The sequence below is a fragment of the Morococcus cerebrosus genome (genome assembly GCF_022749515.1).
Classification (GTDB): Bacteria; Pseudomonadota; Gammaproteobacteria; order Burkholderiales; family Neisseriaceae; genus Neisseria; species Neisseria cerebrosa.
Genome location: NZ_CP094242.1, coordinates 1,670,418 through 1,785,760 on the forward strand (window position 1 = coordinate 1,670,418; position 115,343 = coordinate 1,785,760).

A 115,343-nucleotide genomic window follows, 5' to 3' on the forward strand; every position below is an offset into this window, starting at 1 on the left:
CATGTGCGGCACTTTCAGACGACCTCCGTGTTCATCGGTTTGATTGGCGGAGAAGCGTTTGACCCTGCCTTTAAACCAACCCAGTCCGGCGGTATCACCTTCTTCGCTGTGTTCGAACAATAATTGCGCGCCTACGCAGATGCCGAAAAACGGTTTGTTTTTCAATCCATCTTCCACTGCCTCGCCCAAACCGCTTTGCCTCAATGCAGCCATACAGTCGGGCATCGCACCCTGACCGGGGAAAATGATTTTGTCGGCAGCGAGGATGTCTTCGGGGCGGTCGGTCAGATAAACTTCACCGGCTTTGCCCGACAAGGCTTGCGCGGCCTGTACGGATTTGAGGACGGAATGCAGGTTGCCCATGCCGTAATCGACAATAGCGGTTTTCATGTTTTCTCCTTGGATTGCAGCTTGTGCTTATCGGTATGGTTATGAATATTGTAACAAAACATCGTACCGGAAGGACAAAAGAAAAAGGTCGTCTGAACATTTTTCAGACGACCTTTTGCGTTACAAGGTGCTTACCTTAGAGGAAAGAAAATAATTGCTATGGCGACAGCAATCACACCGTAAATCGCCATGGGGATGACGGTTTTCTTGATAATCGCACCTTCGGCGTTTTTCACGTCCAGTACGGTACATACGGCGATGATGTTGTTGATGCAGACCATGTTGCCCATTGCGCCGCCGACGGATTGCAGGGCGAGGATGAGGGTCACGGACAGGCCGGTATCAAGGGCGATTTGTTGCTGAATTGGACCAAATGTCAGGTTGGATACGGTGTTCGAACCGGAGAAGAATGCACCGATAGCGCCAAGGTAAGGAGAGAAGTAAACCCAGTGTTCGCCTGCCATCGCGGCAAACTCTTTACCGATGATTTTCACCATGGAGTCGTCGCCGCCAACCATCATCAGTTGAACCATAATCAGCGCGCCCATCAAGGCAAGCAGCGGTTTTTTGGTTTGGTTGAACGTTGCAGCGTAGAAAGCCCAGGCGTCTTTGAATTTGGTTTTATAAAGCAGGATACAAATCCAAACGGTAAAGACAAACGGAATCCATGCAGGAACGTAGAGGGTTTGGTAAGACGCGCTGACGCCTTGTCCGAAAATGTTGCCGAAGGTAATGGTCAAAGAGTCGCTGACGGTGATTTTGCTCAAATCAAACGGCAGTTGGAAGCTGAACCATTCTTCTTTGCTGGTCAGCAGGCCTTTGATGCCGAGCTGTTTGATACGGGTAACGACCAGCATGCCGATAAGCATACCCAGGGGGGCAAGTGCTTTGGCGACTTGGGCAAAAGGTACTTTTTCGGCATTCGGGTCTTTCGGATGGTCTTTGCTCAAGCCCCAGCCGTGGTTGGCGGCGAATACAGACACCATCAGGCCGATTGCGCCGGCAACGAGTGATGGGAATTCTTCGTTGACCATCGCCAATGCAACATAAGGAATGGTACAAGAGAAAACGGCGATGCCGATGAAGCCTAAGTTTTTACGGATTTCAGACCAAGGCACGATGAAGCTCAAGCCGATGACGGGGATGATGAAACCTGCGAAGAAGTGCATCACGCCGGTTTGTCTGCCGATGGCAAGGATGTTTTCGGCACTCAGGTTTAATGGTGCGAAACCGAACCAAGTCGGCGTACCCACTGCGCCGAAAGATACCGGCACGGAGTTCATAACCAGCGTAAAAATTGCCACTTTCAACGGGTTGAAACCCAGGCTCATCAGAATCGGGGCGGCAATCGCAGCAGGCGTACCGAAGCCGGATGCACCCTCAATCATAAAGGCGAACGACCAGCCGATAATCATCAGCTGCGCCACAGGATTCGGGCTGATGGTCGCCAGCCATTTGCGGATAATATCGATACAGCCGGTGGTTTCCATCATACGGTTGAACATGATCGCACCGAAAATCACGGTAATCGGCGTCAATGTGGAAACCAGGCCGGACGCTGCAGTTGCGTTGAGCAGCATAGCGTCGTCGTTGAAATAAAACAGCTTGATGGCGTAAATCAGCGCGGCGGTAATCGGCAGTGCGATGTAGGAAGGCATGCTGTTTTTCTTAACCATCAGCCAAATCAGCAGGATGATGGGAAAAATGCTGAGGAATAGTGCCATGGTGAATCCTTAAATCGGCGTTGTTTATCAATTTTTTCTAATGATGTCGGATGCGAGAGAGATATCGAACCTTAATCTGAGAGTAATTATCAAATAAATTGGTAATACCAATTTAAAAGAACGCCGCATACTTTACGTAATCCGATGTAATCGGTCAAGTGGTTTATGTACATTAGGCATCTACCAGACAAGGTTTTTCAGGGTTTGCAAATTGGTTTCGGCATATAGCCGATCTAAGGCAGAGTGTTGATTACACGGAAAAAGAAACTGTCGTTTAAAAACCAAAAGGTCGTCTGAAACCATTTCAGACGACCTTTTTATGCGTTTATCTCTCTACTTTTATTCCCACTCAATCGTAGCAGGCGGTTTGCCGCTTACGTCGTAAACTACGCGGTTGATGCCTTTGACTTCGTTGATGATGCGGTTGGACACGCGGCCGAGCAGCGAGTACGGCAGTTCTGCCCAGTGTGCGGTCATGAAGTCGCTGGTGATGACTGCGCGCAGCGCGACGACGTAATCGTAAGTGCGTCCGTCGCCCATTACGCCGACGGATTTTACGGGCAGGAACACGGCGAAGGCTTGGCTGGTCAAATCGTACCAAGATGTGCCGTTTTCGTCGGTGGTATTGCGCAATTCTTGGATGAAAATGTCGTCCGCCTGACGCAGCAAATCGGCGTATTCTTTTTTCACTTCGCCCAAGATACGCACGCCCAAACCGGGACCGGGGAACGGATGGCGGTACACCATTTCGCGCGGCAAGCCCAAAGCAACGCCCAGTTCGCGCACTTCGTCTTTGAACAAGTCGCGCAACGGCTCAAGCAGCTTGAGCTTCATGTTTTCAGGCAGACCGCCGACGTTATGATGCGATTTGATGGCGTGGGCTTTTTTGGTTTTCGCACCTGCGGATTCGATGACGTCGGGGTAAATCGTGCCTTGCGCCAGCCATTTGGCGTTAGTGAGTTTTTTCTCTTCGGCATCAAATACTTCGATAAATTCCGCACCGATAATTTTGCGTTTTTTCTCGGGATCGGTAACGCCTGCGAGTTTCTCCATGAATTGCTCTTCGGCATCGACGTGAATCACTTTCACACCCAAGTTGCGGGCGAACATATCCATCACCATTTTGCCTTCGTTCAGGCGCAAAAGACCGTGATCGACGAACACGCAAGTCAGTTGGTCGCCGATGGCGCGGTGAATCAGCGCGGCGGCTACGGAAGAGTCCACGCCACCAGAAAGACCTAAAATCACTTCGTCGCTGCCGACTTGTTCACGGATTTTGGCAACGGCTTCTTCGATGTAGTTCGGCATCGTCCAGCTGGGTTGCGCACCGCAGATGTCCAAGACAAAGCGGTTCAACAGGGCGCGGCCTTGTTTGGTGTGGGTCACTTCCGGGTGGAATTGGATGCCGTAGAATTGTTTTTCAACGTTTTCCATCATGGCAATCGGGCATGACGGAGTATCGCCGATAACGGCAAAGCCGTTGGGCAGTTTGGACACTTTGTCGCCGTGGCTCATCCATACGTCCAGCGTATTCGGCGCGTCGTCGTAAATATCGCGTGTCAGTTCGCTATCGATGGTTTTGACTTGCGCGTAACCGAATTCGCGCTGGTTGCCGGGCTGTACTTCGCCTCCCAAGTGGTGCGCCATAAACTGCATTCCGTAGCAGATGCCCAAAACCGGAATGCCCAAATCGAAGATGCCGGTATCGGCTTGATAATCGGATTCGTAAACGGAATTAGGGCCGCCGGAGAGGATGATGCCTTTCGGATTGAAGGCTTTGATTTCGTCCAAAGGCATATCGAAAGAATGCAGCTCGCAGTAGACATGAGCTTCGCGCACGCGGCGGGCGATAAGCTGGGTAACTTGCGAACCGAAGTCGAGGATGAGGATTTTGTCTTGGGTCATGGCGGAAACTTTGCAGAGTGATAGGGAACGGTCTGACTGTTTCAAAACGGGATTCCGATAACAAAACAGGTCGTCTGAAAACGGCGGATTATACCATTTTCAGACGACCTTTGCAGAGAGAGGGGCTTAGTTATCCTGCTGTTTATGCTGCTTATAAGGCACCATATCGCTGCGCGAAAGCAGCAGCAGGCAGCCCAGTACCATCATTCCCAAAGCAACCAGCGGCGAATAACCGAGCCAGTATTGATTGTGCAGATATACCGCCGCGCCGATATACACCAGCAGCGGGCCTGAAACAATAGACTGCTTGTTGACACCGTCCATCACCAAAACCGCAATCCCCGCCAGCACCATACCGGCGGACACGATGGTCGAAGTTGCGGGCAGGATGTCCGTCGTTTTCAAAAACCAAACGGCACCGAAGATAATCAAAAACAGCGGCAGGAAAAGCGAAGAGCGGGACATGGCGTTACTCCGTAAAATTTCAGACGACCCTGATTATTGGGTCGCAGGGGTCGTCTGAAAAGCCTGAAGAAAGCAATCTTGGGTATGTTTTTGCAAACATAGGGCTTGATGTGTAAACGGCGGGTATAGTGGATTAACTTTAAACCAGTACGGCGTTGCCTTGCCTTAGCTCAAAGAGAACGATTCTCTAAGGTGCTGAAGCACCAAGTGAATCGGCTCCGTACTATCTGTACTGTCTGCGGCTTCGTCGCCTTGTCCTGATTTTTGTTAATCCACTATACATGTTTGCGGCAACATCGGCGCCCTGCGTTCCATTCAAGCTGCTATCAGCCTCAGCGCACATTTTTCATCAAACGTTGTTTTTCGCGTTTCCAGTCCGCTTCTTTCAGGCTTTGGCGTTTGTCGTGTTGTTTTTTACCCTTCGCCAAACCGATTTCCATTTTGATTTTGCCTCGTGTGAAGTGCAGGTTCAACGGGACGATGGTGTAACCCGCACGCTCGGTTTTACCGATGAGCTTGTTGATTTCGGATTGCTTGAGCAAAAGCTTGCGCGGACGGACGGGGTCGGGTTTGACATGCGTCGAGGCAGTCGGCAGCGCGGTAATATGGCAGCCGACCAGATAAAAAGCGTCTTTTTTCCAGTAGATATAGCTTTCTTTCAACTGCACCCGCCCGGCGCGGATGGCTTTGACTTCCCAACCTTCCAATACCAGGCCGGCTTCAAGCTGATCTTCGATAAAGAAGTCGTGAAAGGCTTTTTTATTATTGGCAATACTCATAATTCTATTCTTGTCTTCTGTCTTTTCAGACCGGGTATTTTAACAGGATGCGGGGGTAGTGCGAACTGCTTCTCAAACCGACTGTATTTTCCACCCTCTTCCGCTTTTCAATCTTTAAACGTATGCCGCTCTATACGGCAAATTATAGTGGATTAACTTTAAACCAGTACGGCGTTGCCTCGCCTTGCCGTACTATCTGTACTGTCTGCGACTTCGTCGCCTTGTCCTGATTTAAAGTTAATCCACTATAAAATCAGAAACACCAGACTACCCTAGCCTCACATTCGTATAGTATGGCAAAGTGAAATAGAAAATCCCCAACCTATCGCCCTTCCCCTCTCTTCCTAAAAAGCAAAAGAATAGGCTGGAATTTTGCTTCATACTGATTTGAGTAAGAGGCATATCAAATGCACCACACGCTCCTCGATGAAGGTCGTCTGAAACTGGGAATAGGTTTTCAGACGACCTTTCCGATTGCTGTCTGTCAATTTTCCGCATCGCGGCAGATTTCGATGGCTTCCTGAAGGCTGGAAACGCCGAAGATTTTTAGATTCGGAAACTCTTTTTCGTTGCGCGGCATATTGGCTTTGGGAACGATGGCGCGTTTGAAGCCGAGTTTTTCCGCTTCTTTGAGCCGCTCTTGTCCGCGTGCGACGGGGCGGACTTCGCCGCTTAGTCCGATTTCGCCGAAGGCGACCATTTTTTCAGGCAGCGGGCGGTTGCGGAAGCTGGAGAGCATGGCGAGGATGACGGCGAGGTCGGCGGCGGGCTCGCCGATTTTGACGCCGCCAACGGCGTTGAGGAACACGTCTTGGTCAAAACAGGCGATGCCGCCGTGGCGGTTGAGAACGGCGAGCAGCATGGCGAGGCGGTTTTGTTCGAGGCCGACGGTGAGGCGTTTGGGGGTGAAGCCGTGCGCGTCATCGACCAATGCCTGGATTTCGACCAGAAGCGGGCGGCTGCCTTCCTGCGTGACCAAAACACACGAACCTGGGGTGTCGTCGCGGTAGCTGGCGAGGAAGATGGCGGACGGGTTGGACACGCCTTTCAAACCGTTTTCTGTCATGGCAAATACGCCCAATTCGTTTGCCGCGCCGAAGCGGTTTTTGATGGCGCGGATCATGCGGTAGTTGGAATGTTGGTCGCCCTCGAAATACAGCACGGTATCGACCATGTGTTCCAGCACGCGCGGGCCAGCAATCGCGCCGTCTTTGGTAACGTGTCCGACCAGTATCATGGCGATGCCCATCTGTTTCGCCATGCGCGTCAGTTGGGCGGCGCATTCGCGTACCTGCGATACGGAGCCGGGGGCGGAGGTGATTTGGTCGGAATACATGGTTTGGATGGAGTCGATGACGACGACTTCGGGCTGATGCTGTTTCAAGGCCGCTTGAATCGCTTCCATGCGGATTTCGGCAAGCAGGTTTACGCCTTCGGTGGGCAGTTCCAAACGTTGCGCGCGCAGGGCGACTTGTTGGGCGGATTCTTCGCCGGAAACGTACAGCACTTTGCGGCTTTGCGCCATTTTGGCGATGGTTTGCAACAGCAGCGTGGATTTGCCGATGCCGGGGTCGCCGCCGAGCAGGATGACCGCGCCATCGACCAAACCGCCGCCCAATACGCGGTCGAGTTCGCCCATGCCGGTCGGATTGCGCGGCACTTCGGTGGCGGTCACGGCGGATAGGGATTGGACGGTCGAGGTATCCGCCGCCCAAGATTGGAAGCGGGCGTTTTTCGGCTCGGGTGCGGCAAGGCTTTCCTGAAGCGTGTTCCACTCGCCGCAATGCGGGCATTTGCCTTGCCATTTCGGGGAAGTGCCGCCGCATTCGGTGCATTGGTAGATGGTTTTGGGGGCTTTTGCCATGATGTTTTCCCTATGGGATTTTTGAAGTGTGAAAAGGTCGTCTGAAAACTGATATCGTTTTCAGACGACCTTTTTTCAAGGATTCGGACTGGGCTTATTTGCTTTCGTCTTTACCGTCTTTCTTATCTTTTTTCGGAGCCGGTTTTTTCGCCGCCAAACCTAAAGACTTCTGCCATTCGGCTGGATTTTTCACCAAATCCAAGGCTTTGCGGAGCTGGTCGTCTTTGGCTGGATTAGGAATACGACGGCTGGAGAGGTCTTCGTCTTTCTCTTTGTCCTTGCCTTTTTTGGACTTGGCGTTTTCGTCGGCTTTGGCAGCTTCGTTTGAATCAGGCGTGCTGATTTCGTTGCTGCTGTTGACGTCTTCGCCGCCGAGCGGGTTGCCGATGTGTCCGGCGAGGTCGGCTTCGCGGCTTTCAAAAGCGCGGTCTTTGTCTTTGACTTCGACGTCGGGAACGATGCCTTGCGCTTGAATCGAGCGGTCGTTCGGCGTGTAGTACAGTGCGGTGGTCAGTTTGACTGCGCTGCCGTTGGACAGCGGAATCAGGGTTTGAACCGAGCCTTTACCGAAACTTTGCGTACCGACGACGACGGCGCGTTTATGGTCTTGCAGCGCGCCTGCAACGATTTCAGAAGCGGAGGCAGAGCCTGAGTTGATCAACACGGTCATCGGAATGGTCTTCAACTCGGCAGGCAGATCTGCCAGCGGGTCTTTGCCGCTCACGCGGATATAGTCTTCGGGACGGGCTTTCAATACCGAGCTTTCTTTGCCGTCGCGTCCTTTGGTGCTGACGACTTTTGCATCTGCAGGCAGGAAGGCAGCAGACACACCGACCGCGCCGTCAAGCAGACCGCCCGGGTCATCGCGCAGATCGAGGACGAGGCCTTTGAGCGGCGCGCCTTTATTTTCTTTAATCAATGCCTTGGCGGATTCATTGATGGCTGCCACGGTGCGCTCTTGGAATTGGGACACGCGGATGTAGCCATAGCCCGGTTCGAGCAGGTGATGGCGGACGCTTTTGACTTTAATGATGGCGCGGGTCAGGTTGACGACGATGGGTTTGTCCGCATTTTTGCGCGAAAGGGTCAGGGTGATTTTGGTACCCGGTTTGCCGCGCATTTTTTTCACGGCTTCACTGGTGGTCAGACCACGTGTGGAAACGTTGTCGATTTTGACGATGAAGTCGCCGCTTTTCACGCCTGCGCGCTCGGCGGGCGTATCCTCAATCGGGGCAACGACTTTGATAAATCCGTCTTCCTGCCCGATTTCCATACCCAAGCCGCCGAATTCGCCGCTGGTAGATTCTTTCATATCGGCAAAGCCTTTTTTATCCAAATACTCGGAATGCGGGTCGAGGTCGGATACCATGCCTTTCATCGCGCCTTCAAAGAGGTCGGCGTCGGATTTATCTTGGTAATAATTGGCTTTGATTTGCCCGTAGACTTCCGCCATGTTGCGGATGGATTGTACGGGCAGGGTTTCGTTGTCTTTTTTGTCTTTTTCGGCGGCAAAGCTTTGAACGCTCAAGCTGAGGGCGACACCGCTGAATGCGCCGAGTGTGTAGAGTGCGACTTTTTTCAAAGTGGATGTTGACATTATGAATGGCTTTCTTTTTGTCTTATTTCATTTCAGACCGTAATGACTGTGAAACGGGGTGGGAAATATTGCTTCAGACGACCTGAATATACGTCCGCAAGACTGTATGCGATTTACGCTTGGCAAACAACAGGGTTAGCGTAAAAAATATCTGCGCGGGTGTAAAAGCTTTTGAATATAGGGCCGTCGGGTTCAGTTGTTAAATTTCAGACGACCCCGTGATACGGCAAAAGGTCGTCTGAAAATGTCAAACCGGTTTGCAGGTCAGCTTATCCAGGAGAGTGGGTTCATTGCCTGCCCGTTGTAGCGGACTTCCAAATACAGGCCTTCCATGCCCGAAGGCAGGGTTCCGCTGATGCCCAGGCGGTTGCCTGCGGCTACGGCGTAGCCTTTGGCGACTTCGATTTCGCTCAAACCTGAATAGATGCTGATATAGCCGTCGCCGTGATCGATGACGATGACTTTGCCGAAACCTTCCAGTTCATCGGCGTAGGTAACCGTACCGCCGGCGATGCTGCTGACGATTGCCGGAGTCGTTTGGTAGAACACGCCTTTCCAAACTTCACCGTCGCCTCGGTCTTGTCCGAAGAGTCCGGCAAGCGTGCCGCTGACCGGTTTTTTCAGACGACCCTGCATACGGCTGAAGCTGTTGGCATTGCTGATTCTGACATAGGAAGGTGCGCGGATGTTCATGTCTTCTGCGGTCAGGTTGGACATGGCGGCGCGTTCGTCGGCGGCTTTTTGCGCGGCGACGGCGCGGTCTTTGCGCGCTTTTTCAGCGGCGGCAAGACGGGCTTCGGCGGCTTTTTTACGCGCTTCGGCTTCCTGGCGGCGTTGCTCGGCTTTGTGTTTGTCCAAGTCTTTCAACAAGTTGTTCAGGCGTTGTTCGTTTTCTTTGTGGTTGATTTTTTTCTGCGCATCTTTTGCCATTTGCGCATTTTGGCGGCGGCTTTCCGCCTGTTCGGCGGTGTTGGTTACACCTTGGCGGCGCAGCGAGGACTGGACGTTGACCTGAAGTTTTTTCAGGTATGCCAGTTCGTTGTTGATTTTCTGCTCTTGTGCTGCCAGCTCTTTTTGCTGCTTCTCAAGGTCTTTGATGACTTGCTCGTTGGCGGTGTTGATATAGCGGGTGTAACGCAGGAAGCGGGTTTTCTGACCCGGCTCGGCATTTTTCAGGAACAGGGCAACGGCGTTGGGTTGGCTGTTTTTATAGTTGCCTGAAACGAAACGGGAAATTTGCGCGCGCGTATTGGAAACCTGAGTTTTCAGGTAGTTCAAATCAGCATTGAGCTTTTGAAACTTGTCCCATGCGTCGCGCTGTTGGCGGTTGATGGCGGATAAGTTGATACGGCTTTGCTGCAACTGTTTCAACGTGGTATTGACGTGAATGATGAAACCTTCGTTGCGGCTGCGCAGCGATTTTTTGCTTTCCAAATCATTGGCGGCGGCAGTTACTGCGGCTTTGAAGTCGTCTGAATCGGCGGCAGCGGTTTTCTTATCGGCTTTGTCCGCTTTTTTCTCGACGGATTTTTTATCTTGTTTTGCCACTGCTTCGTCTTTTTTAGGCAACTCGGCGGCTTCTTTTTTTGCCTTTACATTATTTTTGGCTGCGGGTTTGTCTGCTGCTTTGTCCTTGCCTTTTGCAGACTCGTTTTTTGCGTGAGCAGCTTTGCCTGCCTTCTCTTCCGCCTTGGCTTCGCCTTTTTTGGTTTTGTCGGCTTTATCTTGTTTTTTGGTTTCTTTGTCGTTTCTGCGTTCTTTAGTACGCTCGTTTTTCGCCGCTTCGGTAGTTTCCTTTTTCGCGGCAGGTTTCGCTTTGTCTTTGGCAGCTTCTTTTTTAGCAGGTTCGGCGTCTTTTTTGTCTTTGACGCTTTTTTTGACAGGCGCAGCCTTTTCCTTGGGCGCGTCTTTGGCGGCGAAAGAAGGCGAAGCGAAACCGATGAGCAGGGCGAGTAAAAGAGGTTTGTAACGCATGATTGGGTTCTGGATCGTTAAAGTAAAGGCAATAGGCGGAATTATATAGTCAGCGGGGTCGTCTGAAAATAACATCTGCCCATATTTGTCTAGACAATGCTTTTCTCTGCGCTTGCAATCTGAACAAGCGGTCTTATATAGTAGGAGCTGCGGTGTCAGCTTCTTTATTTCCAACCCTCAAAGGTTTCTTAATTTACATGAATAAAATTATTCTGCCTGCGCTTTGCGCCCTGCTTCTTGCTTCCTGCGGTAACGATACCGACAAAATCGGACGTGCCAGCACAGTTTTTCATATGCTGGGGAAAAATGACCGTATTGAAGTCGAGGGGTTTGATGATCCTGATGTGCAAGGGGTTGCCTGTTATATTTCTTATGCGAAAAAAGGCGGTTTGAAAGAGACGGTGAATTTGGAGGAAGATGCGAGCGATGCTTCCGTGTCGTGTGTGCAGACGGCGGAGGTCATCCGTTACAACGAGCAAGCCGTTGTTAAGCCACGGGAGGTGTTTAAACGCAGCGCGAGCTTGGCGTTCAAGAGCCAGCAGATTATCCGTTATTACGATCCTAAACGTAAGGCGTTTGCGTATTTGGTTTACAGCGACAAAATCGTTCAGGGTTCGCCGAAGAACTCTTTGAGCGCGGTGTCGTGCTTTGGCGGTGCTAAAGCGGATGCGCAGCAAGTTGCCGGCGGTATGGAAGGCAAACAGATTTACGGTGCGTGCGTCGTGGATGCGCCTGTGCCGAACAAGTAAAAGATGAGCGATATGAACCTAACCGACCATTTCCTGATTGCTATGCCCGATATGGACGACCCGTTTTTCGAAAATTCGGTGATTTATGTGTGCGAACACAACGAAGAGGGCGCGTTGGGCATCATCATCAACAAACCGTCGCCGATTACGATGGACATGATTTTTGCGGCAACCGACCGCAATATCCCTTTGCGGATGCAGCACGAACACGTCATGATGGGCGGGCCGGTACAGATTGACCGCGGCTATGTCGTGCATACGCCCGTGGGCAACTGGCAAAACAGTATGATTGTTTCAGACGACATTGCGCTGACGTCTTCGCGCGATGTGATTGAAAACTTATCACGTCAGGGCGCGGTGGACAAGATTTTAATCAGCATAGGCTATTCGAGCTGGAGCAAAGGGCAGCTTGAACGCGAGCTGGCGGACAATGTCTGGCTGACGGTGAAGGCGGACGAGCATATTTTGTTCGATATGCCTTACGAACACCGCTACGCCGCTGCATTTGCCAAGCTGGGTATTCAACCCGATGCGCTTGTTTGTGGAGCCGGTCATGCATAAAGCGCCGGCGGGGACGGTTTTGGCGTTTGATTTCGGCGAGGCGCGTATCGGCGTGGCTCAGGGCGATGCGGAACTTGGCTTGTCGCATCCTTTGGCGACTGTGACCGGCAACAGCAACGACGAGAAATTCAACGCCATCGCCAAGCTGATACGGGAATGGCAGCCCAAGCATCTGGTCGTCGGACTGCCGACCCACGCCGACGGCACGGAACACGAGTTGACCCGCCTCAGCCGCAAATTCGGCCGCCGCCTGCACGGGCGTTTTAACCTGCCCATATATTGGGTAGACGAACGGATGTCTTCACTATACGCCGAAAGCCTGCTTGCCGAGGCGCAGGTATTCGGGCGCAAACAGAAGGCGGTGCTCGACCAAGTGGCGGCGCAAGCGATTTTGCAGGGCTTTTTCGACGGCGGCGCGTCGGAATATTTCAACGGCAGGGAAGAAGGTTCGGAAGAATAATCCGTTTGGGAAAGTTTGAAAAAAGGTCGTCTGAAAGTGGAGTTGGCGGGATTGGAATCCGGCAACAGGCTTTCAGACGACCTTTTTGCATCAGAACAAGGCTTCAATCCTTAACAGCGCGCCGACGCGGTGTTTTTGGTTTTCCTTGCGGTTGTTGTAGTAGTTGACTTCGGTTTGGGTAAACAGCCAGTTGCGCCAAATCGGTTGGCGGTAGGTGGTAAACGGACCGTAGGTATTGAGGGCGGCTTTGCGTTTTTCGATATTGCCGCCGGTGTACACGCCGTAGTTGACGTGTCGGTGTTTGCCGAGGTTGTGTTGGCGGAAGAGGCTGTTGCCCCATGTCCAGTCTTCGGTTTTATCGTGTTCGTATTGCAGGTGTGCCTGATTGGCGATAAAGCTTTTTTCGCTGGGGATGTAGCGCGTTTCCCAGTTGGTACGGACATGGTGTTTGCTCTTGATGCCGTAACGGTAGATTTGCTCCAAACTGGTGTCGATGTTGTCGGTCAGTTGCCAATTGCTCGAGCTTTTGGCGCGGGCGTACAGGTCGCTGCCGGAGCGGATACCGATATCGAAGTCGGTATCGGTGTGCTGTTTTGCGAATGCTTCAGACCAGCGTACGGCAATGGAAGCATTGTTGTCGCGGCTTTGGGATGCATCGAATATCCTGCCGTTGGTATTGGTACGGTTGCGGTAGGCGTTGGCTTCGTGTTTCAACTCGTCGTCCAAAGAGTCGTCACCGAAAACCACATGGACTTTTTTCTCCAAGGTCGGCAGTTTCAGACGACCCCGTACGCGGGGCGTCACGGTAAACTTGTCTTCAGGGTTCCATTCGGTATCGAGCATGACGCGAAGGTTGGCATCGGCAGGATGGTCGGGATTTGGTTCGCCAAACCAGTCGTCTATGCGGTTGGACCATTTGTCCAAGCGTTTGGAAACTCCTTTGTGGCGGTGGTCCAACCAAGTGTCGCCGTCGGCGGGCGGTTCGTCGTTCGCTGCAGCCATCGTCGGGAAAAGGATAAGCAGGGTGAGTAGGGATAACGTAGAGGTTCGGAGAGTCATTGTTTTTCCTAGCTTAAAGCATAAAGCTATTATGGACGGTATCTTAGGGGTAATGCAAGTCGTCTGAAAAAGGCTGTGATAAAATCCTGCACGCTCGGTTTGCCGCCGTTCTGTTGTGCAGAAAAGCATTCAAGCGGGCGCATACCAATACATTAAGGAAAACCGAATGAGTATTTTGTCGAAAATTTTTGGGAACAAGCCGTCCGGCGAAACGGTACAAGAGCCGCGCAGACTTTCCGCGCAGGAAAAAAGCGAGGGCGCGGCGCGGGCGATTTATGCGAAAGATAAAGTGTATGTGCCGCTGTCTGCCATGCAGGCGGATGTGTCGGAAGGGACGGGCATCCCTTATATAGGTCGTCTGAAAGACGGGCGGACGGTTTTATATCTGTTTGAAACCTATGAAGCGGCGCGGGCTTTTTCAGACGGGCAGGACGGCGCTTTAGACGGCATCGGCTTGGTCGGTGCGTTGGATAAGGCGGACCAGTTCAATAATCTGAACAATGTCCTGCGTGTTGCGCACTCGTTGGGCATTCAACTGATGGAATACCGAGGGCAGGGCGGCGAGCATTTCGAATGCGCGCTTTCGTGGCTGATGCGTGTCAACGGCGCGGATGGCATGGCGGCTTCCCGAGAAAAAATGGAGGCGTTGTCCATCGGCACCGATGCCAAGCTGCCGCTGCAATTTCACCCGATAGCCATTGTCGGTTTTTCCAATCCCTATAAGGTTACACCTGCGCGGGCGGAGGAATTGTTCAAGCAGTTTACGAATGTCGAAAATGAGGAATTGCTGAATTTTTTTGCCGGCAACACGCCGCAGGAGAATGTGTTGCTGATCGGGCTGGTGGAAAAATATTCGGCGGATTTGGCGAAATCCGTGAAGTATATCGTTTGGAACCAACTGGCGGAGCAGCCGCTTTTTGTCGGGATAAGCCTCAAAGACGGCGGACTTTACGCGCGGGACGGTTATTTATACCTCTTTTACACCGACCGTTTCCAACACATGGGACCTGCCGGCTGCCATCCCGTTTCCGGCAAGGAAGCCGTGTTGGACTTGGTTCGTCGCCACGAACTGAAAGGCATCGCCCTGACCGACGGACTGCACAATATGGCGCGGTTTGAAAACGACGTGATTTTCCAAGACGGGGAATAGCGGAAACCTCCCTGCCTCGGCTTGAAATAAAGGGGCCTTGGATTCGGATTTCAAGTGCAACACAGGCTTTCAGACGACCTTTTTTGTTTTCGCGTCAATTCTCCCTAAGCCGGGTTTAATTGAGTTAAACCGCGAATTAAATGACGGAATTTTGTTACACTCGGCATTTTACACTTCACACAAAGGAAACATCATGGCATTAATGGACAGTCTGCTGAACGCGGCAGCACAAGCACTGGGCGGTAAAGACGGTAGCGGCGCACAAAACTCTCTGACCGATATGGCGATGGATTTGGTACGTCAGCAAGGCGGAGTGGGCAGTCTGATCAACCAGTTGCAACAAGGCGGATTGGGCGACGTATTGAACAGCTGGGTTTCCAACCAACAAGACAACGCGCCCATATCCGGCAGCGATTTGCAAAACGCGCTGGGCAGCGACACCATCAGCCAAGTGGCGAAAAAGTTCGGCATTGATGCCAACCAGGCGGGCGACCTGCTGGCTCAAGTCCTGCCCAACCTCGTTGATAAAGCCACCCCCAACGGCTCGGCGCAGGAAGCCGACGGTTTCGGCTTGGACGACATCGCCTCCGCCATACTGAAAAACTTCACCAAATAAGTGGTACTTTAAACAAAAAGGTCGTCTGAAAACATTCTTTCAGACGACCTTTTTACATCCTTTTCACATCAATCCTGCATCAGCCAATATTGCAGGCCGATTAGGGTTTTGCCGTCTTTGATTTCGTTGTGTGCCAAAGCGGTGCGGGCTTCTTCCTTGCTCATCAGGACGGTTTCGGTGATTTCGTCTTCGTCGTTGCTCAAGGTGCTGCCGAGGCGCACGCCTTCTGCTTGGTAGAAGTACATTTTTTCGTCGCAGAAGCCGATGGCGGTGTAGAAGCTGCTGATGAGTTTGACGCGGTCGGCGGTGTACGGGGTTTCTTCCGCCAGCTCGCGCAGGGCGCATTCGGCGGGGTCTTCGCCTGCATCGAGTTTGCCGGCGGGTAGCTCAAGCGTGGCAGCGTCTGCGGCGTAACGCCATTGGCGTACGAGCACGGCTTTGCCCTCTTCGGTAACCGCTAAAACGCAGGCCGCGCCGGGATGGCGGATGACGATGCGCTGGCTTTCGTTGCCGTTGGGCAGGCGGACTTTGTCGCGGTTGATGGTAACAAATGAGCCTTGGTAAATCGGCTCGCTGCTGAGTTTGGTTTCTTTCAAATCCATTTGCGTGTTCTCTTTGTAAAGTTTGATACGGAGTCGTCTGAAAATCGGGAATGAGTTTTAACTTCGTTGAAGCCGAGCTTTCAGACGACCTCTTGAGTCAAGAAGCAGCTCGTCTGAAAAGAGCGAATCAGGTTTCGCTAAACCGTTTGTACTGCTTTAAATCCTGCTGCGTTCGATTTCAATGCCGACTTCTTTGACATCGGGCAGGATGCCGGGCTTGATGATTTTGACGCGCACACTCAACGCGCCGAAATTGTCGAGGATGAGTTTGGCGATGTGTTCCGCCAATGATTCGAGCAAGAGGAAGCTTTGTTCGGCAAGGCTTGCCCTGACGGCTTCGCAGACTTCGCCGTAGTGGACGGTATTGCCGATGTGGTCATCCTGACCGCTTTGTTCGGGGATGCCGATGTCCAAGTCCAAAATCAGGGTTTGGGGGCGTTCGCGTTCCCAGTCGTACACGCCGATTAAGGTGTCCGCCTTCATGCCGCGTAAAAAGATTTTGTCCATTTGCCTGCCTGTTTTTTTGATAAAATGAGCGTCCCATTTTAAGTAAAGCATCTGAAATGTTCAATGTATCCGCCGTTATCGCGGCTTATTTAATCGGTTCGCTGTCGTTTGCCGTCATTGTTTCCAAATATTACGGCATGGACGATCCGCGCACTTACGGCTCGGGCAACCCCGGCGCGACCAATGTTTTGCGCAGCGGCAAGAAAAAAGCGGCGGCACTGACTTTGCTGGGCGACGCGCTCAAAGGTTTGGTGGCGGTGGTTTTGGCACGCTGTCTGCAAGATGCTTTGAATCTGTCGGACATCACCATAGCAGCGGTTGCCGTCGCCGCGTTGGTCGGACATATGTGGCCGCTGTTTTTCAGCTTTAAAGGCGGCAAGGGCGTGGCAACTGCTTTGGGCGTATTGCTGGCGCTTTCTCCTGCAACGGCTTTGGTTTGCGCGGCAATTTGGCTGGTGATGGCGTTCGGCTTTAAAGTGTCCTCGCTTGCCGCGCTCGCCGCCACCGTAGCCGCGCCGCTCGTCGCCTTCTGGCTGATGCCCTACCCTTCTTGGGCTTGGGCGACCGTCGTCATCGCCGTGCTGGTGTTGTACCGCCATAAAAGCAATATCCAAAACCTGATTCAAGGCAAAGAAGGCAAAATCGGAGACAAGGCGGACAAGCCTTAAACCTGATTTTATTTTTCAGACGACCTGTCTGATTGCGTAATGAACCAAGGTCGTCTGAAAACCTTTCAATCTACGCTGCGGCATCGCCTTAACCCGCCGGCAGGTATCGAAAACCGATTTAATCCATTATAATCAAGCTCTTTTGTTTCACAGCCAAACTTCCATGCCGAAACGCCCGTTCAAAACCGTCCTGACCGCCTTTACCTTGGCCGCGCTGTCTGCCTGCTCGCTGGTCAAGTATCAGCCTGTCGCCACCATCAATAAAATTGATATGAACCAAGGCTATCGTTTTGAAACCAGCCAGTTTCGGCGCGAAGAAGACGACACCTTCATCATCCTGATGCTTTCCGGCGGCGGAACGCGCGCGGCGGCGTTGGGCTACGGCGTGTTGGAACAGCTTCAGCAGCAAAAAGTCACCATCGGCGGCAAAAGCAAGTCGCTGATGTCCAATGTCGATTTGGTGGTCGGCGTATCCGGCGGCTCCGTCCTCGCCGCCTACTTCGCGCTCAAAGGCGAAGAAACCATCCCCATATTTTACAAGCGTTTCCTTCACCAAAATTTCCAACGCCAAGTCGTCAAACAAGCCTTTTCCATGTCCAACCTGCCCCGCCTCGCTTCGCCCGAATACGGACGCGGCGACCTCTTGCAGGAGCAGTTTGAAAACCACCTTTTCGGCAAAGCCACCTTCCGCGATTTGGAAATGCACGGCAAAGGCCCGTTCGCCATCATTTCCGCCACCGACATGGGCGCGGGCGAACGCCTGAACTTCACGCAAGAATACTTCGACCCCATGTGTATCGACTTGGGCAGATTGCGCCTGGCCCGCGCCGTTGCCGCCTCCAGCGCAGTGCCCATGATATTCGCCCCGATTACCCTCAACAACAACGGCGGCAACTGCGGCTACACCCTGCCGCCGCAACTGCAAATGACCGGCCTCGAATCGCAAAAGCAGCAAAACGCCACTTATCAAGAGTTTAAAAACAGGTTCAACAAATACAGCGACAGCAAAACCCGCCCTTACATCCACCTGATAGACGGCGGACTGACCGACAACCTCGGCATGCGCAGCCTCTTGGACATGACCGAAATCTATCCCGACAAAGTGTTGGAACAACAAATCCGCAGCCGCAACCTGCGCCACATCGTCGTCATCAGCGTCAACGCCCAAAACCAAATCAGCAGCAATATGGACAAAACCGCTGCCGTACCCGGATTCCGCGACGTCGTTACCGCCATCGTCAACATCCCCATCGACCAATACACCCAAGAATCCCAACGCCGCTTCCGCGCCTTCGTCGACAAACGCAACGAAACCAGCCGACAAAACGGCGACGGAATCAGCTTTTCCTTCGTCAGCCTCAACCTCAAAGACCTGCCGCCCTCCGCGTTGCGCGACAAAGTGTTGAACATCCCCACCAGCTTCTACCTCCCGCCCGAAGACGTGGACAACCTGCGGACCGCCGCAGCGGAGCTGATGAAACAGTCCCAAGACTACCAAAAACTGCTGCAAGAATTTGCCGCACACCCCAACCCCGAAAGCATCTTCGCCGAGCCGCCGCCACCCGACCCCAAAGACGGCAAAGCAGCCAAAAAACAAAACAAACCCATCCAATAACCACACCACAACCCTTTCAGACGACCCATATAGTGGAGTAAATTTAAATCAGGACAAGGCGACGAAGCCGCAGACAGTACAGATAGTACGGCAAGGCAAGGCAACGCCGTACTGGTTTAAATTTAATCCACTATAAAACCCAAAGGTCGTCTGAAACACCGAAACGGAACACCCCGATCATGAACGACAAAACCAGCCCCATCGTTACCGACATCAACCGCCCCGTCCTCGTCCCGCCCGGCGGCCATAAAAAAGTCCTCTTGCATTCCTGCTGCGCCCCGTGCAGCGGCGAAGTGATGGAAGCCATGCTCGCCAGCGGCATCGACTACACCATCTACTTCTACAACCCCAACATCCACCCGCTCAAAGAATACATGTTGCGCAAAGAAGAAAACATGCGCTTCGCCGACAAATTCGGCATCCCCTTCATCGACAAAGACGACGACTACGAAAACGACCGCAAAGAATGGTTCGCCAAAGCCAAAGGCATGGAATTCGAACCCGAACGCGGCATCCGCTGCACCATGTGTTTCGACATGCGTTTCGAAAAAGCCGCCCAATACGCCCACGAAAACGGCTTCCCCGTCTTCACCAGCTCGCTGGGCATTTCCCGCTGGAAAAACATGGCGCAAATCAACGACTGCGGCCACCGCGCCGCCGCGCCCTACGACGATGTCGTCTATTGGGATTTCAACTGGCGCAAAGGCGGCGGCAGCGCGCGCATGATCGAAATCAGCAAACGCGAACACTTCTACCAACAAGAATACTGCGGCTGCGCCTACTCCCTGCGCGACTCCAACGCCCACCGCAAATCGCAAGGCCGCATCCCCATCAAACTCGGCGTGCTGTATTACGGCGACGAGTCCACACAATACGAACCCTCGCCTGACGAACAGGCAGCCAAAATCGTTGTGGACAAATAATTGATGTCGGTTTTATGAGACCTTTGCAAAATTCCCCAAAATCCCCTAAATTCCCACCAAGACATTTAGGGGATTTCCCATGAGCACCTTCTTCCAGCAAACCGCACAAGCCATGATTGCCAAACACATCGACCGCTTCCCATTATTGAAGTTGGATCAGGTGATTGATTGGCAACCGATCGAACAATACCTGAACCGTCAAAGAACCCGTTACCTTAGAGACCACCGCGGCCGTCCCGCCTATCCCCTGTTGTCCATGTTCAAAGCCGTCCTGCTCGGACAATGGCACAGCCTCTCCGATCCCGAACTCGAACACAGCCTCATCACCCGCATCGATTTCAACCTGTTTTGCCGTTTTGACGAACTGAGCATCCCCGATTACAGCACCTCATGCCGCTACCGTAACTGGCTGGCGCAAGACGACACCCTGTCCGAATTGCTGGAACTGATTAACTGCCAACTGGCCGAAAAAAACCTAAAAGTAGAGAAAGCATCCGCCGCCGTCATTGACGCCACCATTATTCAGACTGCCGGCAGCAAACAGCGTCAGGCCATAGAAGTCGACGAGGAAGGACAAGTCAGCGGCCAAACCACACCGAGTAAGGACAAAGATGCCCGTTGGACAAAGAAAAACGGCCTCTACAACTCGGTTACAAACAACATACCCGTACCGATGAGGAAGGCTATATCGAGAAACTGCACATCACTCCTGCCAATACCCATGAGTGCAACCATCTGTCCCCTTTGTTGGAAGGCATTGCCGAAGGTACGACCGTCTATGCCGACAAAGGCTACGACAGCAAGGAAAACCGGCAACATCTGAAAGAGCATCAGTTGTTAGAACGTGTTCATTGTCTCAGCCTCTGCTGTAAACTATCGGCATGAACAGAAAAACCTACCCAAGCGATATCAGTCGCGAGCAATTTGCGCCTCTCCTTCCCCTGCTGGAAAGTGCCCGTAAACGCACAGCGCCACGCCAGGTGGACTTGTACGATGTCTTTTGTGCCATTCTCTACCTGCAACGCACTGGCTGCTCCTGGCGCGCTTTGCCGGGCGACTTCCCCAAATGGCGCACCGTGCATTCCTACTTCCAGAGATGGACCGAACCACGCGAGAGTGGCATCAGCATCCTTGAGGAAGCATTAAAAAAATCAGGTAGTTGCGGAGCACCGCAAGCAGGGGCGCCATGAAGCAACTACTTTCCTGATTATTGATGCGCAGAGTGTGAAGAACACGGATACCGCCATGGAAAAAGGCTACGATGCGGGCAAGAAGGTTAGCGGTATCAAGCGACATATAGCGGTTGACACGCAAGGTTTGCCGCATGCCCTTGCGGTAACGACGGCGGATGTTACGGATAGAAAAGGCTGCCTGGTGGCATTGGAACGTGGGCGGGATAATCTTGGTGCGATACAAAAAATCCTTGCTGACGGTGGTTACACGGGTAAGGCATTTGCTTCGTCGGTACAGGAGTTGATTGGTGCGGAGGTAGAGATTGCCAAACGAAACGAATTGCACCGTTTTGCAGTATTGCCGAAGCGATGGGTAGTAGAGCGCAGCTTTTCCTGGTTGGAAAAGAACAGGCGGCTTTGGAAAAACTGCGAGCGTAAGTTGAGTACCAGTCTGCAAATGGTAGCTTTGGCTTTCTTGGGAGTCCTGCTACGAAGACTATGAACACGCTCTTAGACGGCATTATGCGCAAAGCCTGCCGCAACCGTCCGCTGACGGAAGCGCAAACCAAACGCAACCGATATTTGTCGAAGACCCGTTATGTGGTCGAACAAAGCTTCGGTACGCTGCACCGTAAATTCCGCTACGCCCGGGCAGCCTATTTTGGTCTGCTCAAAGTGAGTGCGCAAAGCCATCTGAAGGCGATGTGTTTGAACCTGTTGAAAGCGGCCAACAGGCTAAGTGTGCCTGTTGCAGCCTAAAAGGCGGCCCGGATGCCTGATTATCGGGTATCCGGGGAGGATTAAGGGGGTATTTGGGTAGAATTAAGGAGTGATTGGGGGCGGAAACAGCCGAAAACAGCCGAAAACCTGTGTTTGGGGTTTCGGTTGTCGGGGGAAAAGGAATTTTGCAAAGGTCTCTGCCTGTTTGTTTTTTAAGGCGAAGACTATACATTGTCTTTCCCTAGTCTGTTCCACGGTAACAAGATCGGTTCAACGAACAAAAACGCCCACTCCCTTCCGGAATTGGACGTTTTTTAGTTTGGCCATCGTATTCACCTGCAATTTCACGAATACGTGGATAGGTTTATTTTTTAGATAATGGGACGGCGTTTTTAGCTTTTGGGTTGGCAGGTGCGGGAGCGACGGTTGCTTCGGTCTTCAGTTTGGAGAAGATACCCTCGCCGATGCCTTTAACGTTTTTGAGCTCTTCCACTGATTTGAAGGCACCATGCTGCTGGCGGTAGTCCACAATGGCTTTCGCTTTGGCCGGACCGATGCCGGGCAGGGCTTCCAATTCGGACGGGGAAGCGGTATTGATGTTGACGGCTGCCAGCGACAGCGAGGCGGTCAGAACGGAGAGTGCGGCAAAGAGGAATTTTTTCATAAGGGCGTTTTCCTATCATTTCGTTAATATGGACGGCACCGCCGTGGAGGCGTTACCACTAAATATTTTATTATCATATACTTTACATTATTTTAATTCAAACAATTTTAAATATTTCCAACTTTACTATCTCTCAATGTATTGATTCTACAACATCTACTAACCCACCTCAATTTCGAAGCGGCCCCACCCACATTCTCAAAAGCCCATTCTTCTACAACCGGAGCATTCAGAGTATTACCCCATTCCGCCCCACCGCCGCTATCAGGGCAGGGATATCGGGTTCTCCAAACCTGTCAACGATACAAAGTAAAAGCCCCCGACATCTGTCGGGGGCTTAGAATAGGTGTTTGGCAGTGACCTACTTTCGCATGGAAGAACCACACTATCATCGGCGCTGAGTCGTTTCACGGTCCTGTTCGGGATGGGAAGGCGTGGGACCAACTCGCTATGGCCGCCAAACTTAAACTGTACAAATCGGCAAAGCCTTAATCAATATATTCGGTGATGACTGAATCAGTCAGTAAGCTTTTTATTTGAAGTTCTTCAAATGATAGAGTCAAGCCTCACGAGCAATTAGTATGGGTTAGCTTCACGCGTTACCGCGCTTCCACACCCCACCTATCAACGTCCTGGTCTCGAACGACTCTTTAGTGCGGTTAAACCGCAAGGGAAGTCTCATCTTCAGGCGAGTTTCGCGCTTAGATGCTTTCAGCGCTTATCTCTTCCGAACTTAGCTACCCGGCTATGCAACTGGCGTTACAACCGGTACACCAGAGGTTCGTCCACTCCGGTCCTCTCGTACTAGGAGCAGCCCCCGTCAAACTTCCAACGCCCACTGCAGATAGGGACCAAACTGTCTCACGACGTTTTAAACCCAGCTCACGTACCACTTTAAATGGCGAACAGCCATACCCTTGGGACCGACTACAGCCCCAGGATGTGATGAGCCGACATCGAGGTGCCAAACTCCGCCGTCGATATGAACTCTTGGGCGGAATCAGCCTGTTATCCCCGGAGTACCTTTTATCCGTTGAGCGATGGCCCTTCCATACAGAACCACCGGATCACTATGTCCTGCTTTCGCACCTGCTCGACTTGTCGGTCTCGCAGTTAAGCTACCTTTTGCCATTGCACTATCAGTCCGATTTCCGACCGGACCTAGGTAACCTTCGAACTCCTCCGTTACTCTTTGGGAGGAGACCGCCCCAGTCAAACTGCCTACCATGCACGGTCCCCGACCCGGATTACGGGTCTGGGTTAGAACCTCAAAGACACCAGGGTGGTATTTCAAGGACGGCTCCACAGAGACTGGCGTCTCTGCTTCTAAGCCTCCCACCTATCCTACACAAGTGACTTCAAAGTCCAATGCAAAGCTACAGTAAAGGTTCACGGGGTCTTTCCGTCTAGCAGCGGGTAGATTGCATCTTCACAACCACTTCAACTTCGCTGAGTCTCGGGAGGAGACAGTGTGGCCATCGTTACGCCATTCGTGCGGGTCGGAACTTACCCGACAAGGAATTTCGCTACCTTAGGACCGTTATAGTTACGGCCGCCGTTTACTGGGGCTTCGATCCGATGCTCTCACATCTTCAATTAACCTTCCAGCACCGGGCAGGCGTCACACCCTATACGTCCACTTTCGTGTTAGCAGAGTGCTGTGTTTTTAATAAACAGTCGCAGCCACCTATTCTCTGCGACCCTCCGAGGCTTACGGAGCAAGTCCTTAACCTTAGAGGGCATACCTTCTCCCGAAGTTACGGTATCAATTTGCCGAGTTCCTTCTCCCGAGTTCTCTCAAGCGCCTTAGAATTCTCATCCTGCCCACCTGTGTCGGTTTGCGGTACGGTTCGATTCAAACTGAAGCTTAGTGGCTTTTCCTGGAAGCGTGGTATCGGTTACTTCATGTCCGTAGACACTCGTCGTCACTTCTCGGTGTTAAGAAGACCCGGATTTGCCTAAGTCTTCCACCTACCGGCTTAAACAAGCTATTCCAACAGCTTGCTAACCTAACCTTCTCCGTCCCCACATCGCATTTGAATCAAGTACAGGAATATTAACCTGTTTCCCATCGACTACGCATTTCTGCCTCGCCTTAGGGGCCGACTCACCCTACGCCGATGAACGTTGCGTAGGAAACCTTGGGCTTTCGGCGAGCGGGCTTTTCACCCGCTTTATCGCTACTCATGTCAACATTCGCACTTCTGATACCTCCAGCACACTTTACAATGCACCTTCATCGGCCTACAGAACGCTCCCCTACCATGCCAGTAAACTGGCATCCGCAGCTTCGGTTATAGATTTGAGCCCCGTTACATCTTCCGCGCAGGACGACTCGACCAGTGAGCTATTACGCTTTCTTTAAATGATGGCTGCTTCTAAGCCAACATCCTGGCTGTCTGGGCCTTCCCACTTCGTTTACCACTTAATCTATCATTTGGGACCTTAGCTGGCGGTCTGGGTTGTTTCCCTCTTGACAACGGACGTTAGCACCCGCTGTCTGTCTCCCGAGGAACCACTTGATGGTATTCTTAGTTTGCCATGGGTTGGTAAGTTGCAATAACCCCCTAGCCATAACAGTGCTTTACCCCCATCAGTGTCTTGCTCGAGGCACTACCTAAATAGTTTTCGGGGAGAACCAGCTATCTCCGAGTTTGTTTAGCCTTTCACCCCTATCCACAGCTCATCCCCGCATTTTGCAACATGCGTGGGTTCGGTCCTCCAGTACCTGTTACGGCACCTTCAACCTGGCCATGGATAGATCACTCGGTTTCGGGTCTACACCCAGCAACTGTTCGCCCTATTAAGACTCGGTTTCCCTACGCCTCCCCTATTCGGTTAAGCTCGCTACTGAATGTAAGTCGTTGACCCATTATACAAAAGGTACGCAGTCACACCACATGGGTGCTCCCACTGTTTGTATGCATCAGGTTTCAGGTTCTATTTCACTCCCCTCCCGGGGTTCTTTTCGCCTTTCCCTCACGGTACTGGTTCACTATCGGTCGATGATGAGTATTTAGCCTTGGAGGATGGTCCCCCCATATTCAGACAGGATTTCACGTGTCCCGCCCTACTTTTCGTACGCTTAGTACCACTGTTGAGATTTCGAATACGGGACTATCACCCACTATGGTCAAGCTTCCCAGCTTGTTCTTCTATCTCGACAGTTATTACGTACAGGCTCCTCCGCGTTCGCTCGCCACTACTTGCGGAATCTCGGTTGATTTCTTTTCCTCCGGGTACTTAGATGGTTCAGTTCTCCGGGTTCGCTTCTCTAAGTCTATGTATTCAACTTAGGATACTGCACAGAATGCAGTGGGTTTCCCCATTCGGACACCGCGGGATCATAGCTTTATTGCCAGCTCCCCCACGCTTTTCGCAGGCTTACACGTCCTTCATCGCCTATCATCGCCAAGGCATCCACCTGATGCACTTATTCACTTGACTCTATCATTTCAAGAACTTCTCTGACTTTGCCTGATATTCCGTTGACTAGAACATCAAACTTGAATTTCCTACTCTGATAAAGCTTACTGCTTGTTGTGTCTTAATCCCGCCTTTTGTCTTTCGGGATTAAGTCGATACAATCATCACCCAAATACTGTACCTGTTTTTCTTTTCCTGTTCAGGAGACAACTGACCGTTTGCAATCGGTCAATCATCAAAAACAGACACATTGTCTTTGTTTGTTGATTTCGGCTTTCCAATTTGTTAAAGATCGATGCGTTCAATATTGCTATTTACTTCGCAAATCAAAATGAGCTGATTATTATAGCAGCCTTTCTTTTTCCGTCAAACTGATTCGTCAGCAGACTTCTCTTTAGAAAAAAAGAAAGCAGTTACACTGCCTTTTAACTCGCTTTGATTTGGAAAGTATTGGTGGAGGCAAACGGGATCGAACCGATGACCCCCTGCTTGCAAAGCAGGTGCTCTACCAACTGAGCTATGCCCCCGTTCTTGGTGGGTCTGGGAGGACTTGAACCTCCGACCCCACGCTTATCAAGCGTGTGCTCTAACCAGCTGAGCTACAAACCCGGATTCTCTTCTTAAGCGAATCTTGTCTTCACTCAAGCATTTTTCCGCATCTTCTACAGTTTACCGATAAGTGTGAATACGACAGCCTCTTCTTTCTCTAGAAAGGAGGTGATCCAGCCGCAGGTTCCCCTACGGCTACCTTGTTACGACTTCACCCCAGTCATGAAGCATACCGTGGTAAGCGGGCTCCTTGCGGTTACCCTACCTACTTCTGGTATCCCCCACTCCCATGGTGTGACGGGCGGTGTGTACAAGACCCGGGAACGTATTCACCGCAGTATGCTGACCTGCGATTACTAGCGATTCCGACTTCATGCACTCGAGTTGCAGAGTGCAATCCGGACTACGATCGGTTTTGTGAGATTGGCTCCACCTCGCGGCTTGGCTACCCTCTGTACCGACCATTGTATGACGTGTGAAGCCCTGGTCATAAGGGCCATGAGGACTTGACGTCATCCCCACCTTCCTCCGGCTTGTCACCGGCAGTCTCATTAGAGTGCCCAACTTAATGATGGCAACTAATGACAAGGGTTGCGCTCGTTGCGGGACTTAACCCAACATCTCACGACACGAGCTGACGACAGCCATGCAGCACCTGTGTTACGGCTCCCGAAGGCACTCCTCCGTCTCTGGAGGATTCCGTACATGTCAAGACCAGGTAAGGTTCTTCGCGTTGCATCGAATTAATCCACATCATCCACCGCTTGTGCGGGTCCCCGTCAATTCCTTTGAGTTTTAATCTTGCGACCGTACTCCCCAGGCGGTCGATTTCACGCGTTAGCTTCGCTACTAAGCAGTCATGCTGCCCAACAGCTAATCGACATCGTTTAGGGCGTGGACTACCAGGGTATCTAATCCTGTTTGCTACCCACGCTTTCGGGCATGAACGTCAGTGTTATCCCAGGAGGCTGCCTTCGCCATCGGTATTCCTCCACATCTCTACGCATTTCACTGCTACACGTGGAATTCTACCTCCCTCTGACACACTCTAGTCACCCAGTTCAGAACGCAGTTCCCAGGTTGAGCCCGGGGATTTCACATCCTGCTTAAGTAACCGTCTGCGCCCGCTTTACGCCCAGTAATTCCGATTAACGCTCGCACCCTACGTATTACCGCGGCTGCTGGCACGTAGTTAGCCGGTGCTTATTCTTCAGGTACCGTCATCAGACAGGGGTATTAACCCCGCCCTTTTCTTCCCTGACAAAAGTCCTTTACAACCCGAAGGCCTTCTTCAGACACGCGGCATGGCTGGATCAGGCTTTCGCCCATTGTCCAAAATTCCCCACTGCTGCCTCCCGTAGGAGTCTGGGCCGTGTCTCAGTCCCAGTGTGGCGGATCATCCTCTCAGACCCGCTACTGATCGTCGCCTTGGTAGGCCTTTACCCCACCAACTAGCTAATCAGATATCGGCCGCTCAAACAGCGCAAGGCCAAATGGTCCCCTGCTTTCTTCCTCAGAATATATGCGGTATTAGCTAATCTTTCGATTAGTTATCCCCCACTGCTCGGTACGTTCCGATATGTTACTCACCCGTTCGCCACTCGCCACCCAAGAAGCAAGCTTCTCTGTGCTGCCGTCCGACTTGCATGTGTAAAGCATGCCGCCAGCGTTCAATCTGAGCCAGGATCAAACTCTTATGTTCAATCTCTAACTTTTTAACTTCTGGTCTGCTTCAAAGAAACCGACAGGACAATGTCTAAAACATCATCTTGTCTGTCTTTCAAACAGTGTGAGGCTGTCGCACTCACACTTATCGGTAATCTGTTTTGTTAAAGAGCGAAAACGAATTATAAAGCATTTCAAATCATTGTCAATCAAAACTTTTCTTAAAACCTCGAAAAATCAGACCAACTGTGATATACTTATCAGTTCGTTCAACCACCGCCGAAGCAGCGAAGAACCGAACTATACCCCCCTCCCAAAAAACCGTCAACTCCCAAACAACAAAAAATTCCACAAAAACCGACAACAAACTGAAATTCAAAAACTTTTATTTCAAAATATTCTCAAACCAAACTCAATCAACAGCAAAGGTCGTCTGAAATCAATTTCAGACGACCTTTGAAATCGCTACAACATATCCAAATTCAGTTCAGACTTAACAACAAATCCCTAAAAACATTTGGATCTTTGATAAAAGTCATCTCACCCTCTTGGGGAAAATGAAAATCTAACAGTCTTGATACCCAAAAGCGTACGCACCCAGCCCGCTGCGCCACAGGAAAATATTCCTTCTCCGCATCAGATAGCGGACGAATGCTTTCATAACCGTCAATAAACGCTTTGCATAACTCGGCATCCAACTTGCTGTCAGAAGTTCTCGACCAATCATTCACTGCGATTGCCAAGTCATACATGAAATTTCCATTACATGCATAATAGAAATCGATGAACCCGGCCACATTTTCACCATCCAACAAAACGTTGTCTTTAAATAAATCGGCATGAATGATGCCGGATGGCAAATGACCGCCGAGATTGTTTTCCAAATCTGAAATTTCCTTACCCAACAACCGGGCATCAGCCTCATTCAACTGTGGCAATAATTGTTCATAAGCTTGCTTCCACCATCTGTTGTACCGGGGATTTTCCATTTTTTCAGGAAAATCTTGAACTGCCAAATGCATTTTGGCCAACATAGCGCCCGTGTTAAAACACTGCATCTCGGTCGCCCATGCGGTATCCGCACCGTTTAATCTTGTAACAACGCAAGCCGGTTTACCTGCTAATACTGAATCCAGCTTGCCATCTTTTCGTACAATCGGACTTGGACAAGCCACGTCTTTACCGCTCAAATGTTGGTTCAGATTCAAGAAAAATGGCAATTCATCCTGACGCAGCACTTCAAATACAGTTAAAACATAGCTGCCTTTAGAAGTATTCAAAAAGTAATTACTGTTGGTAATTCCCTGCGCAATGCCTTGCAGCGAAACAAATTCTCCCAGATCGTAATCTGACAAAAATTCCCGTATTTGCTCATCAGAAATATTAGTATAAACAGACATAGATTAAATCCAGTGTAAACAATCAATCGCAGTATTTTCAGACGACCTACAAACCCAATTCCCTCAGGAAACGCACGTCGTCCGCCCAGCCTGATTTGACCTTAACCCAAACCTTTAAAAACACTTTGGTATCAAACAGTTTTTCCATATCGAGGCGGGCTTCTGTGGAGATTTTTTTCAGTTTCTCCCCACCTTTGCCGATCAGGATGGCTTTTTGGCTGTCTTTATCGACCAATACGGCGATGTAGATTCGGTAGAGGCCGTTTTCCTCTTCTTCGAATTGTTCGATTTCCACGTTCATGGCGTAGGGCAGCTCTTCGCCGAGGTAGCGGAACAGTTTTTCGCGCACGATTTCGGTGGCGAGGAAACGGCTGGAACGGTCGGTCACCATTTCTTCCGGATACATCGGCACGCTTTGGGGCAGGTAAGGTCTGAGGCGCGCGAGCAGGTTGGCGATGCCCAATCCGTGTTTGGCGCTGACGGTTTCATGTCCTGCAAATTTGAATTCTGCGCTGATTTGGTCGATAAATTCCTGCAAACCGCCATTGCCCGCTTTGTTTTTGTCGATTTTGTTGATAACGAGGATAACGGGCGTGTTTGTGGGCAACTGTTTCATCACGATACGGTCGGCATCGGTAAAGCGCATGGCTTCGACGACGAAAACGACGGCATCGACGCCGCTCAACGCTTCGGTTACGTTTTGATTGAGGCGGTCGTTTAGGGCGTTGCGGTGTTTGGTTTGGAAACCGGGGGTATCGACGAAAACGAATTGGGCGGTGTCGTCGGTATAAATACCGGTAACGCGGTTGCGCGTGGTTTGGGCTTTTTTGCTGGTGATGCTGATTTTTTGCCCGATGAGGTGGTTCATCAGCGTGGATTTGCCGACGTTGGGGCGGCCGACGATGGCAACGAAGCCGCAGCGGTAGTCGGCGGGGTGGTTGGATTCGTTTTGCAGGAAGGTTTCGATGTCCATGATGGCTTTCTGTTTGACGTTTCAGACGACCTTTTCGTCTTGTCATAGGGGCTGTCGAGATTTAATTGTCCAAGTGGATTTTTGTTCACAAAGCGGAAGATGCCGCTTTGGCGATAAAAAAAACATGGAAACTATTGAATGTCGTCAGACCCTAGGTCGTCTGAAAAATAAATCGGCTATTTTTTTGCTTTTTTCAAAGGGTGGTGTTGCTCGAGCCATTGCAGCGCTTCTTTGGCGGCTTGCTGCTCGGCAACCTTGCGGCTGCTGCCTTGTGCTTTGCAGATAAAACCGAGTTCGCCCAAGTCGCATGAAATCAGGAACATACTGTCATTGGCATGACCGATTTGTTCCTCGATGCGGTATTTGGGCAAGGCAAGGCGGCGGGCTTGGAGGGCTTCTTGCAGGGCGGTTTTGTTGTCTTTGCCCTGCGTTTTGAAATCGGCACGTTTGACGCGTTCGGCGAACAAGTGCCGCACCACTTTCTCCGCCTCGGCGAAATCCGCATCAAAGCTGACGGCGGCAAACATCGCTTCCATAGCATCGGCAAGGATGGAGGGTCGTCTGAATCCGCCACTTTTCAACTCGCCCGCACCCAAATAAAGCCCGTCGCCGACATTCATTTCCAAAGCGATTTCCGCCAACACGCCTTCATTGACCAAGCTCGCGCGCAAACGCGACAACTCGCCTTCGGTCAGCTTGGGGAACGCGTCAAACAACATTTTGGCGACGGTGTAGTTCAAAATCGAATCGCCGACGAACTCGAAACGTTCGTTGTTTTTCGCATGGTAGCTGCGGTGGGTCAGCGCCTGCTGCAAAAGCGCGGTATCTTTGAAATGGTAACCCAGTTTATTCTGAATGGCGGCATGCGCCTGCTGTTTTAACACATCTGTTTTCATGAGGACGTTTATCTTTCTTCTTGCTTCGGCGTATCGGGTGGGAGGCGGCAAAAATTCAGCCTCCCAAACCAACCCGAATGCGTTTCGGCACTTCATGCAAATACGGAAACACTTTAGGGCTGCAACAGTCGTCTGAAACACAGTTCAGCGCGTTTCAGACGACCAGCATTGTACCATCAAACCATAAGCGGCAAATATATAGTGGATTAACTTTAAACCAGTACGGCGTTACCTCGCCTTGCCGTACTATCTGTACTGTCTGCGGCTTCGTCGCCTTGTCCTGATTTAAAGTTAATCCACTATAAAGATACACGGTGCAGAGGCTGCCCTAATCATGATAAAATCCGCACAATTTTTACGGCATGCACACACCGCAATGAATAAATTTGCCCAAGCCCTCTCAGCCGCCCTCGACCGCTGCATCGTGACCAATACGGTAGCCAAACAAGGCGAACCCGTCGGCTTCCTCTACCGCGAAGCCCCCGTTTTCGAAAACGACAGCGGCTGGCGCTTCTTCAGCGGCGACGAGACCGACGAATACACCGACGATCCCGACAATTTCAGCGTCGTCAGCCTTTCCGAAATCACCCAATCCAATCCCGCCATCGCCGCGCTGATAACCCAACCCGAAGGCAGCGCATGGGAAATCGGCGAAGACGGCGAGTTTCAAGCCGTTGCCGACTGGCAGCCGCAGGAATAAATCCCCAATATCGTTTTCAGAAAAGCCAAACGTCGTCTGAAAACCCGTTTACCGCTCAAAATACAAGGAAACACCATGAACATCATCGCCCCGAACCTCGACGGCGCACACCTGCGCATCGGCATCGTACAAGCCCGCTTTACCAACGAAATCGGCAGCGAAATGCTCAAAGTCTGCTGCCGCACCCTGCAAGAATTGGGCGTAGCCGACGACAACATCACCATTGCCACCGTACCCGGCGCGCTCGAAGTACCGCTCGTCCTGCAAAACATGGCAGCCTCCGAGCAATACGACGCGCTGATTGCCATCGGCGTCGTCATCCGCGGCGAAACCTACCACTTCGAACTCGTTTCCAACGAATCCGGTTCAGGCGTAACCCGTGTCGGACTCGACTACAACATCCCCATCGCCAATGCCATCCTGACCACCGAAAACGACGAACAAGCCGTCGCGCGCATTGAAGAAAAAGCCGCCGACGCCGCCAAAGTCGCCGTCGAGTGTGCCAACCTTGTCAACCATCTGATCGAAGAGCAGTTTGACGACGAAGAAGAATAAGCCCGAACGCGAAACCCATAGCTTTGCCACATTCCGGTTTCGCCCCGTCTGCCGGACAAACCGTTTTCAGACGACCCGTCATCCGACAGAGGTCGTCTGAAACATTCATTACCGCACCTACCGTGCCGCCAACGAAGGAATCCCCATGAAAACCCCACGCCGCCGCGCCCGCGAGTTAGCCGTACAAGCCCTCTACCAAGCCGGCATCAACAACACCGCCGCCCCCGAAATCGCTAAAAACATCCAAGACCAGCCCGACTTCGCCAAAGCGGACGAAGAGCTGTTCAACAAACTCTTCTTCGGCACGCACACCCACGCCGCCGAATACATCCAGCAAATCCGCCCCCTGCTCGACCGCGACGAAAAAGACCTCAGCCCCATCGAACGCGCCGTTCTGCTGATGGCATGTCACGAATTGAGCGCGATGCCCGAAACCCCCTACCCCGTCATCATCAACGAAGCCATCGAAGTGACCAAAACCTTCGGCGGCACCGACGGGCACAAATTCGTCAACGGCATCCTCGACAAACTCGCCGCCCAACTGCGCCCGAACGATCCGAAACGCGGCAATGCATAATTTAAATGAGCAATCATGAAAAGGCCGTCTGAAAGTTTCAGACGACCTTTTTGGCTTAAATTTAAATTAAAGAGCTTGTTCTTGTCGTTATATTACTCACTCTATATTCTTTTATCATGGAATATAACTACAAAATACAAAAATACAACAATCAAAGAGAAACTTTACAAGAAAAAACTTGCATTACTTCCGCTTAAAGCGCATAATTCGTCCCGTTAGCTGGTTCGAGTAGTCAGTTAATAGTTTCTCCTCTATTTCTCCTTTGTAGACTTGGCACACATCTTATTGATGTGTGCATTTTTTTTGCTTTTTTCTTTCAATCTAATGATATAAGCAAAGAAGTTACAATATTTCATATTTCCCTATCTACTATCTACCAGTGTAATTATTCTAATCTTGGCTTCTGTCCTACACTCAATCCAAATCCAATACCGTTTCTTCTTTTACTTCCTCCATCACCACATAACTTCGGCTTTCCGCCGCGGCAGGCAGGTGCAGTAAAATATTGCCCAACATATCCCGATAGGCCGACATATCGGGCAGGCGGACTTTAATCAGATAATCGTATTCGCCCGATACCAAGTGGCATTCCAAAATTTGCGGAATCCTCATGACTTCCCGACGAAAATCTTCAAAAATATTGCCTGACTTCGAACGCAGCTTCAATTCGACAAAAATCAACAATCCTTTGCCCAATAAATTCGGATTGAGACGGGCGTGATAGCCGGTAATGAAATTATCGCGCTCCAACCGTTTGACGCGCTCGGTAACAGGCGTAGTCGAAAGCCCCACTTTCTCCGCCAGCTCCGTCATCGGTATCCGGGCGTTTTGTTGCAGAAATTTTAAAATTTTCAGATCGGTTTTATCCAGTTCTTTCATGATGCTTTTCCTTTTGAATGTCATTAAATAGGGATAATACATACGAAATTATTAAAAATAAAGTGAATATCTCTAATAAAAATATCCTAAACTAGCCATTCATAATTAAAAATAATTTAAATTTTAAGGAGAAGATATGAAGCTGATTGTTTTGGGCGCAGGTATCGCCGGAGTTTCAACCGCATGGTATTTGGCTTCCGAAGGGCATGACGTAACCGTCATCGACCGCGCCGACGATGTGGCAATGGAAACCAGCTTTGCCAATGCCGGGCAGCTCTCTTACGGCTACACCACGCCTTGGGCGGCTCCGGGTATTCCGCTCAAGGCCTTGAAGTGGATGTTCAAGCAACACTCGCCCTTAATTTTTCAACCCGACGGAAGCCTGTTTCAAATATGCTGGCTCAAACAAATGCTGGACAACTGTACGGCGGAGCGTTATCAAATCAATAAAGAGAGGATGGTTCGGATTTCGGAATACAGCCGTGAAATGTTCCGTCTTTTTAAAGAACAGGAAAACATTGATTTTGAAGGTAGGAACAAGGGTACTTTGCAAATCTTCCGCACGCAAAAAGAAGTTGCCGCGGCTGAAAAAGACATTGCCGTTTTAGAACGTTACGGCGTTCCCCTACGTCGTCTGAAACCTGAAGAATGTTTGGAATTCGAACCCGCGCTACACCATGCTTTACCTAAAATCGCAGGCGGATTACACCTTCCTGCCGATGCCACCGGCGATTGCCGTCTGTTTACCCGAAAACTGCGCGATTTGTGCATACAGAAAGGCGTGCGTTTTGAATTCGGACATCACATACGCCGCATCATACACGACCGACACCGCATTACTGCCGTTGAAACCGACCAAGGACAGTTTGAGGCAGACGCATTCGTATGCGCCTTAGGCTGTTTCAGCAGAACGGTTTTGGAGGATTTGGGCTGGGATTTGCCGATTTATCCGGTAAAAGGCTATTCATTGACCCTCCCTGTCGTTCATGATGAAAAAGCACCGGTTTCCACCGTTCTTGATGAAACATACAAAGTTGCCATCACCCGCTTCGACAAACGCATCCGCGTCGGCGGTATGGCGGAGTTGTCAGGTTACGGATTGCATTTATCTGAAAAACGCCGTGCTACTTTGGCATTGGTCGTCAACGACCTTTTCCCGGGCGGCGGAGATTTGCAGCAGGCGGAATTTTGGAGCGGGTTACGGCCGATGACGCCCGACAGCACGCCGCTCATCGGCAAAACACCATTGGAAAACCTGTTTCTGAACACAGGACACGGGACTTTAGGTTGGACTATGTCGCTCGGCTCTGCCAAGCTGGCCGCCGATATAGTCTGCGGTAAGGAAACCGAAATCCACAGCGATGATTTGGGTTTGTCTCGTTACACGAAAGTTTGACGGCGCAATGCACTGTCTTTGTAAAAAGGTCGTCTGAAAACGGATATAGCAAGCTTCCTCAAACCTATATTTCGACTTTTCAGACGACCTTTTTCAATTCGGTATGGTGTTGCTACGGGTAAAATCCACGCGGCGGCGTTTTAGATTCTCAACCCGCTACACTTATAGAGTAGGTGAGGTTGCTGATATGGCAAAGGTCGTCTGAAAGCCTTGAGTTAAGGTTTCAGACGGCCTTTGATTCGTTATCCCCCCAATTTCCTACTCAAACTTTCCGTATATTCCTCGCGCTCGGCGCGGCTGGTTTCGGGGAGGTGGGTGTTGAGGGACGACCATTTCCACCTGCTGCGCGCTTTGTTGAGTTCGGACGGGAGTTTGTCCGGCGTCCAGGGCGCTTTGCGGCTGTGCAACTCGACTTGCGATTGCGCCGCATGGCCGCGCGTTTGCAGGATGTGGAGCAAATCGAGGGCGCGGGCGGCGAGCAGGGTCAGGGTTTCGGGGTCGGTGTGCAGGGTTTGGCGACCGGTGAGCTTGTCGGAAATGGTGCGGGTATTGGGCAGGATACCGCCCAAAAAACCGCCGATTGCCGTACCCAATCCGAGCGAACCGCCGAGCGTGGCGATGTCCAGCCCCAAACCGATGAGCGCGCCGGTTGCCGCGCCCGTGCCGGTACGGATGCCGTATTGCTTGAGCAATTCGCTGTCGAACGGGTCTTGATGGAAGGCTTTGGGTACCCAGTCGCCGCCGTCGATTTCGCTGTGGTAGAAGCGGTAGAGGGCAAACAGCCGCTGCTGCATCTGTCGTTCGAGCTGACGTATTTCTGCCTGCATGGTTTGCAGGACGGGCGCGGGGTCGTCGTTTTCGTCGATTTCCTGCGTGAAGGCTGCCACATCGAGCAGGAAACCTGCGATTTCGTGCCGCGCTTCTTTGTCCAGACGCGTCCATTCGCGGCGGCGGGAAGCGGTCAGGCGGTCGATGATGTCATGCTGCGGCAGCATGGTGGCAAGCTTGTTCCAGAGGTTCAATTCGCCTTCAAAGTCAAAGGCGACGGTGTCGAACCCTGCGAAAACGTGGAGATTGCGACGCGCCAACATGGTTGTCCACGCTTCGGGAAGCTGCCCGCCGGTAAAGTTGAACACGGGCATGACCGGTTTGGCGCACCATGAAAGGATGGTCAATTCGTCCCGATATTTGTCGAGGACGGGTTCGCGCGCGTCGATGACGTACAACGCCATGTCGCTTTGCAGAAGCTGCCGCAGGACTTTGGCTTCTTGGTTGAAATCGTGATGCGCGCCGTGGCTGTCGAGGAACTTTTGCAGCCGCTCGATGCCGTCGGCGCGTGCATCCGTGTGGGTTTCCAGCCAATCCAAAACACCGCCCGCGTCTTCGAGTCCGGGCGTATCGTACAGGTACAGCAGCGTGTCGGCGCCGTCGGTAATCGCGGCTTCTTCAACATGGCGCGTGGTGGACGGAGCGTTTTTGACTTCGCCGAACCCGCTGTCGCGCAACAGGGTGCGCAGGAGCGAGGTTTTGCCGGTATTGGTGTGCCCGACGACGGCGAGGGAAAGGGGTTGGTTGTTCATCATATTTTGAGAGAATGGATTTTCAGACGACCTTTTTCAGGATGGCGGCTTAACAGGGCATTTCAAGTACGTTTATTGGTTTTTCAGACGACCTTCCTGCGCCGCTTTGTCAGGTTCCAGCCATGCCACGTCGCACTCTGCCAGCGCGTTGCGCCAGTGGTCCAATGTTTCGGACAGGTCGTCTGAAAGCGTCCGTTCCGTCAAAAGCTGTACCACCGCCCCGCCCTGCGCCGCTTCCGAAAGCCGGACAATCTGCCGCAACACGCCGCGGTCGGGGACGGTTTCCGCGCGCACGCCGATGAGGAGCTGGGCGGGTTTCTGTTTCAATTCAGCCTCCAAAGCGGCAACCTCTTCCCGATTCGCCGCCACGCCTTTATCCAGCCATTCCTGCGCCAGCCTGCCCGCAAACCATGTGCCTTCGTGCCATTCGGTTTCCAGCATGACTGCCCACTTGGGCGCGTCGTTTAAGGTGATTTTCGGGGAAACGGCGGACACGGTTTCCCGACGCGTGTCCGCATCGACGATTTTGTTCTGCCAACGGCGGATGACCGCCTGATAATAAGGTTTCTCCAAATCCAGCTTGCTTTGGCTTGTTTTTAAAAAGATTTTGCATACCGCCCAAGCCAGCAGGCGCGGCAGGATGCCGTAGCAGGCAATGCTGCCGACCAACAAGCCCGACCACGCGCGCGCATCGGCGATGTTGCCGTTCAGACGACCTTCGACCACCGCCCGCGCATCAGGTGCAGGGAAACCGAGTTTCGACGGCAGCCATGCCAGCATTTCCACCGCGCGCACCGAAGCGGCATTGGTCAACAGCGTGCTTTCCCAGTTGAACGTATATTGACGCACCAAAAGCAGCAGTAAGACCGACACCAACATCCCGCCCAATGTGCAGAGCCATAGACTGTGTGAAGTCGCGCCGGCAATCCAACGCGCCGAAGGCTGCCGCCATTCGTCCGCATACAGCCGAAACACCGCCTGATTGACGGGGTCTTTACCCCGAAACCACGTCGCGGGACTGCTGAAAAACCGCCCCACTTTCACACGCAGGAACAGCGTTGCCAACCATACCGCCAACATCAGCGTATTCATGCCCAACACGCCCGCCAAAATCAGGAAGAAATTCAGCCCTTGGCTGTCCATCAAAAGGTAAGTGCCGGAAAAGCCGGTACTGAACATCACCGTCGCCGCCACGACCCACAGCCAAAACGACCCGGTCTGCACTTGTTCCAAGGTATGCCGAAGCCGGCGGTCTCTGTCTATCATCTCCGCGCGGCGGATGATTTTTCCTTCCACGCCGCCCTCGACATGACGCAACGCCTCCGTCGCCTGAACGGGATCGCCGGCAAAAATATAGCCGCCCTCTTCCAAAATACGGACAAGTTCGGCGAGTTTTCGGGATGGGTTCAACATAAAAAGGTCGTCTGAAAGGGATGGTGAAAACGCAAAGATTTTATCACAGCCCTTTTCATCCGTAGGCAGGATTATTGAGTCCGGTTTTATAGCAAATGGCAAGGTTCACTTCTTTTTAACCCCTTATCTGCCACCAGCCATCATTTCCGCGCAAGCGGGAATTTATTGGAAACCCCAATAAAGAGATATTGGCAAATCGTCGGTAAAATTCAAAACCAGTTTTTCAGCCGGCGTTGCAAGGACGAAAAATAAGAACTGTATAAAAGCTAAGTACCAAAAAGGTCGTCTGAAAACCTTTAAATACAGGTTTTCAGACGACCTTTCATGTTTACAGCTTTACCGTAATGCTTTTACAGCTTTGCCAATGCCTGATTGAACGTTTCGCTCGGGCGCATGGCTTGGGCGGCTTTGGCTGCGTCGGGAGCATAGTAGCCGCCGATGTCGGCTGCTTTGCCTTGTGCGGCGGAAAGCTCGGCAACGATTTTCGCTTCGTCGGCGGTTAGTGTTTCTGCCAACGGCGCAAATGCCGCTTTCAGTTCTGCGTCTTTATCTTGCGCTGCCAGTTCTTGCGCCCAGTAGAGGGTGAGGTAGAAATGGCTGCCGCGGTTGTCGAGTTCGCCTGCTTTGCGTTTGGGCGATTTGTCGTTCAACAGCAGTTTTTCGGTGGCGGCATCGAGCGTATCGGCGAGGACTTGGGCTTTGGTGTTGCCGGTTTTTTGCGCCAGATGTTCAAACGATACGGCGAGCGCGAGGAATTCGCCCAGCGAGTCCCAACGCAGGTGGTTTTCTTCGAGGAACTGTTGGACGTGTTTCGGTGCGGAGCCGCCCGCGCCGGTTTCAAACATACCGCCGCCGTTCATCAATGGAACGATGGACAGCATTTTCGCGCTGGTGCCGAGTTCCAAAATCGGGAACAGGTCGGTCAGATAATCGCGCAAGACGTTGCCGGTTACGGAAATGGTGTCTTCGCCGTTTTTCAGACGACCCAGGCTGAACTTGGCGGCTTCTTCGGGGGCGAGGACGCGGATGTCGAGGCCGTTGGTATCCAATTCGGCAAGGTAGGCTTTGACTTTGGCAAGCAGGCTTTTATCGTGCGGACGGTTTTCGTCGAGCCAGAACACGGCGGGCGTGTTGCTCAGGCGGGCGCGGTTGACGGCGAGTTGTACCCAGTCTTTGACGGGCGCGTCTTTGGTTTGGCACATACGCCAGATGTCGCCTGCTTCAACGTCGTGCTGCATCAGGACTTTTCCCGCCGCATCAATGACTTGAACTTGACCGTCAGCTTCGATTTCGAAGGTTTTATTGTGCGAACCGTATTCTTCGGCCGCCTGAGCCATCAGACCGACGTTGGGAACGGTACCCATGGTTGTCGGATCGAACGCGCCGTGTTCGCGGCAGAAGTCGATGGTTGCTTGATAAACGCCTGCGTAGCTGCTGTCGGGAATCACGGCTTTGGTGTCTTGCGCTTTGCCGTCTTTGTCCCACATACGGCCGGAGTTGCGAATCATCGCAGGCATGGAAGCATCGACGATGACATCGCTGGGAACGTGCAGGTTGGTAATGCCTTTGTCGGAATCGACCATCGCCAAATCGGGGTTGGCAGCGTAAACGGCAGCGATTTCGGCTTCGACGGCAGCGCGGGTGTCCGCATCCAGTTTGTCCAGATTGGCAAGCAGGTTGCCGAAGCCGTTGTTGACATTGACGCCGGCGGCAGCCAGTTTGTCGCCGAATTTTTCAAAAACAGGCGCGAAGAACACTTTGACGGCGTGTCCGAAGATAATCGGGTCGGACACTTTCATCATGGTAGCTTTCATGTGCAGCGAGAACAAAACGCCTTTTGCTTTCGCGTCTTTTACTTGCTCGGCAAGGAAGGCGAGCAGGGCTTTTTTGCTCATCACGGTCGCGTCGATGATTTCGCCGGCTTTCAGGGCGACGGGCTCGCGCAACTCTTTCTTGTTGCCTTGTTTGTCGGTGAACACGATGGATACGGAAGTCGCATCGGGTACGGTAACGGATTGTTCGTTATGGAAAAAGTCGCCGCTTTGCATGGTGGCAACGTGGGTTTTGGAATCTTTGGTCCATGCGCCCATGCTGTGCGGATTTTTTTTCGCAAAGTTTTTCACTGCTTTAGGCGCGCGGCGGTCGGAGTTGCCTTCGCGCAAAACGGGGTTGACCGCGCTGCCTTTGATGCGGTCGTAACGTTCGCGCACGGCTTTTTCTTCATCGGTTTGCGGGTCGGCGGGATAGTCGGGGACGGCAAAGCCTTTGGCCTGCAATTCTTTAATTGCGGCGGTCAGTTGCGGTACGGACGCACTGATGTTCGGCAGTTTGATCACGTTGGCGTCGGGTTTTTTCACCAGTTCGCCCAACTCGGCAAGCGCATCGGGTACGCGCTGCGCTTCAGTCAAATATTCGGGGAACGCCGCCAGAATGCGGCCGGACAGGGAAATATCGCTGGTTTTGACTTCGATACCGGCATGGCGGGTAAACGCCTGCACAATCGGCAGCAGGGATTGGGTCGCCAGCGCGGGGGCTTCGTCGGTATGGGTGTAGATAATGGTGGCTTTGCTAGTCATGGGATATTCTCTTGTAGGTTAGGTTTTTCTTTTCGAATGCGGCACAAAAGCGCGCTGCGTGGCTATTATGGCATATTTCGGCAGGCTTGGGATATGGTTTTAATATGTTATCAATCAGTTTGCAAAAAGGTCGTCTGAAACGGCTTCGGTAGCGTTTTCAGACGACCTTTTGGGGGAGTTTAACTCAGATTATTGGGCATATTTTTTACCCAAAGCTTCAGCAGCTTTTTGTACTTCCTGATTGGCTTGGCGTAAAACCGTTTCCATATTGTGGGTTTTGTCTTGGTATGCCTTCATGAATTGGACAGCCTCTTTGTCTTTCATGTCAATCTTTAGTGCAGAAGCATTTTCGCTGGACAGGATGATCATTTCGTTGGCTGTTTTGCTTGTTTGCAGCATACGGTCAAGAACGGCTTTGACTTCAGCATCTTGAATATTGAGTTTCTCGGCATCTTGAAGGTATTTATCAAGAGCGGGTGTCAACTCTTTGACAGCTGCAAGCGCGGCTGCTTCATCACCTTTTAATGCAGTTTGTTGTAGCTTGGAAGCCATTTGCGCAATTTTTTGTGCTTCCGCTCCTGAGATATATTCCATGAATTTCTTCAGGTCTTCCAAACCGGTCGGGGATTTTTTGTCGGAAATGGTGATCGGCTCTGCCAATTTGGGATCGGGAACAGGGAATTTATTGATGATTTCGGCGTATTTGCCGGAGAGGGTAACTTCGCCCTCGGCTGTTTGTACGGTAGTGGGTTTGCTGTCAGCCGATTTTCCGGAGTCGCCACAGGCTGCCAATGCCGTAGCGGTGAATAATGCTAAGCCGAATTTTGTTAAGGTGTTCATAAGAGTCCTTTGAAGAAATAGGCAGATAATCGATGCTTATCGAAATGATAGACGCTTTATTCTAGCACGGACTCGATTGATATACTTAAGACTATTTGAACGGAATGGTAGGTTTCTATAGCGGGTCAACTTCAAATCAAAACAAAGTAATACCCTGTGCTGGTCTAATAAATTTAACCCTCTATATAAAAAAGGTCGTCTGAAAACCGCTATCCTTTAAAGGGGAATGGTTTTCAGACGACCTTGGATTCGGATTTCAAGTGCAACACTAGGGTACCAGTGGTTGGAACAGATTTAAGAATAAAACACTTGGCGTTTCGTAGCCAAGTGTTTTTCTCGGCCGGTGGTTCAACTCATCTTGAACCCTGCGTATCTCCCGATCGCTGATGTTTCGGAAATCGGTTTGTTTGGGGAAATATTGCCGGATGAGTCCATTGGTGTTCTCATTCAGCCCTTTCTCCCAAGAATGGTAAGGGCGGCAAAAATAGGTTTTCGCCTTCAAGGCTTTGGCTATTTTGGTGTGTTGGTAGAACTCTTTGCCGTTATCCATGGTGATGGTGTGGACTCTGGCTTTATATGCCTTTAATACCCTAATGGCCGCCCGGGCAGTGTCTTCGGCTTTTAAGTTCTTTAATTTGCAGATGATGGTGTAGCGGGTAGTGCGTTCGACCAAGGTCAATAACGCGCTTTTCTGATTTTTGCCGACGATGGTGTCGGCCTCCCAATCGCCGATGCGGGTTTTCTGGTCGACGATAGCAGGTCGGTTCTCTATGCCGACGCGGTCGGGCACTTTGCCTCTGGTCCATGTGCTGCCGTAGCGTTTGCGGTAGGGTTTGCTGCATATTCTGAGGTGTTGCCACAAAGTGCCGCCGTTGCTTTTGTCTTGGCGAAGGTAGCGGTAAATGGTGCTGTGATGGAGTGTGATCCCGTGGTGTTTATGCAGGTAGGCACATACTTGTTCGGGACTGAGTTTGCGGCGGATAAGGGTGTCGATGTGTTGAACCAGCTGCGAATCGAGCTTATAGGGTTTTCGCCGGTGCTGTTTGGTCAGCCGGCTTTGCTTCTGTGCTTTTTCGGCGCTGTATTGCTGTCCTTGGATGCAGTGCCGCTTGATTTCTCGGCTGATGGTGCTTTTGTGGCGGTTGAGCTGTTTGGCGATTTCGGCGATGGTGCAGTGGCGGGACAGGTATTGGATATGGTATCGTTCGTCTTGGGTCAGTTGTGTGTAGCTCATGGCAATCTTTCTTGCAGGAAAGGCCGTATGCTACCGCATACTGGCCTTTTTCTGTTATGGAAAGTTGCACTTCAAATGCGAATCCGCCGACCTTTTGTCTTAATCGTTCAATCCGGTTTTATTCTTCGTCACCCGTATCGCTGATGCTGATGCTGTGTTCCATCCTGCTCGGGTGGACTTTCAAGCCGCCGCAGCCGGATTTCTCGGCGGACAGGCGGTCGAGGTAGGCTTGGTCGATGTCCCCGGTTTGATAGATGCCGTTGAAACAGGACGAATCGAAGGATTCGATTTGCGGATTGAGTGCTTTGACGACGGTTTCCAAATCGCTCAAATTTTGGAAAACGATGCCGTCTGCGCCGATTTCGGCGGCAATTTCCGCCGCGCTGCGCCCGTTGGCAATCAATTCTTCGCGCGTGGGCATGTCGATGCCGTACACATTGGGATAGCGCACTTCGGGAGCGGCGGAGGCGATATAGACTTTGCGCGCGCCTGCTGCGCGTACCATTTCGACGATTTCGCGGCTGGTCGTCCCGCGCACGATGGAGTCGTCCACCAGCAATACGCTTTTGCCTTCAAACTCGGTTTCCATCGGGCTGAGTTTCTGGCGCACGGATTTTTTGCGCGTCGCCTGACCGGGCATGATAAAGGTGCGGCCGATATAGCGGTTTTTAATCAAACCTTCGCGGTAAGGCTTTTTGAGGTGGACGGCAAGTTCCATCGCGCTGGGGCGGCTGGTGTCGGGAATGGGCATCACGACGTCGATGTCGTCCACAGGCAGCTCGCGCTTGATTTTTTCCGCTAAGGACACACCCATGTCCAAACGCGATTGGTAAACCGATACGCCGTCGATCACGGAGTCGGGACGGGCAAAATAGACGTATTCGAAGAGGCAGGGGCTGAGTTTAGCGCGGTCGCTGCATTGACGGGCAATCAGTGTGCCGTCAAAGCCGACGAATACCGCTTCGCCCGGCTGGATATCGCGTTCCAAATCGTAGGCAAGCGCATTGAAGGCAACGGATTCGGAGGCGACGGCATAGGATTTTCTGCCTGCCTCGTCGGTTTGCGAACCCAACACCAGCGGGCGGATGCCGTAAGGATCGCGGAAAGCGAGCATGCCGTAGCCCGCAATCATGGCAACCACGCCGTATGCGCCGCGCACCAGGCGGTGGACTTCGGCAACGGCGTTGAAAATATTGTCGATATTGAGCCGGTGGGGATTGGCGTTTTTAGAGACCTCGCGGCGTAATTCGTGCGCGAATACGTTGAGCAAAACTTCGGAATCGGAGCTGGTGTTGACGTGGCGCAGGTGTTTGTTGCACACGTTTTCATACAGTTCGGCGGTATTGGTGAGGTTGCCGTTGTGTGCCAACACGATGCCGAAAGGCGAGCTGACGTAGAAAGGTTGCGCCTCCGCGCTGCTGCCCGCGTTGCCCGCCGTAGGATAACGGACATGGGCGATGCCCGCGTTGCCGATCAAATCGCGCATATTGCGTGTGCGGAACACTTCGCGCACCATGCCTTTGCCTTTGTGCATATGGAACGTGCTGCCTTCCGCCGTCACAATGCCCGCCGCATCCTGCCCCCTGTGCTGCAACATCTGCAAACCGTCGTACAGAAGCTGGTTTACCGGCTCATGGCTGACCAAACCTAATACACCGCACATATCGTCTTCTCCGAATTCGAGGTTAACTTGGAAAACAGAATTATAGAATAAATCGGACAACGTTGCCCAAATTGTTGACAATATTTTCATGTCAATCCTAAAAATACGGAAACGTCGTCAAAAAAAAACGGCTGGAGTTTTTCAGACGACCTTTGCGGCAGACCATCCCTATTTCAATATACAATAGCAGCTCAAACCCTATTCCTACGACACCATGACCGCCAACCGCACCCTCATCATCTCCGTCTTCATCGTCGCCAGTTGCGGCCTCGCCTACGAACTCATCATTGCCGCGCTAGCGAGCTATCTTTTGGGCGACAGCATTTTGCAGTTTTCCTCCGTCATCGGACTTTATCTTTTCTCGATGGGCATAGGCGCGCACCTGACCCGCTACATCAAAGACGAAGACGTGTTACACCGCTTTATCGAAATCGAACTTCTGGTCGGCATCATCGGCGGCATTTCCGCGCTGGCATTGTTCGTCGCCTTCGGGCTTTCCGCCGCCCCGTTCCGCACCCTGCTCTACGCCTTCGTGCTGATTGTCGGCGCGGTCGTCGGCATGGAAATCCCGTTGGTGATGCGCGTGTTAAACCGCAAAGGCGCAGAGTTTAAAGAACTCGTTTCCAAAGTCCTGACCTTCGACTATTTGGGCGCACTCGCCGTTTCCTTGCTCTTCCCGCTTCTACTCGCCCCCAAACTCGGCATGGCGCGTTCCGCCCTCTTGTTCGGCATCCTCAACGCCGCCGTCGCCTACCTGACCGCGCGTGTCTTCAAAGCCGAACTGCCCCGCTACCGCGCCATCCGCCTGCGCGCGCTGATTGTCTTGTCCGTCCTCGCCGCCACCTTCGCCTACGCCGACCGCATCTCATTCAAAGCCGAACAAAGCTATTTCGGCGACCCCGTCGTCTATCAAAGCCACTCGCCCTACCAGCGGCTCGTCGTAACCCGCTGGAAAGACGACACCCGCCTCTACATCAACGGCAACCTGCAATTCTCCTCGCGCGACGAAGCCCGTTACCACGAAGCCCTCGTCTTACCCGCCATGCAGATGGTTTCCAACGCCTCCCGCATCCTCATCCTCGGCGGCGGCGACGGGCTGGCGGCGCGCGAAGTCTTGAAATACCCGCAGGTCAAACACGTTACCTTGGTCGATTTAGACCCCGACATGACCGCCACTTTTAAAACCTCCGCCACCTTAAGCGCGCTCAACCAAGGCTCGCTGTCCCACCCCAAAATGCACGTCGTCAACGACGATGCCGCCAAATGGCTGGAGGGGTCGTCTGAAAAATTCGACGTCATCATCATCGACCTGCCCGACCCGTCCAATTTCTCGCTGGGCAAACTCTACTCCGTCCCCATGTACCGCCTCGTTGCCCGCCATCTTCAGCCGCAGGGCAAAATCGTCGTCCAATCCACCTCGCCCTACTTCGCCCCCAACGCCTACTGGTCGGTCGTCGCCACCCTCGAAGCCGCCGGCCTTTCCACTGCGCCTTATCACGTTTACGTCCCCTCCTTCGGAGAATGGGGATTTGTGTTGGCAGGCTTCGATAAACAATTCCCCGTCCCGCAGAAATTCGACGTCCCTACGCGTTATCTGAACGCCCAAACCGCCGCCGAAATGTTCCGCTTCCCGCCCGACATGGCAAGGCGCAAGGTCGAGCCGAACTATCTGAACAACCAAATCCTCGTCAGCTATTTCGAAAGCGACTGGCGCAACGTAACTCGTTGAGCCGTTTTCCCAAAACAAAGGTCGGCGGATTCGCATTTGAAGTGCAACTTTCCATAACAGAAAAAGGCCAGTATGCGGTAGCATACGGCCTTTCCTGCAAGAAAGATTGCCATGAGCTACACACAACTGACCCAAGACGAACGATACCATATCCAATACCTGTCCCGCCACTGCACCATCGCCGAAATCGCCAAACAGCTCAACCGCCACAAAAGCACCATCAGCCGAGAAATCAAGCGGCACTGCATCCAAGGACAGCAATACAGCGCCGAAAAAGCACAGAAGCAAAGCCGGCTGACCAAACAGCACCGGCGAAAACCCTATAAGCTCGATTCGCAGCTGGTTCAACACATCGACACCCTTATCCGCCGCAAACTCAGTCCCGAACAAGTATGTGCCTACCTGCATAAACACCACGGGATCACACTCCATCACAGCACTATTTACCGCTACCTCCGCCAAGACAAAAGCAACGGCGGCACTTTGTGGCAACACCTCAGAATATGCAGCAAACCCTACCGCAAACGCTACGGCAGCACATGGACCAGAGGCAAAGTGCCCGACCGCGTCGGCATAGAGAACCGACCTGCTATCGTCGACCGGAAAACCCGCATCGGCGATTGGGAGGCCGACACCATCGTCGGCAAAAATCAGAAAAGCGCGTTATTGACCTTGGTCGAACGCACTACCCGCTACACCATCATCTGCAAATTAAAGAACTTAAAAGCCGAAGACACTGCCCGGGCGGCCATTAGGGTATTAAAGGCATATAAAGCCAGAGTCCACACCATCACCATGGATAACGGCAAAGAGTTCTACCAACACACCAAAATAGCCAAAGCCTTGAAGGCGAAAACCTATTTTTGCCGCCCTTACCATTCTTGGGAGAAAGGGCTGAATGAGAACACCAATGGACTCATCCGGCAATATTTCCCCAAACAAACCGATTTCCGAAACATCAGCGATCGGGAGATACGCAGGGTTCAAGATGAGTTGAACCACCGGCCGAGAAAAACACTTGGCTACGAAACGCCAAGTGTTTTATTCTTAAATCTGTTCCAACCACTGGTACCCTAGTGTTGCACTTGAAATCCGAATCCAAGGTCGTCTGAAAACCAAGCATTTCTGTTTTTCAGACGACCTTTTGATTTCCAGCTTTCAACTCTTCCTCTTATTTTTTTTCGAGTTTGCTAACCCAAAGTCAGGCTATAGCTAGATTACTTTTCTCCGATACGCAATTTACCTTACCGGTTATCGTCATTCCTGAGCAGGCGGCAATCCATTTTTGAAATTCAGAAACTGTTTTTCAAACCAAGGTTTCTCAAGTTTTACGATGGACTCCCGCCTGCACGGGAATGACAGAATTTGATGATATGCCGGATTTAAAGTTAAGTATGTTTGCTATATTCGGACGACCTTTCGAATAAGATATCACAGCATGGGCTTTGCCAGCGAAAACTTTCCTTCCCGCCGTCTGTCCGACTGCAGCAATCTGGAGACACAGCCTGCACCACGACAACTTTTCAAACGGCCTTCCAACCCGCCCCTAAAGCGAACGATTGCGTCCCGCGTTCGCCCGAGAAAACCGTTGTTCTCAAAATCCAAAAGGTCGTCTGAATTTTGAACTGCACCCCAAAAGTTGGACATCCCCTCCAACTCACAAGGTGCAGTTTTTTTATGAGCAAATATACATTACACTTCAAATACCAAGCCGTACTCCACTACCTGCATATACGCAGCCAACAGCGTACCGCAGACCACTACGGCATTTCCCGAACCCACCTGAGACGATGGATACGCGCCTATCAAGAAGGCGGTATCGGCGCACTCGAACATCCCCAATCCAAAACCATGCCCCAACACCGCAAAAACCCCTTCATCGCAGATAAACCCGATCAAGAAAAAACACAGGCAGAGCTTATCGAAGAGTTGTGCTATATGCGCGCAGAGGTCGCCTACCTAAAGGAGTTAAAAGCCCTCAGCCAAAAGCAGACCGAAAAGGACAAAGCCAAACCGTCCAAGCACTGAGGGCGCAACACCCGCTCAAATACCTGCTGCACATCGCAAACCTGCCCAAAAGCAGCTTTTACTACCACCACCAAGACCGACCCGACCCCGACGAAGCCGACAAAGCCCTCCTTGTCGAAACCTACCGGCGGCATAAAGGACGCTACGGACAAAGGCGCATTGCCGCCGCATTGGGTTGGAACCGCAAAAAAGCGGCGCAGTTGATGAAGCAGTTGGAACTGAAAGCCCTCATACGGGCGAAAAAAGCCTACCGCCATCCCGCCATGGGCGAAATATCGGAAAACCTCCTCAAACGCCGGTTCAAAGCCCGAAAGCCCAACGAAAAATGGCTGACTGACGTGTAGAAAATCATCGCGTTGTTTACACAACAGGTTGAGAAAAATAAGCCTGCAAGACCTCAAACGGCGTATCGCCGTTCAAACTGCGGTGTGGCTTCACCGTGTTATAAAAATTAACAAAGCAACACACCCCCTTTTACCGGTGTTCCGGACTCTCAAACGACTGTTTCTCATGCCACATCTCCATCAGGGTACGGATAACCCGCTCCGCCTTACCGTTGGTCTGCGGACGGGCAACCCGGGTAAACTTTTGACCAATCCCGTTCTCGTAACAGGCTACACCGAAAGCATGGTTGGCCGAGCCTTTGTATTCCGTACCGTTGTCGGAGTAAACGCACTCAATCAGGTATGGGCAGGGATCAATCAGGTGTTCGGTCAGAAACTTGGCGGCGCTGTCTGCGGTTTTGTCCGGCAAAATGGCGGCGTATAGCTCCCTTGAGAAATCGTCGATGGCGACAAACAGGTAATCCCGCTTATCGGTGGCTTTCTGCCCTTTGAGCAGCGGCAGCCGTTTGGTGTCGAGATGCACCAGCTCTCCGGGGTAGGATTTATTGTAGCGTTTGGCCTGCTTTTTGAGTTTTTCCTGAATGCTGCGTTCTACCTTGGCCAGGCGTTTCATTCCGTACTTTGCCTGTTTGAAACGGTTGTTGGTACTGGTTTGCGGTTTGAGCAGCTTGGCCCTTGCGGCTTTAAGGGCGCGGTAAATGGTGACGCGGCTGACTTGGTAGCGGCGTGCCAGGGAGGTGACGCTTTCCTTTTCCTGCGTGTAGGCCAGCCAAACGGCTTGGCGGTGGTGCGGGGTGAGGCGGGTGTTTTTGTGCATGTTCATGTTTCAGTATTCTCCTGGAAATACTGTAAACAACGCTACTGATTTCTACATTGAAAAAGCTGAGTCCTGTCGCATACAGAACCCAGCTTGCACAGAGCGCCTGAATAGGCTTTTATGAGTGTCCAAGATTTGGGGGGCAGTTCATTTTTCAGACGACCTTTCTTCCTGTACATCCTTCCTTACCTGCACTCATACCCAAAAATCGCGCGGCGGGTCGAGAACGGGTTTGACGATGCCGGTACGGACGGCAAAATCGCCGAAGCCTTCGTCGTCGAGGCGGTTTTGCGCCCAGTTGCCGACCCAGCCGTCGACGATTTCGAGGATTTCGGGTTCGGTAATGTTTTCTTTAAAGAGACGCGGGATGCGGGTGCCTTCGCGGTTGCCGCCTGCGTAGAGGTTGTAGCGGCCGACGGCTTTGCCGACTAAGCCGATTTCGGCGAGCATGGCGCGGCCGCAGCCATTGGGGCAGCCGGTGACGCGCAGGACGATGTATTCGTCTTCCAAGCCGTATTTGGCGAACATTTCGTCGATTTTGTCGGAGAACGATGGCAGGAAGCGTTCGGCCTCCGCCATCGCCAGCGGACAGGTCGGCAGGGCGACGCACGCCATCGAGTTTTCGCGCTGGATGGTGATGGATTTGCTGATTAAGCCGTGTTCTTTGGCGATTTTGTCTATGGTGTCTTTCAGCTCGGGCGGGACGTTGGCGACGACGAGGTTTTGATTGGCGGTCAGGCGGAAGTCGCCGGGGTGGATTTTGGCGATTTCGCGCACGCCGGTTTTCAACGGCCTGCCGGGGTAGTCGAGCAGGCGGCCGTTTTCGATAAACAGGGTCAGGTGCCAGTTGCCTTCGAGTCCTTTAACCCAGCCGATGTGGTCGCCGCGATGGGTGAAAGCGTAGGGGCGGATAGGTTCGAACTTGATGCCCATGCGCTTTTCGACTTCTTCTTTGAATACTTCGACGCCGACGCGCTGGAGTGTATAGCGGGTACGCGCGGCTTTGCGGTCGCTGCGGTTGCCCCAGTCGCGCTGGGTACTGACGACGGCTTCGGCGGCGTTGAGGGTGTATTCGAGGGGGACGAACCCAAATTCGTAGGAGGTGTTGGGGTAGGTTTTGGTGTTGCCGTGTTCGCTGGACAGCCCGCCGCCGACAAGGACGTTGAAGCCGACGAGTTTGCCGTTTTCTTCGATGGCGACAAATCCTAAATCGTTGGAATGAATGTCCACATCGTTGTCGGGCGGGATGACGACGGCGGTTTTGAATTTGCGCGGCAGATAGGTTTTGCCCAAAATCGGTTCGACGTCGTCGGCGATTTCTTTGTTGCGCGGTTCGGTCGGTTCGGTGGTGAACACTTTTTCGCCGTCCAGCCAGACATCGGCGTATGCCATAGTGCGCGGCAGGAGGTGCATACTGATGCGTTTCGCCCATTCGTAGGCTTCTTGGTGCAGCGGGCTTTGGACGGGGTTGCTGGTGCAGAGTACGTTGCGGTTGACGTCGCTGGCGGTGGCGATGGAATCGAGGCCGAGTTTGTGCAGGGACTGGTGCGCCAGTTTCAAATCGGTTTTTAAAATGCCGTGGTATTGGAAGGTTTGGCGGTTGGTCAGGCGGATGGAGCCGTAAATAGTGTGGTCGCCGGCAAATTCGTCTATGCCCAGCCACTGCGCCGGCGTGATGATGCCGCCGGGCAAGCGGCAGCGCAACATCATGTTTTTTAAGGGTTCGAGTTTTTGATCGGTACGCTCGGCGCGGATGTCGCGGTTGTCCTGCTCGTACATGCCGTGGAAACGGATGAGCTGGAAATTGTCGGCGGTAAAGCCGCCGGTAAAGTCATCGGTCAGGTCTTGTTTGATGGTACCGTGCAGATAGTCGCTGCGGTCTTTCAGGGCTTCGTTGCCGGAAAGCGGGGTGTCGGGCAGTTTGGCGCGCGGGTCGGCGGTGGTAGTCATAGGGTGCTCCTTATTCTCAGTTTGGAGCTACTTTAATCAGGTCGTCTGAAAATGGGAAAGAATGGTTTGTTCGATTTAAAGATGATTTCGTTATATCCAAAAGATTACCTGTAATGTAGGGGCACACTGCACCAAATAGAAAAAAGGTCGTCTGAAAATATTTTCAGACGACCTTTAACAGGATATTTGGGATTTAGCGCACGCTGCAAGAAGTTTCTACACGGTTGCCGTACGGATCGGTAAAGCTGAAGGATGCTTCGCCGTTTTTCTCATGCCATTCCGCACCTTTGCCGAACAGGCCGCGGTTGGAAGTGTAGCGCGAGCCGGAACCGGAAACATCGGATGACAATACAGCGCGCTTGTCGTCAAGGCGCAATTCCAACTGATCGTTATTCAAGTTGCGGACATCAACAGACAATCCGTTCTCACAAGAGAAAGTGCGCAAACGGCGGGACTCTGATGTGCGACGGTTTTCTTCATAACGATTGTCGTAACGGTGTTCATGGCGATGCTCGTGACGGGAACCACGTTCGAAATCATAATCCATGTCGGGTGCGACACAGGCACCAAGGGATAATGCGGCGGCAACAGCCAGTAATACTTTTGATTTCATAAATATCTCCTAAATAGGAATTTGTCTGCTAAATGCGCTGCCATGTTATAAACATCTCCACCTCCAAACAAGCGGGATTACGCTAATTTACCCGATATTCCTAAAACCGGTTGTTTGCAGGCAAAAAAGATATTTTTAATGATATTAACCAACATGAGTTTACATGATTACCAAAAAAATCCGCACCATTTTCAGGTGCGGACAGTCGATCCAACCGGTATTTAACGCTGACGTGCCTTAAAGCGCGGGTTACTCTTACAAATAACGTAAACCTTACCCTTCCTGCGGACGATTTGACAGTCGCGGTGGCGTTTTTTCGCTGTTTTCAGTGAAGATAAAACTTGCATTATTTGTCCTTTCTAAATGAAGACATCATCGATTGGAAACGCTGATTGAACTTGCTCGCACGCCCTTCAGTGTTAACGTTTCGCTGTCTGCCGGTGTACACAGGATGAGATGCAGACGACGTATCCAGCGCGAAAAGCGGGTATTCTTTTCCATCTTTCCAAACCATCGTCTTACCATGCGTCTCCGCACAAGAGCGGATAAGCCAGCCTTCATTTGCACCGCTGTCGAAAAATAAAACAGTACGGTAATTATCAGGATGAATATTCGGTTTCATCAATCAATACTCCATAATTAATATGTTATAATATAACATTATACACTATTTTAAAAATATCGCAAGTTCCCTCCAAATACCTTTTCATAAAAAAGAAATACGGATAAGGCATTAAACCTTACCCGTACTTCTTTTTCATGTATTTTAACGGTTATTCAACAACATAACCTTCTTTATCCCAATGCGTTTTCTTCACCAGCTGATCGTTGGAATAAACCGATTCTGACTTTTTGGCCCCATCTTCGTACCATTCCAAAACAATACCATTACGACGACCATTAGAAATGCTGATTTCCGATAAAATACGACCATTTTCGTCCCAACTCAAAATCTCAGTCGGTTTATCGTTGACCATATTCATTTCCATCTTCGGACTGCCGTCCGGATACCATTGCTTCCAATAACCGTTGGCTTTGTCGTGTTTGAACTGGATCTCGCTTTCCTTCACCCCATTACGGTAATATCGCGAACCGGTTCCTTCGCTCAAACCGTTTTGATAAGGCATCACAGCAGATTTCTTACCGTTCGGATACCAGTTTGTCCATTCACCGTTCGGCTTGCTGTTTTTATAAGTCCCTACCATTTTTTTCTGTCCGTTGAAATGCCAAAGCGTCAACGTCCCATTATCTAACACGGGAACAAACACTTTAATTTGCTCTGCAGGAACTTCATACGGATCAGAATATTTCTTCATGGACGGGTAATAAAAATCCTGCGCCTTGGCAATACCTGATTGAACCGTATATTGTCGGACATATGCAACCGATGACATCGTTGCTGTAATTTTGCCATGTTGATTAAAATAAACAGAATGGGATTGCGCCCATGTTTGAGAAAATACCCCTAAAAGCAGTACGGCAGCCAAACTTTTTTGCCAATATTGAATCATTGTCAGATTATCCAGAAACTGGAGCCAATAATATCGCTCCTTAGATTAAATGTGCAGATTGAAGTATGCCGACAACACATCATTGTGTTTGTATCATTATAACTTTCATAGCATGGATTGTTAAACACAATATCCGTGCAGGCTATTGATATAAAAGACAATAACTTCGAAAAATGGTTCAATTCAATACAAGCAGCATCAATACATCATTTAAAAACAGGTACCTATCATATTTATTAAGGATGCTTATAAACTAGGTAAATATTTTCTAATATAGTGGATTAACTTTAAACCAGTACGGCGTTGCCTCACCTTGCCGTACTGTCTGTACTGTCTGCGGCTTCGTCGCCTTGTCCTGATTTAAATTTAATCCACTATACATAGCAAGCCCCAAAATCCATAAAAACAAACAGCCGCTTCCCTTAGATAAGGAAGCGGCTGTTTATCTAATAAACTAAGCAAGTGCTTTTTGCAAATCTGCCAATATAGAATTTAATCCGGCTTTAACCTCTTCCGCTTTTGCAGCAGGATGACCGTTTGCATCCAAAGAATCACGGCTGAAGCGGTCGACATAAGGCGCAAAGGTATCTTTCAGCTTCAACAGTTTCACCACATCGGAACGGGTGTAACGATCGCCGCCGTAACCGACAACGATACCGTTCTCATGTTGCCACTGGGCAAATTGTGACGGGCTGATTTGCACCAGTTCGCACATTTCGTCCAGCGAGAAATAACGTTTTGCAGGAATAACGGGATTAGCGTGATTAGCGTTGTTTGTCATAGTAATGCTCCACCATGCCTTTGAGTTTTTGGCTGGCATGGAAAGTGACTACGCGGCGGGCGGTAATCGGTACTTCTTCGCCGGTTTTCGGATTACGGCCGGGACGTTGCGGTTTGTCGCGCAACTGAAAATTACCGAAACCGGAAATTTTGATTTCTTCGCCGCGTGCCAAAGTGCTGCGGATTTCTTCAAAAAAGAGTTCGACGATTTCTTTGGCATCGTTTTTGGTTACATTGCTGACTTTATCTACCAAAATATCGGCCAATTCGGCTTTAGTTAATGTCATATTATTACCTTCTGTTGTAACAGGTGCAGATTATTACCAATTTCTATTTAAAATTCAAGCGAATATTTATTTTTTAGCTGCGAAGTTGCGCTCCCGCAGCAGTTGCCGCGTCAATCAGTTTTCCGATAACCGGCTCGACTGTTTCATCCGTCAGCGTGTTTTCCATATCCTGCAAAATTACTTTGACCGCCATGCTTTTCATCCCTTCAGGCAGGCCCGTACCGCGATACACGTCAAACACGCTGATTTCCTGTACCAACTTGTTTGCCGCGCCGTTCAAGGCGGCCAACAAATCATCATGAGTCATGGTTTCAGGCATCACAAACGCTAAATCCCTGCGCACCGGCTGGAATTTTGATACTGCCTGATAGCGCGTTTTTTTACGTTCCAACACGGCTGCCATGTCGATTTCAAATACCAGCGGCGCTTGCGGCAAGTCGTATTTTTGCAGCCATTTCGGATGCAATTCGCCGACAAAGCCGATGACCTGGCCGTCTGAAACGATATTGGCGGCGCGGCCGGGATGCAGGGCTGGATGTTCGGTTTTGACGAACTCAACTGCTTTGTTTTCCAACAGATTTTCCACATCTGCTTTGATGTCGTAAAAGTCCGCGTTGCGCGTTTTCTCGCCCCATTGTTCGGGCATCGCCGCGCCGTACCACAGGCCGCCGATGCGTTCGTTTTGTACAAACTGGCCGTCTGAACCTTTACTGAACACGCGGGCAATTTCAAACACACGCACACGGTTTTGTTTGCGGTTCAGATTGTTTTGCAGAATTTCCACCAAGCCGCCGATAAGCGTGGAACGCATCACGGCATACTGCGCCGCCAGCGGATTTTGTAGGCGGATGGGGTTGGCGTTGGCGGCAAAGTCGTGTTCCCACTGCTCGTCAACAAAGGCATAGCTGACCACTTCGCGGTAGCCGCGCGCCGCCATTTCGTTATAAACGGTAAAACGCGGACGGCGGGTTTCGGGCAGCGCCAGCATTTTCAGACGACCTGACGTGTAATCGTCGGGGATATTTTCATAACCGTAAACGCGGCCGATTTCTTCAATCAAATCAGCTTCGATTTCGATGTCGAAACGGAAGCTCGGCGCGGTAACGCGGAAGCCTTCCGCTGTTTTTTCAGGCTGCAAGCCCAAGTGCTGCAAAATGGTTTCCACCTGTTCGGCAGGAATGTCCACGCCCAATACGGTTTTCAGACGGCCCAAACGCAATTCGACCTGCTTGGCTTCGGGCAATTCACCCTGCGCTTCCACCATTTCTCCAGCCGCGCCGCCGCAGATTTGCAAAACCAATTCGGTAGCGCGTTCGATGGCATCGGCCTGCAAACGGTAATCCACGCCGCGCTCAAAGCGGAACGACGAATCCGAACCAAAACCATATTGGCGCGATTTGCCGGCGATGATTTCAGGCGCAAACCAAGCCGCTTCCAGCACGATATTTTGCGTGTCGTCTGAAACCGCGCTTGCCGCACCGCCCATCAGGCCTGCCAAGCTCAACGCGCCTTTTTCATCGGCCACTACCAGCGTGTTTTCAGACAGGGAGACGGTTTTCTCGTTCAGGCATTCCAGAGTTTCACCTTCGCGCGCGCGGCGGATGTGCAGGCTGCCTGAAAGTTTTTCGGCATCAAAAACATGCATCGGCTGACCGATTTCCAGCATCACATAATTACCAATGTCCACCAGCGCGGAGATACTGCGGATGCCGCTGCGCGCCAAACGCTGCTTCATCCAATCCGGCGTAGCGGCGCGCGCGTTCACGTTTTCAACCACGCGGCTGATAAAGCGGCCACAATCAGCAGGCGCATCAATCTGCACGGGCTGTTTGCGGCTACCCGCGATTGGCGCGGCATGGATTGCAGGCTGCTTGAACGCGCAACCCGTCAACGCGGACACTTCACGCGCAATGCCTTTGATGCTCAGGCAGTCGGCACGGTTCGGCGTGATTTTCAGCGTGAACACCGTATCATCCAAATCCAGATATTCACGGATGTTTGCACCGACAGGAGCGTCTTGCGGCAGAATGTGCAAGCCGTTCACGCCGTCATCGGGCAGACCAAGTTCATCGGTGGAACATAACATCCCATTCGACACCACGCCCCGCATCTTGGTCGGCTTGATTTTGAAATTGCCCGGCAACACCGCACCCGGCAACGAACACGGCACTTTGATGCCCGCTTTTACATTCGGCGCACCGCACACAATCTGCACCAACTCACCCGTACCCACATCGACTTGGGTAACATTCAAACGGTCGGCATCAGGATGTTTTTCAACGGATTTCACTTCGGCAATCACCACGCCCGTAAACGCAGGTGCGGCAGTCTCGGCTTCTTCCACTTCCAAGCCGGACATAGTTAACAAATGTTCCAGCTTATCGGCGGAAAGTTCGGTATCGGCTTGGGTTTTCAGCCATGAGTAGGAGAATTGCATGTTTTTCCTAAAGATTAAATTTGATTGGACAACTTAAGGGTAACCGAGTGTAAATTACATTACACATTTTTCCATAAAGCAGTCTAAAAATTCTTCATTGACGGCTTTATTTGTCAATTTCCGGCGAATGCACAAGGAATACAACTCTTCAACTGCGGAATAAGGAAAATATTGGGTATCTAAATTTTTAAACATCGGAACATTCGCTTCTTTAAAAACTTTATCCCTATCTTCATCAGGAGCAACGATAACCCAGCGCGTATTAGCATATGGTGGCAACAGGTCTTTCAACTGCTTCATCCGTGCAAGGCCGGAACGTACACCCGTACTATGTTCCACCTCCATCACCGCCGGCATCAGTTTTCCATTCCTGAACCAGATGCAATCAATATGCATTGCGGCCTGAACCGCGCCGTCAAACGAACTGATAAGTTTCTCGCTTTCTATCTTTTGTACGATACCGTCCAAATCGGCAATTTTCTTATCCCCATAACTAATACCTTGGTCGTTTCTCGCAATCCACGTCCTGAAACCAAGTTGAAAACCTATTGCTGAAAGGGCAATCTGTATTTGCACGTGGCGGCGTTTTACATCTATATCTATTTCTGAATGGGTTGAAGGAAGGGATAAAGCATCGTAAACCACATTGTTGGAGGGGATTTCCGAAATAACGACATCTGTCTCATATTCCTTCATTACGCCTTTTTCATGCGGCCTATCGGGAAGCCAAATAATGTGCTTGTGCCCTTCCACCACCTCGCTTTTATTCAGACCCGGTTGTATCCGCTGCAATTTGCACCAGTAAATTTCGGGTGTATGGGCAAGCAATGCCTCCAGTGCGGAACGAAAGTTATAACTTGCGCCAAACACCCTGTCCACATTGACAGGCTCCCCCGTGGACAACGCATCTGCCAACCGCCAAATTGCTTGTTTCGATATCGAAGTTTCCGTATCTCCCCTTTTAATCTTAATCGGACCTTCCGGTTTTTCAACATGGACGATTTGTATGGTATGCGTATTTGAGCTGTTCACATAGTTATAATTGACATTCTTTTTCAAGCTATCAATCGCACTGACCAAATTAGCAGCCGTCAGTTTTTGTCCGCTCATAGTGATTCTCCAAATAAGATTTTAGTGTCATCGCTATCCCTTTTGCTGCCAAAAACGGTACACCGTTGCCTATAGTTTTGAACATATTGCTCAATGTCATGTTATCAGGCAGCTCAAACTCCTTCGGCAAAGACTGTATTGCCAATGCCTCCGCAGCGGAAATCCTTCTTGGCAGATAGGGATGAATGTGGACTTCGTTGTTTCCGTATGCGGCAGTCGGGGAATAACGCCAGCGGTGTAGGCGTTTATAGGACTTCTTTTTATCATCCCCTTCGCTTATGGTTTGGAATTTTTCTAAACCCGCTCTTGGTTGGAAGTGTTTGCTCGCATTCGGGTGCGTATCCACACCATTGCGATCGAACCAATACTGAACGGTCAACTCGGGGTATATGTTTGCAGGCTGACTGACCACTCTTCCTACTTCTTCTGTCGTAGGCCAATCTTTTTCCAAGGCATCAGGGAATGAAATATGAGCATCCCAATCAAACTTCTGCAAAGCATCGACATGCTGACTCAAAAAACCCACTAGGATAATCCTTTCCCTGTCTTGCGGTACGCCGTATTCGATGGCATTGATGAGTTTTTCAGTACATACATATCCAAAATCAGAAAGTTGCCGTTTCAACGCATTGAAAAACTCCCTATGCTTGGCAGTCCTATATAGTCCTTTCACATTCTCAAATACAAAAAAATCAGGCTGGTTTTTACAAATTAAATCCACATAACTTTGTGATAACTTACCATTCTCCCCATCCCTACCTTTATTTTTCCCTGCAATAGAAAAATCCGGACATGGGGGACCTCCGATAAATCCGACAATAATGCCATTTTGTTTTTCCTTTTTAACCCAGCCAGCCAAATCTTTTGCTTTCTCAGCATAAAGACATTCGTCAATACTACCCTCAAAATATCCGTATTTAGGCTTCGGGATATCCATTCTGCTTCGAGAGTATTTATATGCTTCCAAAAATGGGGGATGGACTTCATTAACGAAGGCAATATCAAATCCTGACAACTCGAAGCCCAAATCCAAAAAGCCCGCACCGGAGAAAAAAGAAAAAATCAAAGTTTTTTTTCTTTCCTGCCGTATACTTATATCCAAATTGCAGCTTTTATCCGTCAACTGGAAGGGGAGATTATTTTTCTCCCGTTTGAAATTTTGACAATCCCTGTTTTTCGCGGACGGCTTGTCTGACTTTTTCGGCATGGCAGCCTGCATTTTTAACGACATCGTTACTCCAAAAACGTAAAACCGTCCAGCCCTCGGCTTTCAAACGGCCTGTTACTTCCATATCCCGCCGGATATTGCGTTCTATCTTGGCAATCCAAAACTCGCGGTTGACCTTTATTTCCGCTTTTTTCCGTTCCCAATCCTTGCCGTGCCAAAACCCGCCATCGACAAACACGGCAACTTTGTATTTTTTAAATGAAAAATCAGGTTTTCCAAAAATGCTTCCGCTGTTTTTCCGATACCTGAGCCCCAAAGCCCACATCGCTTTTGCCAACACAAGCTCGGGTTTCGTCCCTTTGCTTTTGTTGGACTGCATACATTTTTTGCGTTGCTCGGGGGTTAATCTGTCCATTTCGGGCTACCTGAAAATGTGCAGGCTGCTTTTTCATATTCAGGCAGCCTGCACAATCATTTCGCAAACTGCTTCAAAAAGTTCAAATCGTTATCAAAAAACAACCGCAAATCATTCACGTTGTAACGCAACATAGCGAAACGGTCGAGGCCGATGCCAAAGGCGAAACCGGTGTATTTCTCGGGATCGATATTCACGTTTTTCAACACGTTGGGATGTACCATGCCGCAACCGCCGACTTCCAGCCATTTGCCGTTTTCGCCCATGATGTCAATTTCGGCGGACGGTTCGGTAAACGGGAAGAAAGACGGACGGAAACGTACCTGCAAATCATCACGTTCGAAAAAGCGGCGGATAAAATCGGTGAACACGGCTTTCAAATCGGCGAAGGTTACGCCCTCTTCCACCCACAGGCCTTCAGCTTGGTGGAACATGGGCGAGTGCGTCGCGTCGCTGTCCACACGGTAAACGCGGCCAGGAGCGATAATGCGGATGGGCGGCTCTTTTTTGTCGAGCATATAGCGGATTTGAATCGGGGAAGTGTGCGTACGTAAAACATCGCCGTTTTCAACGTAGAACGTATCCTGCATAGCGCGGGCCGGGTGGTTTGCGGGAATGTTCAGAGCTTGGAAGTTGTGGAAATCGTCTTCAATTTCCGGGCCGTCCGCCACTTCAAAACCCATGCCGTGAAAGAGTTCGACCACACGCTGCAAAGTCAGGGTTACGGGATGCAGACCACCATTTTCCTGCGCGCGTCCGGGCAGGGTAATATCGAGTGCTTCGGCGGCAAGCTGGGCTTGGAGTTTGGCTTCGTTGAGCACATCGCGTTTATTGTTAAAGGCCGTCTGAAACTGGATTTTGCATTCATTGATATGCGCACCTATGGTTTTGCGCTCCTCAGGCGACATTTGACCTAAGGTTTTCAGAAGTCCGGTCAACTCGCCGGTTTTACCAAGATAACGGGCTTTGATTTGTTCTAGAGCGTTGAAGTCTTGCGCGGCTTCTACTGCGGCAATGCCTTCTGCAACGATACGGTTTACATTTTCCATAGTGGTTTTATCGTCTGTCGGTTGATGATGGGTCGTCTGAAACAATGAGGCCGCCTGTATGGTTTGGTGTTGCCAAACTTTTCAGACGACCTTTTATCGTTTACGGCCAATCCGTTTGATAGAATCGGCGTATTTTAGCGCAAATCAATTCAAAAAAATAGACTTTAAAGAAAGAAAATCAATCACATAGACTTTCTTCAGACAAAGAAAAAAGGAAGCCGTAGCTTCCTTTTCAAATTTTTTGAATTAAGCAGCCAAAGCAGCTTTAGCTTTCTCAACCAATTGTGCAAAAGCGGCTTTATCAAATACAGCCAGATCAGCCAATACTTTGCGGTCGATCTCGATAGCGGCGCGTTTCAGACCGTTCATGAATTTGCTGTAAGACAGGCCATTTTCACGGGCACCCGCATTGATACGAACAATCCACAATTGACGGAATTGGCGTTTGCGTTGACGACGGTCACGGTATGCGTATTGACCGGCTTTCATTACCGCTTGCTTGGCAACGCGGTATACGTTTTTACGACGACCGCGATAGCCTTTGGCTAACGCGAAGATTTTTTGGTGACGGGCACGAGCGGTTACACCGCGTTTTACGCGTGGCATATTCTAAACTCCTTAAGCGTAGGGTAACATTTTAGCAACAGAAGCCAAATCGCGATCGTTTACCATAGAGGTACCACGCAGTTGGCGTTTGTTTTTAGTGGTCTTTTTAGTCAAGATGTGGCGTTTGAACGCATGAGCGCGTTTTACACCGCCGTTACCCAGTACTTTGAAGCGTTTTTTCGCGCTAGACTTGGTTTTCATTTTAGGCATTGGAAAACTCCATTCGTTATTAGATAAGGCATCAGGGGGTTTTAAAACATTGGTTTCAAACACTTGAACCCAAAATGCCACGGTTTTTGCCGCCAATCAAAAGCTTACTCCGAAGCGGCGATCGGAGTAAGCTGAGAATTATAACTTTATTTTTTCTTCGGTGCAATCATCATCACCATTTGACGGCCTTCCATTTTAGGGAAGGATTCGATTTGAGCCACTTCCGCCAAATCCTCTTTCACGCGCTCTAAAAGTTGCGCACCGAGTTGCTGGTGAGCCATTTCACGACCGCGGAAACGAAGCGTGACTTTGACTTTATCGCCGTCAGCCAAGAAGCGGTTGATGTTGCGCATTTTGATTTGATAATCGCCTTCATCGGTACCCGGACGGAATTTGATTTCCTTAATTTGTACCTGCTTCTGATTTTTCTTGGCTTCGTCGCGTTTCTTGGCTTGTTGGTATTTATATTTACCGTAATCCATCAGTTTGCATACAGGCGGTTTGGCAGTAGGGGAAATCTCTACCAAATCCACATCCTGCTCTTCGGCCATGGCCAAAGCTTCACGAACCGATACAACACCAAGCTGTTCGCCTGACTCACTGATTAAACGCACTTCTTTGGCGGTAATTTCGCCATTGATTCGTGCTTCGCGTTCTTGAGCGATGATGAATACTCCTATAAAAATTAATGGTTGACGAGGGCGTCTGCGATTTCTTGCTGCAGTTGCGCAATGAAATCATCCAAATCCAAAGAACCCAAGTCTTCTGCTTTGCGGCGCACGGCCACTTTGTTTTCTTGCTTCTCTTTATCGCCGACAACGATTTGATAAGGGAAGCGGTATTGGCTGTTATCACGGATTTTGTAACCGATTTTTTCGTTACGCAAATCCAGCTCTACACGGAAGCCAGCAGCCTGCAATTTGGCAGCCACTTCACGGCAGTAATCTGCTTGATTTTCGGTGATATTCATAATCACCATTTGAACCGGCGCCAACCATAGTGGGAAAGAACCTGCATGGTTTTCAATCAAAATACCGATAAATCGTTCCAAAGAACCCAAAATGGCGCGGTGCAACATTACCGGACGGGCGCGGTCATTGTTTTCGGTTACATATTCTGCATCTAAACGTTCCGGCAATACAAAGTCCAGTTGCAGCGTACCACACTGCCAAGAACGTCCCAATGCATCTTTAACATGATATTCGATTTTAGGTCCGTAGAACGCACCTTCACCCGGCAATTCGCCCCATTCCACGCCGCAAGCAGTCAATGCTTCGCGCAGGCCTTGTTCTGCCTTATCCCAGACGTCGTCTGAACCGGCACGCTTCTCAGGACGCAGTGAAAGTTTGACGGACACATCATGGAAACCGAATTGCTTGTAAATACGAACCAGCAATTCATTGAATGCCCGCGCTTCGCCGACGATTTGATCTTCGGTACAGAAAATATGCGCATCGTCTTGTACAAAACCGCGGACACGCATCAGTCCATGCAGTGCGCCACTCGGCTCGTTGCGATGGCAAGAACCAAATTCTGCCAAACGCATCGGCAAATCGCGGTACGAACGCAGACCGTTATTGAAAATCTGAACATGTCCCGGGCAGTTCATCGGCTTAACCGCGTATTCACGTTTTTCCGAACTGGTTACGAACATATTGTCTTTGTAGTTATCCCAGTGACCGGATTTTTCCCAAAAGGTTTTATCCATGATTTGGGGGGTTTTGACTTCTTTATAACCGGCGGCATTCAGCTCTTTACGCATATGCTGCTCAATAGTCTGCCACAAAGCCCAACCTTTGGGATGCCAAAACACCATACCCGGCGCTTCGTCTTGCAAGTGGAACAAATCCAGTTGCTTGCCCAATTTGCGATGGTCGCGTTTTTCTGCTTCTTCAATGCGTTGGATATAGGCTTTTAATTCGTCTTTTGTCGCCCAAGCGGTGCCGTAAATACGTTGCAGCATTTCATTATTGCTGTCGCCGCGCCAGTATGCGCCTGCCAGCTTGGTCAGCTTGAAGTTTTTCAGGAAGCGGGTGTTCGGAACGTGCGGACCGCGGCACATATCAACATATTCCTGATGATGATACATACCCATTGCTTCAACTTCGGGCATATCTTCAATCAGGCGCAGCTTATATTCTTCACCGCGATCTTGGAAAATTTTGATGGTTTCGGCTCGCGGAGTCATGATTTTGATTACATCATAATCCTGAGCAATCAATTCTTTCATACGCGCTTCAATAGCGGCAACATCTTCAGGCGTAAACGGTTTTTCCGTAGCAATATCGTAATAAAAGCCCTCTTCAATGACGGGGCCGATAACCATTTTTGCATTAGGATAGAGCTGCTTGACCGCATGACCGACAAGGTGGGCGCAAGAGTGGCGGATGATTTCAACGCCTTCTTGGTCTTTCGGGGTAATGATTTGGACGGTTGAATCTTCGGTAATCGGATCGCACGCATCGACCAATTTGCCGTTTACCTTACCCGCCACCGTCGCCTTCGCCAAACCTGCTCCGATAGACGCGGCAATCTGTGCCACGGTAACGGGCGATTCGTATTGGCGGACTGAGCCGTCCGGCAAGGTAATGTTCAACATCAAAAAAGCTCCAAAACATTAAAAAATAACGGCATAAATGCCGTTTGGGAAATTTGGTAGGCACGATTGGATTCGAACCAACGACCCCCACCATGTCAAGGTGGTGCTCTAACCAACTGAGCTACGTGCCTGTTTAATAAGGTTGGGATTATAGACGATACTTTAACGCGATGGCAAGCATGAAAATGAGGTTTCAGACGACATTGTCGGAACATTGTGATTTTTTTGAAACATTTTCAACAGTGAACATCTCGATACGAATAAGGTCGTCTGAAATATTCAAACACCGCTATTGCGATGAAAATCCTTTATAATCGCGTTTTTACCTCAATCGTTTGACTGCACGGCGGCTTCGCACGCCGTTTTCTACATTATAGATACAACCTATGCTCAAATTTACCTTACATAAAAAAGACGGTCATGCCCGACGCGGCACGCTGGAACTGAACCACGGCAAAATCGAAACGCCCGTATTTATGCCGGTTGGCACTTACGGCTCGGTTAAGGCGATGAATCCGCAAAACCTGCACGACATCAAGGCACAAATTATTTTGGGCAACACTTACCATTTATGGCTGCGCCCCGGTTTGGAAGTCATCGAACAATTCGGCGGCCTGCACGATTTTATCGGCTGGAACAAACCCATCTTGACCGACTCGGGCGGTTTTCAGGTTTTCTCGCTCTCCGACATGCGCAAACTGACTGAAGAAGGCTGTACCTTCCAAAGCCCGATCAACGGCGACAGACTCTTCCTCTCGCCCGAAATCTCCATGAAAATCCAAACCGTACTCAATTCCGACATCGTGATGCAGTTGGACGAATGCACACCCGGCGAAGCAACGCACGAACAGGCGCAAAAATCCCTGCAAATGAGCCTGCGTTGGGCAGAACGCAGCAAAAAAGCCTTTGAAGATTTGAAGAACCCGAATGCCCTATTCGGTATCGTGCAAGGCGCGATGTATGAAGATTTGCGCGAAGAATCGCTGCGCGGCTTGGAACAATTCGACTTCCCCGGCCTTGCCATCGGCGGACTGTCCGTCGGCGAACCCAAACCCGAAATGTACCGCATGCTGCGCACCGTCGGACCGATGCTGCCCGAACACAAACCGCATTACCTGATGGGCGTCGGCACACCCGAAGACCTCGTTTACGGCGTGGCGCACGGCGTGGACATGTTCGACTGCGTCATGCCCACCCGCAATGCGCGCAACGGCTGGCTGTTCACCCGTTTCGGCGATTTGAAAATCAAAAACGCCAAACACAAGCTCGACAAACGCCCGATAGACGAAAGCTGTACCTGCTACGCCTGCCAAAACTTCAGCCGCGCCTACCTGCACCACCTGCACCGCGCCGGCGAAATCTTGGGCGCGCAACTCAACACCATCCACAACCTGCATTTCTACCAAGTCATCATGGCAGAAATGCGCGAAGCCATCGAGCAAGGAAAATTTGCCGATTGGCAGGCTCAATTCCATGAAAACCGCGCCCGCGGTGTAGATTGAGATTGAACTATGCTTATTGAGGTCGTCTGAAAACGTTTAACTTGATTATTCCCTTTGTTTTTCAGATGACCTTTCACACAAAAAATCATTCAATATTAAAGAAACAAACCATGCCCCGTTTCCTGCCAGAGCCTCCCCTCCCCTATACCGAACAAAACCGTACCGCCGTCCTACTGCTTAACCTCGGCACACCGGATGCTCCGACCGCACAAGCCGTCAAACCCTACCTGCTCGACTTTTTATCCGACCAACGCGTGGTGGAACTGCCGAAGCTATTGTGGCAACCGATCTTGCGCGGCCTGATACTGACGCTGCGCCCGAAAAAAAGCGCGCACGCCTATGAAAAAATCTGGTTTAAAGACGGCTCACCCTTATTGGTTTATACCGCACGCCAAGCCGAAACCTTGGGCAAACTACTGCCGGATATAACCGTCCGCTACGCCATGACTTACGGCAACCCGGGCGTTGCTGACGTCTTGGCGGAATTGAAATCGCAAGGCATCGGTAATCTTTTGGTAGTCCCACTCTACCCGCAATATGCGGCATCGAGCACAGGTGCGGCTTTGGATAAAGTATTCTTGCAATTACTGCGCCAGCGCAACCAACTCAGCATACGCACGGTGTCCCGTTTCTACGAGGATGCAGGCTATATCGAAGCCATGAAAAAACATATTCAGGCATATTGGACGGAACACGGACGCGGCGAAAAACTGATGCTGAGTTTTCACGGCATACCGCAGAAACAGTACGACGAGGGCGACCCTTATCCCGACGAATGCCGCCATACGGCCAAACTGCTTGCCGAAGCCTTGGGACTGACTGAGCAGGAATATATCGTCTCCTTCCAAAGCCAGTTCGGCAAGGCGAAATGGGTTAAACCGAGTACGCAGGTTCTGTTTGACGAACTGCCGAAACAAGGCATAACGAAATTGGACGTTTTCTGTCCGGGCTTCATGGCAGACTGCTTGGAAACGATGGAAGAAATCGCTTTGATAGGGCGCGAACAATTTCATGCCGCCGGCGGTAAAGAATACCGCTATATCCCCTGCCTGAACGACAGCGCAGAATGGATAGGCGCACTGGCAGATTTGGTGCGGCGCAATTTGTGCGGATGGGTTTGAAGCATCCCCGTTGTTTCTTTGACTTAAATCTAAGGTCGTCTGAAAAGCTTCGGCAGGATAGGTTTTCAGACGACCTTTATTGTATGATTGCCCTATTCCTTTAAAACAAAAACATCCCGACCATCTGCAAGGACAAACCATGAAAACCATCCACATCCTGACACTTGCCGCACTCTCCTGCTTTTCCGCCCCAACCTTCGCCGCCGATGCCGCACAGATGGCGCAAGGGCAGAAAATTTACGAAACCAACTGCGCCGCCTGCCACGGTAAAAAAGGCGAAGGCAGAGGAGCAATGTTCCCGCCCCTGTTCCGTTCCGACTACATCATGAAAAAACCGCAGGTACTGTTGAACAGCATGCTCAAAGGCATCAACGGCCCGATCAAGGTTAACGGCAAACCCTACAACGGCTTCATGCCTGCAACAGCCATCAACGAAGCGGACGTAGCAGCAGTTTCGACCTACATTATGAATGCATTTGATAACGGCGGCGGCACCATCACCGAAAAAGATGTGAAAGCGGCAAAAGGCAAAAAATAACCGCTTCCGCACCCAAGAGGTCGTCTGAAACCATGCTTTCAGACGACCTCTGTTATAATCGCTCCGCTTTGCAACAAATGACTTCCCGATTCTGCCGCCCGAAGGACGGTGCTCCGACCATTAAGGATTTTGATGAATATGTTTACCCAAGCAGCCCAAGAATTGACCTCCGTCCGCGACATCCTGCGTTTCGCCGTCAGCCGTTTCAACGATGCCGGTTTGTTTTTCGGGCATGGCTCGGACAACGCGCACGACGAAGCCGCCTACCTCATCCTGCATACCCTCAACCTGCCTTTGGACACGCTGGAGCCCTACCTCGATGCTAAGCTGCTGCAAAGCGAGAAAGAAGAAGTGTTGGCAGTACTGGAACGCCGCGCAGTCGAACACATCCCCGCCGCCTACCTTACCCATCAGGCATGGCAAGGCGATTTCGATTTTTATGTTGACGAACGCGTCATCGTACCGCGCTCGTTTATTTACGAGCTGCTCGGCGACAGCCTCACCCCATGGATAGAGCATCCCGAATTGGTTCACCGCGCATTGGATTTGTGTACCGGCAGCGGCTGCCTCGCCATTCAAATGGCGCACCACTACCCTGCCGCTGAAATTGACGCCGTCGATTTGAGTTTGGATGCGCTGGAAGTAGCCGCCATCAACGTTGAAGATTATGGTTTGGAAGAGCGCATCAACCTGATTCACACCGACTTGTTCGAAGGATTGGAAGGCACATACGACCTGATTGTTTCCAACCCGCCCTACGTCGATGCCGAATCGGTCGATATGTTGCCCGACGAATACCTGCACGAACCCGAACTCGCCCTGGGCAGCGGCGAAGACGGCTTGGACGCCACCCGCCAAATCCTGCTGCACGCAGCCAAATACCTGAATCCCAAAGGCGTACTGCTGGTCGAAATCGGACACAACCGCGATGTATTGGAAGCTGCCTATCCCGAGCTGCCGTTCACTTGGCTGGAAACCAGCGGCGGCGACGGATTCGTATTCTTACTGACCCGCGAGCAGCTATTGGGCGAATACTAACCCGTCCTTTTTCAAGCAGCATTGATATAAAAAGGTCGTCTGAAAACTTTCAGACGACCTTTTTTCAACCGTTCAAGCGATTAACAACATCTTCCGCCGTTTGCGCCGCAGCGGCGTTTGCGGCAGTAGTCTTGAAATTGCAGCTCGGTCATGACGGGGGCGTTGGGATTATGTTTGCGCTGTTGGGCAACGTAGTTTTCATAATCGGGCACGCCTGCCATGAGATTGGCGGTAAGTTTGGCGGTTTTCCACCAAGCGGCGAGTTTACGCTTCACTTTGTGCCTCCGGTTGTTTGCCGTCGCGGTACACCGCCGGAATTTCTTTGGCGGTCGGCCAGCCGACTTTGCGTGCTTTCATGGCGGTACGCACGCCGTAGATGGCAACGATGACGACGACGGAGAGGAACAATGCGGTCAAGCCGGCATTGATTTTGTCGTTGAAGATAATCTGCGACATTTCGCCGATGTCTTTAGCAGGCGCGAGGACTTCGTTTTTAGCCAATGCGTCGCTGTATTTGCCGGCATGGGCAAGGAAGCTGACGCGCGGGTCGCTGTGGAACAGTTTTTGCAGGCCGGCATAGCAGGTTACAAACAGTACGCCGACGGCAGGAACGAGTGCCACCCAGACATAACGGTCGCGTTTCATCTTAATCAATACAACGGCACACATAATCAATGCTACGCCTGCCAGCATTTGGTTGGCGATGCCGAACAAAGGCCAGAGCGAGTTGATGCCGCCCAAGGGGTCGGTCACGCCGGTGTAGAGGAAGTAGCCCCACAATGCCACGGCGAAGAAGGTCGCAATCAGGTTGGCAGGGATGGAGTCGGTGTTGCCGAAAGGTTTGTAGAAGATGCTGCCCAAGTCTTGAATCATGAAGCGTGCGACGCGTGTACCGGCATCGACGGCGGTCAGGATGAACAAGGCTTCAAACAACAGGGCAAAGTGATACCAGAATGCCATCATGGCTTCGCCCGGAATCAGACGGCTCATGATGTGTGCCATACCGACTGCGAGGGTTGGCGCACCGCCCGCACGGGAAAGGATGGTGTTTTCGCCGACTTCCTTAGCGGTGTGCAACAGGGTTGCGGCATCGACAGAGAATTGCAGCTTGGTGGTAATTACTTCGGCGGCAGTATTGGCGTCCGTGCCGATCAAGGCAGCAGGGCTGTTCATGGCGAAGTACACGCCGGGATCAAGCGATGCAGCAGCGGCAAGCGCCATAATGGCCACGAAACTTTCCATCAACATACCGCCGTAACCGATCATGCGGACGTGGGTTTCGTTTTCCAGCATTTTCGGCGTAGTACCGGAAGAAATCAGCGCGTGGAAGCCTGAAACCGCACCACAGGCGATGGTAATGAAGAGGAACGGGAACAATGCACCTGAGAATACTGGGCCGGAACCGTCGATAAAGTGGGTCACGGCAGGCATTTGCAGCGCAGGGCTGACGATGAGGATGCCGATGGCGAGTGCGACAATCGTACCGATTTTCAGGAAGGTAGAGAGATAGTCGCGCGGTGTCAGCAGCAGCCATACCGGCAATACTGATGCTACGAAGCCGTAAATCATAATCGCCCAAGTGAGCTGGATGCCGTCAAGGTCAAACCAGTGACCGATGGAGCTGTGCGCCACATTGTCGCCGTAAATAACCGCCAGCATCAGCAGGATAAAGCCGACGATGGAAATCTCGCCGATTTTGCCCGGACGGATATAGCGGGTGTAAATACCCATAAACAGCGCAATCGGCATGGTGGCGGCAATCGTAAACGTACCCCAAGGGCTGTGAACCAGTGCTTTCACCACAATCAGCGCCAACACCGCCATGATGATGACCATAATCATCAAAATGCCGATGGACGCGATCACGCCGGGTACAGTGCCGAGTTCTTGTTTTACGATATCGCCCAAAGACTTACCGTCGCGGCGCATGGAGACGAACAAGACCATCATGTCTTGTACCGCGCCGGCAAACACTACGCCGAAGATAATCCACAGCGTACCCGGCAGATAACCCATTTGCGCAGCCAGCACAGGACCGACCAAGGGACCTGCGCCCGCAATCGCGGCAAAGTGGTGTCCGAACAATACGCCTTTGTGTGTCGGCACATAGTCCAAACCGTCATTGTGCCGCTCGGCGGGCGTGAGGCGGTTCGGATCAAGCTGCATCACATATTTGGCGATGTAGAGACTGTAAAAACGGTAAGCGATGCAGTACACCGACACGGCGGCGGTGACCATCCATACCGCACTGACCTGCTCGCCCCGACTGAGGGCCAAAGTGGTAAAGGACGCTACGCCGACCAAAACCACAATGCCCCAAATAAGGAACGTTTTGAGCGATTTCATTGTTTAATCCTTAAAATACAAGAGTGAGAATGTTCGGGTTCTTATTGTTGCGGGGGGACAAACTGCATCCCGAAGCATTTATGGAAGAAAAAAATGAAGCGATGATGGTGCGGGAACCCTGGCTTGAGATAATTAATAAACAAGGGAACCAAAACCCTAGAATGTTAACTATTATCAAGCCTAGCGTAAGGTTAACACAATCCGATAACGTGCGGGCTAGATTTAACTCAAGCAATCGTCATTCATTACGATATTACCGCTTATTTTTTGACAGACTCTTTACAAATGCCATAAAGCCACACTGCCCGGTTGCATATGGCTAAAAGGTTAACGCCACGCCATCCCAATTCAATCAGCCCCATAAACAAAAAGGTCGTCCCTTTCGGGTGGCAATATATAAGGTCGTCTGAAAACCTGTTTTCAGACGACCTCTATCTTTTTAAAACTCAATAATCTGTTTCAAATCAATCCGCTTCCAAAACCACTTTCATGGCTTGGTTTTCGGCGGCGTGTTTGAACACGTCGTAGGCTTTTTCCAATTCGCTGAATTTGAAACGGTGGGTCAGCATTTTGGTGTAATCGACGGAGCTGCTGGAAATTGCCTTCATCAGCATTTCGGTGGTATTGGCATTTACCAAGCCGGTTGTGATGGCGAGGTTTTTAATCCAGAGTTTTTCCAGTTTGAAATCAACGGATTGACCGTGTACGCCGACGACGGCGATATGACCGCCCGGTTTGACGATGTCTTGACACATATTCCATGTGGCGGGGATGCCGACGGCTTCGATGGCGCAGTCCACGCCGTCGTCGCCGACGATGGCAAAGACCTGTTTGAATACGTCGCCTGAAGCAGGGCTGACGGTATGGGTTGCGCCCAATTCTTTCGCCAGTTTCAAACGGTTTTCGTCCATATCGCAAACGATGATGGCAGCAGGGCTGTACAGTTGGGCGGTCAACAGGGCGGACATGCCGACAGGGCCTGCACCTGCGATGAAGACGGTGTCGCCGGGTTTAACATCGCCGTATTGCACGCCGATTTCGTGGGCGGTCGGCAAGGCGTCGCTCAACAGCAGGGCGACTTCTTCATTGACGTTGTCGGGCAGCGGAACAAGGCTGTTGTCGGCATAAGGCGTGCGGACGTATTCGGCTTGCGTGCCGTCGATCATGTAGCCCAAAATCCAGCCGCCGTTGCGGCAGTGTGAATAGAGTTGGATTTTGCAGTTGTCGCAAGTACAGCATTTGCTGACGCATGAAATAATGACTTTATCGCCGACTTTGATGTTTTTTACAGCCTCGCCGACTTCTTCTACAATACCGATGCCTTCATGGCCAAGAATACGACCGTCGGCGACTTCGGGGTTTTTGCCTTTCCAAATACCCAAGTCGGTACCGCAAATCGTGGTTTTGACGATTTTCACCACCGCATCGGTCGGATCGATAATCTGCGGACGGGGTTTTTCTTCAAAACGGATGTCGTTTGCGCCGTGATAAACCATTGCTTTCATGCTGATACTCCTTGCTTGTTGATAAATTATTTCAATACTGCAATAAAGTCTCTTTATATGAGTTATATACCCCTATAAAACGTAAGTCAATAAGAATTATTTTCACAATGTTATACCATAACATTTTGTTTTCAATATAAATAAAACCACTGATTGATATTAATGAACACACCCAACCCTTTCTCCGAACGGCTCATCCGCTGGCAAAAACAATACGGCAGGCACCATCTCCCTTGGCAGGTTAAAAACCCTTATTGCGTCTGGCTTTCCGAAATCATGCTCCAGCAGACGCAGGTTGCCACCGTGTTGGACTACTATCCGCGTTTCTTGGAAAAATTTCCGACCGTACAAACGCTTGCCGCCGCCCCGCAAGACGAAGTGTTGTCGTTGTGGGCGGGCTTGGGCTATTACAGCCGCGCGCGCAATCTGCACAAAGCCGCGCAACAAGTCGTCGAACAATTCGGCGGCACGTTTCCGTCGGAGCGTAAAGACTTGGAAACCCTCTGCGGCGTAGGCAGAAGCACCGCCGCCGCCATTTGCGCCTTTGCCTTCAACCGCCACGAAACCATTTTGGACGGCAACGTCAAACGCGTGCTCTGCCGCGTGTTCGCCCTCGACGGCAATCCGCAGGACAAAAAATTCGAAAACTCGCTCTGGACACTTGCCGAAAGCCTGCTACCGTCTGAAAACGCCGATATGCCCGCCTATACGCAAGGCTTGATGGACTTGGGCGCAACCGTGTGCAAACGGACAAAACCCTTGTGCCATCAATGCCCGATGGCGGACATCTGCGAAGCGAAAAAGCAAAACCGCATCGCCGAGCTGCCGCGCAAAAAAACCGCCCCCGAAGTGCAAACCCTGCCGCTTTACTGGCTGATTGTCCGCAACCCAGACGGCGAAATCCTGCTGGAAAAACGTCCTGCCAAAGGCATTTGGGGTGGGCTGTATTGCGTGCCGTGTTTTGAAAAATTAGACGAAACATACGCTTGCGCCGAAAAGCTCGGCATCGTTTCAGACGACCTTTCCGAGCAACCCGCCCTCACCCACCGCCTGACGCATCGTTTATTAATGATTACGCCGTTTGAAGCGCAAATCAGTTCGTCTGACACGCTGCGCCATTCTGAAAACGCATCAAAAGATAACCGCTTCTGGGTGAAACCCGAAAATCTGGCGGATTACGGCTTACCCAAACCGCTGGCAGATTATTTGAAACAACGGCAGCAGGCATTGTTTTAAAAATGCTTGAAAACCAAACAGGCAGCATCCAACTCTAAAACACAATAAACATACCCGCGCGTTATATAGTGAATTAACTTTAAACCAGTACGGCGTTGCCTAGCCTTGCCGTACTATCTGTACTGTCTGCGGCTTCGTCGCCTTGTCCTGATTTAAATTTAATCCACTATACAAACCCGCCCGCCCCCGTCAGGAATCCCATGCACACACTCCCCCTGCTTACCCAACAGTTCGCCGAACTCTCGCCGTTTTTCTATTCCCGCGTTTCCCCTGAGCCGCTGACCGCGCCCTACTGGGTCGCCTTCAACACCGATTTGGCGGCAGAGTTGAATCTGGATACAGATTTTCAGACGACCGCCAACCTTGCCTACCTCAGCGGCAACGCCCCGCAATACGCGCCCGCGCCCATTGCCAGTGTTTACAGCGGCCATCAGTTCGGCGTCTATACCCCGCGTCTTGGCGACGGGCGCGCGATCTTGATTGGCGATTCCGTCGATGCCGCGGGACAACGCCAAGAGTGGCAGCTCAAAGGTGCGGGCAAAACGCCCTATTCCCGCTTTGCCGACGGGCGCGCCGTCTTGCGCTCCTCCATCCGCGAATACCTCTGTTCCGAAGCCATGCACGGTCTCGGCATCCCCACGACCCGCGCCCTCGCCCTGTGCGGCAGCGACGACCCCGTTTATCGGGAAACCGTCGAAACCGCCGCCGTCCTGACCCGCATCGCCCCGAGCTTTTTGCGTTTCGGCCATTTCGAATACTTCTATTACACCGGCCGCGAAGCCGAAATCCAACAACTTGCCGACTACCTCATCCGGCATTACTACCACGACTGCCGAGATGCCGACAATCCCTATGCCACCCTGTTGGAACAAATCCGCAACCGCACCGCCGATACCGTCGCCGCATGGCAAAGCGTCGGCTTCTGCCACGGCGTGATGAATACCGACAACATGTCTGCATTGGGGCTGACCATAGACTACGGCCCTTTCGGCTTCCTCGACGACTACGACCGCCGCCACGTCTGCAACCATTCCGACACCCAAGGCCGCTACGCCTACAATGCCCAGCCCTTCGTCGCCCATTGGAATTTCTCCGCCCTCGCCTCCTGCTTCGACACCCTCGTCCCACACGACACCCTCGAGCAACTCATCGACGGCTGGACAGAAGTTTTTCAGACGACCTATTTAGAGAAAATGCGCCGCAAACTCGGTTTGCAGCAAGCAGACAAGAGAGACGACGAAAGCCTTATCGCCGACCTCTTCGCCTCCCTGCAAGACCAAAAAACCGACTTCACCCTGTTTTTCAGGAACCTGTCCGAAGTCAGCAATACACACGGCGAACCCCTCCCGCCCAAACTCGAACAGACCTTCAAAAACGGCGTCCCGCCCGCCTTCATCCGCTGGCTCGGACGCTACCGCCAACGCCTGCGCGCCGAAAACAGCCATCCCGCCGAACGCGCATCACGCATGAACCGAACCAACCCGCTCTACATCCTGCGCAACTACCTTGCCGAACAAGCCATCGCCCAAGCCCGAAACGGCGACTACCGCGAAATCGAACGCCTGCGCCGCTGCCTCGCCCGTCCCTTTGACGAACAGGCAGAGTTCGCCGACCTTGCCGAACCGCCGCCCGAAGGCAGCATTCCGGTTTGCGTCAGTTGTTCAAGTTGAATGAGATTTCCAACAAGGCAAAGGCGAAATCGCCCTATTCGGTCTGTAAGCCCCAAAAACTAAAAGGTCGTCTGAAAACCCAAATTGGTTTTCAGACGACCTTTTGACATTGCCCCAGCCGAAAACAATCGGCTTATTCGGAAATCAACGATGCTGCGGGTTGTAGCGGTTTTCCAAGCGCAGGAACACCCAGCCCAAGAAAGTCGTCATCAAGAGATAAATCAGCGCGACGGTATAGAGCGGTTCTTCATAAACGGAATAGCGGCCACTAATCGTACTTTGCACATAAGCCAGCTCCGCCACGGCGATAACGGACAACAGCGAGCTGTCTTTCAAAAGCGTAATAAATTCGCTGGCAAGCGGCGGCAGCATACGGCGCAAAGCCTGCGGAAGAATCACATAGCGCATAGCCTGCGGATAAGTCAGACCCAGCGAGCGCGCCGCTTCCATCTGACCGCGGTCGATGGACTGGATGCCCGCGCGGAAAATCTCGCAGATATACGCGCCGGAGTTGGCAATCAAGGCAAGCGAACCGGCAATCAGCGCGCCGTAAGAGCGTCGGATTTCCACCGCCTCGTCGCCGTTAATCAGCAAACCGTCGGTAGGATGGACGAAAAACGGGAACCAGACGTAAGACCAAATCACAATCTGCACAAACAGCGGCGTACCACGGAACAACGTTACATACAGCAGCGAAACCTTACGCAAAACCCAAGCCAGCGCGCGCATGGGCGCACCCGCCTTTTCCGGATGAATCAAGCGCGCCAGCGCGAGCAGCAGACCCAATACGGAGCCGCCCGCCGTCGCCACTACGGTCAAGCCCAGCGTCGTCAGCGCGCCGTAGAAAAACATCCAGCGGTATTCGTAAATAATGTCAAACCGAAAATCCATACTCGTCCGCCTGTCTAAAACTCCGGGAAACGGTTTGCGGCAGCCGCCCGATTCCCGAACATTGGAAAAATGAAACTCGATATTTTACAAGAAAATACATTCTTTGAATGCCTTTTTGTTAAATTAATCGGGTTGCCGTCCGTTTTTTTACATTTCCCCACCCGTCGCGCCTATCCGCCCATTGCCACTCCTAAATCCGTTTTCCTCTGAAAAAACAACGCCAAACAATCCCGATATGCCGCCGTAAAATTGACCGTCCCGACAAAAAGGCGGATAATCCGCCCATCCTTAAACACCTTTTCAGACGACCTTTCCCCGTGATTCAAAAGGTCGTCTGAAACCTTTTATAAAGCTCGAACATGAAAGCACCCGAACTCCTTCTTCCCGCCGGCGGCCTTGAACGTATGCGCGCCGCCTACGATTACGGCGCAGATGCCGTTTATGCCGGCAGCCCGCGTTACTCCCTGCGCGCCCGCAACAACGAATTTGCCAAACTCGACGTCCTCGAGCAAGGCATTAAAGAAGCGCACGAGCGCAACAAAAAATTCTTTTTGACCGTCAACACCCTGCCGCACAATTCCAAACTCAAAACCTTCGTCGCCGACATGGAGCCGCTGATTGCCATGAAACCCGACGCGCTGATTATGGCGGATCCGGGTTTGATTATGACCGTGCGCGAAAAATGGCCGGAAATGCCGATCCACCTGTCCGTACAAGCCAACACCACCAACTACTGGGGCGTGAAATTCTGGCAGAACATCGGCGTCGAACGCATCATCCTGTCGCGCGAATTGAGCATGGAAGAAATTGCCGAAATCCGCCAAGAATGCCCCGACATCGAACTCGAAGTCTTCATCCACGGCGCATTGTGCATCGCCTACTCAGGCCGTTGCCTATTGTCGGGCTATTTCAACCACCGCGACCCCAACCAAGGTACCTGCACCAACTCCTGCCGTTGGGACTACAAAGTTCACAACGCCACTGAAAGCGATGCGGGCGACGCCCAGCTTCTGCAAGGCTTCAACTTTGAAAAAGCCCAAGAAGAAGCCAACCAAAACTTCGAAGGCATCAACGGTCAGAAACGCCACCCCTACGCCGACAAAGTCTTCCTGATTGAAGAGTCCAACCGCCCAGGCGAAATGATGCCGATTATGGAAGACGAACACGGCACCTACATCATGAATTCCAAGGACCTGCGCGGTATCGAAGTCGTCGAAAAACTCGCCAAAATCGGCGTGGACAGCCTCAAAGTCGAAGGCCGCACCAAGTCGCTCTACTACGTCGCCCGCGTCTCCCAGTCCTACCGCAAAGCGATTGACGACGCCGTTGCAGGCCGTCCGTTCGACTACAGTTTGCTGAGCGAACTCGAAGGCCTCGCCAACCGCGGCTACACCAGCGGCTTCCTCGAACGCCACCAAACCCAAGACTATCAAAACTACCTCAGCGGCCATTCCACCGCCAAACAAAGCCAATACGTCGGCCACGTTACCGAAATCGACGCCGAAGGCTGGGCAACGGTGGAAGTCAAAAACCGCTTCGCCGTCGGCGACACTTTGGAAATCATCCACCCCGAAGGCAACCAAACCGTCACGCTGGAACAAATGACCCGCAAAGGCGCAGCCGTCGAAGTCGCCCCGGGCAACGGCATCCAAGTCAAAATCCCGAATATGCAGGGTAAAGAAAAAGCCTTGCTGGCTCGGGTCATCAAATAATCATGAGGTCGTCTGAAAACTTTCAGACGACCTTTTGCCTTTCCTTCTCCGCTTCTTCTAAAATATCCAAATAAACGGTTTCAAAACATTCCTTCAATATTAATATATCCTTATTTTTTCATATTGATTTAACAAGAAAATTTCCTCTGCAATCTTTAATCAATAAAATATAAATGTTTTCAAAACTTAACGTCTGTATATAAGCCATTGATTCTTTGGTTAGTTGCTTCATGAATAGGGTGATTGGTTGAAAATCGATATTGCTGCGGTTTGCTAAGTAGGAAGTTATCAGATAAGGTGTACTACAAGCGGTTACATCCGTGAGTATAAAATTAATCAATAAGATAGTTGATTCAATATAAAACTGTTACATCTCACAACAAACGGAAGGCTCTCCCCCCGACCGTTTGCACATCAAACCGTTTGCACACCAAACAGAAAGGAAAAAACCATGCTTCATTATGCAGTTGTTTTCTTCGTCATCGCCATTATTGCAGCCGTACTGGGCTTTGGTGGTATTGCAGGCAGCGCGGCAGGTATCGCTAAAATCCTGTTTGTCGGTTTCCTGATTTTGTCAGTGTTGTCCCTGATTTTTGGCAAGAAAAAATAAAACTGACAAACAGATAAGGCGTAACCACGCTACCTTCTGAATGAACGTTTTTTAAAACAAAGGTCGTCTGAAATTTTCAGACGACCTTTCTTCATGTCAAACCTTAATCTTCATACGCTTCCATCGGCGGGCAGGTGCAGACCAGATTCCGGTCGCCGTACACGTCGTCCACGCGGTTGACGCTCGGCCAGAATTTGTTTTCGCGCACGAAAGGCAGCGGGAAGACGGCTTCTTCGCGGGAGTACGGATGCGCCCATTCGCCGGTTACATCGGCGGCGGTGTGCGGGGCGTTGACCAGTGGGTTGTCGTCTTTCGGCCATTCGCCGCGTTCGACTTTCAACACTTCCTGTTTGATTTGTTTCAGGGCGGCGATGAAGCGGTCGAGTTCGGCTTTGCTCTCGCTTTCGGTCGGCTCGATCATCAGCGTGCCGGCAACGGGGAAGGAGACGGTCGGGGCGTGGAAGCCGTAGTCCATCAGGCGTTTGGCGATGTCGGTTTCGGTGATGCCGCTTTCGGCTTTGAGCGGACGCAAATCGACGATACATTCGTGCGCGACGCGGCCGTTTTTGCCTGTGTAGAGGACGGGATAGTCTTCGCTCAGGCGTTTGGCGACGTAGTTGGCGTTGAGCAATGCCCAGCGCGTTGCCTGCTCCATGCCTTGTTTGCCCATCATGGTCAGGTACATCCAGGTAATCGGCAGGATGGACGCGGAACCGAACGCAGCGGCGGCAACGGCGGTTTGCTCGGCACTTGCGCTGTGCGTGTCGGTCAGGGTATGGCCTGGGGCAAATGGGGCGAGGTGGGCTTTCAGACCGATGGGCCCCATGCCCGGGCCGCCGCCGCCGTGGGGGATGCAGAAGGTTTTGTGCAGGTTCATGTGCAATACGTCCGCGCCGACTTCGGCGGGCTGCATGATGCCGATTTGGGCGTTGAGGTTGGCGCCGTCCATGTAAACCTGTCCGCCGTTTTCATGGATGATGCGGCAGATGTCGCGGATGCCTTCTTCGTACACGCCGTGGGTGGACGGGTAGGTAATCATGATGGCGGACAAGGCGTCGCGGTGTTGCTCGGCTTTGGCTTTCAAATCGTCGATGTTGACGTTGCCGTGTTCGTCGGTATCGACGACGACGACTTTCAAACCGAGCATGGCGGCGGTGGCGGGGTTGGTGCCGTGGGCGGACTTGGGAATCAGGCAGATGTTGCGGTGCGCTTCGCCTTGGGCTTCCTGATAGCGGCGGATGGCAAGCATACCGCTGTATTCGCCCTGCGCGCCGGAGTTGGGCTGGAAGGAAATCGCGTCAAAACCGGTAATGGCTTTCAGGCTGTTCTCCATGTCGGTCAGGAGTTCGCGGTAGCCTGCGGTTTGGGTTTCGGGGGCGTAGGGGTGGATGTCGGAGAATTCCGCCCAAGTAATCGGCAGCATTTCGGCGGTAGCGTTGAGCTTCATGGTGCAACTGCCCAGCGAAATCATGCTGCGGTTCATCGCCAAATCGCGGTCTTCGAGTTTTTTCAGGTAGCGCAGCATTTCGTGTTCGGTGTGGTAACGGTTGAACACGGGATGTTGCAAGATATTGTCTTGGCGCAGGAATTCGGTTTTCAGACGACCTTTGACGTCGTCTGAAAGCGTGAAGGTGTTGTTGCCGGTGAAGGCATAGTACAACACGGCAAGGTCTTCGCGCACAGATGTTTCGTGGAAGGCGGCGGCGATTCGGGTGTCGCTGACGCGGTGCAGGTTGTAGCCCAGCTCCAAAGCGGTTTGAAATGCTTTGTCCGCCTTGTCTTTGCTGCCGAAATCGACGGTAACGGTATCGAAGAAGACTTCGTGAACCACTTTCAGGCCGTCTGAAGCCAGCGCGTCGGCAAAGGCGGAAGCCAGCGCGTGAATGCGGTTGGCGATGCGTTTCACGCCTTCGGGGCCGTGATAAACGGCGTACATGCCCGCCAAGTTCGCCAGCAATGCTTGCGCGGTACAAATATTGGATGTGGCTTTTTCGCGGCGGATGTGTTGCTCGCGGGTCGATAGCGCCATGCGCAGCGCGGGTTTGCCCGATGCGTCTTTGGATACGCCGATGATGCGGCCGGGGGCGGAGCGTTTGAACTCGTCTTTAAACGCGAAATAAGCGGCGTGCGGCCCGCCGAAGCCCATCGGTACGCCGAAGCGTTGCGTGTTGCCCAACGCAATGTCCGCGCCCAACTCGGCAGGCGATTTCAGCAAGACCAAGCTCATGATGTCGGCGGCAACGGCAACAATCGTGCCTTTGGCTTTCAGACGACCTATGACGTCCTGCAAGTTTTGTACGTCGCCGTCTTTGCCGACGTATTGGAACAGCGCGCCGAAGTATTCGCCTTCATCCGCTTTGGCAAAATCGCCGACCACCAGCTCGAAGCCGAAATATTTGGCACGGGTTTTCATCACGTCCAAAGTCTGCGGATAGACGCGCTCGTCCACAAAGAAACGTTCGGATTTCACCTTGCCCACGCGGTGCGCCATCGCCATTGCTTCGGCGGCAGCGGTCGCCTCGTCCAGCAAAGACGCGCCCGCCACAGGGAAACCGGTCAAATCTATGCACACCTGCTGGAAGTTCAACAACGCTTCCAAACGCCCTTGCGCGATTTCCGCCTGATACGGCGTGTAGGCGGTGTACCAGCCCGGATTTTCCAATACGTTGCGCAAAATCACGTTCGGCACGCGGGTCGGGTAATAGCCCAAACCGATATAGGATTTGTTGATCACGTTTTTCGCCGCAATGGCTTTCAGCTTCGCCAAAGCATCCGCCTCGGTCAGGGCTTCGGGCAGGTCGAGTTCGGACGGCATACGGATGCTTTGCGGCACGGTGTTGCCGACAAAATCGTCCATGCTCTTCTCGCCGAGCGCTTCCAACAGCGCAGCCTCGTCGCCGAAACTCAAATGACGCGCGGCAAATTCGTTGGGGTTGAACAGTTCGGATAGTTTCATTTCTACTCCTTCGGTGTTGTAGGAATCTGCCGTTGGGCAGGTGTTTTGATGTTTCAGACGACGTTTGGATTCGGGAGGTCGTCTGAAAACATTTATTTAAAAATAAATACGGTAAGTGATATTAAAAACCCGTTTTCAGACGACCTCTGCCCATTTCGGGCGGCATTCTAAAACTTCTTGATAAACCGGACAGCTTTCAATATGCGCGCCGGGCAGGTAGCCGGTACTCATCAGAAATTCGCCGACGATTTCGCCACCGACAAATTTGAAATGTTTTTTAAACAGCTTCACCCATTCGGCTTTGTCGAGCGGATGGTGTGCATCCAGCCAGTTTTTGAATGAGCCGTATTCTTGCTGTATTTGTTTGATTTGCCGTGCGTTATAAATCGCAGCATTGATTTTCAAGCGGTTGCGGACGATGCCTGCATCGGCAAGCAGGCGTTCGATGTCGGCTTCGTCGAATGCGGCGACAGTGTCAATATCGAAATCTTTAAATGCAGCCCGAAACGCCTGTTGTTTCTTCAGCATCAACGTCCAGCTCAAACCCGCCTGATTGATTTCCAAAACCAGCCGTCCGAACAACTCATTGTCGTCTGAAATCGGAAAACCGTATTGCTTATCGTGGTAATGTTTGTTCGGATTGTCCGTATTGTTCGGAAGGGCGGCAACAAATTCGCAGTAATTCATGTTTTATCGGTCAAGCGAAACAAAGGTCGCCTGAAAACCTAAAACGGGGTTTCAGACGACCTTTCAAAATCAAAACGCGGCAAAATGCCTGCCGCGCCATTTTAAAATCAATCCACTTCGCCCGCGTATTGCTCGGCAGTCAGCAGGCCGTCGTAGTCTGCAGGGTTGACAGGTTTGATTTTGAAAAACCAGCCTGCACCGTAAGGGTCGCTGTTGGCGGTTTCCGGCGCGCTGGGCAAATCTTCGTTGACGGCAACGACTTCGCCTGCAATCGGCGCGTACACGTCGGACGCGGCTTTCACAGACTCAACCACACCGGCTTGTTCTTCAGCGGCAAGGTTTGCGCCGACTTCGGGCAGCTCGACGAACACGATGTCGCCCAATAACTCTTGCGCGTGGTGGGTAATGCCGACGGTGATGGTACCGTCTTCTTCAAGGCGCAGCCATTCGTGGCTGGCAACGTATTTCAGTTCGGCTGGGATGTTGTTGCTCATGGTTAATTCTCCATTGGTTTTTTGGTTTGAAGGTCGTCTGAATCATGCTGTCTCAGGCAGATTGTTTCACGGTTTTTCCAACATTGCTTCTAATTTTTGCTGATCTCGTTTATACCAATTTATTAAATAATTTTCTTCTATTCGGCTACGCGAGCCATAACGTATCACGTTTAAATATCCATTATCATTATGTTTAAACTGAATTCCCACCAACTTTCTAGAATTAATTAAAAAATAAATGATATTGTCTGAACAATTATGTGGTTCACATACTGTTGCTCGTTGGTATTTCTGTGAACCAATTATTACAGGTTCTAATGGTGTAGCAACACCCCCCGCCCCTTTCAACCAATCATCATTTTTATCTCTGACTTCTCGCCATACTTCTTGTCCCCAAATTGCTTTATACGGCTGTTTTTTCACCAAATCAAAAGGATAAATCTCTTTAGCAGAAGCAAACCCCGTAACTAGTACCCAAAATGTAGCTGCAATTGTTATAACCTTACTTTTTCTCATAAAAGTTACCTATTTCATTTTGAATTCATAATTTTCGAAGAGGACAGTAAATTACGTCCTCGTTAAATTACGTCCTCGTTACGAAAACTAATCTAACGTTTAAAACTGTTTCTGCCCATTACGCACAAACGGCAGCTTCAATACGCGCACGTCCACTTCCTTACCGCGCATCAGCACTTTGGCGGTATCGCCGTCAAAATCTTTCGGTACGCGGGCGATGGCGATGGATTGTTTCAGGCTGGGCGAGAATACGCCGCTGGTGGTTTCGCCTTTGCCTTTGTCGGTCAACACTTCCATATGCGCGCGCAGGATGCCTCCTTTGTCGAGCAGCAAACCGACTTGTTTGACGGCAACGCCTTTTTCTTTCAATGCCAACAAAGCGGCTTTGCCGACGAAATCGCGGCTTTCGTCTTTCAAATCAACCGTCCAGCCCATGCCTGCTTCGAGCGGGCTGGTGTCGTCGTCCATATCGTTACCGTAGAGGTTCATACCAGCTTCCATGCGCAGGGTGTCGCGCGCGCCGAGGCCGCAGGGCTGTACGCCGGCTTGTTGCAGGGCTTTGAAGAATGCGACGGCTTCGGTGCCGGGCAGGATGACTTCGACGCCGTCTTCGCCGGTGTAGCCGGTGCGGGCGACAAACCAGTCGTGGCCCAAATCCGCGCCTTGGAACGGTTTGAGGTTGTGGACGACATCCGCCCATTCGGGTTTGACGGTCAGGAGTTTTTCAATGGCTTTAGGGCCTTGCACGGCAAGCATACCGAGGTCGTAGCGCGGGTTGAAGGCAACGCCGAATTCTTGTCCGACTTTGTGGAACTGGGCGGTATCTTTTTCGCGGGTCGCGCCGTTGGAGACGATGCGGTATTGGGTTTCGGCTTCGTTGGTGCGGTAAACGATCAAGTCGTCAATCACGCCGCCGTTGTCGTTGAGCAGCGCGGAATAAAGGGCTTTACCGACGAAGGAAAGTTTGGCAACGTCGTTGGCAATCAGTTTGCGGAAAAAGGCTTTTGCGTTCGCTCCGGCGACGTCGGTAACGAGCATATGGGATACGTCGAACATGCCTGCGTCGGTGCGCACGGCTTCGTGTTCGGCGATTTGCGAACCATAATGGATGGGCAGCTCCCAGCCGGCAAAATCGACCAGCTTCGCGCCTGCATCTTGATGGGCTTGGTGAAACGGGGTGGTTTTCAGGGCAGTCATTCTCAGCTTCTCCGGATTTATTGTTCAGATGCCGTCCGCACATAAGCGCGGAAGACCCTATCTGTCCTTGAACCTGAGATTTTCGGCCGTATCCGCTTGATGGCAAACCAGTCTGCTCACTGCTTTGCGCGGTTGTCTGAATGGTGGTTCAGACGGCCTTCTCCCCTTCGGTGGGTGCGAGCGCACCGCTCTCCAGATGTTTTATTTCAATGTGCAGTCCCTGTTGCCTGAGCGATTTAAGGGCATCTGCGCCTTCGGCGGCTACATGTAACCTGATGTAGCTCTCTCCTGCACATGCCCCGATTATGGCTTGAAAAGGCAGTTTGGGCAAGCCGTCTCTTTGAAATAAAGCCGTTGTGAAAACCTCCAAAATCATAAACCATTTAACACAGATTATACCGACAAATCACCTGTCATTAGAGGATAATATGTTAAAAACAACTTATTTAGGATATAATGCTACCAACTTAACCAACCGACCCAGCAAACGGGTTTGGAGAAAGAACGCAAATGACCCAGCAGATTACTTTGGATAAAACCGATTTGAAAATTTTACAGGTTTTACAGGAAAACGGACGTTTGACCAATGTTGAGCTGGCGGAACGCATCTCCCTCTCCCCCTCGCCCTGCTTACGCCGCCTCAAACAACTGGAAGACGCGGGCATCATCCGCCGCTATGCCGCCCTACTCTCTCCCGCAGCCGTCGATTTGGGCTTGCAAGCGTTTATCCGCGTTTCCATCAGCAAAGCAAAAGACGCACGCGAAGATTTCGCGCAATCGGTACAAGGATGGCCGGAAGTATTGAGCTGCTTCGCCCTTACCGGTGAAACCGACTACCTGCTCCACGCATTTTTCACCGATATGAATGCTTTTTCCCATTTCGTCTTGGATACACTCCTTTCCCACCACGGCGTACAGGACGCGCAATCAAGCTTCGTATTGAAAGAAATCAAAACCACCACCTCCCTACCGCTTTCGCATTTGGTACGGGAATAGGCAGAGTCTTCAAAAAGGTCGTCTGAAATGACAGTTTCAGACGACCTTTTTTATCACATTAAAATAACTTTCATAACAATTTCAGACGACCTCAATCCAAAATCTTGCCGACGATTTCGCCTACGTCTTTCGACAATCCTTCCTGCGCCCGAATGCGCTGCAATTCTTGTTTCACCAAGTTTTTGCGGTGCGGTTCAAGCTTGTTGCAGAGGTTGAACGCCTGCACTAAGCGGGCGGCGACCTGCGGGTTGAAGCGGTCGATTTCGATGACTTTGTCGGCGATGAAGCGGTAGCCGCTGCCGTCTTGTGCGTGGAAATGCGGGACGTTGCGGCTGAAGCTGCCGATGAGCGAACGGGCTTTGTTGGGGTTTTCGAGGCTGAATTTCGGATGCTGCAAGGCGGTTTGAACCTGTTGCAGGGTGTCGCTGCGGTGGCTTAAGCCGACGAGGGCGAAATATTTGTCCATCACCAGCGCGTCGTCTGAAAACTTGTCGGCAAACTGCGCCAGCAGGCGGTTGCGCGTATCGCTTTCGTTGCCGTTGACGGCGGACAGGATGCCCCATTCGTGGGTCATGTTTTGCGCCATTTCGCCGTATTTTTCGGCAACGGTTTCGATGTGCGCAGGGTCGGCGCGCAGAACGAAGGCGCGGCAGACGTTGCGCAACGTGCGCCAGCCGGCGGCTTCGGGGCTGTACTCGTAGCTTTGGTTTTCCTGCTTCGCCGCCTGACGGTTCAATTCGTGCCATTTCGGCAGGAAGTGGACGGCAAGCGTATCCAACAAGGCTTCGCGCGCCTGATGGTAACGCAGCGGGTCGATGTTTTCCGCGCCGTCCCACAGTTCGGCTTCGGACGGCACGCCCAAAAGCAGGGCTTTGAAGGCGTTGTCCAAGAGGTCGTCTGAAATGACTTTTTCAACAGCGGCAAGCAGTTTTCCGTGTTTCGACAGCTCAACGCCGTCTGAAAGCGCGGCAAGGTTGGCGGCAACGGCGCGACGGTAGAGCGTTTGGGCGGCTTCCCAGCGCGTGAAGGCGTCGCTGTCATGGGCAAGCAGGAGCAGCAGGTCGTCGTCGCTGTACGGATAGTTCAGATGAACCGGCGCGCTGAACCCGCGCAGCAGCGAGGGAACAACGGCTTCGGTTACTCCTTCGAGCGGGAAGGTCTGTTCGGCTTCGGTCAGCAGCAACACGGTTTCGGCCGCGCGTTTGCCCTGATAATCGAATGCCACCGCTTCGCCGTTGCGGTTTAGCAGTCCGATTTTGACCGGAATCATCATCGGCTGCTTGTCTGCCATATCGGGCGTAGGCGGCACGGTTTGTTTAATGGTCAACTCAAAAACATTGTTTTTCAGACGACCTTCCGCTTCCAAAACGGGCGTTCCCGCCTGGCTGTACCACAAGGCGAACTGGTCGAGATTGATGCCGTTCGCGTCCGCCATCGCCGTGCGGAAATCGTCGCAGGTAACGGCTTGCCCGTCGTGGCGTTGGAAATAGAGCTTCATGCCTTTTTGGAAGCCCTCTTCGCCGAGCAGGGTGTGATACATCCGCACCACTTCCGCGCCTTTTTCATAAACAGTCATGGTGTAGAAATTGTTCATCTCCTCATAGCTGGCGGGGCGCACCGGATGCGCGGTCGGGCCTGCGTCTTCGGGGAACTGGTGCTGGCGCAGCAGGCGGATGTTTTCAATGCGGCGCACGGCGCGGCTGGCGCGGTCGCCGGAAAATTCTTGGTCGCGGAACACGGTCAGCCCTTCCTTCAGCGAAAGCTGGAACCAGTCGCGGCAGGTTACGCGGTTGCCCGTCCAGTTGTGGAAATATTCGTGTCCGACCACGGATTCGATGCCTTCGAAATCGGTATCGGTGGCGGTGCGGCTGTCGGCAAGGACGAACTTGGTGTTAAAAATGTTCAAACCCTTGTTTTCCATCGCGCCCATATTGAAATCGCCCACGGCGACGACCATGAAAATATCCAAGTCGTATTCCAAACCGAAGCGCGTTTCGTCCCATTTCATCGCGTTTTTCAATGATTCCACGGCAAAGCCGACTTTGGGCTTGTCCGCTTTGGTGGTGTAAAACTCGATTTTGACGTTTCTGCCGCTCATGGTGGTGAAACGGTCTTCCGTGACCGCCAAATCGCCCGCAACCAAAGCAAACAGATAGCTCGGTTTGGCAAACGGGTCTTCCCATTTCACCCAATGGCGGCCGTCTGAAAACTCGCCGCCGTCGATTTTGTTGCCGTTGGAAAGCAAAACGGGATAGCGTTTTTTGTCAGCAACAATGGTGGTCGTGAACTTGGACATCACATCCGGACGGTCGATGTAGAACGTGATTTTGCGGAAGCCCTCCGGCTCGCATTGGGTAAACAGATTGCCGCCGGAAGCATACAGCCCCATCAGCGATTTGTTTTCCGCCGGCAGGATTTCGGTTTCCACTTCGACGGTGAAGCGTTCGGACGGCACGCCCGCAATCGTCAGCGTCTCGCCTTCCAACACATAATCCGCCGCCGCCCCGTTGATTTTGACGGACAAGAGTTTCGCCGAACCGTCCAACACCAGCGGCTCCCCCACCCTCTGCGGCTCAACCGTCAAACGCGACTTCACGACGGTTTGCGGTTCGGCAATGTCAAAATGCAGGTCGGTTTCGAGAATGCGGTAGGCAGGCGTTTGGTAATCTTTCAGATAACGGACGGTTTTGCTCATGGTTTTGCTTTCGGGAAAAATGGGAATACAGACGGTAAGCATAACGTTTCAGACGACCTTAATTCAAGCCTTCTATCAAATTTTTATCGTATAGTGGATTAAGGTCGTCTGAAACCCGAGACTATTGCAAACATACTTAACTTTAAATACAGTAGGTCATCAAATTCCGTCATTCCCGCTCAGGCGGTAATCCATCGTACAATCTAAAGAAACCTCGATTTGAAAAACAGTTTCTGAATTTCAAAAATGGATTCCCGCCTACGCGGGAATGACGACAGTCAGTAAGTTGCGTATCGAAAATAAAGTAATTTAGCTATATCACAGATTCAAATAAAAACCTTCTGCATATCCGTATTTGCAGCCCACAACGACAAAAAGGTCGTCTGAAACCCAAATTGGATTTCAGACGACCTTTTATTTCAAGCCGGTTGGCTTATTTATTGAAGAAAACCAGCGTCCACGGCAAGACATAAGCTTGCAGCAGGGTCAGTAGGCCGACGAAGGTACAGAAAATCAAGCTGTGTTTCACGGTAAAGCGGAACAGGTTGGATTCTTTGCCTTCCAGACCGACCGCCGCGCAGGCGATGGCGATGGATTGCGGCGAAATCATTTTGCCGGTCACGCCGCCGGTGGTGTTGGCTGCGACGGTCAGTTCGGGTACGACGTTGATTTGATGCGCAGTGCTGGCTTGCAGCGAACCGAAGAGCGCGTTGGCGGAAGTGTCCGAACCGGTCAGGAATACGCCCAGCCAGCCGAGGAACGGCGAGAAGAACGGGAATACGGTACCGGTAGCGGCGAGGACGAGTGCCAATGTGGACGACAGGCCTGAATAGTTTGCCACGAATGCGAAGCCGAGTACCAAGCCGATAGACAGGATGGACAGGCGCAGTTCTTTGAGCGTTTCAAAGAAAGTGCTGACGGCTTCGGAAGGTTTCATTTTCAGCAAAGCGGCGGAAACGATGGAAGCAAACAGGATTGCCGTGCCGACTGCGCCGAGGAGGTCGATTTTGAATACGGCGGCGTATGGTGTCGGTTCGCTGACGATGGGCGCGGCTTTTTGTACCAAGTTGTGCAGCATCGGCCAGTCGAATTTGATGGTGGCAACGCCCAAAGCCTCTTTCACGCCTTTAATCGTCCACACGCTGACGAAAACGGTCAGGATGGCGAAAGGTGACCAGGCTTTGATGATTTGTCCGGCAGTGTATTCGCCCGCTTTGCGTTCAGCCGGTTTTTTCATGCCGTTGAAGGTGAAGATTTCTTTAGGCTGCCATTTTTTCAGGAAGGCAGACAGGCAGACCAGGCTGACCAATGCGGAGGTCACGTCGGGCAATTCCGGGCCGATGAAGTTGGCGGTAATGAACTGGGTAGTGGCGAAAGATACGCCCGCCACCAATACGGCAGGCCAAGTTTGGCGTATGCCGCGCATACCGTCCATCATGGCAACCAACCAGAAAGGAACGATAATCGACAGGATCGGCAGTTGGCGGCCGGCAACCTGACCGATATGGTAAGGGTCGAGGTTGGACACTTGACCGGCAACCAGGATTGGAATGCCCATCGCGCCGAAAGCCACGGGCGCGGTGTTGGCAATCAAACACAAACCGGCGGCGTAGAGCGGATTAAAGCCCAAGCCCACCAACAAAGAGGCGGTAATCGCCACCGGCGCGCCGAAGCCTGCCGCACCTTCGAGGAATGCGCCGAAAGAGAAGCCGACCAGCAGCATTTGCAGGCGTTGGTCTTCGGTAATCGAAATCACGGAAGCGCGGATGATGTCGAACTGTCCTGTTTTTACGGTAATTTTATACAGGAACACGGCAGTAACGATAATCCATGCAATCGGCCACAAACCGTAAGCAAAGCCGTACAGCGCGGAAGAAACCGCCATGCCCGCAGGCATTCCGAAGCCTAATATGGCAACGCCAAGCGCAATCAGCAGCGTATAAAGCCCCGCCTGATACCCCTTGAGCTTCAGGATGGTCAGTGCGACGAAGAAGAAGATAATGGGCAGGAGGGCAACGGCAGCCGTCAAATATAGGCTGCCGCCCACTGCGGTATAGTTTTGAATCCAAGTATCCATAGGGAAAATCTCCGAATATTTTTCTAATATATTTTCTTAAATTGGTAAAACCAATTTTGAGAACGGATGACACTTTACGAAACTTTAATATGGCGGTCAATTATTTTTTCAGACAACCTGGCTGCATCGGCGCAAATTTGTTATTTAATTTTAAATAAAACAAAATATTATATGAATTGTAAAAATGTAGCCCAATGTAGTTTTAAAACACATACGGGTAGGACAAGCCATATTGACGGGATACGGGGCGGTTAATTAGAATACGGCGACATTGGTCATGCCAATTTGGTCACGCCAATTTTGATGCAGGCTGCCCTTTCGGACGGCCTGCCGCATCACATTATCGGATTTGGGTCTTCTTCACAGAAAAAAACATGATGGAAAAGAGGGAATTACAATGACAAAACTGGTTCGTCCGCAAAAAATCAGCGACCAAATATTGTCGATATTGGAGGAACGCATCGCGGCGGGCATTTACGAAGAAGGCGGCAAAATCCCGCCCGAGCGCACGTTGGCGGAAGAATTCGGCGTATCGCGCCCGTCGGTCAGGGTCGCGCTGAACATCCTGATTGCGCGGCAGGTTTTGGAAGCGCGTCAGGGCGACGGCTATTACGTTTCCGTCAAACCGCAGCAGGATTTCCTCCAAAGCTGGCAGGAATTGCTCGGCAAACATTCCAACTGGGAAACCGACGTTTTCGATTTCAGCTGCCACATCGAAGGCTGCATGGCGTCGCTGGCTGCAGAACGGCGCACCGATGCTGATTTGAAACGGATTGATTTTTGGCGGCAAAAATTCGAATCCGCCTGCGAAAGCGGCAATTTGGAACATCAAAGCGAAGCCGACGTGAGCTTTCACCAAACCATCGCCGACGCCGCGCACAACATCCTCTTCAGCCACCTCTCCGGCGGCCTGCTCAAAATGCTCTACCGCCAGACGCGCAGCAGCATCATCTATTCCAACCAAACCGAAGACCCGCGCCCCAAGCTGATTGCGCAACACCGCGCCATCTACGAAGCCATCTTGGAACGCCGCCCCGCCGATGCCGCCGAAGCCGCCAAAATACACTTAAACTACGTCGCCAACAGCATCTTGCAAAACAGGGAATACAAAAGCCGCAACGAACACGCCGACACGCTGGCGCAGAACGACTTAAAGCGGGCGCAGGACTGGTAAACATTCAACACTTCTCAGATTAGAGCATGAATACTTCGGCGGCTAATCCTTCTTGCTGATATAAGTTCATGCACACAAAGGTCGTCTGAAAACCTGAATGCAAGGTTTTCAGACGACCTTTTTCTATTTCTTGTTTTACACATTAAGCCATACAACAAGATTTGTCTGAAAATTAAACCTATTCAAATACCAATATTTATATAGTGGATTAACTTTAAACCAGTACGGCGTTGCCTCGCCTTGCCGTACTATCTGTACTGTCTGCGGCTTCGTTGCCTTGTCCTGATTCAAATTTAATCCACTATACCTATCTAACGCCCTGAAATTTAATTTGTTCTAAGCGAAGACAGGCAAAAAAACGCCTCCTGCCGGGAGCTGGCGGAGGCTATCCAAGGAGTTTTAAAAGTAACCCTAAAGAACTATGAAAATAGTCAAAAAGAACTATATTACTAATCTGAACGGTTTGCAAGTTCGTCGAGTGGTTTTAAATTAACTTTACGTCCGAACAAGGCTTGGATTTCGGGTTGGTGGCTGATGCCGATGACGAGGGTGTCGGGTAAGGCACGTTTGAGGGTTTGCATCAGCGTCAATGCGGATTCGCCGTCGAGCTGGTTGGTGGCTTCGTCGAGGAACAGGATTTGCGGTTTGTGCAGCAGCGCGCGGGCGAGGCTGAGGCGTTGCTGTTCGCCGCCGGAAAGGATGCCGTGCCATTCGTATGGTTCGTCTAAATTATCTTTCAGGCGGCCTAGTCCGACTTGTTCCAAGGTCGTCTGAATAATTTGGTCGTCTTTGCAGGCGGGGTGGGGATAGCTGACGGTGTGGCGCAGGGTGTCGGCGGGGAGGTAGGGGCGTTGGGGCAGGAAGAGGAGGCTGCCGTCGAGGGCGAAGCTGCCTTGGTAATACGGCCACAAGCCTGCGAGGGCGCGTAACAGGGTGGATTTGCCGATGCCGCTTCTGCCTTCGAGCAATACCCATTCGGGGGCGTGGGCTTCGAGGTTGATGTCGGTGAGCAGGAGGCTGCCGGTTTGGGTGTGGACGGTGAGGTTTTGCAGGACGAGGATGCCGCCTTGGCGGCGGTTGTTTAAAGTCAGGGCGGGTGCTGGGCAGGCGGTGCTTCTGCCTTCCTGCTCTACTTGTTCCAAGGCCGTCTGAAAACCGGAGAGGCGTTCGACGACTGCCGCCCATTCGATGAGGCGGCGGTAGGAGTCGGTAAACCAGCCGAAGCTGTCTTGGACGCGGGCAAACGATGTGCGGGTCTGCATCATGTCGCCGAAGGTCATGGTTTTGGCGAGGTACATGGGCAGGGTGGCGAGGATGGGGATGAAGATGCTGATGCGGACATAGGCCGCCCAGAAGGTTTCTTGGCGGAATTCGCAGTTGGTGAGCCGCCGCCAGTTGTCGCGGATGCGGAGGTAGCGTTGTTTCAGACGACCTGTTTCGGCTTCGCCGCCGTTGTAGAAGGCGATTTGTTCGGCGTGGTCGCGCACGCGCAGGAGGGCGGCGCGGTAGTCGGCTTCGCGGTGCTGGCGGTCGATGTTGAGATTTTTGAGTTTGCGGCCGACGAGGTGGGCAATCAGGGTGCTGATGACGGAATAAATCAGGGCAACCCAGACGAGGTAGCCGTGTATGGTGATGTCGCGCCCGCCGATGTTGAAGGTCTGTATGCCGGAGAGCGTCCACAATACGGCGACGAACGCGCTGAATTTGGCAACATTATTGATGAAGGAGCGGAACAGTCCGATGCTTTTGTCGGCGAGCAGATAGATGTCTTCGGCGATGCGCTGGTCGGGGTTGTCGGGTTCGCCGGTCAGGCGCAGGCGATAGTGTTTGTGGCCTTCGAGCCAGTTTTGCTGGAATTGTTCGGTCAGGTGGGTGCGCCAGCGGAAGATGAGGCGTTTTTGCAGCCAGTCGCCGCAGACGATGCAGCCGATAATCATCGCCATGTAGCCGAGGTATTCGACGATGAGCGCGGGCATGGACGCGCCGTCAAACGCGGCGAGCGCGTCGTAGAAGCGTTTGTCCCACGCGGCGATCCAAACGCTGATGGTGATGGAACAAAGGGTGAAGCCGATGAGGACGGCAAGCATCAGCCATTGGATGCGCCCGTGCGCCCCCGTCCAAAAGGGGCGGGCGAGTCGGGAGAATTTTTTGAGGATGTTCATGGGGGTGTGTTGGTATAGATAACGGGAGGTCGTCTGAAAGCGGGATTGTACTTTCAGACGGCCTCTTATTGTGCAATAACTACATTGCTGTTTTCAGACGACCTTGGATTCGGATTTCAAGTGCAACACTAGGGTACCAGTGGTTGGAACAGATTTAAGAATAAAACACTTGGCGTTTCGTAGCCAAGTGTTTTTCTCGGCCGGTGGTTCAACTCATCTTGAACCCTGCGTATCTCCCGATCGCTGATGTTTCGGAAATCGGTCTGTTTGGGGAAATATTGCCGGATGAGTCCGTTGGTGTTCTCATTCAGCCCTTTCTCCCAAGAATGGTAAGGGCGGCAAAAATAGGTTTTCGCCTTCAATGCTTTGGCTATTTTGGTGTGTTGGTAGAACTCTTTGCCGTTGTCCATGGTGATGGTGTGCACCCGGTCTTTATGTGCCTTTAATGCCCTGACGGCTGCCCGGGCAGTGTCTTCGGCTTTTAAGTTCTTTAATTTGCAGATGATGGTGTAGCGGGTAACGCGTTCGACCAAGGTCAATAACGCGCTTTTCTGATTTTTGCCGACGACGGTGTCGGCCTCCCAATCGCCGATGCGGGTTTTCCGGTCGACGATAGCAGGTCGGTTTTCTATGCCGACGCGGTCGGGCACTTTGCCTCTGGTCCATGTGCTGCCGTAGCGTTTGCGGTAGGGTTTGCTGCATATTCTGAGATGTTGCCACAAAGTGCCGCCGTTGCTTTTGTCTTGGCGAAGGTAGCGGTAAACGGTGCTGTGATGGAGTGTGATCCCGTGGTGTTTATTCAGGTAGGCACATACTTGTTCGGGACTGAGTTTGCGGCGGATAAGGGTGTCGATGTGTTGAACCAGCTGCGAATCGAGCTTATAGGGTTTTCGCTTACGCTGTTTGGTCAGCCGGCTTTGCCGTTGGGCTTTATCGGCGCTGTATTGCTGCCCTTGGATGCAGTGCCGCTTGATTTCTCGGCTGATGGTGCTTTTGTGGCGGTTGAGCTGTTTGGCGATTTCGGCGATGGTGCAGTGGCGGGACAGGTATTGGATATGGTATCGTTCGTCTTGGGTCAGTTGTGTGTAGCTCATGGCAATCTTTCTTGCAGGAAAGGCCGTATGCTACCGCATACTGGCCTTTTTCTGTTATGGAAAGTTGCACTTCAAATGCGAATCCGCCGACCCTTACATTGTCCACTTTAAATTGAATACGACGTTGCGCGGTTCTCCGTAGAAATAACCCCAGCCGTATGTACGCGCTTCGTAATTTTCGTAATAGCGTTTGTCGGTCAGATTGTTGACGGTCAGCCCAAGGTTCAGCTTTTTGTTCGGCTGGTACTGCACGCCTGCGTTCCAGACGGTATAGCCGCCCAAGGGCTGCTTAACGTCCCAGCTTCTGTGTTTGTCCTGCATATTGAAACCGCCTTTCAGCGTCCAGCGGTTTGCCGCGCCGGGCAGGCGGTAGGTGGTGTACAGGCGGAACATGTGTTTCGGGGTATGCTGGCTGAAGTCCGCTCCTTTGACGAACAACTGCTGTTGTCCTGCGGTTGCGGTGTACTTGCGGGTGTTGTAGGTATAACCTGCGAAAAGCTGCCAATCCGGCGTCAGGTCGCCTGCGATTTCGGCATCGAATCCCCTGCTTTGCAGGCGTACGGGGGCGTAAATCCAGTTTTTGGTTTCGGGATGCCGTTCGCGCGTGCTGATCGGTTCGTTGTGTTTTTCGGTTTGGAAAAATGCTAGCGTGGTATTCAGACGGCCTCCGTTCCATGCGCCCTTCCAACCGATTTCGTAGTTGTTGCCCAAAACGGGGGACAGTTCTTTGTCGTCTTTGTCCCGCGCACTGGTGTGTTTGAAAATGCTGGTATAGCTGGCGTAAAGGGTGTTGCGGCCGTCCAGGTCGTAAGTAACGGCGGCATAGGGGATAAACCGTCCTTTTTTGTATGGATAATCGTTGCCGGCTTGGTAATCGGGTACGCCGTCTTTGGTATCGCGGTACCAGATAAACGAATTTCTCCAGCGGCTGTATCCGCCGCCCAAAATCAGGTGCAGCCGGTCGGTGAGGTTCAGGCGGCTCGCCAGGGTGAGGGTTTGGATGGTTTTACGGCTGTTGCGGTAATCCTGATAGTCAAAGCTGTTCCAGTCCGGTCGGGCGATTTCTCCGCCTGTCCATGTGTACAGGTTGAAAGAACGGTTTTGCGTGTTTTGGTCGCGCATACGGATATTGAATTTTTCGCGCGAATGGGTATAGGCGGCGTACAGGTCGTGCCGTCTGCCAAATGCGGAATATTTGCCGTTCAATTCCGCCTGCCCCGTCCATTGGTGGTTGTAACGGTCGTGGCGGGAAACTGTATCCAGAGGCAACATGCCGTTGTCCGCCCCGCAGGTTACACACGAGCCCGAGAGGTAAGCCTCTTCGGTTTTGGATTTGTTTTGCTTGTAATCAAGTTTGCCGGTCAGCTTCCAATCGTTGCCGAAATAGTGCTCCAGCTCGGCAAAGGTATGGATTTTACGGTATGTCCCCTTATTCCAGTCCGCTCCCCAGTTTGTATCGCGCGGCAGGCGCAGGTCGCTGCCGTTGCGGTCGATAGGCAGGCCGAAACCGAGCGGCGTATCGGTTTGGCGATGGTAAACCGCACCGACGGTCAGCTTGGTATTGTTGCTGAAGGTTTTGTCCGCCGTACCGAACAATACGGCATTATCCCCGTCGTCGTATTTGCGGAACGAATTGTCCCGCTCTAATACGCCGACCATGCGGCCGCGGACGGCGTGTTCTTGGTTCAAAACGCCTGAAACGTCAAATACGCCGCGCACCTTGCCCCAACGGTCGGCCTGCAAATCGATTTCCGCCAGCGGCTGCGCGGTCGGCCTCTTCAATATGGCATTGACGCTGCCGCCCGGCTCGCTGTCCGCCTGTTTCAACCCGCTCGCGCCGCGCAGGATTTCGATGCGCTCGTAAAGCGCCGTATCCATCAACAGCTTCTGGTCGTGCAGATTGTTGCCCTGCATACTGGCGATGGTGGAATGAAGCCCGTTGGTGGTAACCGACCCGATGTTGAATCCGCGCGACTGGAACTGCATACGGTTGCCCCGGCGGACGACATTCAGCCCTGTGGTGGTTTTCAATGCGTCTTCCAGCGTGGTCGCGCCCGAATCGTCCATCTGTTTGCGCGTAATGACGCTGACGGATTGCGGCGTGTCTTTGGGGGAGATCGGCAGGCCGGTGGCGGTGGACATGGTTGGCACGGTATAACTGTCACGCGAAGCAGTACGGCTTTGTCCGGTTACGTTAACGGCGGGCAGGTCAACATGTTCCGTTTGTTCGGCGGTTTGGGCGGAAAGTTGCAGCGGGACGGCGGCAAGCAGGCAGGCGTAGCGGATCGGATGGTTCATCGCAGCTCCTTCAAGTGGGGATGAAGAGGTTTTTATGGGAAAGGGGTCGTCTGAAAACCCAACGGCGGTTTTCAGACGACCCCTTTCTTTTACAGCAACGGCAACCGTTTCCTGTCTGTCAGGAGCAGGTCGGATAGATTGCCGAATATGATTTGGTTATTGTTTTTTTAATTTTGCTACCGCAGACGGACTACATCTTCCACTTCAGGCTGAACACGGCATTTCGCGGTTCGCCGTAGAAGCTGCCGTAGTTTTTTGTACGGTTGCTGTTGTTTTCATAGTAGCGTTTGTCAGTCAGGTTGTTGACCGCCAGCCCAAGTTGCAAATTGTCGGTCGGACGGTATTGCAAACCGGCATTCCAAACGGTATAGCCGCCCTGGGGCAGCTTGCTGCCGGTTTTGCTTTGACTGGACAAGCCTATACCGATACTTAACTTACCGTTTGCAAACGGCGGCGTATAGCTGCTGTAAGCGCGGAAAATGTGTTTTGGGGTCCAGTTGGCAAAATCGCCCTCGGTATGGGGATGGTTTTCTGTTTTGCGGATATTGTAGGTATAGCCGGCAAACAGTTTCCAATTTGCGCCGATTGCTCCGGAAATTTCTGCATCTACACCGCGGCTGCGTTCTTTTGCGGGAACGTAGTAGAAAGTCTCCTTCTTGTTACCGTCGGCAGGAACGTTGACACGCACGCCGACGTTGGTGTTATCGGTTTGGAACAGGGAAACGGCCGTATTGAGTTTGCCCTGCATCCATTCGCCTTTCCAACCCAATTCGTAGTTTTTACCGACTTCGGGCGCGAGATAGCTGTTGTCCGCATTTGTTTTCAGAGTCGGTTTGTAGATGGATGTATAGCTTGCATAGAGGCTTTGCCCCGGCATGAAATCGTAAGTGATGCCGATGTATGGAATGAATTTGCTGTTTTTGACCGAATAGGTTTTGGCATCATTGTCCGGCTTGCCCTTATAACGGGACCAGTTGTGATCGAAGTCGCGTTTCCAATGGGTATAGCGTCCGCCTGCCAACAGATGCAGTTTTTCCGTAGGATTGATGCGGGTACCTGCCGCAAGGGCGTGCGTATAGAAATGGTTGTTGCTGTCCATAATGCTGTATGGTTCGGCAGCCCAGTCCGGCTGGGGGATAACGGCAGAAAATGGATCGTAGCTGCCGGTTGCCTGCATACGGGTATGGTGCAGGGTATTGCGCTCTTTCGAATAATTATGGGTCAGGAAGATGTCGTGGGTTTGACCCAAGGCTTCAAACTTGCCGCGCAGGTTGTTTTGAATATGCAGGTGTTTGCTGTCGTGCTGATAGCGGAAAGCCTGTTGGTCTTCAATACCGATGGATTGATTGGCTTTCAACCCGCTTTTGCCTGCCATTAAGAAAGCATACCTTTGGTCGGAGTGGCTGTTTCGCCAATCGATTTTGCTGTTCCATTTCCAGTTGTCGTTGAAGTAGTGGTCAAATTCTGCAAAAACACCGTTTTTGATGAACCGCCCATGATTCCAATCCGCACCGAAATAGCTGTTGCGCGGCAGACTGTTTCCGTCTTCCCATAAAGGCAGGCCGTTGAGATTAGGGGTGTTGCGCTGGGCAATACGGTACGCTCCGACAGAAACCTTGCTGTTTTCTCCGATGTCTTTTTCCAAAACGCCATAAAGAAGGCTGTTTTGCCCTTTCACCTTATCCTGAAATGTTTTGTCATGATCAAAACTGCCGACAATACGCCCGCGGAGTTGGTTTTCTGAGCTTAAAGTGCCCGAGGCATCCAATTCGATATGCCGTTTGCCGAAACGGTCGGCTAAACCATTCATACTGATTTGTTTTTTAGCCGTCGGTTTTTTACGTACGGCATTAATGGTACCTCCGGGCGCGCTGTTGGATTGGGTCAGCCCGGCTGCACCGCGCACAACTTCAATGTGGTCATACATGGCAAGGTCGGTGATGTTGTGCCCGTCTCTGTCAGGGTGGCCGAATATGCCCGGCGCGCCAATCGTGGTGGCCATGCCGTCTTCTTCCAATTTTTCAATATAGAATCCGCGGCTTTGGAAATGGGTGCGGTTCCCTTGGCGGACGACATTTACACCGGTCGTTGTTTTCAACGCATCCGCCAGCGTCGTAATGCCTTGATCGTCAATTTGGTTTTTGGTAATCACGCTGACGGATTGCGGCGTCTCGCGCGGAGTCAATGCCAGTCCTGTGGTAGAACTCATAGCCGAAGTCGTATAGTCATTTCGATTTTCGGTACGCAGGCTGCGGTTTTTGCCGACCACATTGACCTGATTTAATTCCACCTGCTGCACTTCTTCAGCGGCGTGAACGGCTTGCGGCAGCGCGGCAAGGCAGAACGCCAAGGTGCTGAGTTTGAAAAGTTTCTCTTTGTTTGTATTGTTCATTTGGTTGATTCCAGATAAAGCTGTTGTCGTAAAATGTTTATTTTTATTTGATATTTATAACCATAAAAACTATAAATATTCAAAGTATTAGGTTTTTCAGACGACCTGCGTCAGATAAAACGGACGGATTTTATCAAATCCCGGCGGATAAAAAAATGTTGCCGCCGGGCGGAGTACCCAATGGCAACTACTTATCCAAGGTTGCAAAGATAGATATAAGGAATTAGCTGAAAATTAGTTATAAAGAACTATAAACCATCTGTAAAAAATGGCAACCGTTTTTTCAGACGACCTCACGTTTTTTCACATACTCTTGCCATAAGTCAAAATTCTGGCCGGCAATAAAATACCCCTTCTTCTGTTTGGCGGAAGAGGGGGTATCTGCGTATCAGTCAGTTTTATAGTGGATTAACTTTAAACCAGTACGGCGTTGCCTCGCCTTAGCTCAAAGAGAACGATTCTCTAAGGTGCTGAAGCACCAAGTGAATCGGTTCCGTACTATCTGTACTGTCTGCGGCTTCGTCGCCTTGTCCTGATTTAAATTTAATCCACTATAGCTTCATTTTCTTGCGAACCGTGAAAAGGCGGATTGCCGTGTGGCTAGGCAGGTCGTCTGAAAACAGTTTTCAGACGACCTTTCTACGGAAGGCGGATTAGAATTTGTAATTGACGTTGAACATTACATTACGCGGTTCGCCATAGTAGTTGTTCGCGCCTTTGCTGCTGACTTTGTTGTTCTCGTAGTAGTAACGGTTGAACAGGTTGGTCGAAATCAGTGCAAGTTTCAGGTTTTTCGATGCCTGATAATCAATGTTGGCATTGAGTACCGCATGACCGCCGCGCTTCACGCCGTAGAGGCTGGCGGTTTTGCTTTGTGCAGTTACGCCGCCGCCGATGGTCCATTTTTTGCTGTCAAACGGCAGGTTGTAGCTGGTGTGGAGGCGCAGCATGTGTTTTGGCGTGTGCAGGCTGAAATTGGTGCCTGCGGGGACGGTGCCTTTGCTTTCCGCTTCAAGATATTTGGACCAGTTGAACGTATAACCTGCAAACAGTTTCCAATCTTCGCTCAGGTTGCCGGATATTTCGGCTTCGATGCCTCGGCTGCGGACTTTGCCGACGGGTTCCCAATACCATTTTTGGTCTACCGTATCCCAAATCTGTACCGCGCGGTTTTTCTGTTCGATGTCGAACAAGGCGAACGAGGTATTCAGCTTGCGTTCGAACCATTCGCCCTTCCAGCCGATTTCGTAGTTCGCGCCGGTAACGGGGTCGAGATAGGATTTGTCTTTGCGCTGATTGCTGTTCGGTTTGAAGATGGATGTGTAGCTGGCATACAGGCTTTGGTTCGGCGTCAAATCGTAGGTAACAGCGAAATAGGGATTGAAACGGACGGTTTTGCGGTCGGTAACCGAATCGGGATCGTTGTCTATCTTGCCGTCCGTGTAGAAATAGTCGGTTATATATTTCGATTTAATGTGGTTCCAACGCGTACCTGCCATTATGTGCAGTTTTTCTTTCAACATATTGAAACGGAAGCCCAAAAGCAGCGCGTGGGTGGTGCGTTTGGAATGGGTTTCCCAATACATCTGATAAGGTGTGGCGTACCAGTCGGCGGGTTCGGCGATTTCGTTGCCGGTAAAGGTCATCGGGTCGAAGGAAACGCCCGGGTTGTATTGACGGCGGCTGCCGTTGTTTTTGGTGTGCGTGTAAGTGTATTCGGTAAAGATTTCCTGCGGCACGCCCGCAATTTCAAATTTGCCGTTCAAATTGTTTTTGAAAGTCAGTTGTTTTTCGTCATTGTCGTAGCGGCTCAACCAGCCCGAAGCCAATGTGCCGCCGGGCGTGTAGCCTGTGTAGGACGTGGACGTATTGTAAATGCCGCTGTTTTTCTTGGTATTTTCGTTGTAGTTGTAATCCAGCTTGCCGGTATAACGCCAGTTGTCGTTGAAATAGTGTTCTACTTCGGCGAATGCGGTCGCTTTGTCGTAAATGCCTTTGTTCCAGTTGTAGCCCAGATAGGTATCGCGCGGCAGGTTCAATGCCACACCCCAGTCGTCGGGCTTGGTGTGTTTGCGCTGATAGAGGCCACCCCAAGTGATTTTGGTGTTGTCGCCGACGGATGCATCCATCACGCCGTAAAGCGTGGCATTGCCGCCTTTGACGCGGTCTGAGACCTTTGCAAAAAAGCCCTTCCCCCCGACAGCCGAAACCCAAACACAGGTTTTCGTCTATTTCCGCCCCTAATTGCTCCTGATTTTACCCAAATATCCCCTTAATCCTCCCCGAATACCCGATAATCAGGCATCCGGGCCGCCTTTTAGGCGGCAACAGGCACACTTAGCCTGTTAGCCGCTTTCAACAGGTTTAAACACATCGCCTTCAGATGGCTTTGCGCACTCACTTTGAGCAGACCAAAATAGGCTGCCCGGGCGTAGCGGAATTTACGGTGCAGCGTACCAAAGCTTTGCTCGACCACATAACGGGTCTTCGACAAATATCGGTTGCGTTTGGTTTGCGCTTCCGTCAGCGGACGGTTGCGGTGGGCTTTGCGCATAATGCCGTCCAGCAACCGATGTTCTTTCAGATGTTGCCGGTTTTCCGCACTGTCGTAGCCTTTATCGGCATAGACGGTCGTACCTTCGGCAATGCCTTCCAGCAAAGGCGACAGGTGGTTGCACTCATGGGTATTGGCGGGGGTGATGTGCAGTTTCTCGATATAGCCTTCCTCATCGGTACGGGTATGTTGTTTGTAACCGAGTTTGTAGAGACCGTTTTTCTTTGTCCAGCGGGCATCTTTGTCTTTACTCGGTGTGGTTTGGCCGCTGACTTGTCCTTCTTCATCGACTTCTATGGCCTGACGCTGTTTGCTGCCGGCGGTCTGAATAATGGTGGCGTCAATGACGGCGGCGGATGCTTTCTCTACTTTTAGGTTTTTTTCGGTCAGTTGGCGGTTAATCAGTTCCAGCAATTCGGACAGGGTGTCGTCTTGCGCCAGCCAGTTGCGGTAGCGGCATAAGGTGCTGTAATCGGGGATGCTCAGTTCGTCAAAACGGCAAAATAGGTTGAAATCGATGCGGGTGATGAGACTGTGTTCGAGTTCGGGATCGGAGAGGCTGTGCCATTGTCCGAGCAGGACGGCTTTGAACATGGACAACAGTGGATAGGCGGGACGGCCGCGGTGGTCTCGAAGGTAACGGGCTCTTTGACGATTCAGGTATTGTTCGATCGGTTGCCAATCAATCACCTGATCCAACTTCAATAATGGGAAGCGGTCGATGTGTTTGGCGATCATGGCTTGTGCGGTTTGCCGGAAGAAGGTGCTCATGGAAAATCCCCTAAATGTCTTGGTGTGAATTTAGGGGATTTTGGGGAATTTTGCAAAGGTCTCGGTCTTTAAAATTTTTGTCGCGTTCTAATGCGACGACGGCACGGCCGCGCAAAGTGCCTTCATCGTTCAGACGACCTGAAAAGTCCCCCGTGGTGCGGACTTTACCGAAGCGGTCGATTTGGGCTTCACTCTGAATAATGCGTTCGCCGGTGGGGCGTTTGCGTACGGCGTTCACCGTACCGCCCGGCTCGCCGTTTGCCTGCGTCAGCCCGGTCGCCCCGCGCACGACTTCGATATGGTCGTAAACGGCGATGTCATTCATGCTTTGCGCGTCATACATCGGATTGTTGATGGCGCCTGGGACGGTAGATGAAATTCCGTCTTCTTCGATTTGGTCGATATAGAACCCGCGCGATTGGAAGCGCGGAATGCCGGTATCACGGATGACGTTTACGCCGGTGGTGGTTTTCAGGGCATCAACCAAGTTGGTAATCCCCTGCTCGTTGATTTGAGTCTTAGTAATCACGCTCACCGACTGCGGCGTTTCTTTCGGGGACAAGGCAAGGCCGGTGGTGGTGCGCATGGCAGAGGTGGTGTAAGAGTCGCGGTTTTCGGTGCGGGTAGAACGGTTTTTGCCAGTTACGTTGACGGTTTGCAATTCCGAAGTCTGTACAGGCTGGGGGACATTCTCGGCAAAAGCAGTATAAGGTAATGCAGCAGCAATGAGGGCAAGGGTTTTTAAAGGTTTCATGCGTAATCTCTTAGGTTGTCAGTCAAACCAACTTTATAAATAATAATGGTTATATTTTACATTAATAAACATGATTTGTGATTTAATAACTGATATTAATTGAGCTATTTCATGATTTTCCGTACTTCTGCTATTTTTGATAAACAACATCCGCATGAAGATTTAAGGTCGTCTGAAACGGCTTTCAGACGACCTATGCTACAATTTCACACATTCAAACCTTCCCCATTACAGGAAACCTCATGGAAGCCACCGTCTATCTCGAAGACAACGAATACATCGCCTTATGCGACCTTCTGAAGCTCGCCGGACTTGCCGAAAGCGGCGGGCAGGCGAAAGCGTTTATCGCCGAAGGATTGGTGTTGCGCAACGGCGAAACCGAAACCCGCAAAACCGCCAAAATACGCGGCGGCGAAGTCATCGAGTTTGACGGCGCGCGCTTGGAAATCGCCGATGGATACGACCCTGAAGAATAAAGCCGAAGCCCTCTTGGGCGAGCCGCTTTTAGACGAACCCGTCCGCCCCGAATCGTGGGAATGCTGCGGCAGCGACTGCGGCGATGCCTGCATCCAGACGATTTATTGGATGGATAAAGCCAAATACGACGCGCAACGGCGGAAATTGAAAGAAGCGGGTTGGTCGGAAGACGAAGATAACGGAAAGGCCGTCTGAAAACGGTTCGGCTTGATGGAAACCGCGTTTTCAGACGACCTTTTATAGTAGATTAAAATTGAAAACGTTCATATCGCCATTCCCGCTCAGGCGGGAATCTAGAAGTTTGAAATAGCGGTTCACCTTAAACATTTTTGACAAATCAAGGTCTGGATTCCCGCCTGCGCGGGAATGACGGCATAGGTACTTTTTCTTTGAATTTACCATACACCGTTTTTAAAATTGCCCCGTCGCCACACCGCCCGACAATATTGCACCCGCCCACTGTTCACCACACACATAACGCCCCATGATAGACCTGCACTGCCATTCCACGGTTTCCGACGGTATGCTCTCCCCCGCCGAAGTCGTGCGCCTTGCGCATCAAAACGGCTGCACGCTGCTGGCGTTGACCGACCACGACCACACCGGCGGCATTGCCGAAGCGCGTGCCGAAGCCGACGCGGTCGGGCTGCGTTTCGTCAACGGCGTGGAAATCTCCGTAACTTGGCGCGGGTGCACCATACACGTTGTCGGTTTGGATTTCGACGAACAGGACAAAAACCTGCAAAACCTGTTGGCGCAAGTGCGGCAAGGTCGTCTGAAACGCCTCGAAGCCATCGCCGCCAAGCTCGAAAAGAAAGGCATCGGCGGCGCATACGACGGCGCGCTCGCGCTGGCGGCAAACAAAGAAATGGTCAGCCGCACCCACATCGCCGAGTTCCTCATCCAAGCGGGACACGTCAAAAACAAGCAGCAGGCGTTCACCAAATACTTGGGCGACGGCAAATCCTGCGCCGTCCGTCACGAATGGGCGACGCTGGCAGACTGCGTCTCCGCCGTCAACGGCGCAGGCGGCATGGCTATCATCGCCCACCCCATGCGCTACGACTTGTCCGCCACCGTCAAGCGCAATCTGTTTGAAGAATTTAAAAACCTCGGCGGCGTGGGCATCGAAGTCCACAGCGGCAACTGCTGCAAAAACGACCGCCTCAACTACGCGCTGCTGGCAGAACGCTTCGGTATGCTCGCCAGCGCGGGCAGCGATTTCCACCGCTTAAACGACTTCAGTGGCGGCATCCTCGGCGCGTGTCCCGAACTGCCGGAAAACTGCAAACCGGTTTGGGAACATTTCAAAAGGGTTTGAGGCGTTTAAGGCCAAGTTTGGATATTGGGACAAACTTGCCGACGCTACACGCCATACCTTACCAAATCCCGTCGCGTATGCTTTATCCGCTAGTTTGCCGAAAATTTCAAACAACTTGTCCGTGCAAAATCTTGGCAGGTAAAACCAAACCGTACCGCCGCCGTCATGCCCATACACACAAAAGCAGCCATGATGGCGAATAGGCGTCCTATTTGATTCAAAGGAATTATAGTGGATTAACTTTAAACCAGTACGGCGTTGCCTCGCCTTGCCGTACTATCTGTACTGTCTGCGGCTTCGTCGCCTTGTCCTGATTTAAATTTAATCCACTATACTTCCCTCAAAGGTCGTCTGAAAACCGCTTCATCGCATCGCCGCACGCATACGGTTTTCATCAGGAAGCTCGTTTTCAGACGACCTTCCCGATATGAAATCTTCAGGCTTTGCTATAATCCGCAATCCGCATTTTTTGAGCCACCGCCATGTCGCACGCCCTCGTCCTCCAATTCCCCTCCGCCGAAGCCCTGCCTTCCGCCCTCCTCACCCGCCTGCCCGAGCCTGATTACGCCGATGAAAAGCGTATGCGTTTTATCGTTGAAGAAGGGTTTTCTTTCAACGAAGCAGACGCGGCTTTGCTGGACAGCCGTCAAATCGACCACGCCGTGTTGCCCGATATGGCGTTCGGCGAACTCGGGCTGATTGTCAGCGATATGGATTCGACGCTGATTACCATTGAATGCGTCGATGAAATTGCGGCGGGTGTCGGCTTGAAAGACCGTGTGGCGGAAATTACCGAACGCTCGATGCGCGGTGAATTGGATTTCGAGCAGTCTTTGCGCAGCCGCGTCGCCCTGTTGGCGGGATTGAACGAACGGGTTTTGGCGGAGGTTTATGAAAACGTTTTGCGGCTCTCGCCCGGCGCGGAATTTTTGCTGGACGAATGCAAGGCGCACGGCGTGAAATTCATGCTGGTGTCGGGCGGATTCACGTTTTTCACCGAAAGGCTGCAACAACGCCTCGGCTTCGAATACCAACACGCCAATATTTTGGAAATTGAAAACGGCAAGCTGACAGGTCGTCTGAAAGGCAGAATCATCGACGCGCAGGCCAAGGCGGATTTATTGCGCGAATACCGCGACCGCCTCGGATTGCAGCCGCATCAGGTTTTGGCGATGGGCGACGGTGCGAACGATATTCCGATGCTTAAAGAAGCGGGCGTAGGCGTGGCTTACCGCGCCAAACCGAAAGCGCAGGCAGTCGCCGATGCCTGCATCAATTTCGGCGGGCTGGAGCGCGTCAGGGGTTGGTTTAAATAAACCGTCTGTATCGGTGGTCAGGAGTTTCCTGTTAAAACCAAGGTCGTCTGAAAAATTTTCAGACGACCTTTTTGCTGTTTGAAATATCGTAATGACTGTAAACGGAATGCCAAGGGACACGCCTTCGCAGCACGCCGAAACAGGTTTGCACACCAATCCTGAACACAGCCCTCTTTATCCCCGCAGCAACCTTATTCCTTCTTCCTGCCAGATGGAAAAGCAGGCAATTAATCAATACAGTTACTACTATTATTCAAATAATTTAATTATGCCTCAAAAATATTGACTTAAATTAAATAAAACCGTTTTATTACTCACAAACTGCCTGACATTCTTTATACTACCAAAGTAGTAATTAACTACACCCAATGAACTAAACCAATAAAAGGAGCTCTAAGAATGAAACACCAGCTACTCCTTCTGCCGATTGCCTTAGCCGTATCCCAGGCTTGGGCGGACACAGACCCCGTTCCCGAAGAAACTGTTATCCTTTCCCCCGTTACCGTCACCGGCACACAACAACAAAAAGCCAATAGCGTTACTTTCAACCCCAAAGCTGCTTTGCAACCCCTCCCTGCCGGAGACGGTGCGGACCTTTTACAATCCGTGCCCAACATGAGCATCATCCGCAAAGGCGGAAGCTCGGGCGATCCATTGTTCCGCGGTTTGGGCGGTTCGCGCCTGTCGATTAACTCAGACGACCAGTTTATTTACGGCGGCTGCAGCATGCGTATGGACCCGCCGACTGCCTACATCCACCCGAATTCTTTCGACAAAGTCGTCGTCACCAAAGGCCCGCAAACCGTAACCCAAGGCATGGGTTTGGTCAGCGGCTCGGTACAATTCATCCGCAAAGACCCTGATTTCAGCGAAAAACCCTACAACATCAACGCCTCCCTGACCGCAGGCAGCAACGACCGCCGCGACGGTTCGCTTGAAGCCGAGTTCGGCGGCAAATACGGCTACGTCCGCAGCAATATTTCCCATAACGAAGCCGGCGACTACAAAGACGGCTCAGGCAAGAGCGTCCACTCCCATTTCAAACGCGACAGCCAAATGCTGCAACTGGGCATCACCCCGACCGAAAACACCACCATTGCCGGCACATACGAACGCAGCAGGGCCAAAGTCGCCTACGCCGACCGCATGATGGACGGCAGCAAATTCGACCGCGACGCATGGAACGTCCGCTTTACCCAACGCAACCTCACCCCTTGGTTCAGCGAACTCGAATTGCGCTACGGTGAAAGCGAAATCGACCACGTCATGGACACATACAGCCTGCGCACCATCCGCAATCCGGCAGGCAAACAGATTAAAAACGCCAACAACCCCAAACGCAACACCGACACAGGTCGTCTGAAAGCCACCTTCGACTGGGACAAACTCAATCTGCAAACCGGCGTAGATTATATGGACGACGTACACGTCGCCCGTATGGAACGCGGCGGCGACGGTTACAGCCACAAGCCCTACATGCCCAATCAAAGTTTCAAACAATGGGGCGTTTTCACCGAAGCCGCTTGGCAGCAAACCGACAAACAACGTTGGGTAGCAGGCTTGCGCCACGACCGTGTCAAAGCGCATTACGATTCCGCAGACGTAACCGATCCCGTTTTGAAACATCAGAAATTCAACTTGAATTCCGGTTTCTTACGTTGGGAACGTGATACGGATAACGGCTTGAAATACTACGCCGGATTCGGTATCGCCGAACGCTCGCCCGACTACTGGGAACGTCTGCGCGCCAAAAAGAAAATCATCCATCCCGAACAAAACCGCCAAATCGATGCGGGCATCATCTGGAAACGTCCTAACCTCCATGCCTCCGTATCCGTATTCGGCAGCGATGTCAAAAACTTCATCATACTCGAACGCCAAGGCACGGATTTAGGCGTACGCAACGTTAAAGCCTCTCGTTTCGGCGGCGAAGCCGAAGTCAAATGGACGTTTGCACCTAATTGGGAAATCGGCAGCAGCCTCGCCTACACCCACGGCAAAAACCGTACCGACGGCAAACCTTTGGCACAAACCCCGCCGCTCGAGTGGAACAACACCCTCGCCTTTGACAACGGCAAATACAGCGCAGGCGCGTTATGGCGCGTCGTAGCGAAACAAAACCGTTACAGCAAAGGTCAAGGCAATATCGTCGGTCAGGACATCGGTGCCTCTTCCGGATTCGGCGTACTCTCGCTCAATGCCGGCTGGAAATTCAGCAAATACGCCACCTTGCAGGCCGGCATAGACAACGTGTTCAACAAAACCTATGCCGAATTCGTCAGCAAAGGCGGCGACCCTTCAGCAGGCACGCAAACCTTGCGCGTCAACGAACCTGGCCGTACCGCTTGGTTGAGGCTGCAAGCGAAATTCTGATGTTGAGTTGAGAAAGTGAAAGGTCGTCTGAAAACCCGATTGTGGGTTTTCAGACGACCTTTAGTTTTCCAACGCATCAAAACGGCTATTTGCCTGCTTTCAGCGATTGCCACAAGCGGACGCTCAGGCGGCTTGCATCTGTTGATTTGGGCGATACGATGAAACTTTTATCCATCAATTCCTTGGTCGGGAAGATAGACGCATCGCCGGTATATTTTTCGTCCATCAATGCACGGGCAGGGCGGCTGGCGGGGGCGTAGGTAACGAAATTGCCGTTTTGTGCCGCGACTTCGGGATCGAGCGTGTGGTTGATGTATTTGTGCGCATTGGCGATATTTTGGGCATCGCGCGGAATCATCAGGGAATCCACCCAGATGCCGACGCCGCTTTTGGGTGCTAACACTTCGATTTCGACGCCGTTCTTCGCTTCTTGCGCGCGTGTTTTGGCGATGTTCAAATCGCCACCGTAACCGACTGAAACGCAAAGGTTGCCCGCCGCCATATCGTCAATGTAGCCTGACGAAGTGAAGCGTTTGATGTCGGGACGCACTTTTTTCATCATGTTGACGGCGGCTTTGATGTCGTCGGGGTTTTCGGTATTCGGGTCTTTGCCCAAATAATGCAGCGCGAGCGGGATTTGTTCGATGGCGCTGTCAAAATAGCTGATACCGCAGGATTTCAGCTTTTTGGTGTATTCGGGATTGAACACCAAATCCCATTCGTTTTCGGGCAATTGCTCCGTCCCTAAGGCTTTTTGAACCAGTTTTTTGTTGATGGCGAGCGTGTTGATGCCCCAGAAATAAGGGACTGCGTATTGGTTGCCCGGATCGACTTTTGCCATCATGGCAAGCAGGTCGGCATCGATATTGGCGTAGTTCGGGATTTGGCTTTTGTCGATTTTTTGATACGCGCCGGCTTTGATTTGGCGTCCGACGTTGGCAATGGACGGTGCAACGAGGTCGTAACCGGATTTGCCGGTCAAAAGCTTGGCTTCGAGGGCTTCGTTGCTGTCGTAGTAGTCGTAGCGGACGTTGATATGCGTATTTTTTTCGAACGCTTCAAGCGTGGCGGGGTCGACGTAGTCCGACCAGTTGTAGATATTGAGCTTGTCGGAGGCGGTATGGGAGGAAGGTGCGGAAGATTCTGCGGCGGTTTGTTGGCCGCCGCTGCATGCAGTCAAGACGAGGCCGATGAGTGCCGCCGCCATTGAAGTTTTTTTCATGGGTACAGTCCTTTTGTGGAAGGGGGAATTGTTGCAGCGGCGGCAGTCAGTCAAGCGCAGACTGTCCGCATACAAAAGGTTAACTGTGGGGGCGGCCGGCATATGCCTCGGGCCCTTGATTCAGCAGGTTCGCATTAAACGGCAAAATCCCTGTCGGCGCAATAGTTTAGATGGGAAAATTTCTTCGTTTTTTCATTGCTTTCCGCTATGGTTTTCTTCATAAACAAAAAAATATTCAGACGACCTGTTACATACTGGCCACACATAAATTTTCCCTATCCGCACACCCATGCCCTTTGCCTAAAACCCATGTTATTTGTTATACTTTTTGAGAACTATTTTTAATTAAATCAAATCCGAATCCCTGCATGACTACCCCTGACTCCGCCACCGTAGCCGACCACACCCGCCAATGGCTCGAAAAAGCCGTCATCGGACTCAACCTCTGCCCCTTTGCCAAAGCGCCGCACGTCAAAAACCTCGTGCGCATCAGCGTCAGCCAAGCACGCCATCTGGACGGTTTCCTCGAAGACTTAGACCGCGAATTGCAGCTTTTGGGCGACACGCCCGCTGACGAGCTGGAAACCACCCTGCTTGTCTACCCGGCCCTTTTCCCCGATTTCGACACCTTCAACCAAATGCTCGACATTGCCGATGCCGCCGTTGTCGACAACGGCTTGGAAGGTATTGTCCAAATCGCCCCGTTTCATCCCGATTTCCAATTTGAAGGCACAAATTCAGACGACATCGGCAACTACACCAACCGCTCGCCCTACCCCACCCTGCACCTCATCCGCGAAGACAGCATTGCCAAAGCCGCACAAGCCTTCCCCGACGCCTCCGCCATTTTCGAGCGCAACATCGCCCTACTTGAAAAAATGGGACACGAAGGCTGGGACAAGCTCGATATTCCCCGCTGCCCGTTTGATCACGGCAAAACCAAAGCATCCGAATAAGATTTCCAACAAAACAACATGATTCGCTACTTACTCATCTTTTGCGGCGCAGTTTCCTTTCTCTTAGGCATCATCGGCATTTTTCTCCCGATTATGCCCACCACCCCCTTCATCATCCTTGCCGCCGCCTGCTGGGCAAGAGCCTCGCCCCGTTTCCACCGCTGGCTGCACCAACACCGCTATTTCGGCCCCATGATACAAAACTGGGAAAACAACGGCGCCGTCCCGCGCAAAGCCAAAATCTTCGCCATAAGCATGATGAGCCTATCCTGCATCTTCATGTTTTGGCGCTTTCCCGAAAAATGGTGGATAGGCGCGGCGTCCACATTGGGTTGCGGCTGCGTCGCTGTCTGGATGTGGCTGCGTCCCGAACCCTGATTCGCATCCAAAACACAAGGTCGTCTGAAAACGCAGTTTCCGTTCCGAAACCGTATTTTCAGACGACCTTTTGTCATTTCAAACCATCGGTTTTAAAATATCCGCAACACAAACTGCCAAAAGGAAAACCGCCATGGCACAATTCTTCGCCATCCACCCCGACAACCCGCAGGAACGCCTGATCAAACAAGCCGCCGACATCGTCCGCAGCGGCGGAGTCATCGTGTACCCCACCGACTCCTGCTACGCGCTCGGCTGCAAACTCGGCGACAAAGCCGCGATGGAACGCATCCTCGCCATCCGCAAAATCGATTTGAAACACCACCTGACCCTCATGTGCGCCGATTTGAGCGAATTGGGCACTTACGCCAAAGTCGACAACGCCCAATTCCGCCAGCTCAAAGCCGCCACCCCCGGCAGCTACACCTTCATCCTGCAAGCCACCAAAGAAGTGCCCAACCGCACGCTGCACCCGAAACGCAAAACCATCGGCCTGCGCGTGCCCGACAATACCATCGCCCTAAGCCTGTTGCAGGAATTGGGCGAGCCGCTGCTCAGTTGCACCCTGATGCTGCCCGAAGACGACGAGCCGCTGACCGATCCTTACGAAATCCGCGACCGCCTCGAACACAGCGTCGATTTGGTGATTGACGGCGGCTGGTGCGGTACCGAGCCGACCACCGTCATCGACATGACCGACGGTACCGAACTCATCCGCCAAGGCAAAGGCGACACCGCCCTATTCGGTCTGTAAACCCCAAAAACTAAAAGGTCGTCTGAAAACCCGAATCAGTTTTCAGACGACCTTTTTGCTTTGTAAACCAACGGCGTCAAATATCCAATTGAGCCGTATCGCCTTCGCGTTCCATCCATGCGCGGCGGGCGGCGGCTTCGCCTTTGCCCATCAGTTTGACGAAGATGTCGCGTGTTTCGTCATCTGCGCCTTCGGGGATTTGCACCTGCAACAGGCGGCGGGTGTCGGGGTGCATGGTGGTGTCTTTGAGTTGGTCGGGGTTCATCTCGCCCAAGCCTTTGAAACGGCTGATGGAATAGGCGGTTTCTTTGACACCTTCTTTTTGCAGCCGCTCCAAAATGCTGTCGAGTTCGTTTTGGTCGAGGGCGTAGAATTTGCGGGCGGGTTTGCTTTTGCCTTGTGCGTTGACATCGACGCGGAACAGCGGTGGCTGGGCGACGTAGATGTGTCCGTCGGCGACCAGTTTCGGGAAGTGGCGGTAGAACAGGGTCAGCAGTAAAACTTGAATATGCGAGCCGTCCACGTCGGCATCGGACAGGATGGCGATTTTGCCGTAGCGCAGGCCGCTTAAATCGGGATGGTCGTTGATGCCGTGCGGATCAACGCCGATGGCGACGGAAATGTCGTGGATTTCGGCGTTGCCGAAAAGCTGGTCGGGGTGGACTTCAAAGCTGTTGAGCACTTTGCCACGCAGGGGCAGGATGGCTTGGGTGGCTTTGTCGCGGGCGAGTTTGGCGGAGCCGCCGGCGGAATCGCCTTCGACGAGGAAGAGTTCGTTTTCGCGGATGTCTTCACTTTCGCAGTCGGTCAGTTTGCCGGGCAGGACGGCGACGCCGCTGCCTTTTTTCTTTTCGATTTTTTTAACCGAACGCATCCGCGCCTGTGCCTGACGGATGGCGAGTTCGGCGATTTTTTTGCCGAAGTCCACGTTTTGGTTCAGCCACAATTCCAAAGGGTCGCCCGATACGGCGGCGACGAGTTTCAACGCGTCGCGGTTGGTCAGCTTGTCTTTGGTCTGACCTTGGAACTGCGGGTCAAGGACACGGGCGGAGAGGACGAAGGCGGTTTTGCTGAACACGTCGTCGCTTTGCACTTTCACGCCGCGCGGTAGGAGGTTGTGCAGGTTGATGAAGTTGTTGACGGCGTTGAACACAGCTTGTTTCAAGCCCGCTTCGTGCGTGCCGCCCAGCGGGGTGGGGATGAGGTTGACGTAGCTTTCGTTGGCGCACGAGCCTTCTTCCAGCCAAGTCAGGGCAAACGCAGCACCTTCGCCGATGCTGAAATCGCCGTTGTGGTCGTCTGAAATGTAGTTTTCGCAGGAGAACAGCGGCACGGCTTCCTGCGCGTCGGCAATCAGGTCGGTCAGATAGCTTTTCAGACCGTCGGGGTAATGCCAGGTTTGGGTGTGCGCTTCGTCTTCGCCTTTGACCGGGCGGGTCAGGGAAACGCGCACGCCCGGCAGCAGCACGGCTTTGGCGCGCAGCAGGCGTTCGAGTTCGGGGATGCTGTAATTCGGGCTTTCAAAATATTTGCCGTTCGGCCAGACGCGCACTTCGGTGCCGCTGTCTTTGACGGCGCATTTGCCCACTTCCGCCAACGGTTCGACCACATCGCCGCCGGCAAATACGATGCGGTGGATTTTGCCTTCGCGTTTGACGGTTACTTCGAGGCGGGTGGAGAGGGCGTTGGTCACGGACACGCCCACGCCGTGCAGGCCGCCTGAAAAGGCATACGCGCTGCCGCCGTCTTTTTTGTTGAACTTACCGCCCGCGTGCAGACGGGTGAACACGAGTTCGACCACGGGCACGCCTTCGATAGGATGCAGCCCGACGGGAATGCCGCGTCCGTTGTCGTGCACGGAAAGCGAACCGTCGTCGTGGATGCGCACGTCGATTTCAGTGGCGAAACCGCCCAACGCCTCGTCCGCCGCGTTGTCGATGACTTCTTGGCAGATGTGGGTCGGGCTGTCGGTGCGTGTGTACATGCCAGGACGTTCTTTGACCGGCTCCAAGCCTTTGAGGACGGTGATGCTGGATTCGCTGTATTGGTTGTTTTTAGTCATAGGGGAAGAGGTCGTCTGAAAGGAAGAACAACGCTTTCAGACGGCCTGAAAGCGTTGCGTTTCGTTGTTTTATCGGTTGTCAAAAGGCAGGCGCGCGGTAAAGTCTTCGTAGCTTTCCATACCGCGCAGGAAGCGGGAGGAGAGTTCTTTCAATGCCCCCAAGTAAACGTCGCGTTTGAAATCAATCACTTCGTCAACGGGAGCCCAATATTGGTGCCAACGCCAGCCGTCAAATTCGGGATGGTGGCAGGCGCGCAGATTAATGTCGCTGTCGCGCCCGACCAGCCGCAAAAGATACCAAATCTGCTTCTGCCCGCGATACGAACCGCGCCATTCGCGGCGTACCCAGTGGCTCGGCACGTCGTAACGCAGCCAGTCGCGCGTGCGGCCGACGATTTTGATGTGTTGCGGCAGCAGCCCGACTTCTTCGTACAGCTCGCGGTACATGGCGGTTTCAGGGCTTTCGCCCGGCTTGATGCCGCCTTGCGGGAACTGCCAAGAATGTTCGCGCACACGCTTGCCCCAAAAGACTTCGTTGCGGTTGTTGATTAAGATGATACCGACATTGGGGCGATAGCCTTCTCTGTCTAACACGGTGTCGCCCTTCGTTAAATTAAAATTAAATCATGCGATTTTCCCATAAATCGGGCAGGTTTGACAAATCGCGAGACCGTATCGGCGGGCATTTGAAACCAGATTCGGCAGGTTCCTTCAAACGCATCTGAAACATATATACTTCCTGCCTTATTTCAATCACCCCTCATGTAATAATATTTCTTTTGAGCCAAAGCAAGGCAGTGCGACCGCATTTTAGGTTTAATACACTATTATTTTTTATCCGATAAGACCGTACACCGGCACCCCTCGACACTGCCCTACCGCGACAGTTTTGCCGTCTTTCAGAAACGGCGTTCCCACCTCAATCCCACTTTAAGGAAAATCATGGCTTCGCGCGATTTATACCCACAGGAAATCTTACAGGTCGTCCTCGATAAAAGCTGTGCCAAGGCACAATCCAGCGTTTCCACGCTGGCGGTTTTGAGCGTTTTGGCAGGCGGATACATCGGCTTCGGTTATCTTGCCTATTTGAAAGTGGTCAGCGGCATTCCGCACGAATGGGGCGGCTTGGCGACTTTACTCGGCGCATCGATGTTCCCCATCGCCTTGATCTGCATCCTGCTCGGCGGCGGCGAGCTGGTAACGAGCAATATGATGATTATGTCTTTGGGACGTTTGGCAGGGCGAATTTCCACAAAAATGCTGCTGCGCAACTGGGTCGTCGTGTGTCTGGGCAATTTAGTAGGAACGCTGGCGATGGCGTTTTTCCTCGGACACTACGTCGGCATGACCGAAGGCAGC

The 115,343-nt window shown here is 51.9% G+C and carries 95 protein-coding genes, 3 tRNA genes, 3 rRNA genes, 9 pseudogenes and 1 riboswitch (2 of these 111 cut by a window edge); of the genes and pseudogenes, 39 read left to right on the forward strand and 71 right to left on the reverse strand.

Annotated elements, in window-relative coordinates; genetic code table 11:
• From hisH to MON37_RS07930, 8 genes are all read right to left on the reverse strand, one after another.
• Positions 1 to 390: the 5' portion of an imidazole glycerol phosphate synthase subunit HisH gene (gene hisH / locus MON37_RS07895; protein WP_039406879.1), read on the reverse strand. The gene continues 255 nt to the left of window position 1, outside the view; only the first 390 of its 645 coding nucleotides appear in the window; its start codon is at positions 388 to 390; the stop codon falls past the left edge of the window.
• A 131-nt stretch (positions 391 to 521) separates the two neighbouring features.
• The gene (locus MON37_RS07900) at positions 522 to 2,114 is read right to left on the reverse strand and encodes an L-lactate permease (protein ID WP_039406876.1); all 1,593 of its coding nucleotides are present in this window, start codon (positions 2,112 to 2,114) and stop codon (positions 522 to 524) included.
• A 339-nt stretch (positions 2,115 to 2,453) separates the two neighbouring features.
• Complete coding sequence (gene guaA / locus MON37_RS07905; RefSeq protein WP_036491748.1) at positions 2,454 to 4,019, reverse strand: glutamine-hydrolyzing GMP synthase; 1,566 nt, start codon at positions 4,017 to 4,019, stop codon at positions 2,454 to 2,456.
• A 126-nt stretch (positions 4,020 to 4,145) separates the two neighbouring features.
• Positions 4,146 to 4,484 carry a hypothetical protein gene (locus MON37_RS07910; RefSeq protein WP_003760104.1) on the reverse strand — a complete coding sequence of 113 codons (339 nt, stop codon included), beginning with the start codon at positions 4,482 to 4,484 and terminating at the stop codon, positions 4,146 to 4,148.
• A 332-nt stretch (positions 4,485 to 4,816) separates the two neighbouring features.
• A complete protein-coding gene (gene smpB, locus MON37_RS07915) occupies positions 4,817 to 5,263 on the reverse strand; it encodes an SsrA-binding protein SmpB (RefSeq protein ID WP_003760109.1) in 447 nt (148 codons plus the stop codon).
• A 484-nt stretch (positions 5,264 to 5,747) separates the two neighbouring features.
• A complete protein-coding gene (gene radA, locus MON37_RS07920) occupies positions 5,748 to 7,127 on the reverse strand; it encodes a DNA repair protein RadA (RefSeq protein WP_003740864.1) in 1,380 nt (459 codons plus the stop codon).
• A 94-nt stretch (positions 7,128 to 7,221) separates the two neighbouring features.
• Complete coding sequence (locus MON37_RS07925; protein ID WP_039406871.1) at positions 7,222 to 8,724, reverse strand: S41 family peptidase; 1,503 nt, start codon at positions 8,722 to 8,724, stop codon at positions 7,222 to 7,224.
• 264 nt (positions 8,725 to 8,988) lie between these two features.
• Positions 8,989 to 10,698, reverse strand: coding sequence for a peptidoglycan DD-metalloendopeptidase family protein (locus MON37_RS07930; RefSeq protein ID WP_039406868.1), 1,710 nt, complete (start codon positions 10,696 to 10,698; stop codon positions 8,989 to 8,991).
• A gap of 197 nt (positions 10,699 to 10,895) precedes the next feature.
• On the opposite strand from MON37_RS07930, the gene MON37_RS07935 reads away from it, so the two are divergent.
• From MON37_RS07935 to ruvX, 3 genes are read left to right on the forward strand one after another with little or no spacing between them, the layout of a single operon-like run.
• On the forward strand, positions 10,896 to 11,447 hold the full coding sequence (locus MON37_RS07935) for a CreA family protein (RefSeq protein ID WP_003763874.1): 552 nt from the start codon (positions 10,896 to 10,898) through the stop codon (positions 11,445 to 11,447).
• A 12-nt stretch (positions 11,448 to 11,459) separates the two neighbouring features.
• Positions 11,460 to 12,008: a YqgE/AlgH family protein gene (locus MON37_RS07940; RefSeq protein ID WP_019271440.1), complete on the forward strand. Its 549-nt coding sequence runs from the start codon at positions 11,460 to 11,462 to the stop codon at positions 12,006 to 12,008.
• The gene (gene ruvX, locus MON37_RS07945) at positions 12,001 to 12,468 is read left to right on the forward strand and encodes a Holliday junction resolvase RuvX (RefSeq protein ID WP_039406863.1); all 468 of its coding nucleotides are present in this window, start codon (positions 12,001 to 12,003) and stop codon (positions 12,466 to 12,468) included. The genes MON37_RS07940 and ruvX overlap by 8 nt, the downstream gene beginning before the upstream one ends.
• 90 nt (positions 12,469 to 12,558) lie before the next feature.
• On the opposite strand, the gene MON37_RS07950 is transcribed toward ruvX, so the two are convergent.
• Positions 12,559 to 13,527, reverse strand: coding sequence for a hypothetical protein (locus tag MON37_RS07950; RefSeq protein ID WP_039406860.1), 969 nt, complete (start codon positions 13,525 to 13,527; stop codon positions 12,559 to 12,561).
• A 166-nt stretch (positions 13,528 to 13,693) separates the two neighbouring features.
• Here MON37_RS07950 and MON37_RS07955 point away from each other — a divergent pair, with 166 nt between their 5' ends.
• Both MON37_RS07955 and MON37_RS07960 read left to right on the forward strand, forming a co-directional pair.
• Positions 13,694 to 14,677, forward strand: a complete 984-nt coding sequence (locus MON37_RS07955) for a hypothetical protein (RefSeq protein ID WP_052242820.1) — start codon at positions 13,694 to 13,696, stop codon at positions 14,675 to 14,677.
• A gap of 193 nt (positions 14,678 to 14,870) precedes the next feature.
• Positions 14,871 to 15,293 (forward strand): YidB family protein, encoded by a 423-nt coding sequence (locus MON37_RS07960; protein WP_039406854.1) that lies wholly within the window; start codon positions 14,871 to 14,873, stop codon positions 15,291 to 15,293.
• 68 nt (positions 15,294 to 15,361) lie between these two features.
• On the opposite strand, the gene MON37_RS07965 is transcribed toward MON37_RS07960, so the two are convergent.
• The gene (locus MON37_RS07965; RefSeq protein ID WP_003760014.1) at positions 15,362 to 15,895 is read right to left on the reverse strand and encodes an NUDIX hydrolase; all 534 of its coding nucleotides are present in this window, start codon (positions 15,893 to 15,895) and stop codon (positions 15,362 to 15,364) included.
• Positions 15,896 to 16,051: 156 nt separating this feature from the next.
• Positions 16,052 to 16,402, reverse strand: a complete 351-nt coding sequence (folB, locus tag MON37_RS07970) for a dihydroneopterin aldolase (RefSeq protein ID WP_039406850.1) — start codon at positions 16,400 to 16,402, stop codon at positions 16,052 to 16,054.
• A gap of 56 nt (positions 16,403 to 16,458) precedes the next feature.
• Here folB and plsY point away from each other — a divergent pair, with 56 nt between their 5' ends.
• From plsY to MON37_RS08005, 7 genes and pseudogenes are all read left to right on the forward strand, one after another.
• Entirely contained in the window at positions 16,459 to 17,070 is a 612-nt protein-coding gene (gene plsY / locus MON37_RS07975) for a glycerol-3-phosphate 1-O-acyltransferase PlsY (RefSeq protein ID WP_039406848.1), read from the forward strand.
• 163 nt (positions 17,071 to 17,233) lie between these two features.
• Entirely contained in the window at positions 17,234 to 18,685 is a 1,452-nt protein-coding gene (locus MON37_RS07980) for a patatin-like phospholipase family protein (protein WP_039406846.1), read from the forward strand.
• A 13-nt stretch (positions 18,686 to 18,698) separates the two neighbouring features.
• Positions 18,699 to 18,818: pseudogene (locus MON37_RS12485) on the forward strand (IS5/IS1182 family transposase); the annotation flags it as partial.
• Between the two features lie 46 nt (positions 18,819 to 18,864).
• Positions 18,865 to 19,608 (forward strand): epoxyqueuosine reductase QueH, encoded by a 744-nt coding sequence (locus MON37_RS07990; protein WP_039406844.1) that lies wholly within the window; start codon positions 18,865 to 18,867, stop codon positions 19,606 to 19,608.
• Between the two features lie 79 nt (positions 19,609 to 19,687).
• Positions 19,688 to 20,457: pseudogene (locus MON37_RS07995) on the forward strand (IS5 family transposase); the annotation flags it as partial.
• Between the two features lie 32 nt (positions 20,458 to 20,489).
• Positions 20,490 to 21,282, forward strand: a protein-coding gene (locus MON37_RS08000; protein ID WP_234403659.1) for an IS5 family transposase whose coding sequence is annotated in 2 segments (ribosomal slippage) — positions 20,490 to 20,753 and positions 20,755 to 21,282 — 792 coding nt in all. Because the reading frame shifts where the segments join, the coding sequence is not laid out codon by codon here.
• 5 nt (positions 21,283 to 21,287) lie between these two features.
• Positions 21,288 to 21,539 (forward strand): annotated as a pseudogene (locus MON37_RS08005) (transposase); the annotation flags it as partial.
• 325 nt (positions 21,540 to 21,864) lie between these two features.
• Here the strand turns inward: MON37_RS08005 and MON37_RS08010 are convergent.
• The 10 genes and pseudogenes from MON37_RS08010 to MON37_RS08055 form a co-directional block, all read right to left on the reverse strand.
• The gene (locus MON37_RS08010; protein WP_039410840.1) at positions 21,865 to 22,164 is read right to left on the reverse strand and encodes a ComEA family DNA-binding protein; all 300 of its coding nucleotides are present in this window, start codon (positions 22,162 to 22,164) and stop codon (positions 21,865 to 21,867) included.
• A gap of 348 nt (positions 22,165 to 22,512) precedes the next feature.
• A 5S ribosomal RNA gene (gene rrf / locus MON37_RS08015) occupies positions 22,513 to 22,626 on the reverse strand.
• 93 nt (positions 22,627 to 22,719) lie between these two features.
• A 23S ribosomal RNA gene (locus tag MON37_RS08020) occupies positions 22,720 to 25,611 on the reverse strand.
• A gap of 430 nt (positions 25,612 to 26,041) precedes the next feature.
• Positions 26,042 to 26,117 (reverse strand) — tRNA-Ala (locus MON37_RS08025).
• A 5-nt stretch (positions 26,118 to 26,122) separates the two neighbouring features.
• Positions 26,123 to 26,199: transfer RNA gene (locus tag MON37_RS08030), tRNA-Ile, on the reverse strand.
• A gap of 101 nt (positions 26,200 to 26,300) precedes the next feature.
• A 16S ribosomal RNA gene (locus MON37_RS08035) occupies positions 26,301 to 27,841 on the reverse strand.
• The 16S, 23S and 5S rRNA genes sit together here with 2 tRNA genes alongside, the layout of an rRNA operon.
• A gap of 445 nt (positions 27,842 to 28,286) precedes the next feature.
• Positions 28,287 to 29,204, reverse strand: a complete 918-nt coding sequence (gene thrB, locus MON37_RS08040) for a homoserine kinase (RefSeq protein WP_039410513.1) — start codon at positions 29,202 to 29,204, stop codon at positions 28,287 to 28,289.
• Between the two features lie 46 nt (positions 29,205 to 29,250).
• Complete coding sequence (gene era / locus MON37_RS08045) at positions 29,251 to 30,177, reverse strand: GTPase Era (protein ID WP_039410517.1); 927 nt, start codon at positions 30,175 to 30,177, stop codon at positions 29,251 to 29,253.
• A 176-nt stretch (positions 30,178 to 30,353) separates the two neighbouring features.
• Complete coding sequence (gene rnc / locus MON37_RS08050) at positions 30,354 to 31,073, reverse strand: ribonuclease III (protein WP_003758637.1); 720 nt, start codon at positions 31,071 to 31,073, stop codon at positions 30,354 to 30,356.
• Positions 31,074 to 31,239: 166 nt separating this feature from the next.
• Positions 31,240 to 31,377: pseudogene (locus MON37_RS08055) on the reverse strand (IS5/IS1182 family transposase); the annotation flags it as partial.
• Between the two features lie 72 nt (positions 31,378 to 31,449).
• Between MON37_RS08055 and MON37_RS08060 the strand changes: the two are divergent.
• The 3 genes from MON37_RS08060 to nusB all read left to right on the forward strand — a co-directional run bounded on the left by MON37_RS08060 (position 31,450) and on the right by nusB (position 32,905).
• On the forward strand, positions 31,450 to 31,773 hold the full coding sequence (locus tag MON37_RS08060) for a DUF2185 domain-containing protein (protein WP_003765484.1): 324 nt from the start codon (positions 31,450 to 31,452) through the stop codon (positions 31,771 to 31,773).
• 75 nt (positions 31,774 to 31,848) lie between these two features.
• Positions 31,849 to 32,328 carry a 6,7-dimethyl-8-ribityllumazine synthase gene (gene ribH, locus MON37_RS08065; RefSeq protein ID WP_039410520.1) on the forward strand — a complete coding sequence of 160 codons (480 nt, stop codon included), beginning with the start codon at positions 31,849 to 31,851 and terminating at the stop codon, positions 32,326 to 32,328.
• 145 nt (positions 32,329 to 32,473) lie between these two features.
• The gene (nusB, locus tag MON37_RS08070; RefSeq protein ID WP_003758641.1) at positions 32,474 to 32,905 is read left to right on the forward strand and encodes a transcription antitermination factor NusB; all 432 of its coding nucleotides are present in this window, start codon (positions 32,474 to 32,476) and stop codon (positions 32,903 to 32,905) included.
• Between the two features lie 414 nt (positions 32,906 to 33,319).
• On the opposite strand, the gene MON37_RS08075 is transcribed toward nusB, so the two are convergent.
• Positions 33,320 to 33,784 (reverse strand): winged helix-turn-helix transcriptional regulator, encoded by a 465-nt coding sequence (locus MON37_RS08075; RefSeq protein ID WP_080613830.1) that lies wholly within the window; start codon positions 33,782 to 33,784, stop codon positions 33,320 to 33,322.
• 136 nt (positions 33,785 to 33,920) lie between these two features.
• Here MON37_RS08075 and MON37_RS08080 point away from each other — a divergent pair, with 136 nt between their 5' ends.
• A complete protein-coding gene (locus tag MON37_RS08080; RefSeq protein ID WP_039410522.1) occupies positions 33,921 to 35,180 on the forward strand; it encodes a D-amino acid dehydrogenase in 1,260 nt (419 codons plus the stop codon).
• A gap of 242 nt (positions 35,181 to 35,422) precedes the next feature.
• On the opposite strand, the gene MON37_RS08085 is transcribed toward MON37_RS08080, so the two are convergent.
• The 6 genes from MON37_RS08085 to purF form a co-directional block, all read right to left on the reverse strand.
• The gene (locus MON37_RS08085; protein WP_141764168.1) at positions 35,423 to 36,760 is read right to left on the reverse strand and encodes a DUF3482 domain-containing protein; all 1,338 of its coding nucleotides are present in this window, start codon (positions 36,758 to 36,760) and stop codon (positions 35,423 to 35,425) included.
• 72 nt (positions 36,761 to 36,832) lie between these two features.
• A complete protein-coding gene (locus tag MON37_RS08090; protein WP_039410526.1) occupies positions 36,833 to 38,173 on the reverse strand; it encodes a DUF2868 domain-containing protein in 1,341 nt (446 codons plus the stop codon).
• Positions 38,174 to 38,523: 350 nt separating this feature from the next.
• Positions 38,524 to 40,749: an NADP-dependent isocitrate dehydrogenase gene (locus MON37_RS08095; protein ID WP_039410528.1), complete on the reverse strand. Its 2,226-nt coding sequence runs from the start codon at positions 40,747 to 40,749 to the stop codon at positions 38,524 to 38,526.
• A 189-nt stretch (positions 40,750 to 40,938) separates the two neighbouring features.
• Complete coding sequence (locus tag MON37_RS08100) at positions 40,939 to 41,589, reverse strand: hypothetical protein (protein ID WP_039410530.1); 651 nt, start codon at positions 41,587 to 41,589, stop codon at positions 40,939 to 40,941.
• A 268-nt stretch (positions 41,590 to 41,857) separates the two neighbouring features.
• Positions 41,858 to 42,823 (reverse strand): IS30 family transposase, encoded by a 966-nt coding sequence (locus MON37_RS08105; protein ID WP_242883583.1) that lies wholly within the window; start codon positions 42,821 to 42,823, stop codon positions 41,858 to 41,860.
• 118 nt (positions 42,824 to 42,941) lie between these two features.
• Complete coding sequence (gene purF / locus MON37_RS08110; RefSeq protein WP_039410736.1) at positions 42,942 to 44,486, reverse strand: amidophosphoribosyltransferase; 1,545 nt, start codon at positions 44,484 to 44,486, stop codon at positions 42,942 to 42,944.
• A 214-nt stretch (positions 44,487 to 44,700) separates the two neighbouring features.
• Between purF and MON37_RS08115 the strand changes: the two genes are divergently transcribed.
• From MON37_RS08115 to MON37_RS08130, 4 genes are all read left to right on the forward strand, one after another.
• Entirely contained in the window at positions 44,701 to 46,215 is a 1,515-nt protein-coding gene (locus MON37_RS08115) for a polyamine aminopropyltransferase (RefSeq protein ID WP_039410733.1), read from the forward strand.
• Positions 46,216 to 46,326: 111 nt separating this feature from the next.
• Positions 46,327 to 47,292 carry an IS30 family transposase gene (locus MON37_RS08120; RefSeq protein WP_242883537.1) on the forward strand — a complete coding sequence of 322 codons (966 nt, stop codon included), beginning with the start codon at positions 46,327 to 46,329 and terminating at the stop codon, positions 47,290 to 47,292.
• A gap of 600 nt (positions 47,293 to 47,892) precedes the next feature.
• Positions 47,893 to 48,243: a helix-turn-helix domain-containing protein gene (locus MON37_RS08125; RefSeq protein WP_003756443.1), complete on the forward strand. Its 351-nt coding sequence runs from the start codon at positions 47,893 to 47,895 to the stop codon at positions 48,241 to 48,243.
• On the forward strand, positions 48,147 to 48,587 hold the full coding sequence (locus MON37_RS08130) for an IS3 family transposase (RefSeq protein ID WP_242883599.1): 441 nt from the start codon (positions 48,147 to 48,149) through the stop codon (positions 48,585 to 48,587). Before MON37_RS08125 ends, MON37_RS08130 begins: the two co-directional genes overlap by 97 nt.
• On the opposite strand, the pseudogene MON37_RS08135 reads toward MON37_RS08130, so the two are convergent.
• The 19 genes and pseudogenes from MON37_RS08135 to MON37_RS08225 all read right to left on the reverse strand — a co-directional run.
• Positions 48,581 to 49,410, reverse strand: a pseudogene (locus MON37_RS08135) (integrase core domain-containing protein); the annotation flags it as partial. The gene MON37_RS08130 and the pseudogene MON37_RS08135 overlap by 7 nt on opposite strands.
• A 189-nt stretch (positions 49,411 to 49,599) precedes the next feature.
• The gene (cysI, locus tag MON37_RS08140; RefSeq protein WP_039404939.1) at positions 49,600 to 51,354 is read right to left on the reverse strand and encodes an assimilatory sulfite reductase (NADPH) hemoprotein subunit; all 1,755 of its coding nucleotides are present in this window, start codon (positions 51,352 to 51,354) and stop codon (positions 49,600 to 49,602) included.
• Between the two features lie 193 nt (positions 51,355 to 51,547).
• Entirely contained in the window at positions 51,548 to 51,967 is a 420-nt protein-coding gene (locus tag MON37_RS08145; protein ID WP_039404937.1) for an MliC family protein, read from the reverse strand.
• A gap of 221 nt (positions 51,968 to 52,188) precedes the next feature.
• A complete protein-coding gene (gene ykgO / locus MON37_RS08150; protein WP_003685279.1) occupies positions 52,189 to 52,314 on the reverse strand; it encodes a type B 50S ribosomal protein L36 in 126 nt (41 codons plus the stop codon).
• Positions 52,314 to 52,589, reverse strand: a complete 276-nt coding sequence (locus MON37_RS08155) for a type B 50S ribosomal protein L31 (protein WP_003744241.1) — start codon at positions 52,587 to 52,589, stop codon at positions 52,314 to 52,316. Before MON37_RS08155 ends, ykgO begins: the two co-directional genes overlap by 1 nt.
• Before the next feature lie 151 nt (positions 52,590 to 52,740).
• Complete coding sequence (locus MON37_RS08160) at positions 52,741 to 53,478, reverse strand: toxin-antitoxin system YwqK family antitoxin (RefSeq protein ID WP_039404935.1); 738 nt, start codon at positions 53,476 to 53,478, stop codon at positions 52,741 to 52,743.
• 271 nt (positions 53,479 to 53,749) lie between these two features.
• Positions 53,750 to 53,872, reverse strand: a pseudogene (locus MON37_RS08165) (IS5/IS1182 family transposase); the annotation flags it as partial.
• A 60-nt stretch (positions 53,873 to 53,932) separates the two neighbouring features.
• Positions 53,933 to 54,259 carry a hypothetical protein gene (locus tag MON37_RS08170; protein WP_039404933.1) on the reverse strand — a complete coding sequence of 109 codons (327 nt, stop codon included), beginning with the start codon at positions 54,257 to 54,259 and terminating at the stop codon, positions 53,933 to 53,935.
• Complete coding sequence (locus MON37_RS08175; protein ID WP_003675494.1) at positions 54,243 to 54,545, reverse strand: integration host factor subunit alpha; 303 nt, start codon at positions 54,543 to 54,545, stop codon at positions 54,243 to 54,245. The genes MON37_RS08170 and MON37_RS08175 overlap by 17 nt, the downstream gene beginning before the upstream one ends.
• A gap of 73 nt (positions 54,546 to 54,618) precedes the next feature.
• Positions 54,619 to 56,982 carry a phenylalanine--tRNA ligase subunit beta gene (gene pheT / locus MON37_RS08180; protein ID WP_039404923.1) on the reverse strand — a complete coding sequence of 788 codons (2,364 nt, stop codon included), beginning with the start codon at positions 56,980 to 56,982 and terminating at the stop codon, positions 54,619 to 54,621.
• A 54-nt stretch (positions 56,983 to 57,036) separates the two neighbouring features.
• Positions 57,037 to 58,062 (reverse strand): hypothetical protein, encoded by a 1,026-nt coding sequence (locus MON37_RS08185; protein ID WP_039404948.1) that lies wholly within the window; start codon positions 58,060 to 58,062, stop codon positions 57,037 to 57,039.
• Between the two features lies 1 nt (position 58,063).
• A complete protein-coding gene (locus MON37_RS08190) occupies positions 58,064 to 59,158 on the reverse strand; it encodes a DNA cytosine methyltransferase (RefSeq protein WP_039404921.1) in 1,095 nt (364 codons plus the stop codon).
• Between the two features lie 70 nt (positions 59,159 to 59,228).
• Positions 59,229 to 59,675: a very short patch repair endonuclease gene (locus MON37_RS08195; protein WP_039404919.1), complete on the reverse strand. Its 447-nt coding sequence runs from the start codon at positions 59,673 to 59,675 to the stop codon at positions 59,229 to 59,231.
• A gap of 56 nt (positions 59,676 to 59,731) precedes the next feature.
• Positions 59,732 to 60,724 carry a phenylalanine--tRNA ligase subunit alpha gene (gene pheS / locus MON37_RS08200; RefSeq protein ID WP_039404917.1) on the reverse strand — a complete coding sequence of 331 codons (993 nt, stop codon included), beginning with the start codon at positions 60,722 to 60,724 and terminating at the stop codon, positions 59,732 to 59,734.
• Between the two features lie 246 nt (positions 60,725 to 60,970).
• Positions 60,971 to 61,330, reverse strand: coding sequence for a 50S ribosomal protein L20 (gene rplT / locus MON37_RS08205; protein ID WP_016687291.1), 360 nt, complete (start codon positions 61,328 to 61,330; stop codon positions 60,971 to 60,973).
• Positions 61,331 to 61,342: 12 nt separating this feature from the next.
• Positions 61,343 to 61,540 carry a 50S ribosomal protein L35 gene (gene rpmI, locus MON37_RS08210; protein WP_002232040.1) on the reverse strand — a complete coding sequence of 66 codons (198 nt, stop codon included), beginning with the start codon at positions 61,538 to 61,540 and terminating at the stop codon, positions 61,343 to 61,345.
• Between the two features lie 146 nt (positions 61,541 to 61,686).
• Positions 61,687 to 62,208, reverse strand: coding sequence for a translation initiation factor IF-3 (gene infC, locus MON37_RS08215; RefSeq protein ID WP_074895063.1), 522 nt, complete (start codon positions 62,206 to 62,208; stop codon positions 61,687 to 61,689).
• A gap of 17 nt (positions 62,209 to 62,225) precedes the next feature.
• Positions 62,226 to 64,139 carry a threonine--tRNA ligase gene (gene thrS / locus MON37_RS08220; RefSeq protein ID WP_039404785.1) on the reverse strand — a complete coding sequence of 638 codons (1,914 nt, stop codon included), beginning with the start codon at positions 64,137 to 64,139 and terminating at the stop codon, positions 62,226 to 62,228.
• Positions 64,140 to 64,193: 54 nt separating this feature from the next.
• Positions 64,194 to 64,270: transfer RNA gene (locus MON37_RS08225), tRNA-Val, on the reverse strand.
• Positions 64,271 to 64,525: 255 nt separating this feature from the next.
• Here MON37_RS08225 and tgt point away from each other — a divergent pair.
• The 4 genes from tgt (at position 64,526) to prmB (ending at position 68,338) form a co-directional block, all read left to right on the forward strand.
• Entirely contained in the window at positions 64,526 to 65,641 is a 1,116-nt protein-coding gene (gene tgt / locus MON37_RS08230; protein ID WP_039404783.1) for a tRNA guanosine(34) transglycosylase Tgt, read from the forward strand.
• A gap of 110 nt (positions 65,642 to 65,751) precedes the next feature.
• The gene (hemH, locus tag MON37_RS08235) at positions 65,752 to 66,762 is read left to right on the forward strand and encodes a ferrochelatase (protein WP_039404782.1); all 1,011 of its coding nucleotides are present in this window, start codon (positions 65,752 to 65,754) and stop codon (positions 66,760 to 66,762) included.
• 139 nt (positions 66,763 to 66,901) lie between these two features.
• Positions 66,902 to 67,300, forward strand: coding sequence for a c-type cytochrome (locus MON37_RS08240; protein ID WP_039404779.1), 399 nt, complete (start codon positions 66,902 to 66,904; stop codon positions 67,298 to 67,300).
• Positions 67,301 to 67,438: 138 nt separating this feature from the next.
• Positions 67,439 to 68,338: a 50S ribosomal protein L3 N(5)-glutamine methyltransferase gene (gene prmB / locus MON37_RS08245; RefSeq protein ID WP_039404946.1), complete on the forward strand. Its 900-nt coding sequence runs from the start codon at positions 67,439 to 67,441 to the stop codon at positions 68,336 to 68,338.
• An 80-nt stretch (positions 68,339 to 68,418) separates the two neighbouring features.
• Here the strand turns inward: prmB and MON37_RS08250 are convergent, their stop codons facing one another.
• From MON37_RS08250 to MON37_RS08260, 3 genes are all read right to left on the reverse strand, one after another.
• The gene (locus MON37_RS08250) at positions 68,419 to 68,613 is read right to left on the reverse strand and encodes a YbdD/YjiX family protein (protein ID WP_003744600.1); all 195 of its coding nucleotides are present in this window, start codon (positions 68,611 to 68,613) and stop codon (positions 68,419 to 68,421) included.
• On the reverse strand, positions 68,603 to 70,684 hold the full coding sequence (locus MON37_RS08255; RefSeq protein ID WP_039404777.1) for a carbon starvation CstA family protein: 2,082 nt from the start codon (positions 70,682 to 70,684) through the stop codon (positions 68,603 to 68,605). Before MON37_RS08255 ends, MON37_RS08250 begins: the two co-directional genes overlap by 11 nt.
• Positions 70,685 to 71,148: 464 nt before the next feature.
• Positions 71,149 to 72,189 (reverse strand): zinc-dependent alcohol dehydrogenase family protein, encoded by a 1,041-nt coding sequence (locus tag MON37_RS08260; RefSeq protein WP_019270272.1) that lies wholly within the window; start codon positions 72,187 to 72,189, stop codon positions 71,149 to 71,151.
• Positions 72,190 to 72,351: 162 nt separating this feature from the next.
• Here MON37_RS08260 and mutY point away from each other — a divergent pair, with 162 nt between their 5' ends.
• Both mutY and MON37_RS08270 read left to right on the forward strand, forming a co-directional pair.
• Entirely contained in the window at positions 72,352 to 73,425 is a 1,074-nt protein-coding gene (mutY, locus tag MON37_RS08265; protein ID WP_039404775.1) for an A/G-specific adenine glycosylase, read from the forward strand.
• 200 nt (positions 73,426 to 73,625) lie between these two features.
• Positions 73,626 to 75,095: a protein adenylyltransferase SelO gene (locus MON37_RS08270; RefSeq protein ID WP_039404773.1), complete on the forward strand. Its 1,470-nt coding sequence runs from the start codon at positions 73,626 to 73,628 to the stop codon at positions 75,093 to 75,095.
• A 144-nt stretch (positions 75,096 to 75,239) separates the two neighbouring features.
• On the opposite strand, the gene MON37_RS08275 is transcribed toward MON37_RS08270, so the two are convergent.
• Complete coding sequence (locus tag MON37_RS08275) at positions 75,240 to 75,986, reverse strand: amino acid ABC transporter permease (protein WP_039404771.1); 747 nt, start codon at positions 75,984 to 75,986, stop codon at positions 75,240 to 75,242.
• A 359-nt stretch (positions 75,987 to 76,345) separates the two neighbouring features.
• On the opposite strand from MON37_RS08275, the gene trhP reads away from it, so the two are divergent.
• Together trhP and MON37_RS08285 are read left to right on the forward strand one after the other, a co-directional pair.
• Positions 76,346 to 77,698 carry a prephenate-dependent tRNA uridine(34) hydroxylase TrhP gene (trhP, locus tag MON37_RS08280; protein WP_039404769.1) on the forward strand — a complete coding sequence of 451 codons (1,353 nt, stop codon included), beginning with the start codon at positions 76,346 to 76,348 and terminating at the stop codon, positions 77,696 to 77,698.
• Positions 77,699 to 78,149: 451 nt separating this feature from the next.
• On the forward strand, positions 78,150 to 78,308 hold the full coding sequence (locus MON37_RS08285; protein WP_003744611.1) for a DUF1328 domain-containing protein: 159 nt from the start codon (positions 78,150 to 78,152) through the stop codon (positions 78,306 to 78,308).
• Positions 78,309 to 78,411: 103 nt separating this feature from the next.
• On the opposite strand, the gene gcvP is transcribed toward MON37_RS08285, so the two are convergent.
• From gcvP to gcvT, 5 genes are all read right to left on the reverse strand, one after another.
• Positions 78,412 to 81,264: an aminomethyl-transferring glycine dehydrogenase gene (gene gcvP, locus MON37_RS08290; RefSeq protein WP_039404765.1), complete on the reverse strand. Its 2,853-nt coding sequence runs from the start codon at positions 81,262 to 81,264 to the stop codon at positions 78,412 to 78,414.
• Between the two features lie 135 nt (positions 81,265 to 81,399).
• Positions 81,400 to 81,951, reverse strand: a complete 552-nt coding sequence (locus MON37_RS08295) for a DNA-3-methyladenine glycosylase I (protein ID WP_039404763.1) — start codon at positions 81,949 to 81,951, stop codon at positions 81,400 to 81,402.
• A 107-nt stretch (positions 81,952 to 82,058) separates the two neighbouring features.
• On the reverse strand, positions 82,059 to 82,445 hold the full coding sequence (gene gcvH, locus MON37_RS08300; protein ID WP_039404761.1) for a glycine cleavage system protein GcvH: 387 nt from the start codon (positions 82,443 to 82,445) through the stop codon (positions 82,059 to 82,061).
• A gap of 66 nt (positions 82,446 to 82,511) precedes the next feature.
• The gene (locus MON37_RS08305; protein ID WP_039404759.1) at positions 82,512 to 82,961 is read right to left on the reverse strand and encodes an Ivy family c-type lysozyme inhibitor; all 450 of its coding nucleotides are present in this window, start codon (positions 82,959 to 82,961) and stop codon (positions 82,512 to 82,514) included.
• Between the two features lie 99 nt (positions 82,962 to 83,060).
• Positions 83,061 to 84,158: a glycine cleavage system aminomethyltransferase GcvT gene (gene gcvT, locus MON37_RS08310; protein WP_039404757.1), complete on the reverse strand. Its 1,098-nt coding sequence runs from the start codon at positions 84,156 to 84,158 to the stop codon at positions 83,061 to 83,063.
• Between the two features lie 204 nt (positions 84,159 to 84,362).
• Positions 84,363 to 84,459: riboswitch (glycine riboswitch) on the reverse strand.
• A gap of 209 nt (positions 84,460 to 84,668) precedes the next feature.
• On the opposite strand from gcvT, the gene MON37_RS08315 reads away from it, so the two are divergent.
• Positions 84,669 to 85,154 carry an Lrp/AsnC family transcriptional regulator gene (locus MON37_RS08315; protein WP_016687311.1) on the forward strand — a complete coding sequence of 162 codons (486 nt, stop codon included), beginning with the start codon at positions 84,669 to 84,671 and terminating at the stop codon, positions 85,152 to 85,154.
• Between the two features lie 91 nt (positions 85,155 to 85,245).
• On the opposite strand, the gene pepN is transcribed toward MON37_RS08315, so the two are convergent.
• Both pepN and MON37_RS08325 read right to left on the reverse strand, forming a co-directional pair.
• Positions 85,246 to 87,849 carry an aminopeptidase N gene (gene pepN, locus MON37_RS08320; protein ID WP_039404944.1) on the reverse strand — a complete coding sequence of 868 codons (2,604 nt, stop codon included), beginning with the start codon at positions 87,847 to 87,849 and terminating at the stop codon, positions 85,246 to 85,248.
• Between the two features lie 433 nt (positions 87,850 to 88,282).
• Positions 88,283 to 89,926 carry a lactate permease LctP family transporter gene (locus MON37_RS08325; RefSeq protein WP_003767300.1) on the reverse strand — a complete coding sequence of 548 codons (1,644 nt, stop codon included), beginning with the start codon at positions 89,924 to 89,926 and terminating at the stop codon, positions 88,283 to 88,285.
• Positions 89,927 to 90,323: 397 nt separating this feature from the next.
• Here MON37_RS08325 and MON37_RS08330 point away from each other — a divergent pair, with 397 nt between their 5' ends.
• Positions 90,324 to 91,100 carry a FadR/GntR family transcriptional regulator gene (locus MON37_RS08330; RefSeq protein WP_039404752.1) on the forward strand — a complete coding sequence of 259 codons (777 nt, stop codon included), beginning with the start codon at positions 90,324 to 90,326 and terminating at the stop codon, positions 91,098 to 91,100.
• 198 nt (positions 91,101 to 91,298) lie between these two features.
• On the opposite strand, the pseudogene MON37_RS12490 reads toward MON37_RS08330, so the two are convergent.
• From MON37_RS12490 to MON37_RS08365, 9 genes and pseudogenes are all read right to left on the reverse strand, one after another.
• Positions 91,299 to 91,409 (reverse strand): annotated as a pseudogene (locus MON37_RS12490) (IS5/IS1182 family transposase); the annotation flags it as partial.
• 140 nt (positions 91,410 to 91,549) lie between these two features.
• Complete coding sequence (locus tag MON37_RS08335) at positions 91,550 to 93,262, reverse strand: ABC transporter ATP-binding protein/permease (RefSeq protein WP_039404750.1); 1,713 nt, start codon at positions 93,260 to 93,262, stop codon at positions 91,550 to 91,552.
• A 128-nt stretch (positions 93,263 to 93,390) separates the two neighbouring features.
• The gene (locus tag MON37_RS08340; RefSeq protein ID WP_242883602.1) at positions 93,391 to 94,356 is read right to left on the reverse strand and encodes an IS30 family transposase; all 966 of its coding nucleotides are present in this window, start codon (positions 94,354 to 94,356) and stop codon (positions 93,391 to 93,393) included.
• 93 nt (positions 94,357 to 94,449) lie between these two features.
• The gene (locus MON37_RS08345; protein WP_039407981.1) at positions 94,450 to 96,654 is read right to left on the reverse strand and encodes a TonB-dependent siderophore receptor; all 2,205 of its coding nucleotides are present in this window, start codon (positions 96,652 to 96,654) and stop codon (positions 94,450 to 94,452) included.
• 190 nt (positions 96,655 to 96,844) lie between these two features.
• The gene (locus MON37_RS08350; RefSeq protein ID WP_039407978.1) at positions 96,845 to 99,046 is read right to left on the reverse strand and encodes a TonB-dependent siderophore receptor; all 2,202 of its coding nucleotides are present in this window, start codon (positions 99,044 to 99,046) and stop codon (positions 96,845 to 96,847) included.
• Positions 99,047 to 99,539: 493 nt separating this feature from the next.
• Positions 99,540 to 99,602, reverse strand: a pseudogene (locus MON37_RS12495) (transposase); the annotation flags it as partial.
• Positions 99,603 to 99,699: 97 nt separating this feature from the next.
• The gene (locus MON37_RS08355) at positions 99,700 to 101,175 is read right to left on the reverse strand and encodes a TonB-dependent siderophore receptor (protein ID WP_052242827.1); all 1,476 of its coding nucleotides are present in this window, start codon (positions 101,173 to 101,175) and stop codon (positions 99,700 to 99,702) included.
• Between the two features lie 188 nt (positions 101,176 to 101,363).
• On the reverse strand, positions 101,364 to 102,371 hold the full coding sequence (locus MON37_RS08360) for an IS5 family transposase (protein WP_242883552.1): 1,008 nt from the start codon (positions 102,369 to 102,371) through the stop codon (positions 101,364 to 101,366).
• 10 nt (positions 102,372 to 102,381) lie between these two features.
• On the reverse strand, positions 102,382 to 103,125 hold the full coding sequence (locus tag MON37_RS08365; RefSeq protein WP_039407509.1) for a TonB-dependent siderophore receptor: 744 nt from the start codon (positions 103,123 to 103,125) through the stop codon (positions 102,382 to 102,384).
• A 242-nt stretch (positions 103,126 to 103,367) separates the two neighbouring features.
• Between MON37_RS08365 and MON37_RS08370 the strand changes: the two genes are divergently transcribed.
• The 3 genes from MON37_RS08370 to MON37_RS08380 all read left to right on the forward strand — a co-directional run bounded on the left by MON37_RS08370 (position 103,368) and on the right by MON37_RS08380 (position 104,923).
• A complete protein-coding gene (locus MON37_RS08370; RefSeq protein WP_002221492.1) occupies positions 103,368 to 103,601 on the forward strand; it encodes an RNA-binding S4 domain-containing protein in 234 nt (77 codons plus the stop codon).
• Positions 103,579 to 103,797 carry a hypothetical protein gene (locus MON37_RS08375; protein ID WP_039407483.1) on the forward strand — a complete coding sequence of 73 codons (219 nt, stop codon included), beginning with the start codon at positions 103,579 to 103,581 and terminating at the stop codon, positions 103,795 to 103,797. Before MON37_RS08370 ends, MON37_RS08375 begins: the two co-directional genes overlap by 23 nt.
• Positions 103,798 to 104,086: 289 nt before the next feature.
• Positions 104,087 to 104,923, forward strand: coding sequence for a PHP domain-containing protein (locus tag MON37_RS08380; protein ID WP_039407480.1), 837 nt, complete (start codon positions 104,087 to 104,089; stop codon positions 104,921 to 104,923).
• Positions 104,924 to 105,152: 229 nt separating this feature from the next.
• On the opposite strand, the pseudogene MON37_RS12500 reads toward MON37_RS08380, so the two are convergent.
• A pseudogene (locus MON37_RS12500) lies at positions 105,153 to 105,260 on the reverse strand (IS5/IS1182 family transposase); the annotation flags it as partial.
• A 145-nt stretch (positions 105,261 to 105,405) separates the two neighbouring features.
• Here MON37_RS12500 and serB point away from each other — a divergent pair.
• Entirely contained in the window at positions 105,406 to 106,239 is an 834-nt protein-coding gene (gene serB / locus MON37_RS08385; RefSeq protein WP_039407477.1) for a phosphoserine phosphatase SerB, read from the forward strand.
• A 399-nt stretch (positions 106,240 to 106,638) separates the two neighbouring features.
• Positions 106,639 to 108,612 (forward strand): TonB-dependent copper receptor, encoded by a 1,974-nt coding sequence (locus MON37_RS08390; RefSeq protein WP_039407474.1) that lies wholly within the window; start codon positions 106,639 to 106,641, stop codon positions 108,610 to 108,612.
• 85 nt (positions 108,613 to 108,697) lie between these two features.
• Here the strand turns inward: MON37_RS08390 and MON37_RS08395 are convergent, their stop codons facing one another.
• Entirely contained in the window at positions 108,698 to 109,834 is a 1,137-nt protein-coding gene (locus MON37_RS08395) for a polyamine ABC transporter substrate-binding protein (protein ID WP_039407471.1), read from the reverse strand.
• Positions 109,835 to 110,202: 368 nt separating this feature from the next.
• Between MON37_RS08395 and MON37_RS08400 the strand changes: the two genes are divergently transcribed.
• The 3 genes from MON37_RS08400 (at position 110,203) to MON37_RS08410 (ending at position 111,922) form a co-directional block, all read left to right on the forward strand.
• Positions 110,203 to 110,790: a DUF1415 domain-containing protein gene (locus MON37_RS08400; RefSeq protein ID WP_039407468.1), complete on the forward strand. Its 588-nt coding sequence runs from the start codon at positions 110,203 to 110,205 to the stop codon at positions 110,788 to 110,790.
• Positions 110,791 to 110,808: 18 nt separating this feature from the next.
• A complete protein-coding gene (locus MON37_RS08405; RefSeq protein ID WP_003777107.1) occupies positions 110,809 to 111,168 on the forward strand; it encodes a YbaN family protein in 360 nt (119 codons plus the stop codon).
• A 133-nt stretch (positions 111,169 to 111,301) separates the two neighbouring features.
• Positions 111,302 to 111,922 (forward strand): L-threonylcarbamoyladenylate synthase, encoded by a 621-nt coding sequence (locus MON37_RS08410; protein ID WP_003759961.1) that lies wholly within the window; start codon positions 111,302 to 111,304, stop codon positions 111,920 to 111,922.
• Positions 111,923 to 111,998: 76 nt separating this feature from the next.
• On the opposite strand, the gene parE is transcribed toward MON37_RS08410, so the two are convergent.
• The gene (gene parE, locus MON37_RS08415; RefSeq protein ID WP_039407466.1) at positions 111,999 to 113,984 is read right to left on the reverse strand and encodes a DNA topoisomerase IV subunit B; all 1,986 of its coding nucleotides are present in this window, start codon (positions 113,982 to 113,984) and stop codon (positions 111,999 to 112,001) included.
• 69 nt (positions 113,985 to 114,053) lie between these two features.
• The gene (locus MON37_RS08420; protein ID WP_003743450.1) at positions 114,054 to 114,578 is read right to left on the reverse strand and encodes an RNA pyrophosphohydrolase; all 525 of its coding nucleotides are present in this window, start codon (positions 114,576 to 114,578) and stop codon (positions 114,054 to 114,056) included.
• Between the two features lie 348 nt (positions 114,579 to 114,926).
• Between MON37_RS08420 and MON37_RS08425 the strand changes: the two genes are divergently transcribed.
• Positions 114,927 to 115,343: the 5' portion of a formate/nitrite transporter family protein gene (locus tag MON37_RS08425; protein ID WP_039407463.1), read on the forward strand. 378 nt of this gene lie beyond the right edge of the window; the window shows 417 of its 795 coding nt (coding positions 1-417); the start codon lies at positions 114,927 to 114,929; the stop codon falls past the right edge of the window.

Bases quoted from the DNA above. Each gene is read 5' to 3' on its own strand.
- MON37_RS07900 (WP_039406876.1), bottom strand. From the start codon at position 2,114: ATGGCACTATTCCTCAGCATTTTTCCCATCATCCTGCTGATTTGGCTG.
- guaA (WP_036491748.1), bottom strand. From the start codon at position 4,019: ATGACCCAAGACAAAATCCTCATCCTCGACTTCGGTTCGCAAGTTACC.
- MON37_RS07910 (WP_003760104.1), bottom strand. From the start codon at position 4,484: ATGTCCCGCTCTTCGCTTTTCCTGCCGCTGTTTTTGATTATCTTCGGT.
- smpB (WP_003760109.1), bottom strand. From the start codon at position 5,263: ATGAGTATTGCCAATAATAAAAAAGCCTTTCACGACTTCTTTATCGAA.
- radA (WP_003740864.1), bottom strand. From the start codon at position 7,127: ATGGCAAAAGCCCCCAAAACCATCTACCAATGCACCGAATGCGGCGGC.
- MON37_RS07925 (WP_039406871.1), bottom strand. From the start codon at position 8,724: ATGTCAACATCCACTTTGAAAAAAGTCGCACTCTACACACTCGGCGCA.
- MON37_RS07930 (WP_039406868.1), bottom strand. From the start codon at position 10,698: ATGCGTTACAAACCTCTTTTACTCGCCCTGCTCATCGGTTTCGCTTCG.
- MON37_RS07935 (WP_003763874.1), top strand. From the start codon at position 10,896: ATGAATAAAATTATTCTGCCTGCGCTTTGCGCCCTGCTTCTTGCTTCC.
- MON37_RS07940 (WP_019271440.1), top strand. From the start codon at position 11,460: ATGAACCTAACCGACCATTTCCTGATTGCTATGCCCGATATGGACGAC.
- ruvX (WP_039406863.1), top strand. From the start codon at position 12,001: ATGCATAAAGCGCCGGCGGGGACGGTTTTGGCGTTTGATTTCGGCGAG.
- MON37_RS07950 (WP_039406860.1), bottom strand. From the start codon at position 13,527: ATGACTCTCCGAACCTCTACGTTATCCCTACTCACCCTGCTTATCCTT.
- MON37_RS07955 (WP_052242820.1), top strand. From the start codon at position 13,694: ATGAGTATTTTGTCGAAAATTTTTGGGAACAAGCCGTCCGGCGAAACG.
- MON37_RS07960 (WP_039406854.1), top strand. From the start codon at position 14,871: ATGGCATTAATGGACAGTCTGCTGAACGCGGCAGCACAAGCACTGGGC.
- MON37_RS07965 (WP_003760014.1), bottom strand. From the start codon at position 15,895: ATGGATTTGAAAGAAACCAAACTCAGCAGCGAGCCGATTTACCAAGGC.
- folB (WP_039406850.1), bottom strand. From the start codon at position 16,402: ATGGACAAAATCTTTTTACGCGGCATGAAGGCGGACACCTTAATCGGC.
- plsY (WP_039406848.1), top strand. From the start codon at position 16,459: ATGTTCAATGTATCCGCCGTTATCGCGGCTTATTTAATCGGTTCGCTG.
- MON37_RS07980 (WP_039406846.1), top strand. From the start codon at position 17,234: ATGCCGAAACGCCCGTTCAAAACCGTCCTGACCGCCTTTACCTTGGCC.
- MON37_RS07990 (WP_039406844.1), top strand. From the start codon at position 18,865: ATGAACGACAAAACCAGCCCCATCGTTACCGACATCAACCGCCCCGTC.
- MON37_RS08010 (WP_039410840.1), bottom strand. From the start codon at position 22,164: ATGAAAAAATTCCTCTTTGCCGCACTCTCCGTTCTGACCGCCTCGCTG.
- thrB (WP_039410513.1), bottom strand. From the start codon at position 29,204: ATGTCTGTTTATACTAATATTTCTGATGAGCAAATACGGGAATTTTTG.
- era (WP_039410517.1), bottom strand. From the start codon at position 30,177: ATGGACATCGAAACCTTCCTGCAAAACGAATCCAACCACCCCGCCGAC.
- rnc (WP_003758637.1), bottom strand. From the start codon at position 31,073: ATGAAAACAGATGTGTTAAAACAGCAGGCGCATGCCGCCATTCAGAAT.
- MON37_RS08060 (WP_003765484.1), top strand. From the start codon at position 31,450: ATGAATAAATTTGCCCAAGCCCTCTCAGCCGCCCTCGACCGCTGCATC.
- ribH (WP_039410520.1), top strand. From the start codon at position 31,849: ATGAACATCATCGCCCCGAACCTCGACGGCGCACACCTGCGCATCGGC.
- nusB (WP_003758641.1), top strand. From the start codon at position 32,474: ATGAAAACCCCACGCCGCCGCGCCCGCGAGTTAGCCGTACAAGCCCTC.
- MON37_RS08075 (WP_080613830.1), bottom strand. From the start codon at position 33,784: ATGAAAGAACTGGATAAAACCGATCTGAAAATTTTAAAATTTCTGCAA.
- MON37_RS08080 (WP_039410522.1), top strand. From the start codon at position 33,921: ATGAAGCTGATTGTTTTGGGCGCAGGTATCGCCGGAGTTTCAACCGCA.
- MON37_RS08085 (WP_141764168.1), bottom strand. From the start codon at position 36,760: ATGAACAACCAACCCCTTTCCCTCGCCGTCGTCGGGCACACCAATACC.
- MON37_RS08090 (WP_039410526.1), bottom strand. From the start codon at position 38,173: ATGTTGAACCCATCCCGAAAACTCGCCGAACTTGTCCGTATTTTGGAA.
- MON37_RS08095 (WP_039410528.1), bottom strand. From the start codon at position 40,749: ATGACTAGCAAAGCCACCATTATCTACACCCATACCGACGAAGCCCCC.
- MON37_RS08100 (WP_039410530.1), bottom strand. From the start codon at position 41,589: ATGAACACCTTAACAAAATTCGGCTTAGCATTATTCACCGCTACGGCA.
- MON37_RS08105 (WP_242883583.1), bottom strand. From the start codon at position 42,823: ATGAGCTACACACAACTGACCCAAGACGAACGATACCATATCCAATAC.
- purF (WP_039410736.1), bottom strand. From the start codon at position 44,486: ATGTGCGGTGTATTAGGTTTGGTCAGCCATGAGCCGGTAAACCAGCTT.
- MON37_RS08115 (WP_039410733.1), top strand. From the start codon at position 44,701: ATGACCGCCAACCGCACCCTCATCATCTCCGTCTTCATCGTCGCCAGT.
- MON37_RS08120 (WP_242883537.1), top strand. From the start codon at position 46,327: ATGAGCTACACACAACTGACCCAAGACGAACGATACCATATCCAATAC.
- MON37_RS08125 (WP_003756443.1), top strand. From the start codon at position 47,893: ATGAGCAAATATACATTACACTTCAAATACCAAGCCGTACTCCACTAC.
- cysI (WP_039404939.1), bottom strand. From the start codon at position 51,354: ATGACTACCACCGCCGACCCGCGCGCCAAACTGCCCGACACCCCGCTT.
- MON37_RS08145 (WP_039404937.1), bottom strand. From the start codon at position 51,967: ATGAAATCAAAAGTATTACTGGCTGTTGCCGCCGCATTATCCCTTGGT.
- ykgO (WP_003685279.1), bottom strand. From the start codon at position 52,314: ATGCAAGTTTTATCTTCACTGAAAACAGCGAAAAAACGCCACCGCGAC.
- MON37_RS08155 (WP_003744241.1), bottom strand. From the start codon at position 52,589: ATGAAACCGAATATTCATCCTGATAATTACCGTACTGTTTTATTTTTC.
- MON37_RS08160 (WP_039404935.1), bottom strand. From the start codon at position 53,478: ATGATTCAATATTGGCAAAAAAGTTTGGCTGCCGTACTGCTTTTAGGG.
- MON37_RS08170 (WP_039404933.1), bottom strand. From the start codon at position 54,259: ATGACAAACAACGCTAATCACGCTAATCCCGTTATTCCTGCAAAACGT.
- MON37_RS08175 (WP_003675494.1), bottom strand. From the start codon at position 54,545: ATGACATTAACTAAAGCCGAATTGGCCGATATTTTGGTAGATAAAGTC.
- pheT (WP_039404923.1), bottom strand. From the start codon at position 56,982: ATGCAATTCTCCTACTCATGGCTGAAAACCCAAGCCGATACCGAACTT.
- MON37_RS08195 (WP_039404919.1), bottom strand. From the start codon at position 59,675: ATGGACAGATTAACCCCCGAGCAACGCAAAAAATGTATGCAGTCCAAC.
- pheS (WP_039404917.1), bottom strand. From the start codon at position 60,724: ATGGAAAATGTAAACCGTATCGTTGCAGAAGGCATTGCCGCAGTAGAA.
- rplT (WP_016687291.1), bottom strand. From the start codon at position 61,330: ATGCCACGCGTAAAACGCGGTGTAACCGCTCGTGCCCGTCACCAAAAA.
- rpmI (WP_002232040.1), bottom strand. From the start codon at position 61,540: ATGCCTAAAATGAAAACCAAGTCTAGCGCGAAAAAACGCTTCAAAGTA.
- thrS (WP_039404785.1), bottom strand. From the start codon at position 64,139: ATGTTGAACATTACCTTGCCGGACGGCTCAGTCCGCCAATACGAATCG.
- tgt (WP_039404783.1), top strand. From the start codon at position 64,526: ATGCTCAAATTTACCTTACATAAAAAAGACGGTCATGCCCGACGCGGC.
- hemH (WP_039404782.1), top strand. From the start codon at position 65,752: ATGCCCCGTTTCCTGCCAGAGCCTCCCCTCCCCTATACCGAACAAAAC.
- MON37_RS08240 (WP_039404779.1), top strand. From the start codon at position 66,902: ATGAAAACCATCCACATCCTGACACTTGCCGCACTCTCCTGCTTTTCC.
- prmB (WP_039404946.1), top strand. From the start codon at position 67,439: ATGTTTACCCAAGCAGCCCAAGAATTGACCTCCGTCCGCGACATCCTG.
- MON37_RS08255 (WP_039404777.1), bottom strand. From the start codon at position 70,684: ATGAAATCGCTCAAAACGTTCCTTATTTGGGGCATTGTGGTTTTGGTC.
- MON37_RS08260 (WP_019270272.1), bottom strand. From the start codon at position 72,189: ATGAAAGCAATGGTTTATCACGGCGCAAACGACATCCGTTTTGAAGAA.
- mutY (WP_039404775.1), top strand. From the start codon at position 72,352: ATGAACACACCCAACCCTTTCTCCGAACGGCTCATCCGCTGGCAAAAA.
- MON37_RS08270 (WP_039404773.1), top strand. From the start codon at position 73,626: ATGCACACACTCCCCCTGCTTACCCAACAGTTCGCCGAACTCTCGCCG.
- MON37_RS08275 (WP_039404771.1), bottom strand. From the start codon at position 75,986: ATGGATTTTCGGTTTGACATTATTTACGAATACCGCTGGATGTTTTTC.
- trhP (WP_039404769.1), top strand. From the start codon at position 76,346: ATGAAAGCACCCGAACTCCTTCTTCCCGCCGGCGGCCTTGAACGTATG.
- MON37_RS08285 (WP_003744611.1), top strand. From the start codon at position 78,150: ATGCTTCATTATGCAGTTGTTTTCTTCGTCATCGCCATTATTGCAGCC.
- gcvP (WP_039404765.1), bottom strand. From the start codon at position 81,264: ATGAAACTATCCGAACTGTTCAACCCCAACGAATTTGCCGCGCGTCAT.
- MON37_RS08295 (WP_039404763.1), bottom strand. From the start codon at position 81,951: ATGAATTACTGCGAATTTGTTGCCGCCCTTCCGAACAATACGGACAAT.
- gcvH (WP_039404761.1), bottom strand. From the start codon at position 82,445: ATGAGCAACAACATCCCAGCCGAACTGAAATACGTTGCCAGCCACGAA.
- MON37_RS08305 (WP_039404759.1), bottom strand. From the start codon at position 82,961: ATGAGAAAAAGTAAGGTTATAACAATTGCAGCTACATTTTGGGTACTA.
- gcvT (WP_039404757.1), bottom strand. From the start codon at position 84,158: ATGACTGCCCTGAAAACCACCCCGTTTCACCAAGCCCATCAAGATGCA.
- MON37_RS08315 (WP_016687311.1), top strand. From the start codon at position 84,669: ATGACCCAGCAGATTACTTTGGATAAAACCGATTTGAAAATTTTACAG.
- pepN (WP_039404944.1), bottom strand. From the start codon at position 87,849: ATGAGCAAAACCGTCCGTTATCTGAAAGATTACCAAACGCCTGCCTAC.
- MON37_RS08325 (WP_003767300.1), bottom strand. From the start codon at position 89,926: ATGGATACTTGGATTCAAAACTATACCGCAGTGGGCGGCAGCCTATAT.
- MON37_RS08330 (WP_039404752.1), top strand. From the start codon at position 90,324: ATGACAAAACTGGTTCGTCCGCAAAAAATCAGCGACCAAATATTGTCG.
- MON37_RS08335 (WP_039404750.1), bottom strand. From the start codon at position 93,262: ATGAACATCCTCAAAAAATTCTCCCGACTCGCCCGCCCCTTTTGGACG.
- MON37_RS08340 (WP_242883602.1), bottom strand. From the start codon at position 94,356: ATGAGCTACACACAACTGACCCAAGACGAACGATACCATATCCAATAC.
- MON37_RS08345 (WP_039407981.1), bottom strand. From the start codon at position 96,654: ATGAACCATCCGATCCGCTACGCCTGCCTGCTTGCCGCCGTCCCGCTG.
- MON37_RS08350 (WP_039407978.1), bottom strand. From the start codon at position 99,046: ATGAACAATACAAACAAAGAGAAACTTTTCAAACTCAGCACCTTGGCG.
- MON37_RS08355 (WP_052242827.1), bottom strand. From the start codon at position 101,175: ATGGATGCATCCGTCGGCGACAACACCAAAATCACTTGGGGTGGCCTC.
- MON37_RS08360 (WP_242883552.1), bottom strand. From the start codon at position 102,371: ATGAGCACCTTCTTCCGGCAAACCGCACAAGCCATGATCGCCAAACAC.
- MON37_RS08365 (WP_039407509.1), bottom strand. From the start codon at position 103,125: ATGAAACCTTTAAAAACCCTTGCCCTCATTGCTGCTGCATTACCTTAT.
- MON37_RS08370 (WP_002221492.1), top strand. From the start codon at position 103,368: ATGGAAGCCACCGTCTATCTCGAAGACAACGAATACATCGCCTTATGC.
- MON37_RS08375 (WP_039407483.1), top strand. From the start codon at position 103,579: ATGGATACGACCCTGAAGAATAAAGCCGAAGCCCTCTTGGGCGAGCCG.
- MON37_RS08380 (WP_039407480.1), top strand. From the start codon at position 104,087: ATGATAGACCTGCACTGCCATTCCACGGTTTCCGACGGTATGCTCTCC.
- serB (WP_039407477.1), top strand. From the start codon at position 105,406: ATGTCGCACGCCCTCGTCCTCCAATTCCCCTCCGCCGAAGCCCTGCCT.
- MON37_RS08390 (WP_039407474.1), top strand. From the start codon at position 106,639: ATGAAACACCAGCTACTCCTTCTGCCGATTGCCTTAGCCGTATCCCAG.
- MON37_RS08395 (WP_039407471.1), bottom strand. From the start codon at position 109,834: ATGAAAAAAACTTCAATGGCGGCGGCACTCATCGGCCTCGTCTTGACT.
- MON37_RS08400 (WP_039407468.1), top strand. From the start codon at position 110,203: ATGACTACCCCTGACTCCGCCACCGTAGCCGACCACACCCGCCAATGG.
- MON37_RS08405 (WP_003777107.1), top strand. From the start codon at position 110,809: ATGATTCGCTACTTACTCATCTTTTGCGGCGCAGTTTCCTTTCTCTTA.
- MON37_RS08410 (WP_003759961.1), top strand. From the start codon at position 111,302: ATGGCACAATTCTTCGCCATCCACCCCGACAACCCGCAGGAACGCCTG.
- parE (WP_039407466.1), bottom strand. From the start codon at position 113,984: ATGACTAAAAACAACCAATACAGCGAATCCAGCATCACCGTCCTCAAA.